Source organism: Pseudomonas tohonis, from assembly GCF_012767755.2.
GTDB classification, from domain to species: Bacteria; Pseudomonadota; Gammaproteobacteria; order Pseudomonadales; family Pseudomonadaceae; genus Metapseudomonas; species Metapseudomonas tohonis.
Window position 1 is genome coordinate 5340612 of the sequence record NZ_AP023189.1, and the last position, 113222, is coordinate 5453833.

Consider the following 113222-nt stretch of genomic DNA (forward strand, 5'->3'; position numbering starts at 1 on the left):
GGCCGCCATCGGTGGCGAGGCCAGCCAGCAGCACGTCTTCGAAGTTCAGGGCCGGGGCCTGGCCGCGGGTACTGATATAGCGCATGGGTACAAACCTTCGGTTTGAGCGGCAAGCTGCAAGTTTCAAGCTGCAAGCGGTACGCCCACTTGCGGCTTATGGCCTGGAGCTTGCCGCTCCAAATTAATTGAGCTGTTCGACGCGGATGCGGACTACGCTGCCGGCCACGTCGTCGAGGGCTTCCAGTGCGGCGATGGCGTCGTTAACGCGCGCTTCGACGACCCGGTGGGTAACCAGGATCATCGGCACCAGTCCGTCCTGCTCTTCGACTTCCTTCTGCATGATGGATTCGATGTTGATGCCGCGCTCGGACAGGATGGTGGCCACCTGGGCCAGTACGCCCGGGTGGTCCTTGGCCTGGATGCGCAGGTAGTAGGCGCTCTCGCAGGCGTCGATCGGGAGGATCGGGTGGTCGGACAGCGAATCCGGCTGGAAGGCCAGGTGCGGTACGTGGTTCTCCGGGTCGGCGGTCAGCGCACGGACCACGTCGACCACGTCGGCGACCACGGCGGAGGCGGTGGGCTCCATGCCGGCGCCGGGGCCGTAGTAGAGGGTGCTGCCGGCGGCGTCGCCGTTGACCATGACGGCGTTCATCACGCCGTTGACGTTGGCGATGAGGCGGTCGGCCGGGATCAGGGTCGGGTGCACGCGCAGCTCGATGCCCTTGTCGGTACGACGGGCCACGCCCAGGTGCTTGATGCGGTAGCCCAGGGCCTCGGCGTAGTTGACGTCGGCGCTGGTGAGCCTGGAGATGCCTTCGGTATAGGCCTTGTCGAACTGCAGCGGGATGCCGAAGGCGATGGAGGCGAGGATGGTCAGCTTGTGGGCGGCATCGATGCCTTCGACGTCGAAGGTCGGGTCGGCTTCGGCGTAGCCCAGCGCTTGCGCTTCCTTGAGCACGTCGTCGAAGGCACGGCCTTTCTCGCGCATCTCGGTGAGGATGAAGTTGCCGGTGCCGTTGATGATGCCGGCCAGCCAGTTGATGCGGTTGGCGGACAGGCCCTCGCGGATCGCCTTGATCACCGGGATGCCACCGGCGACGGCGGCCTCGAAGGCGACGATGACGCCCTTCTCGCGGGCCTTGGCGAAGATCTCGTTGCCGTGCACGGCGATCAGCGCCTTGTTGGCGGTGACCACGTGCTTGCCGTTGTCGATGGCCTTGAGCACCAGGTCGCGGGCCAGGGTGTAGCCACCGATCAGTTCGATGACGATGTCGATTTCCGGGTTGTCGACCAGCTCGAAGATGTCTGCGGTGATGGGGGTGGTACCGGTTTCACACTTCGGATTGGGGCGACGGGCGGCAATCTGGGCAACCTCGATTCCACGCCCGGCACGGCGGGCGATCTCCTCGGCGTTGCGTTTGAGTACGTTGAAGGTGCCGCCACCGACGGTCCCCAGGCCACAGATGCCTACTTTTACCGGCTTCACGCTGAACTCCCCATCTTCACTGCGAAAAACGGCCGGGCATGGTCCCGGCCGTGGAAAAGAGCCGCACTTTACGAAGCGGCTGATTTTTGGTCAATCGATGTGATGCGCGCCGGGAGCCCGTGTTACTTGGCTTCCAGGGCGATCTTGGCCAGCTGCGGAGCCGGTTGGTAACCCGGGATCATCTGGCCGTTGCCGAGGACGATGGCCGGCGTACCGTTGACGCCGATCATCTGGCCCAGTTCGAACTGCTTGGCCACCGGGTTGTTGCAGGTGGCGGCAGGGAGTTCCTCGCGGGACTTGGCCTTGTTCATCGCGGCCTGGCGATCCTTGCTGCACCAGACGCTGACCAGGCTGTTGTAGCCGTGGCTGCCGATGCCCTGGCGCGGGAAGGCGACGTAGCGCACCTCGATGCCGCGGCGGTTGAGCTCGGGCACTTCGCTGTGCAGTTTCTGGCAGTAGCCGCAATCGGTGTCGGTGAACACGGTGATGTGCGCCTTGGCCGGCTCCTTGGGCGCGAAGACCACCATCTCGCTCTCGGGGATGGCGTTGATCTCCTTGGCGATGGAGCGGCTTTCGGACTGCTCAGTGAGGTTCACCGGCTTGCCGTCCTTCACGTGGTAGAGGTAGCCCTGCATCAGGTACTGGCCGTCGGCGCTGGTGTAGAGCATGCGACCGCCCTTGAGTTGCACCTGGTAGATGCCGCTCATGGGGCTTTCACCGATGGATTCGATGGGCAGGCCCAGCTCGAGGCCGTCGAGGGTCTTGCGGATGGCCTGGTCCGGATCGTCGGCAAGGCTGAAGGTGCTGACCAGGCCAAGGGCCATGGCTGCGAAAAGTCGGGTCACGCGCATGGTTACTCCTGTGGAGCGGCGACATTCGGGCGGATGCCGAAGATTATCACAGAAGCCCCGCGGCACCGCGCCAGAGAGCCGAACGGAGGTACGGCGGGGATGTCCGGTGCGCGCAGGGGCCAATCGGGCGGGACGCGCGGCTCAGCCACGAGGATGGTGCTGGGCGTGCAGGTCCTTGAGCCGCGCCTGGGCGATGTGGGTGTAGATCTGCGTGGTGGACAGGTCGGTGTGCCCCAGCAGCATCTGCACCACGCGCAGGTCGGCGCCGTGGTTGAGCAGGTGGGTGGCGAAGGCGTGGCGCAGGGTGTGGGGCGACAGCGACTTGGCGATACCGGCGACCTTGGCCTGGTGCTTGATGCGGTACCAGAAGGTCTGCCGGGTCATCTGCTCCCCGCGCTGGCTGGGGAAGAGCACGTCGCTGGGCTTGCCGTCGAGCAGGAAGGGCCGCGACTCGCGGACGTAGCGCTCGATCCAGGCGATGGCTTCCTCGCCCAGCGGCACCAGGCGTTCCTTGCTGCCCTTGCCGAAGACCTTGACCACGCCCTGGCGCAGGTTGACCTGTTCCAGGGTCAGCCCCACCAGTTCGCTGACCCGCAGCCCGCAGGCGTAGAGGACTTCGAGCATGGCGCGATCGCGCAGGCCGATGGGGTCGTCCAGCTCCGGGGCATCCAGCAGCGCTTCGACATCGGCCTCGGACAGCGACTTGGGCAGCGGCCGCCCGAGCAGCGGCAGGTCCACCTGCAGGGTCGGGTCCTCGGCGATCAGGCCCTCGGCCAGGAGAAAACGGTAGAAGCCACGCGCACCGGACAGGAAGCGCGCGGTGGAGCGCGCCTTGTAGCCCTGTTCGAGGCGCCAGGCCAGGTGGTCGAGGATCAGGTCGCGACCGGCGTGCTGCAGGCTGGCTCCGCGCTCCACCGCCCAGGCGTTGAAGTGCGCCAGGTCGCTGCGGTAGGCGGAGCGGGTATGGGGCGAGAGGCCTTTTTCAAGCCACAGGGCGTCGAGGAAACGGTCGATCAGGGGATGGTCGAGGGCAGGCATGGCGGAACGCTGAGGGGATGAACGGCGTCTAGTCTTCCACAAGCGTCCCGCCCTTCACCAGCGACAAGGAGTCCTGATGGACGAAACCGCAATCCTCCTCGCCCTCGGCGGCATCGGCCTGGCCGCCCTCGGCAGCCAGTGGCTGGCCTGGCGCCTGCGCCTGCCGGCCATCCTCTTCCTGCTGCTCTCGGGCATTCTCGCCGGGCCGGTGCTGGGGGTGCTGGACCCGCAGGCGCTGTTCGGCCCGCTGCTGTTTCCCCTCACCTCCCTGGCGGTGGCGCTGATCCTCTTCGAGGGCAGCCTGACGCTGCACCTCTCCGAGTGGAAGGAAATCGGCACCGTGGTGCGCCGCATGGTCACCCTGGGCGCGCTGGTGACCTGGGCGGTGATCGCGCTGGCAACGCACCTGCTGCTGGGCTTCGCCTGGGACCTGGCGCTGCTGTTCGGCTCGCTGACGCTGGTCACCGGGCCGACGGTGATCGTGCCGATGCTCCGCGTGGTGCGCCCGCGCAGCTCCATCGCCAACATCCTGCGCTGGGAGGGCATCGTCATCGACCCCATCGGCGCGCTGCTGGCGGTGGTGGTGTTCAGCTTCATCGTCAGCCGTGATCAGGGCGGCTGGAGCCAGAGCCTGGGCACCTTCGCCAGTGTGATCGCCTGCGGCTGCCTGCTCGGCGCATTCGGTGGCTGGGCCTTCGGTACGGTGCTGCGGCGCCACTGGCTGCCCGAGTACCTGCAAAACCTGGCGGCCCTGGCCGCGGTGCTGGGCGTGTTCATCGGCGCCAACCTGCTGGTGCACGAATCCGGCCTGCTGGCGGTGACGGTGATGGGCATGGGCCTGGCCAACATGCGCGGGGTGGATATCAAGCCGATTCTGCACTTCAAGGAGAACCTCAGCGTGCTGCTGATCTCCGGGCTGTTCATCCTCCTCGCCGCGCGCCTCGACCTGGCGGCGCTGATCGCCCTGGGGCCGGCGACGCTGGTGCTGCTGGCGGTGATCCAGTTCATCGCGCGGCCGCTGAACGTGGCGCTCTGCACCCTCGGCTCGCCCCTGGGCTGGCGCGAGCGCGCGCTGCTGGCCTGGATCGCGCCACGGGGAATCGTCGCCGCGGCGGTGTCGGCGATCTTCGCCCTGCGCCTGCAGCAGCACGGCAATGACCAGGCCCACCTGCTGGTGCCGCTGACCTTCCTGGTGATCATCGGCACCGTGGTGCTGCAGAGCGCCACGGCCCGCCCGCTGGCGCGCCTGCTGAAGGTCGCGGAGCCGGCCCCTGCGGGCTTCCTCATCATCGGTGCCAACCCGGTGGCACGGGAGATCGGCAAGGCGCTGCAGCAACTGGGCAGCCGCGTGCTGCTCACCGATTCCAGCTGGGAGAACATCCGCGCCGCGCGCATGGACAACCTGCCCACCTATTTCGGCAACCCCACCTCGCAGCACGCCGACGCGCACCTCGATCTGGTCGGGCTTGGCCACCTGCTGGCGCTCTCCCCTTCCAGCGAGATGAACGCCCTGGCCTGCATGCGCTTTCGTCACGACTTCCCCGCCCTGCGCCGCTTCACGCTGCCCAGCGGCGCGGAGAGCCGGCGCACCGACAAGCACCGGGCCAGCGACCAGGTGCGCGGGCGGCCGCTGGGCTCGCCGGCACTGAGCTACCCGCAGTTCGCCAGCAAGCTCAGCCGGGGCGCGGAGATCCGCACGACCACCCTGACCACGAGCTTCGACTGGAACGCCTACCGGGCTCTGAACGGCGACCAGGCGGTGCTGCTGCTGGCCCGTGACCCGCGCGGCTGGGTGCACCTGGCGAGCGCGGAGGCGCCCCTGAAACCGGAGGCCGGCTGGAGCCTGGTGGCGCTGGTCGAAGAGGATGCCCAGGCGCCTGAGAGGCACGGCGAGGAGGCTAAGTCCTAGGCACATAGACAGGCGGTCATGTAAGCCTATCCTTTGTTTGGTGACAGCCTCTTCCTACGGGAGGATGATTTCACCTTGCCACCACTCCACCGGTCACCCCCATGTCGAATCAGCAGAAATCACGCCTTGGCCAGATCCTGGTCAACAAGGGACTGATCACCAGCCAGCAGCTGGACGCTGCCATCAAACTCCAGCTGACCAGCAACAAGCGTCTCGGCGAGGTGCTGATCGAACAGGGCCTGCTGAGCCGCCGGCAACTCGACCGGGCCTTGAAGAAACAGAGCAACCTGCGCCTCGCCGCGACCCTGGTAGCAGCGCTGATGAGCCCCTTCCAGATGGCCAGCGCCGACATCCAGCAGACGCCCAGCGCCATCAGCCAGGAGCACACGCCCAAGGGCCTGCGCCCGCTGAGCGACGCCGAGATGAGTGACGTGAGCGCCCAGGGCCTGGATGAGGTGCTGCAGGGTCTGTTCGTGCAGGCCGAAGGCGGTGACGGCATCGCCACGGTGAAGGCCTTGAGCCGCCTGGTGATGCCGGTGCTCGACAGCCTGGAAGCCGAAACCTCGATGAAGGACGTGGTCTACGACACCCGCCACATGCGCTCGACCGTCAACCCCGACGGCTCGATCAACGTGCGCCTGCCCAGCTCCATCGGCGAGCTGCGCTTCGACAATGTGCGGGTCGCCGGCGCGCCGCAGGGCCAGAGCTTCGGCAGCCTGACCCTGAGCAATATCGATCTCTCCCAGGCCTCGCTGAAGATCGCCCTGCGGCACTGATGGCCAGGCCCGCGACCCGGCTCGCAAGCACGGGCCGGGCCGGCAGCGGGATCAGGCGGCCGCTTCGGCGGCTGACGCCACCTCCGGCAGTACCGGCACCGGGCGCTTCTGGTCGTCGATGGCGACGAAGCTGAACACACCGGTGATGGCTTTCTCGCGGCCGTTCTCGTACATGCTCTCGACGAACACCTCTACCTCCACCTTGAGGCTGGTGTTGCCCACCTTCACCACGCGCCCGACCAGCTCGACGATGGAGCCGGCGGGAATGGGGTGCTTGAAATCGATGCGATCGGTGGAAACCGTCACCAGCGGCAGGCGGCAGAAGCGCGTCGCGCAGATGAAGGACACCTCGTCCATCCAGGCCAGCGCCGTGCCGCCGAACAGGGTGTTGTGGTGGTTGGTGGTCGGCGGGAACACCGCCTTGGTCACGCGGCTTTCGGACAAGGCTGTGCGCCGGGCGATTTCTTGCTCTCTCGGGGTCATGCCACTACTACCTGAATGAAACCAATGTGGCTGCCACCCGTGCGGTGTCTGTTGTCGTTGTTGTGCGCGGTCGGACGGGCAGATCGGTTCCCGATGACCGCAGTTGACGGCCATTTCGCGGGAAAAGCCGTGGGGCGTGCCCCTGCGGCGGCGCGATTATTCCACAGCCCGCTCCACCCCGCAGCCTCACCTCTCGTACTCTGCGCCAGGGCGAAAGGGCCTTTCGCGCCTCGCGCACCGCTCCCTTCCCGGAAAGGCAACGCCCCTGGATGCCGGCGACCCCAGAGCCCTGCCCATCGGCCCTCAGAGCATCTCTTGTAGGAACCATGCGCAACCACCTGGGGACATTTCCCAAGCAGCATTTGCGGTGGCTCCAGCGTGAGCGGAATGGGCTATTTTCCGCTGCCACCGCAGTTCGACCCGGCGGTTCCCGCAACCCCGCCAATAAGGAAGCCCCATGCACAGAACGCGACTCGCCCGCACGCTGCCAGGCGTCCTCGTCGGCGTGCTCCTCGCCGGGCTGACAGCGAACCTCCCGGCCGAGGAACAACTCCCCCTGCTCAGCCGCCCCTTGGCCACCGATGCCAAGGCCGAACTGGATCTCGAGGACTGGCGCTGGTTGCGGGACAAGCGCGAGCTGCGCCTGGGCATCGGCAATGACCTGCCGCCGTTCGACATCACCACCAGCGGGCGGGATTTCGAGGGCCTCACCGCCGATGTCGCCGGAGTCATCGCCGACAAGCTCGGCATCGACATCAAGGTATTGCGCTACCCCAGCCGGGAAGAGGCACTGCGAGCCCTGGAAGAGGGCCGTGTCGACCTGCTCAGCGCCTCCAACTCGTTCGAGACGAACAACCGCCAGTTGCTGCTCAGCGACACCTACGCGCCCGACCAGCCGGTGCTGGTCAGCCGCGACGACGAGCGCCGGCCGCTGTCACCGGGGCTGGTGGGCATGCACCTGGTGATGTCCGCCGACTACCAGCCGGTGGAGCGGATCCGCGCCCACTATCCGCTGGCGCGGGTCAGCACCGCAGTCGACCCCCGCTCCGCCCTGCGCGCGGTGGCCCTGGGCCGCGCCGATCTCTACCTCGGCGACCTGGTGGTGGCGAACTACCTGCTCAACCAGAGCCAGGCCGGCCCCCTGCGGCTCGCCGGCTACAGCAAGATGCCCAGCGGCGGGTTCGGCTTCGCCATGCGCGATGACCAGCCGGAACTGCGCAAGGTGGTGAACGCCGCGCTGGCCAGCATTCCGCCGGAACGCCAGAGCGAGCTGCTCAAGCGCTGGAGCGGCGGCAACGGCCCGCTGCTGTCGGACGCCAGCCTGGTGTTCACCCAGCAGGAGCAGCGCTGGCTGCTGCAGCATCCGGTGCTGCGCATCGCCACCTTCGGCAACCTGTCGCCCGTGAGCTTCTTCGACAGCGATGGCAACTACCACGGCATCACCGCCGACGTGCTGGACCAGGTGCGCATGCGCACCGGGCTGCGCTTCGAGATCATCCGCACCAGCAGCCAGAAGGAGATGATCGAGAAGCTCAGGTCCGGCGAGGCCGATCTGATAGGCGCGCTGAACCCGGCGATCGAGAACGTGCAGGGGCTGGCCTTCACCCGTCCGTACATGAACGCGGGGCTGGTCATCGTGAGCCGCCGCGACAACGCCGATTCGGCGGAACTGGAGTCGCTGGACGGCAAGCGCATCGCAACGCCCCGCGACCCGCGACTGCACCAATGGCTGCATGAGCACTACCCCCGCGCCGTACCCGTGGAGCTGGACTCGATGCATGAGGCACTGACGCTCACGGCCGAGGGCAAAGTCGACGCCAGCATCATCCCCGGCACGGTGGCCGAGCACCTGGTGCAGCGCTTCTTCGACGAGCAGCTGTGGATATCCGATGGGGTGCCGCAGTTGCTCGAAGCCACCGCCTTCGCACTCAGGCGCGGCGACCTGGAACTGCTGTCGGTACTGGACAAGACCCTGATCAACATCCCGCCGGACGAACTGGGGGTACTGGTCAACCAGCGCTGGCGCTCCACGGTGGAGGTGGCCAGGCCGACCTGGCGCGACTACGAACGGCTCATCTACCAGGTGGGGGGCGTGGTCGGGCTGCTGCTCAGTGTGTCGCTGGTCTGGAACATCTACCTGCGCCGCCAGATGCAGCTGAGGGCGGCCGCCGAGCGTGCGCTGAACGACCAGCTGCAGCTGATGGAGACGCTGATCAACGGCACCCCACACCCCATCTATGTGCGCGATCGCGACAACCGCCTGCTGCTGTGCAACGACAACTACCTGGCGGCACTCTCCATCGACCGCGAGCAGGCGATCGGGGCGCTGCCGCTAGAGGGCATCTTCGACGACGACGGGTGCACCCCGCATCTGCCGGAGGACTACCGTCGCGTGATGGAAAGCGGAGAAAGCCTGCAAGCCGATCGCCGGCTGAATCATCCAGACGGGCCATTCAGCATCTTTCACTGGATCGAGCCCTTCCGCGACTCCCGGGGCATCATCCGCGGCGTGGTCGCCGGCTGGATCGACATCACCGAGCGCCTGCGCCTGGTGGCCGACCTGCAGGAGGCGAAGGAGCGGGCCGATGAGGCCAGCCGCGCCAAGAGCACGTTCCTGGCGACCATGAGTCATGAGATCCGCACGCCGATGAATGCGGTGATCGGCATGCTCGAACTGACCCTGCAGCGCGCCGACCAGGGGCAGCTGGACCGCCCGGCCATCGAGATCGCCCATGACTCGGCCAATGGCCTGCTGGAGCTGATCGGCAACATCCTCGACATCGCCCGAATCGAGTCCGGTCGCCTGACCCTAAGCCCGGTGCGCTGCGACCTGCGCGAACAGGTGGAAGGCGTGGTGCGCGTATTCGACGGCCTGGCTCGGCAGAAGAGCCTCTCCCTGGAGCTGGAGTTCGACCCGCGGGCCGGCGTCGAGGTGCTGCTGGACCCGGTGCGTTTCAAGCAGGTGCTCTCCAACCTGGTCAGCAATGCCATCAAGTTCACCGAGCGCGGCCGGGTGAGCCTGCGGATAGCCGGGCAGCCCTGCCAGGACAAGCGCCTGGAACTGGTCGTGCAGGTGGAGGACAGCGGCCCGGGCATCGAGCCGGAAGACCTGGCCCAGCTCTTCCAGCCCTTCAGCCAGGGGCGCCACCAGGGCACCAACACCCTGGGTGGAACCGGGCTGGGGCTGGTCATCAGCCGGACCCTCTGCGAAATGATGGGTGGCAGCATCGACATGACCAGCCAACCCGGCAAGGGGACCTGCGTGACGGTGCAGCTGACCCTGCAAGTACTCGACCCCCTGCCCCGCACCGAAATGCCATCGGCTGCCCCGATCACCGCCCCCGAGCGGCGCCTCGACATCCTGGTGGTGGACGATCACCCGGCCAACCGCGAGTTGCTCAAGCAGCAACTGCTCTTCCTGGGCCATCGGGTCCGCGATGCACAGAACGGCTCCGGCGGGCTGGAGCTCTGGCAACGACAGCGCTTCGACCTGGTGATCAGCGACTGCAACATGCCGGTCATGAACGGCTACGACCTGGCCCGCGCGGTGCGCCAGCAGGAGCGACGCGACGCGCTGACACCCTGCCGCTTCATCGGCTACACCGCCAACGCTCAGAACGAAGAACACGAGCGATGCCGCCAGGCGGGCATGGATGCCTGCCTGTTCAAGCCCATCAGCCTGGCGGAGCTGGCCGCCCTGCTGGCCGGCATAGCGCCGCAGGCCAAGGGCCCCGAACCCATGCCCATTTCCTGCGACCTGCGGGAATTCGAATACCTGGCCGGCCGCGACCCGGCCCTGCGCACGCGCCTGCTGGACACGCTGCTGCGCAGCAACCAGAGCGACCTGGCGTTGATGCGGGACTTCATCGACAAGGGCGACAGGCCGGCGATCGCGGAGGTGGCGCACAAGATCAAGGGGGCCGCGAAGATCGTCCAGGCACATCCCCTGATCACCCATTGCGAGGCACTGGAAGCCTTGTGCGAAAACCACGCGAGCGATGACGCGCTGGCCGCGCAGTTCACCGAGCTGCAATTCGAACTGGAACGCCTGGAATGCTGCCTGGCGGAAGTCATGGACAACGCTTGAGCCCCGAACGTCGCGTGCATCGCTTGGCTCAGGCTCGAGCGGCGCACCAGACCCGCCATCACACATCAGAAGGCTCGAGGGGCGAGCTGACTTTCCCGCGCCCAATAAAAAGCCCGCCGCGGTTTCCCGGGGCGGGCTTCTGAGGGAAGCGGTACTTAGACCAGCTTCTCCTTGATGCGAGCTGCCTTGCCGGACAGGTCGCGGAGGTAGTACAGCTTGGCCTTGCGCACGTCACCGCGGCGCTTGACGCTCAGGCTGTCGACCAGCGGGGAGTAGGTCTGGAAGGTACGCTCTACGCCTACGCCGTTGGAGATCTTGCGCACGGTGAAAGCACTGTTCAGGCCGCGGTTGCGCTTGGCGATGACAACACCTTCGAAGGCCTGCAGACGCTGACGGTCGCCTTCCTTCACTTTCACTTGCACGATCACGGTGTCGCCGGGGGCGAAAGCCGGGATCTCTTTGTTCATTTGTTCAGCTTCGAGTTGCTGAATGATCTTGTTGGTCATCGCTGCGCTCCTAAGACAAGCCGCCGGCCTGCCATCGATACGTTAACTATCGTCCCGCTGGCGGATGTATTCCGCCAACAGCTTCTTCTCTTCTCCAGAAAGCGAGCGGCTATCCAGAAGATCGGCACGACGTTCCCAGGTCCGACCAAGGGACTGCTGCAAACGCCAACGCCGGATGTGTTCGTGGTTGCCACTGAGCAACACATCGGGAACACGCTTGTCCGCATACACCTCGGGTCGGGTGTAGTGCGGGCAATCGAGGAGACCGTCCGTGAACGAGTCTTCCTCTGCGGAGTCCGCATGGCCCAGCGCGCCGGGCAACAACCGCGTCACCGCGTCGATCAGCACCATTGCCGGCAGCTCACCGCCGGACAATACGTAGTCGCCGATCGACCATTCCTCGTCGACGTGCTCTTCGATGAAGCGCTCGTCGATACCTTCGTAGCGACCGGCGATCAGAATCAGGGATTCCGACTGGACCAGTTCGCGCACGGCCTCCTGCTTGAGCTGGCGACCCTGCGGCGAAAGGTAGATCACCTTCGCCTGCTCCCCTGCCGATGCCTTGGCTGCTGCCAGGGCCCGCTCGAGGGGCTGAATCTTCATCACCATCCCCGGGCCACCGCCGAAGGGCCGGTCGTCCACCGTCTGGTGGCGGTCCTCGGTGAAGGTCCGCGGGTTCCAGCAGGTCAGTTTGAGCAGACCCTGCTTTACCGCTCGGCTGGTGATGCCGTATTCGCTGATGGCGGCGAACATCTCCGGAAAGATGCTGATGACCTCGACCTGCAGGCTTTTCATGTCATGCAGCTCAGAAGCCAGCGTCCCAGTCCACCTGCATCTCGCCTGTTTCCAGGTCGATCGCAAGCACGCATTGCTCCGTATAGGGCAACAGGCGCTCACGGTCATCGAGGCTGCCGGTGCAGGGCTTGACCACCATCACATCGTTGGCGCCGGTCTCCAGCAGATGATCGACCTTGCCGAGCAGTTGCCCTTGCTGGTCGATGACCTTGAGACCTTCCAACTGATGCCAGTAGTACTCGTCATCGCTGAGTTCCGGCAGCTCGCTACGGGGCACGCAAATGTCGAAGCCCGCGTAAGTACGAGCGACTTCGCGATCATCGAGACCCTTCAGCTTTGCCACCAGGACCTTGCCATGCAAGCGTCCACTGGCCAATTCGACCTGCTTTACCTCGTTATCACGCCTGAGCGTCCAACGGCGGTAATCGAGCACGTTATCCAGCGGGTCGGTAAAGGAATACACCTTCACCTCGCCACGTACGCCATGCACCGAGAAAATCTTGCCGAGAACAATAAGATCCTCGGCCTGTGCCGGCGTCGTGCTCATAAAGTTGCTTAGGCAGCAGCCTTGGCAGCTTCCTTCAGCAGCTGAGCAACGCGCTCAGACGGCTGGGCGCCCTGGCTCAGCCAGTAGGTGGCACGCTCCTGGTTCACGGAGAGCTTCACTTCAGCACCCGAGGCGACCGGGTTGAAGAAGCCGATACGCTCTACGAAGCGACCGTCGCGCGCATTGCGGCTGTTGGTCACGGTCAGGTGGTAGAAGGGGCGCTTCTTGGAGCCGCCACGAGCAAGACGGATGGTTACCATTGAACTTCGTTCCTATAGTCGGTGCTTTTCAAGCTGTGCACACACATGGGCCATGGGCCCGAAAGGCCGCATATTCTAAGGATTATCCGGCCGATTGCAAATCTCTTTTGCGAGCCACCTGTCGGTGGCCGCTGCAAGCCACAGGTTTCAGGCCACCAGGCGCTCAAGAGCCACCCGCCGGCCATCGCCTGGCGCGCCTTTCAATCACATCTTCGGCATGCCGCCGCCGGGGAACATGCCGCCCATGCCGCGCATCATCTTGGCCATGCCGCCCTTGGCGGTGACCTTCTTCATCATCTTCTGCATCTGCTTGTGCTGCTTGATCAGGCGACCGACATCCTGCACCTGGGTGCCGGAGCCGAGCGCGATGCGGCGCTTGCGCGAGCCACTGATGACTTCCGGGTCGCGGCGCTCGGCGGGGGTCATCGAGTTGATGATGGCCTCCATCTGCTTGAACTGCTTCTCCGCCGCGCCCTGGGCGTTGCCCATCTGCGCCAGGTTGACGCCCCCGAGCATCGGCAGCTTGTCCATGAGGCCGCCAAGGCCGCCCATGTTCTTCATCTGCTGCAGCTGGTCACGGAAGTCCTCGAGGTCGAAGCCCTTGCCCTTCTTGATCTTCTTCGCGAGCTTCTCGGCCTTGTCGCGATCCATGTTCTGCTCGGCCTGCTCGATCAGGCTGAGCACGTCACCCATGCCGAGGATGCGCGAGGCGATGCGGTCCGGATGGAAGGGATCGAGCGCTTCGCTCTTCTCGCCCATGCCGAGGAACTTGATCGGCTTGCCGGTGATGGCGCGCACCGACAGCGCGGCACCGCCACGGGCGTCACCGTCGACCTTGGTCAGCACGACACCGGTCAGCGGCAGCGCCTCGCCGAAGGCCTTGGCGGTGTTGGCGGCGTCCTGGCCGGTCATGGCGTCGACCACGAACAGCGTCTCGACGGGCTTGATCGCGGCATGCAGCGCCTGGATCTCGGCCATCATCTCGCCGTCGATGTGCAGGCGACCGGCGGTGTCCACCAGCACCACGTCGATGAACTTGAGCTTGGCCTCGCGGATCGCCGCCTCGGCGATGTCCACCGGCTTCTGGCTGATGTCGGAGGGGAAGAAGGTCACGCCGATATCGGCGGCCAGGGTTTCCAGCTGCTTGATCGCCGCGGGACGGTAGACGTCGGCCGAGACCACCAGCACGGACTTCTTCTTGCGCTCCTTGAGGAAGCGCGCCAGCTTGCCGACGGTGGTGGTCTTGCCCGCGCCCTGCAGGCCAGCCATGAGCACGACGGCAGGCGGCGCGGCGGCCAGGGACAGGTCCTCGTTGGCCGCGCCCATCAGCTCGATCAGCTCGGCCTGGACGATCTTCACGAAGGCCTGGCCCGGCGTCAGGCTCTTCGACACCTCGGTGCCGACGGCGCGCTCTTTGACCTTGTTGACGAAGTCCTTGACCACCGGCAGGGCGACGTCGGCCTCGAGCAGGGCCATGCGGACTTCGCGCAGGGTGTCCTTGATGTTGTCCTCGGTCAGCTTGGCCTTGCCGGTGACATGGCGCAGCGTCTGTGAGAGGCGGTCTGTAAGATTTTCGAACATGCACGTTCCTTTCAGGTTCGTCCGAACCGAGGGTGAGCTTGCGGCAAGCGGCGGATTATAGCGAAGTGCGGGCGGCGCCGACACCGCCTGCGGTCTTTCGTGAGCGCCCCCATCTGTGCCAAACTCAGCGCCTTTCGGGCTTGCCTTACAAGGACTTATGCACCCTCTGCTGCCCAGCCTCCTGGCTGCCTTCCTCTACGCAGGCGCCACCACCTACCAGGGCCTGCGCCTTCGCCAGCGCGCCGCGCCGGACAAACGCCTGCTCGTGTCGCTCGGTGCCCTGGCGCTCCTCGCCCACGCGTTAAGCCTTTATATCCAGCTGATCACCCCGGTGGGCCTGACCCTCGACTTCTTCAACGCCGCCAGCCTGATCGCCGCCGCCGTGATCCTCCTCACATTGCTGGCCATCTCGCGGATACCGGTGGAGAACCTGCTCCTGCTGCTCCTGCCACTGGGGCTGCTGACGGTGCTACTGGCCGCCTTCGCCCCCTCCGGGACGGTGCAGGCGATCGACGAGGAACCGGGCATCCTCGCGCACATCCTGCTGTCGATCCTGGCGTACGGCATGCTCACCATCGCCGTGTTCCAGTCGCTGCTGCTGCTGCTCCAGGACCACCAGCTCAAGCACAAGCATCCCTCCGGGCTGATCCGCAACTTCCCGGCGCTGCAGACCATGGAGAGCCTGCTGTTCGGCTTCCTCTGGGCCGGCTGGGCCCTGCTGTCGCTGTCGCTGATCTCCGGCTGGCTGTTCGTCGAGAACCTGTTCGCCCAGCACCTGGCCCACAAGACCATCCTGTCGTGCATCGCCTGGGTGGTATTCGCCGTGCTGCTGTGGGGCCGCCACCAGTTGGGCTGGCGCGGACACAAGGCCATCCGCTGGACCCTGGCGGGCTTCTGCCTGCTGATGCTCGCCTACTTCGGCAGCAAGCTGGTCCGCGAATTCATCCTGCACATCTGAGATGCCCATCGACGGATTCCTCGCCGGCCTGCTGCTCGGGCTGCTGCTCGCCTGCCTCGCCGGCTCGGTGCTGGCCTGGAGCCTGTCGCGCCGGCGCCGCCAGCCGGTGCAGGTCGAACCCGAAGCGACGCCGCGCCTGCCCTCCACGCTGACCGAGGCCCTGCAACGCGTCACCATCGCCGCGATCATGGTCCCGCGCAGCGAGATCCAGGGCATCGACATCAGCCAGCCGCCGGAGCGCATCCTCGAGCTGCTGCGCACCGCCACCCACACGCGCCTGCCGGTGTACCGCGAGGACATCAACCAGATCGAGGGCATCCTGCATATCCGCCAGGTCGCCCGCCTGTTGCCCCAGGACGGCGTCAGCGCCGAAGACCTGCTGGCGGCCTGCCGCGAGACCTACTTCGTGCCGGAAAGCACCCCGCTGCTCACCCAGCTGGTGAACTTCCAGAAGGAACAACGCCGCGTCGGCATCGTGGTCGACGAATACGGCGACGTGATCGGCCTGGTCAGCCTGGAGGACATCTTCCAGGAGCTGATCGGCGAATTCGGCAGCCTCGACGACCTCGCGCCCAACCCGGCGATCCATCCCCAGGAGGACGGCCGTTTCGAGCTGGACGGCTCCCTGCACCTGCGCGAGCTCAACCGGGTGCTCGGCTGGCACCTGCCTTGCGAAGGCCCCAAGACCCTCAACGGCCTGATCACCGAAGCCCTGGAGCAGATCCCCGAGACCAGCGTGTGCCTGAAGATCGGCCCCTACCGCCTGGAGATCCTGCAGTCCGGCGAGAACCGCGTGCAGCGCGTGCTGGCCTGGCGCGCCTGAGCCCCAAACGGCCTTGGCCGTAGCCCCTTGCCGTGGTTTTCCAGCGCTTTCTATAATCCGCCCGGGCCCACCCCGCCCATCCGGCCGCCGCGGCTACCCGCCCACGCGCCACCGGCCAGCCCGCCTGGCCGCCTGAGAACCACCTGCCACGGCCCCACAGGCCCGTCCGCAGCCCGCAAGGCCCCTGATCCGGCGACCCGCCGTATCACCCCCTTCCCTCAGCACAACACGACAGCCACGAGATTACGTCGGGCCGTGATGGCCGCGACGACCGACAGGGGACCAACAATGACCACCGCCACCTTGAGCGACAGCGCAGGCGCGCCAGCGGCCAATTCGCCAGCCCGCGTCGCCACCGCCAGCTTCATCGGCACCGCCATCGAGTTCTACGACTTCTATATCTACGCCACGGCTGCGGCCCTGGTGATCGGCCCGGTGTTCTTCCCGCAGACATCCGGCACCGCGCAGATGCTCTCGGCCTTCCTCACCTTCGGCATCGCCTTCCTCGCCCGCCCCCTGGGTTCGGCGCTGTTCGGCCACTTCGGCGACCGCATCGGACGCAAGTCGACACTGGTGGCCTCGCTGCTGCTGATGGGCGCCTCCACCACGCTGATCGGCGTACTGCCGGGCTACGACGCCATCGGAGCCTGGGCGCCGATCCTGCTGTGCCTGTTGCGCTTCGGCCAGGGCCTGGGACTGGGCGGTGAATGGGGCGGCGCGGCCCTGCTGGCCACCGAGAACGCCCCGCCCGGCAAGCGCGCCTGGTTCGGCATGTTCCCGCAGCTCGGCCCGTCGATCGGTTTCCTCGCCGCCAACGGCCTGTTCCTCACCCTGGCCCTGAGCCTGAGCGACGAGCAGTTCCGCGGCTGGGGCTGGCGCATCCCCTTCCTGCTCAGTGCCGTATTGGTACTGGTCGGCCTCTACGTACGCCTGAAGCTGGCGGAGACGCCCGTCTTCGCCAAGGCCATGGCCCAGCAGGAGCGGGTGAAGATGCCGGTGATCGAAGCCTTCGGCAGCCACTGGCGCCCGATCGTCCTCGGTGCCCTGGCGATGGTGGTGTGCTACGCGCTGTTCTACATCTCCACCGTGTTCTCCCTCAGCCACGGCGTCGCCAGCCTCGGCTACAGCCGCGAAAGCTTCCTCGGCATGCTCTGCTTCGCGGTGCTGTTCATGGCAGCGGCCACCCCGCTCTCGGCCTGGCTGAGCGACCGCTTCGGGCGCAGGCCGGTGCTGATCGTGGGCTGCTCGCTGGCGATCCTCTCCGGCTTCGCCATGCAGCCGCTGCTGACCCAGGGCTCGACATTCTCGGTCACCCTGTTCCTCAGCATCGAACTGTTCCTGATGGGCGTGACCTTCGCCCCGATGGGGGCGCTGCTGCCGGAGCTGTTCCCCACCCACGTGCGCTACACCGGTGCCTCGGCGGCGTACAACCTCGGTGGCATCGTCGGGGCGTCGGTCGCGCCCTTCTTCGCCCAGAAGCTGGTGGCCATGGGCGGGCTTTCCTGGGTCGGCGGCTATGTATCGGTGGCGGCGGCACTCAGCCTGCTGGCGGTGCTGTGCCTCAAGGAAACCCGCGACGACGACCTCGGCGCGGTGCGCTGAAACCTCAGGCTCCTGCCGCTTCCTCGAGGAGGCGGCAGTCGGCCCGCCCCACCCTCCCCGCCCGCACGATCCACTCCGCCAGCAAACCGCCCCAGACACGGCAGCCCAGCTGCGAGGGGTGGTAGCCGTCCACGGCCAGGAAGTCCGCCTGCATGGCGATGGACGCGGCACAGTGCTCGGCGTCCAGTTCCCCGGCCAGCGTGCGCATCTGCTCATCGAGCAGCCGCGCGCGCCAGCCCAGCAGGCGACGCAGCAGCCAGGGCAAGGCGCTGAAGTGCTGCAGCGGCGGGACGGCTGCGAACACCACCTGGGTGCCGCGCTCGATGAAGGGTGACGCCAGCCGCCGCAGGGACTCGCGCCAGTCGCGGGTGGAGCTGAAATGGGTGGTGTCGTTGACGCCGAAGACCAGCAGCAGCAGGTCCACGGGCTCGTCCCGCACCTGCGGCAGCAGACGCTCGCAGGCCTCGCCCGCCGTGATGCCGTTCTCGCCACAGGCACGCCAGGCGACGGGGCGCTGCAACTGCAGTGAAAGAGCGGTCGCCAGTTGCCCTGGCAATGCCAGTTGCAGGCAGGAGACACCGACGCCGGCGACCGTGGATTCGCCGATCAGCAAAACGCGCAGGGGTTCGCCCGGATACTCCGCGCCCGCCAGCCCATGGTCGGGACCGGCGGCAGGAGGCAGGCGCAGGGCGGTGCGCCTGGTATACAGGGCCTGGGGCAGCACCAGGGGCATCAGCGCCAGCGCCGATGCCCACCAGAGCAACCCGGCCCCTCGGCTCACAGCTTGACGTCGACGGCCTGGGCCGCGCGGGTCGCCTTGGCACGGGCCAGGTCGGTGGACTCGTCTCGCGCCAGGGCCACGCCGAGGCGGCGCTGGCCATCCACCGCCGGCTTGCCGAACAGGCGCAGCGCGGTGTCAGGCTCGGCGAGGGCGGCCGAGAGGTTGCCGAAGCTCATCTCGGTGGACTTGCCTTCCACCAGGATCACCGCCGAGGCGGACGGGCCGGACTGGCGGATCACCGGGATCGGCAGGCCGAGGATGGCGCGGGCGTGCAGCGCGAACTCGGAGAGTTCCTGGGAGATCAGGGTGACCAGGCCGGTGTCGTGCGGGCGCGGCGACACTTCGCTGAACCATACCTGGTCACCCTTGACGAACAGCTCCACGCCGAACAGCCCGCGACCACCGAGTGCCTCGGTCACGGCCTTGGCCACGCGCTCGGACTCGGCCAGGGCCTTGGGGCTCATCGCCTGGGGCTGCCAGGACTCGTGGTAGTCGCCCTTCACCTGGCGGTGGCCGATGGGCGCGCAGAAGGTGGTACCCCCGACGTGGCGCACGGTGAGCAGGGTGATTTCGTATTCGAAGTCGATGAAGCCCTCGACTATCACGCGGCCCTTGCCGGCACGGCCGCCTTCCTGGGCGTAGTCCCAGGCGTACTGCAGGTCGTCGTCGCTCTTGAGCACCGACTGGCCCTTGCCGGAGGAACTCATGATCGGCTTGACCACGCAGGGGTAGCCGACGCTGGCGACGGCGGCGCGGTAGTCCTCGAAGGTGTCGGCGAAGTGATAGGGGGAGGTCGGCAGGCCCAGTTCCTCGGCCGCCAGGCGGCGGATGCCCTCGCGGTTCATGGTCAGCTGCGCGGCGCGGGCGGTGGGGATCACGGTGTAGCCTTCGGCCTCCAGCTCCACCAGGGTCGCGGTGGCGATGGCCTCGATCTCCGGCACGATGTAGTGCGGCTTCTCCAGCTCGATGACCCGGCGCAGGGCCTCGCCGTCGAGCATGCTGATGACGTGGCTGCGATGGGCGACCTGCATGGCCGGCGCATTCTCGTAGCGATCGACGGCGATCACCTCGACGCCCAGGCGCTGCAGCTCGATCACCACTTCCTTGCCCAGCTCGCCAGAGCCGCAAAGCAGTACACGGGTCGCACTCGGCGACAGCGGGGTTCCAATACGGGGCATCGGTGTTTCCTCGAAAGATGAAAGGTATTCACGCGGCCGGCGACCGAGGGCCGACGGCTTCTTCAATGGGGCTGGATCAGGAACTGGCCACCGGCCCGCGCGCGCTCCATGCAGCGCACCAGCACCTCGCGGCGCTCGGTATTGTCCATGCGGCCCCAGCGGGTGATCTCGTCGACGCTGCGTTGGCAGCCGGTGCAGATGTCGTCCTCGTCCAGCGCGCAGACATGCACGCAGGGCGAGGCGACGGGGCGTTCGCGTTCCATCAGTCTTCCTGTTCGACCAGTTCCCGTGCATAACGCTGGGCGTTGTGCACGTAGTGAGCGGCGCTGCCCTCGAGCATCTTCTTCTGCTGCTCGGTCAGCTCACGGACTATTTTACCGGGCGAGCCCATCACCAGCGAGCCGTCTGGGATTTCCTTGCCCTCGGGGATCAGGGCGTTGGCGCCGATGATGCAGTACTTGCCGATCCTGGCACCGTTGAGGATCACCGCGTTGATGCCGATGAGGCTGTAGTCGCCGACGGTGCAGCCGTGGAGCATGGCGTTGTGGCCGATGGTGACGCCCTTGCCGATGTTCAGCGGGAAGCCCATGTCGGTGTGCATGACGGTGCCATCCTGCACGTTGCTGTTCTCGCCGATGTGGATGAGTTCGTTGTCACCACGCAGCACGGCGCCGAACCAGACACTGGCTCCGGCATCCAGGCGGACCTTGCCGATCACCGCCGCATCGGGGGCGATCCAGCTCTCGGGATGGGTTTCGACACGGGCGTTGCCCAGGCGGTATTTCATCAGGCGCTCCTCGAAACGGGGCTCAGTTGAGTTTGACGAAGGTGGCCGGCGGCTCGCGCATCTCGATGCCGGCATCGAAGACCAGGTTGACCAGCTCCACCACCATGATCGCGGTGAGCCCCCAGATCTTGTACTGGCCGAACTGGTAGCTGGGCACGTACCAGCTCTGGCCGAGGTAGTCGATGCGGTGGGTCATCTCGCGCGGGTCGCTGCGGAAGAACTCCAGGGGCACGCTGAAGACCGAGTCGATCTCGCCGTCGTTGGCCTTGTACTCCACGTAGTCGGGCACGAAGCCGACGTAGGGCGTGACCTGGATGCCATGGCGCGAGACCAGGGTACTGAGCGGGCCGATGACCTCGACCAGGCCGGGCGGCAGGCCGATCTCCTCCTCCGCCTCGCGCAGGGCGGTGTGGATCAGGTCGCGGTCCTCGGGGTCGCGACGGCCGCCCGGGAAGGCCACCTCGCCACCGTGGGTGGACAGGCCGCTGGCGCGCAGGGTGAGCACCAGCTCGGGTTCGGCGCTGCGGGTGATGGGCACCAGCACCGCCGCCTCGGGGAAGGAGCGGTCGGTCACCAGCGTCTTCGGGGAATAGCTCCGCACGCGGCGGTGCAGGTCATCCAACATGGATATTCTCGGCTTTTATTCTGCCGGGCATCATGGCACGAACCCGCAGGCCGCCCAACCCCCGAGCCGACGTTCGCAGCCCCCGTCCCGCTTGCCGTGGGGGCCCCAGCCGCGCCAAGATTGCGCCCTCGACCCGAGGATTCCCGATGAAGTTCTGCAGCCAGTGCGGCGGCCCCGTGATCCAGCGCATCCCCGAAGGCGACAACCGCCTGCGCCATGTCTGCGAGCTATGCCACACCATTCATTACCTGAACCCGCGCATCGTCGCCGGCTGCGTGCCGGTCTGGGGCGAGCAGGTGCTGCTGTGCCGCCGCGCCATCGAGCCGCGCAAGGGCTACTGGACCCTGCCCGCCGGTTTCATGGAGAACGGCGAGACCATGGAACAGGCCGCCGCGCGTGAAACCGCCGAGGAAGCCTGCGCACGGGTACGCGACCTGCAGCTGTACACCCTGTTCGACCTGCCGCACATCAGCCAGGTCTACACCTTCTTCCTCGCCCAGCTGGTCGACCTGGACTTCGCCGCCGGCGAGGAAAGCCTCGAAGTGAAGCTGTTCCACGAACGTGACATCCCTTGGTCCGAGCTGGCTTTTCCGACTGTCGGACGTACCTTAGAATGCTACTTCGCCGACCGTATCGAGCAGGTCTATCCGGTCCGCAACGAGCCGTTGGCACCCTTGCTGGCCTACTACAAGAAAGCCTGAACGCACTGCCGAATTCGAACACTCTGGGGATGCTGTAGAAATGCGCTGGTTGCTCCTTGCCTTCATCTTTTGCTTTACCTCCCTGTCCCACGCCAGCGCCGCCCCCAGCCTCGAAGGCAAGGGCATCGACAAGGTGCTGGTGGTCAAATCCGAGCGCAAGTTGTTGCTGATGAACCGCGGCAACATCCTCAAGAGCTACCGCATCTCCCTGGGCAAGCAGCCCAAGGGGCCGAAACTGCGCGAAGGCGACCAGCGCACGCCCGAGGGCTTCTACTGGATCGACTGGCGCAAGACCAGCGACAAGTACAACCTGGCGATGCACATCTCCTACCCCAATGCCCGCGACTCCCTGCAGGCGCGCCAGAAGGGCGTGCCCGCCGGGGGCATGATCATGATCCACGGCACCCCGCTGGACGAGGAATACCCCGAGTGGTACTTCCACACCCTGGACTGGACCGAGGGCTGCATCGCCATGAAGAACGCCGACATGCGCGAGATATGGAGCCTGGTGAAGGACGGCACGCTGATCGAGATCCGCCCCTGAAGGAGCGAGCGGCAGGCATGAAAAGGCGCCCCGGGGCGCCTTTTTTCATTCAGTGGTTCCCCGCGTGGTGGGATGGCGGGGAACAGCCCCGCACGCCGCGAGGGTGGGCGACTCAGAACACCAGGTCGGACAGGCGCCAGACCTCATAGGCCGGCGTCTCATAGGGGTGCGTCTGCTTGAGGGCGCGCACGGCATCGTGGATCAGCTCGTCGGCGACGACCATCTCCACCTTCCACTCGGACACATGCTCCACCCGGCCCACCTCGCCGATGAAGGGGTCGGCTTCGGCCAGCGGGCGGAACTGGCCCTGGCCCAGGCTCTGCCAGCAGCAACTGTCATAGGCACCGATTCGGCCACCACCCGCCGCGAAGACCGCTTTCTTGACCGGCTCGAGGTGGGACTCCGGAACGTAGAAGCACAGCTTGTACATCAATCACTCCACAGGCAATTACAGGCTGGACGCTAGTGGCCAGATGATGCCACCGGAAGATGGCACTTCGCCAATACTTTGTCGCGACCAGCGTCACGATACCGGCATTCGACTGGCTGCCGGTCAAAGTGTTCAGCGCTGCCATAGAGCAGTTGGCCATAAGCGGGGCCAGCCTGAGCGCCCCGGGTGGAGCGCGATGGAGCCCGGGGGCGAGCCGGGCTTGCGGTCAGCCGCCCTGCCAGAACCGACGCCACTTGTCCTTCAGCGAAGGCGCGGCGGGGGCGTGGCTGCCATCGCAATACGGCAAGCGTTGCGACAGGCCGCAGCGGCAGAGGATGAGCAGTTGCTGGCGTTCGATGTGAAGCGAGAGGCCCTGTCGGCAGTCGCCTGGGCAATCGGGAAGCCGGGGCGAGTGCCCGCAGCGGCAAAGCAGGAGGTTGGCGCCGGGTTCGACCCGGCGCACCTCCGGTAGCGAAGCGCCCTCCCCCGTGTCCGGAAGCGGGCGCTCGCCGGCGTCGTCAGTCGACCCAGACGCGGGCATTGCGGAACATGCGCAGCCAGCCGCCGTCTTCCTGCCACTCGTCGGGGCGCCAGGAGTTCTGCACGGCACGGAACACGCGCTCCGGGTGCGGCATCATGATGGTCACGCGACCATCGCGGCTGGTGAGGCCGGTGATGCCACGGGGCGAGCCGTTCGGGTTGGCCGGATAGCTCTCGGTGACCTTGCCGTGGTTGTCGACGAAGCGCATGGCCACGCAACCGGAAAGGTCGGCTTCCAGCAGGGCTTCCTCGCTCTCGAACTCGGCATGGCCTTCGCCGTGGGCGATGGCGATGGGCATGCGCGAGCCGGCCATGCCACGCAGGAAGATCGACGCCGACTCCTGCACCTGGACCATGGCCACGCGGGCCTCGAACTGCTCGGAGCGGTTGCGCACGAAGTGCGGCCAGAACTCGCTGCCCGGGATCAGCTCGTGCAGGTTGGACATCATCTGGCAACCGTTGCACACGCCGAGGGCGAAGCTGTCCTTGCGCTCGAAGAAGGCCTGGAAGCCGTCACGGGCACGGGCGTTGAACAGCACCGACTTGGCCCAGCCCTCACCGGCGCCGAGCACGTCACCGTAGGAGAAGCCGCCGCAGGCCACCAGGCCCTTGAACTCTTCCAGGCTGACGCGGCCGGCGAGGATGTCGCTCATGTGCACATCGATGGCGGCGAAGCCGGCACGGTCGAAGGCGGCCGCCATCTCGACCTGGCCGTTGACGCCCTGCTCACGCAGCACGGCGACTTTGGGACGCGCGCCCTTCTTTATATAGGGAGCGGCGATGTCCTGGTTGACGTCGAAGCTGAGCTTCACCGACAGGCCGGGGTTGTCTTCGTCCAGCAGGACGTCGAACTCCTGGTCGGCACAGGCGGCGTTGTCGCGCAGGCGCTGGATCTGGTAGCTGGTCTCGGTCCACTGGCGCTGCAGCATGCGGCGCTCACCGGCGAACACCGGCTCGCCGTTGAAGGCGACGGCGACGTCGGCACCATTGACCGGCTGGCCGATGACGGCCACGCAGTCGCCCAGGCCGGCGGCGCTGAACTGGGCCAGCACTTCCGCGGTGGCGCCCTGCTGGACCTGGATGACCGCACCCAGCTCTTCGTTGAACAGCACGGCCGCCAGCTCGTCGGCGGAATCGGCCAGGGCATCGAGTTGCAGGTCGAGACCGCAATGACCGGCGAAGGCCATTTCCAGCACGGTGGTCAGCAGGCCGCCGTCGGAACGGTCGTGGTAGGCCAGCAGCAGGCCGTCCTGGTTCAGGCCCTGGATCACGGCGAAGAAGGCCTTGAGGTCTTCGGCATCGTCGACGTCCGGCACGGCCTGGCCGAGCTTGGCGTAGGTCTGGGCGAGGATCGAGCCGCCCATGCGGTTCTGGCCACGGCCAAGGTCGACCAGGATCAGGTCGGTCTCGCCCTTGTCCAGGCGCAGTTGCGGGTTGAGGGTGCGGCGTACGTCCTGCACCGGGGCGAAGCCGGAGATCACCAGGGACAGCGGCGAGGTCACGGACTTGTCCACGCCCTCGTCCTGCCAGCGGGTCTTCATGGACATGGAGTCCTTGCCCACCGGGATGGTGATGCCCAGCGCCGGGCACAGCTCCATGCCCACGGCCTTGACCGTGTCGTACAGGCGCGCGTCCTCGCCCGGGTGGCCAGCGGCGGCCATCCAGTTGGCGGACAGGCGGATGTCGGAAATCTTCTCGATGCGTGCCGCCGCCAGGTTGGTGATGGTCTCGCCGACCGCCATGCGGCCCGAGGCCGGGGCGTCCAGCAGGGCCAGCGGGGTGCGCTCGCCCATGGCCATCGCCTCGCCGGTGTAGACGTCGAAGCTGGTGGCGGTGACGGCGCAGTCGGCCACCGGTACCTGCCACGGGCCGACCATCTGGTCGCGAGCCACGAGGCCGGTGATGGTGCGGTCGCCGATGGTGATCAGGAAGCTCTTGCTGGCCACGGCCGGGTGGTGCAGCACACGGCTGACCGCGTCGGCGATGTCGACACGGGCGGCGTCGAAGTCATCGCCCTGCTCGGCTTCGCGGGTCACGCTGCGGTGCATGCGCGGCGGCTTGCCCAGCAGGACGTTGAGCGGCATGTCCACCGGCTTGTTGCCGAAGTGGCTGTCGGCGACGGTCAGGTGCGGCTCCTCGATGGCCTCGCCGACCACCGCGAAGGGGCAGCGCTCGCGTTCGCAGATGGCCTTGAAGCGCTCGAAGTCGGCGGCGTCCACCGACATCACGTAGCGTTCCTGGGACTCGTTGCACCAGATTTCCAGCGGGCTCATGCCCGGCTCGTCGTTGGGCACGGCGCGCAGCTCGAAACGGCCGCCGCGGCCACCGTCGTTGATCAGTTCCGGCAGGGCGTTGGAGATGCCGCCGGCCCCCACGTCATGGATGAACTTGATGGGGTTCTCGGCACCCAGCTGCCAGCAGCGGTCGATCACTTCCTGGCAACGGCGCTCCATTTCCGGGTTGTCGCGCTGCACGGAGGCGAAGTCCAGGTCGGCGGAACTGGCACCGGTGGCCATGGAGGAAGCGGCACCACCGCCCAGGCCGATGAGCATGGCCGGGCCACCGAGGACGATCAGCTTGGCGCCGACCGAGATCTCGCCTTTCTGCACGTGCTCGGCGCGGATGTTGCCCATGCCGCCGGCGAGCATGATCGGCTTGTGGTAGCCGCGCACTTCTTCACCGTGGGGGGTGTCGATGGCCTGCTCGAAGGTACGGAAGTAGCCGTTCAGCGCGGGACGGCCGAACTCGTTGTTGAACGCGGCGCCGCCCAGCGGGCCCTCGATCATGATGTCCAGCGCGGTGACGATGCGCTCGGGCTTGCCATAGGGCTTCTCCCAGGGCTGCTCGAAACCGGGGATCTGCAGGTTGGAGACGGTGAAGCCGGTCAGGCCCGCCTTGGGCTTGGCACCACGGCCGGTGGCACCTTCGTCGCGGATCTCGCCGCCGGAGCCGGTGGAAGCACCGGGGAAGGGAGCGATGGCGGTCGGGTGGTTGTGGGTCTCCACCTTCATCAGGATGTGCACCGGCTCCTCGGTCGCGCCGTACTGGCGGGTTTCCGGGTTGGGGAAGAAACGCCCGGCGGTGAAGCCCTCGATGACCGACGCGTTGTCCTTGTAGGCGGACAGCACGCCTTCGCGGTTCATCTCGTAGGTGTTCTTGATCATGCCGAACAGGCTCTTCTCCTGCGCCTGGCCGTCGATGTCCCAGCTGGCGTTGAAGATCTTGTGGCGGCAGTGCTCGGAGTTGGCCTGGGCGAACATCATCAGCTCGACGTCATGGGGGTTGCGCCCCATCTCGCTGAAGCTCTTCACCAGGTAGTCGATCTCGTCGTCGGCCAGGGCCAGGCCCAGCTCGACGTTGGCGCGGGCCAGGGCATCGCGGCCACCGCCGAGGATGTCGACCACGGTAAGCGCCTTGGGCTGCGCGTGGCTGAACAGGCCCGAGGCCTCTTCCAGGGCGCCCAGCACCAGTTGGGTCATGCGGTCATGCAGCGCGCTGGCGATCAGTTGCGCCTCGGCGTCGGAGAACTGGCCGGCGACGTAGTAGGCGATGCCGCGCTCGATGCGCTCGATCTTGGCCAGGCCGCAGTTGCGGGCGATGTCGGTGGCCTTGCTCGACCAGGGCGAGATGGTGCCCAAGCGCGGCAGGACCAGGAACAGGCGGCCGGACGGCTCCTGCACCGGGACGCTGGGCCCGTACTTGAGCAGGCGCGCCAGGACCTTTTCCTCGTCGGCGGTAAGAACGCCGGTGACTTCGGCAAAGTGGGCGAACTCGGCGTAAAGACCGGTGACGGCGGGAACCTTCTGGGTCAGTTGCTCGAGCAGTTTGCCGTGGCGAAAGGCGGAAAGGGCGGGGGCACCGCGCAGGATCAACATCTTCTGGACAGCCTCTGGGAAGGGGTGTGCTTAGAGGCCGTGCATTCTAGCGCAAAGCGCCTGGTTCCGGCACCCGTGCCGTACCGCTCGAAGCGGCCTTCCGAGGAGCGGCAGGGCGAGCGCGCATCGGCCGCAAACGCCCACCCCCGGGGGCCTGCGGCTAGCAGAGAAGATTTCCACTGTCGAGATATGGCAAGGATCGGGGTTTGCGTATACTGCGCCGATGTTCACCCCACCCGTGTTCCGCAAGCGTCGTGCCTTCTGGCTATTGGCGACCGGAATCCTCCTGCTGCTCGGAGGCTGCAAACAGCCGTCCACCCTCGAGCGCATTCAGGAGGAGGGTGTGCTACGCGTGGTCACCCGCAACAGCCCGGCCACCTATTTCCAGGACCGCAACGGCGAAACCGGCTTCGAGTACGAACTGGTGAAACGCTTCGCCGACGACCTGGGCGTCGAGCTGCAGATCGAGACGGCCGACAACCTCGACGACCTCTTCGCCCGCCTCGGCCAGGCCAACGGCCCGGTGCTCGCCGCCGCCGGCCTCGTGGCCAGCGATGCGCGCCAGCACGAGTCGCGCTTCTCCCACCCGTACCTGGAAGTCACGCCGCAGGTCATCTACCGCAATGGCGAGCGCCGCCCCACCCGCCCGGAAGACCTCGTCGGCCAGCGCATCCTGGTGCTCAAGGGCAGCAGCCATGCCGAGCAACTGGCCGCGCTCAAGGTGCAGTACCCGGAGCTGAAGTACGAGGAATCCGACGAAGTCGAGATCGTCGACCTGCTGCGCATGGTCGACGAAGGGCAGATCGACCTCACCTTGGTGGACTCCAACGAACTGGCGATGAACCAGGTGTACTTCCCCAACGTGCGTGTCGCCTTCGACCTGGGCGACGCCAGCAACCTGGCCTGGGCCGTCGCGCCCGGCGAGGACGACAGCCTGCTCGACGAGGTCAACGGCTTCCTCGACAAGGCCAAGGAAAACGGCACCCTGCAGCGCCTCAAGGATCGCTATTACGGCCATGTCGACGTGCTCGGCTACGTCGGCGCCTATACCTTCGCCAAGCACCTGCAGCAGCGCCTGCCCAAGTACGAGCAGCACTTCCGCCAGGCCTCCCAGGACAACCAGGTGGACTGGCGCCTGCTGGCCGCCATCGGCTACCAGGAATCCCTCTGGCAACCGACCGCTACCTCCAAGACCGGCGTGCGCGGCCTGATGATGCTGACCCAGGACACCGCCAAGGCCATGGGCGTGGCCAACCGCCTGGACCCCAAGCAGAGCATCGTCGGCGGCAGCAAATATTTCGGCATGATCAAGCAGGGCCTGGCCGATGAACTGCTGGAGCCGGACCGTACCTGGTTCGCCCTGGCCGCCTACAACATCGGCATCGCCCACCTGGGGGACGCGCGCAAGCTGGCCGAGGCCGAGGGCCTGAACCCGAACAAGTGGCTGGACGTGAAGCAGATGCTGCCGCGCCTGTCGCAGAAGCAGTGGTACCGCAAGACCCGCTACGGCTATGCCCGTGGGGGCGAGACCGTGCACTTCGTGCAGAACATCCGCCGCTACTACGACATCCTCACCTGGGTGACCCAGCCGCAGATGGAAGGCTCGCAGGTGGCCGAAAGCAACCTGCATGTCCCCGGCATCGACAAGCGCAAGCCTAGCGAAGACACCCCGCCGCTCTGACCGCGCACGACGCGTCCTTCAGCCCTTCAGCGAACGCCGCGCCTTGAAGAACTCGCTGAGGATCGCGCCGCACTCCCCCGCCAGCACCCCGCCCTCCACCAGCACCCGGTGGTTGAGGAAGTCCTGGGTGAAGAACTGGCCCCGGCTGATCGCCACGCCCGCCTTGGGCTCGGTGGCGCCATAGACCACGCGCGCCACGCGTGAATGGACGATGAGCCCGGCGCACATACTGCAGGGCTCCAGGGTCACGTACAGCGTACTGCCCACCAGCCGGTAGTTTTCCAGCGCCAGCGCCGCATCGCGGATGGCGACCATCTCGGCGTGGGCACTGGGGTCGTGCCGTGAGATCGGGCAGTTGAAGCCGCGCCCGATCACCCGGCCATCCTGCACCAGCACCGCGCCGACCGGCACCTCGCCCAGGGCCGCGCCCTCGGCGGCGAGGGCCAGGGCCTCACGCATGAAGTCCTCGTCACGGCTGCGGTCGACGATCATCGGCTGGCGCATCTCAGGCCACCTCGATCGCGGCCATCAGGCCGGTCTCCATGTGGTCGATGACATGGCAGTGGAACATCCACACGCCGGGGTTATCGGCCACCAGGGCGATGCGCGCGGTCTCGTTCTTGCCCAGCAGGTAGGTATCGGTGAAGTAGGGAACGATGTCCTTGCGGTCCGAGCCGATCACCTTGAAAGCCATGCCGTGCAGGTGGATGGGGTGCAGGTACTGGGCCATGTTGCGCAGCTCGAAGATGTAGTGGCCGCCCTTCTTCAACGTGGCGATGGGGCGATCGGCGCAGGTCTTGTCCTGGATGTCCCAGGCCTTGCCGTTGATCTGCCAGTAGTTGCTCGGCCGGCCGGCGGCGCTGGTCAGGGTCGCCGCCCACTCGAACTTGAAGCTGAGGGTCTCGGCCTTCTCCAGGTCCGGCTCCGGCACCGGGTTGGCCGGCAGCGCGGGCGGCCAGTCGCCGGCCGGCTCCTGGCTCGCCACGCTCTTGAGCGTCGCCAGGCGCAGCGGCCCGTTGCGCAGCGGCAGTTCCTGGCCGGCGGCGGGCACCTTGAGCGCCAGCTCGATGCGCATGCCCGGGCCGAGCCAGTACTCCTTGCCCAGCTCGCGCGGCGCGATGGGGTGGCCGTCCAGGGAATAGATGCGCACCTCCGCGCCCGGCATGTTCAGGCGGTAGGTGATGGTGCTGTCGAGGTTCAGCACGCGCAGGCGCACCACCTGCCCGGCGGGCAGCTCCAGGGTCGGTGCCGGCGTGCCGTTGATGGTGGTCAGGCGCCCCCGGGTGCCTTCGCGGGCCGCCTCGCGGGGCACGCTGAACTGGGTGAAGGCGCCCTCCTCGTCCACGTGCCAGGTCTTCAGGCTGAGTACGCGCTCGTGACGGAAGCCGCTGGGCTCGCGCTCTTCGACGATCAGCGGGCCGACCAGGCCGCGCCCCAGCTGCTCGGCGCTGGACAGGTGCGGGTGGTACCAGAAGCTGCCGGCGTCATCGGTACGGAAGCGGTAGTCGAAGTATTCGCCCGGCAACACCGGCAGCTGCGAGACATAGGGCACGCCGTCCATCTCCAGCGGCAGGCGGATGCCGTGCCAGTGGATGGTGGTGGGCTCGTCGAGCTTGTTGATGAAGCGCACGCGCAGCCAGTCGCCCTGGCGTGAACGCAGCTCCACGCCCGGCGCCTGGCCGCCATAGGCCCAGGCCGGGGTGACGTGGCCGGACACCAGCTCGAGGTCCAGCGGCGCGGCGATCAGCTCGTAGTCGTGGGTCTTGGCATCGAGGTTGCGGCCCAGCCAGTAGCGGGTGCCGCCGGCGCCGAGGCCGACCACGCCGAGGCCGACCAGGCCGCCGAGAATCTGTCTGCGGGTGAATGACACGGAATCCAGGCTCCTGTGAGTAATGCTTCGCGGGGCCATCAGGCGGTGCGTTGTCGCTCTGCGGCGACAGGAAGGGCCGGCCTGCATGGGCCGGCTCACGGGTGGCACATTCTGGCACAGCCCCCTTGCATCAGGGCAGCGCCGGGCCGTGGCCAGATGCCACAGCCGCCTAGCGGTTGCGCCCCAGGTAGGCGCGGGTGGTCAGCAGGTACACCGGCAGCCCGGACACCAGCACGATCAGCGCGGCATAGGGCGCGGCAGCGGCGTATTCCAGGTTGGCGGTGTGCGACCACACGGCGGTGGCCAGGGTGTCCAGCCCGGTGGGGCCGAGGATCAGGGTGGCCGTCAGCTCCTTCATGCAATCGAGGAACACCAGCACGAAGCCGGCGCCGATGGCCGGGAAGATGATCGGCAGGGTCACCCGGAAGAAGGCCCTGAGCGGCGTCTGCCCGAGGGTGCGCGCGGCCTCCTCCAGCTGCGGCGAGGCCTTCTCCAGTGCCACGCGGATGGGCGACTGGGCCATCGGCATGAACAGCAGGGCATAGGCCACCAGCAGCAGCAGCGTGGTCTGGTACAGCGCCGGCGCATAACCCAGGGCGAAGAACACCAGGGACAGCGCGATCACCAGCCCCGGCAACGCGTGCAGCAGGAAGGGCAGGCGCTCGGCCAGGCGCGCGAGGCGCCCGTGGTAGCGCACCACCACCAGCCCCACCGGCAATGCCAGCAGGCAACTGATCAGCGCGCCGCCGAAGGACAGGTACAGCGAAGAACCCAGGGTGCGCAGGATGTCCATCAGCGGGAAGGCGGCCGAGCTGCCCTCGTGGATCCAGAAGCCGAGCATGGCCAGCGGCGTGCCCGAGCCGACCACCACCAGCGCCACCAGCAGCGCCTGGATCGGCCAGTCCCACAGGCCCAGGCGCACCGGCGCGGTGCGCCGCGCGACGCCTTGCCCGGTACGGGCGAAACCGCGCCCACGCAGGCGCAGCTCCATGCCCATCATCAGCATGCACAGGGCCAGCAGCAGCGCCGAGAGCATCGCCGCGTTGGCGTTGCTGAATTCCAGCTCGAACTGCTGGTAGATGGCCGTGGTGAAGGTCTGGTAGCGCATGATCGACGGCGCGCCGAATTCCACCAGCATGTGCAGCGCCACCAGCAGCCCGGTGCCCATCAGGGTCGGGCGCAGCAGCGGCAGGGTGACCCGCCAGAACACCTGGCGCCGGGTGTAGCCGAGCATGCGCGCGGACTCCTCCAGCGCCGGGTCGAGGTTGCGCAGGGTCGCCACCACCGGCAGGTAGATCAACGGGTACTTGGACAGGATCATCACCAGCGCCGTGCCGCCGAGGCCTTCGAACACCGGGCTGATGGAAATCCACGAGAAGCCGGCGACGAAGGCCGGGATCGCGAACGGCAGGCACAGCAGCACGTTCCACTGGCGACGCCAGCGCAGGTCGCTGCGTTCCACCAGCCAGGCCAGGGCCAGGCCGAGCAGCACGCAACCGGCGGTCACCAGCACCATCAGCTTCATGGTGTTGGCCAGCAAGTGGAACACGAAGGGGCGCCACAGCAGCTGCCAGGCGGTGTGCCAGCCGGATTCCCAGCTGCGCACGGCGACGTAGAACAGGGGCAGCGCGGCGACCAGCAGCAAAGCCAGGACCGGCACCTGCAGCCAGATGGGCGGGGTGCGGCGACGGCGGCCGAAGGGTTTCGACGTGGAGGCCGCCAGGGCCGGGTCCAGGACTTCTGATTGCATCAGTTCAGCCCGACCTCGCGCTCCAGTTCCAGGGCGTCCTCGGCCAGGCCGATGTCGGCGGCGGTGAGCTTGGGCGGGCGCAGCTGGTCATAGGGCTTGAGCAGCGGGTCGGCCGGCACCTTCTGGTTCACCGGGTACTCGGCGGACTGGCTGAGGATGGCCTTCTGGCCCTCTTCGCTGAGCATGAAGGCGACGAACTGCTGGGCCTCCTTCGGGTGCTTGCTGGCCTTCACCACCGCCACGCCGGACACGCTGGCCAGGCCACCGGCATCGCCGTCGGCGAAGTAGTGCAGCTTGCTCTTGAGCTCGCCCTTCTCCTTCTTCAGGGCCATCCAGTAGTAGCTGTTGATCAGTGCGGCGGCGACTTCGCCGTTCTCCACCGCCTTCATGGCGATGACGTTGTTGGTGTAGGTGGAGCCGAAGGCCTTGAGGCCGGTCAACCACTCCTCGGCCTTCTCGCGGCCCTGGAGCTTGATGATCGCGGCCACCTGGCCGAGGAACTCACCGCTGCTGGGCACGAAGGCGATCTTGCCGCTCCACTCAGGGTCGGCCACCTCGAGCACGCTCTGCGGCAGGGGCTGGTCGCCCAGCTCCTCGGGGTTGTAGGCCAGCACGCGCACGCGCGAGGTGACGCCGATCCAGTTGCCGGCGGGGTCGGCGAACTGCGGCTCGACCTGCTTCAGGGCGCTGTCGTCCACCTTGGCCAGCAGGCCCTGGCCCGCCAGCTTGATCAGCGGCGGCGCCTCTTCGGTGTAGATGATGTCGGCGGGCGAGCGCTCGCCTTCCTCGGCGATCTGGTTGGCCAACTGGCCACCACCGCCCTTGCGGATGCGCACCTGGATGCCGGTGGCTTTGGTGAAGGCCTCGGCGACGGCCTTGCCGGTCGCTTCGTGTTGCCCGTTGTACAGAGTCAGGGTCACTGCGTCGTCGGCCCGGGCCGCCAGGGGCAGCAGCAGGCCGAGGGACAGAACACCCGCGCCGCAGGCGCGGGCCAACGCAGTTACGAGACGTGCCGACATAAGCCACTCCTATCAACTCAGCAATAATCGGAAACGATTATACGGACCAACTGCGCTTCATTCTCAAGAAAAGGCTGCGACAGGTTGCTGCGGCAGATGAGAGGAAGCCGGGGCAGATATGAAAAAGGCGCGGACCGCATGCGGTCCGCGCCTCCGACGCTTGCCTTCAGGCGCGCGCCATCATTCCCACTCGATGGTCGCCGGCGGCTTGCTCGACACGTCGTAGGTGACGCGGGAGATGCCTTCGATCTCGTTGATGATGCGGTTGGAGACCTTTTCCAGCAGCTCGTAGGGCAGGTGCGCCCAGCGCGCGGTCATGAAGTCGATGGTTTCCACGGCACGCAGGGCGACGACCCAGGCGTAGCGACGGCCGTCACCGACCACACCGACGGATTTCACCGGCTGGAACACCACGAAGGCCTGGCTGGTCTTGTGGTACCAGTCGAAGGCACGCAGCTCCTCGATGAAGATGTGGTCCGCGCGGCGCAACAGGTCGGCGTACTCCTTCTTCACCTCGCCGAGGATGCGCACGCCCAGGCCCGGGCCCGGGAACGGGTGGCGGTAGACCATGTCGTAGGGCAGGCCCAGTTCGAGGCCGATCTTGCGCACCTCGTCCTTGAACAGCTCGCGCAGCGGCTCGACCAGCTCGAACTGCATGTCTTCCGGCAGGCCGCCGACGTTGTGGTGGGACTTGATCACGTGGGCCTTGCCGGTCTTGGCGCCGGCCGACTCGATCACGTCGGGGTAGATGGTGCCCTGGGCGAGGAACTTCACGTCCTTGAGCTTGGTCGCTTCCTCGTCGAACACCTGGATGAAGGTGCGACCGATGATCTTGCGCTTCTCTTCCGGGTCGGAGACACCGGCCAGGCGGCCCAGGAACAGCTCCTCGGCGTTGGCGCGGATCACCTTGACGCCCATGTTCTCGGCGAACATGGCCATCACCTGGTCACCCTCGTGCAGGCGCAGCAGGCCGTTGTCGACGAAGACGCAGGTCAGCTGGTCGCCGATGGCCTTGTGCAGCAGGGCCGCGACCACGGAGGAGTCGACACCGCCGGACAGGCCCAGCAGCACCTTGTTGCTGCCCACCTGGGCGCGCACGGTGGCGATGGCGTCGTTGACGATGTTGGAGGGGGTCCACAGGGCTTCGCAGCCGCAGATCTCCAGCACGAAGCGGGAAAGGATGCGACCGCCCTGCTTGGTGTGGGTCACTTCCGGGTGGAACTGCACGCCGTAGTAGGCGCGGCTGTCATCGGCCATGGCGGCGATCGGGCAGCTCGGGGTGCTGGCGAGGATGTGGAAACCCTCGGGCATGGCGGTGACCTTGTCGCCGTGGCTCATCCACACGTCGAGGCCGAGCACGCCGTCGGCGTCGACGTGATCTTCGATGCCGTCGAGCAGGCGGGCCTTGCCGACCACGTCGACACGGGCGTAGCCGAATTCACGCAGGTCGGAACCCTGGACCTTGCCGCCGAGCTGCTCGGCCATGGTCTGCATGCCGTAGCAGATGCCGAACAGCGGAACGTCGAGATCGAACACCGCCTGCGGCGCGCGCGGGCTGTTGGCCTCGTGCACCGACTCCGGGCCGCCGGCGAGGATGATGCCCTTGGGCGCGAAGGCGCGGATGGCATCGTTTTCCATGTCGAACGGGTGGATCTCGCAGTACACGCCGATCTCGCGCACGCGACGGGCGATCAGCTGGGTGTACTGGGAGCCGAAGTCGAGGATCAGGATGCGGTGGGCGTGGATATCTTGATGAGCCATGAGCTTTCCTTCGGAAAGAGCTTGAAGCTGAAAGCCGGAAGCTGGAAGTGCAGGGCGAAAGTCATGCTTCCGGCCTCCAGCTTCCAGCTTCCAGCACCTGTTACGGGACCACTCAGCCCACGCGGTAGTTGGGCGCTTCCTTGGTGATCTGCACGTCATGCACGTGGGACTCGGCCATGCCGGCCCCGGTGATGCGCACGAATTCCGGCTTGGTGCGCATCTCCTCGATGGTGGCGCAGCCGGTGTAGCCCATGGAGGCGCGCAGGCCGCCCATCAGCTGGTGGACGATCGCGGACATGGCGCCCTTGTAGGGCACGCGGCCTTCGATGCCTTCCGGGACGAGCTTCTCGGCACCGGCCGAGGAGTCCTGGAAGTAGCGGTCGGAAGAGCCCTGGGCCTGGGCCATCGCACCCAGCGAACCCATGCCGCGGTAGGCCTTGTAGGAACGGCCCTGGAACAGCTCGACCTCGCCCGGTGCCTCTTCGGTACCGGCCAGCATGGAACCGATCATCACGGCGGAGGCGCCGGCGACGATGGCCTTGGACAGGTCGCCGGAGAAGCGGATGCCGCCGTCGGCGATCAGCGGGACGCCGGTGCCGGCCAGGGCGGCGGCGACGTTGGCGACCGCGGAGATCTGCGGCACGCCGACGCCGGCGACGATGCGGGTGGTGCAGATGGAGCCCGGGCCGATGCCGACCTTGACCGCATCGGCGCCCGCTTCGGCCAGGGCCTTGGCGGCTTCGCCGGTGGCGATGTTGCCGCCGATCACCTGGACTTCGGGGAAGGTCTGCTTGACCCAGCGAACGCGGTCGATCACGCCCTTGGAGTGGCCGTGGGCGGTGTCGACGATGATCACGTCGACGCCGGCGTTGACCAGCGCGGTGACGCGGTCACCGGTATCGGCGCCGGTACCGACGGCAGCGCCGACGCGCAGGCGACCCTGGTCGTCCTTGCTGGCCAGCGGGTAGGCCTTGGCTTTCTCGATGTCCTTGACGGTCATCATGCCCTTCAGGCTGAAGGCGTCGTCGACGATCAGGACCTTCTCGATGCGGTGCTTGTGCAGCAGCTCGCGGACGGTGTTCTTGTCGGCACCTTCCTTGACGGTGACGAGGCGCTCCTTCGGCGTCATCACCTCGCGGACGCGGGCGTCCAGGCGATTCTCGAAGCGCACGTCACGGGAGGTGACGATGCCCACCAGGTCACCGTTGGACAGCACCGGTACGCCGGAGATGTTGTGCTGGCGGGTCAGCTCGAACAGGTCGCGCACGGTGGCGTCGGCCTCGATGGTGATCGGGTCCTTGACCACGCCGGCCTCGAACTTCTTCACCTTGCGGACCTCGGCGGCCTGCTGCTCGATGGTCATGTTCTTGTGGATGATGCCGATGCCGCCTTCCTGCGCCATGGCGATGGCCAGGCGGGCTTCGGTCACGGTGTCCATCGCGGCGGACAGCAGGGGGATGTTCAGTTCGATGCCGCGCGTCAGGCGGGTCTTGAGGCTGACGTCCTTCGGCAGGACCTCGGAATACCCCGGGATCAGGAGTACGTCGTCGAAGGTGAGGGCTTCTTGGCTGATGCGCAGCATGGCGGGGCTCCCAGGCGGGAAAATTGGAAGCGCGGCATTATATCTCAGCTGTGATGGCGCGCTCAATGCGGCTGCAGCACCGTCGAGCGCTGCCCGGGTACTTTTTTTGCAGGGCCTGGTTTTGTCGCGAGCCGGCAGCGCTCATGCCGCCAGGTAACGCCACACCAGCGCCACGCCGCTGCACAGCACCAACCAGGTGACCAGGCGCACGAAGGCCTCGCGGGAGAGACGCAGGGTCAGGCGCCGCCCTGTCCACAGTCCCAGCGCCATGGCCGGCAACAGGCACAGGGCGAGCAGCAGGATCTGCCGGTCGGCGTAGAGCCCCGCGATGACGAACAACCCCAGGCGCACCAGGGTGCTGCAGCCGATCAACGCGCTCTGGGTGGCGCGGATCTGCTCCTTGGCTTGCAGGCGGCCGCTCAGGTAGAGCGCATAAAGGAAGCCGCCACTGCCGAACAGCGCCCCGAAAGTGCCGCCGAAGACGCCGAAGGGCACCACCCAGAAGGGCTTCATCGGCGCCTGCCGCACCGGCTGCAGGAACAGCGACCAGATGGCATAGGCGCAGACGAACAGGCCGAACAGCAGCATCAGCAGTTCGGCATCCAGGTTCACCAGCCCGTAGGCACCGATGGCGCAGCCCAGCGCCATGCAGGGCAGCAACCGGCGCAGCTCGGTGCCGGCCACCGCGCGCCGGGCCGACAGCCAGCTACCGGCGGAGGCGACGAAATCCAGCAGCACCAGCAGCGGAATGATCCGCGCCATGGGCAGGCTGCCCACCAGCAGCGGCCCGGCCACCAGCGCCGTGCCGAAGCCGGCGATACCGAACACCACGTAGGCCAGGGCGATGGCGCCGGCGATCAACAACCAGTCGGTCGGCGAGAACGGCAGGAGGGCGAACTGGCTTGCGAAACTCATGGAACGGCGCTCGGCAGGGGAAGGCCTTCAATCTAGCGAGCGCAGCGGGCACGGGACCAATACAATCCACGCCCTCATCCCATCTCCAAAAGGCATGGCAGGAGCCTCCGTGATCTCATTACGACAACTGCGCACCTTCATCGCGATCGTCGAGAGCGGCAGCTTCAGCCGTGCCGCAGAACGCCTGTTCATCGCCCAGTCAGCCCTCAGCCGGCAGATGCGCGAGCTGGAGACCCACCTGGCCACCCCCTTGCTGGAGCGCGGCCCCCGCCAGGTCGAGCTGACTCCGGCAGGGCGCGCCTTCCACCCCTTGGCGCAACGGCTGCTGCAGGACCTGGAAGCCGCCGGCAACCTGGCCCGCGAGGTCGGCCAGGGCCAGCACGGCACCCTGCGTCTCAGCCACTCCAGCTCGGTCCCCCTGGCCGCACCGCTACAGGCCCCCCTGCGCAGCTACCTGGACCTGCACCCGGGGGTGAATCTGGAGATCGTCCAGCAATCCTCCGAGCAACAGCTGGCCGACCTGCAGGAAGGCCGCCTGGATGTCTGCCTGCTGCGCCTGCCGGTGCTGCGCCAGTACCCCGGCCTCGCCCTGCAGCCGCTGTACCGCGAAGCCCTGCTGCTCGCCGTCGCCGCCGACCACCCGCTGGCCGCCGAGGAACGCCCGGTCGCCCTCGCCCGCCTGGCGGACGAACCCTTCGTCTCGGTGCCGCACATGCAGCGTGGCGGCCTGAGCTACCGCGCCGCCGAGCTGTGCCTGCGCCAGGGCTTCTTCCCCCGCGCGGCCCGCGCCGTATCGCGCAAGACCAGCCAGCTGCAGCTGATCGAAGCCGGTATCGGCGTCGCCCTGGTACCGGCCTCGATGCGCGCCATCGCCCCGGTCGGGGTGCGCTTCCTGGCCCTGGCCGAGGCCGATTGCGACAGCGAGGTGGCCCTGGCCTGGCGCCATGGCGATACCCCCCTGAGCCTGGGCCTGGTGGAACACTTCCGCCTGCAACTGGGCGAAGCCGATCCGTCGCCCCGAGGTTGACGGCGGCAGGCCGACGGTTAAGCTGCGCGGCCCCCGATCCATCGGAGCACCCCGTGGAAACCCGTCAGCTGATCCTCGTCCCGCAGATATCCAGCGTGCCCGGCCATCACGCCCTGGCAGGCCGCATGCTGCGCTGGCTGGTCCGCCAGGACGTGGTCGAAGCCCTGCCCAGTGCCTTCGCTCGCGGCGGCAACCGCATGGTCCACGCCCTCGCGCCGGGGGCCCGCAAGGTCGCCGAACACCCCGGGCATGTGCCCCTGGGCCAGCCGCGCACCGGCCTGGAGATCGTCGACAAGCGCTGCATCTATACCCCCGCGCGCGGTTTTCTCGGCGAGGCCGGCTGCCCGGACTGCCGCCGCGAGATCGGCGAGCCGCTGTTCGAAAGCCTGGAGAACTGGTGGCCGGGCGAGACCGACAACTTCACCTGTCCCGAATGTGGCTTCGAGGACGACATCAACGGCTTCCTCTTCCTCCAGCCCTGTGGCTTCTCCAACCTGGCGTTCATCTTCAACGGCTGCACCGAGGCCGGCTTCGATCGCGCCTTCCTCGCCGCCTTCGCCGATCGCCTCGGCTACCCCGTGCGCGTGGTGCGGGTGGAAGACTGAACCGCGCGCATTGAGCGCGGGCCTTCGCCGCCCGTATCATGCCGCCCATGTTCAAAGACCCTTTCCAACGGCTCGGCCTCGACCGCGAGGTGCTGACCGTCAGCCAGCTCAACCAGCGTGCCCGCCACCTGCTGGAGGACGTGTTCCCCCAGGTCTGGGTGGAGGGCGAGATCTCCAACCTGGCCAAGCCCGCTTCCGGCCACCTCTACTTCACCCTCAAGGACAGCCAGGCCCAGGTGCGCTGCGCGCTGTTCCGGCAGAACGCCGCCAAGGTGCGCCAGGCGCTGCGTGACGGCCTCGCGGTGAAGGTGCGCGGCAAGGTCTCGCTGTTCGAGGGCCGTGGCGACTACCAGTTGATCGCCGACGCCGTGGAGCCCGCCGGCGACGGCGCCCTGCGCCTGGCCTTCGAGGCACTGAAGGAAAAGCTCGCCGCCGAGGGCCTGTTCGACGCCGGGGCCAAGCGCCCGCTGCCCGTCCACCCGCAACGCATCGGCATCGTCAGCTCGCCCACGGGCGCGGTGATCCGCGACATCATCAGCGTGTTCCGCCGCCGCGCCCCGCAGGTGGAACTGACCCTGGTGCCCACCGCCGTGCAGGGCCGCGAGGCCACCGCGCAGATCGTCCGCGCCATCGAGCGGGCCGATGCCCAGGGCTTCGACGCGCTGATCCTCGCCCGTGGCGGCGGCTCGCTGGAAGACCTCTGGTGCTTCAACGAGGAAGCCGTGGCCCGCGCCGTGGCGGCCTGCCGTACCCCCATCGTCAGCGCCGTGGGGCACGAGACGGACGTCTCCATCGCCGACTTCGTCGCCGACGTCCGCGCGCCCACGCCCTCCGCTGCCGCCGAACTCCTGGCCCCGGACTCCAGCAACCTGCGCCAGCGCCTGGAGAGCCTGCAGCGACGCCTGGTGCTGCGCATGCAGCAACAGATCGCCCATCACCACCTGCGCATCGAGGGCCTGGCCCGCCGCCTGCGCCACCCGGGCGAGCGCCTGCGCCAGCAGGCCCAGCGCCTCGACGACCTGGAAATGCGCCTGCAACGCGCCCTCGACCGCCAGCTGAGCACCCGCCGGGAACGCTTCGCGCGCCTGGAGACGCGCCTGGCCGCGCAACACCCGGGCCGCGCCCTGAGCCTGTTGCGCCAGCGCCTGGACAGCCTCGCCGCGCGCCTGCCCCGTGCGATGCAGGAAGGCCTCAAGGAGCGCCGCCTGCAGCTGCAGAGCCAGGTGCAGACGCTCAATGTCGTCAGCCCGCTGGCGACCCTCGGCCGGGGCTACAGCATCCTGCTCGACGAGCGCGGCCAGGCCATCCGCAACGCCGCCCAGACCCGCCCCGGCCAGCGCCTCAAGGCCCGGCTGGGTGAGGGCGAGCTCGACGTGCGGGTCGAAGACAACCACCTCACCCCGGTCACCCTCTCCCTGCTGGATTGACAGATGCGCCTGCTGCTCGCCCTGCTCCTCGCCGTCACCCTCCCCGCCCAGGCCGAAGGCTTCATCAGCCGCCTGCTGAACAAACCGGTGCCCGGCGGCGTCGCCGTGGTGCAGCTGGGCCAGGGTGCCCAGGCACCGACGGCGCGCTTCCAGGACAAGCCGGTGCTGGTGGTCAAGGAGGAAGGCCGCGACTGGATCGCCATCGTCGGTATCCCGCTCGGCACCCCGGCCGGCACCCAGCAGGTGAAGGTGAGCGATGGCCGCAGCCTGGCCTTCAGCGTCGGCAAGAAGCATTACAAGGAGCAGCGCATCACCCTGAAGAACACCCGCCAGGTGAACCCGCTGCCCGAGGACCTCAAGCGCATCGACCGCGAACTGGCCGAGCAGACCCGCGCCTACCGCAGCTTCACCCCGGGCACGCCGAGCAACCTGCTGTTCGACAAGCCGGTGAACGGGCCGCTCTCCAGCCCCTTCGGCCTGCGCCGCTTCTTCAATGGCGAGGAACGCAACCCGCATTCGGGCCTGGACTTCGCCGTGGGTGCCGGCACGCCGATCAAGGCCCCGGCGGCAGGCAAGGTGGTGCTCATCGGCGACTACTTCTTCAACGGCAAGACGGTGTTCGTGGACCACGGCCAGGGGCTGATCAGCATGTTCTGCCACATGTCCCGGGTGGACGTGAAACTCGGCCAGCAGCTGCCACGCGGCGGCGTGGTCGGGCGTGTCGGCGCCACCGGCCGGGCCACCGGGCCGCACATGCACTGGAACGTCAGCCTCAATGACGTACGCGTCGACCCGGCCATCTTCATCGGGGCCTTCAAGCCCTGACGACGGGCACGGGGCCACCCGAGCCCGGCGCCGCCATACAACTCCCCTTACAGACGCCGCCTGGGCCGTGCGGCGCATTTTTGCTAAGGTCCGCCAGCTCCGGAGGCCCGCCGCAACGGCCGGCCCGATCACACCGCTGACATGGAGCCGCATATGCCCCACGAGCTGGCAACCTGGATGGACTGGCTGAAGGGCCACCCCGAACTCCTCACCCTCTGCGCCTCCACCCTGCTGGTGCTGGGCGCCTGGCTGGCCAACTGGATGGTCAAGCGCATCCTCGTGCGCGGGCTCTATCGCCTGGTCGCCACCGGCCTCAACGGCGGTGCGAAGCTGCAGGACCACGGCCTGATCAAGCGCCTGGCCAACGTGGTGCCGGCCCTGGTGCTGGCGAGCGGGGTCAAGGTCATCCCGGGCCTGCCGACGTCCCTGGTGACGGTGGTCACCAATGTCTGCGCCGCCTTCATCATCCTCACCCTCGCACTGGCCCTGAGCGCGGTGCTGGATATCGTCAACGGCCTCTACCAGCGCCGCCCCGATGCCCACCTGCGGCCGATCAAGGGCTACCTGCAGGTGCTGAAGATCGCCGTGTTCGCCATCGCCGCCATCCTCATGGTGGCCAGCCTGATCGACCGCTCGCCGCTGATCCTGCTCTCCGGCCTCGGCGCCATGGCCGCGGTGCTGATGCTGATCTTCCAGGACACCCTGCTGTCACTGGTGGCCAGCGTGCAGATCACCTCCAACGACATCATCCGCGTCGGCGACTGGGTGGAGATGCCCCAGCTCAACGCCGACGGCGACGTGATCGACATCGCCCTGCACACGGTGAAGGTGCAGAACTGGGACAAGACCATCACCACCATCCCCACCAAGCGCTTCATCACCGACTCGTTCAAGAACTGGCGCGGCATGCAGGAATCCGGCGGCCGACGCATCAAGCGCAGCCTGTTCCTCGACCAGAACAGCGTGCACTTCCTCGATGCCGACGACCTGGCCCGGCTGCACCGCTTCCGCCTGCTCGACGGCTACCTCAAGGCCAAGGAAAGCGAGCTGCTCAGCTGGAACGCGCAACTGGACGAATCCAGCCGCCTGCCGATCAACAGCCGCCAGCTGACCAACATCGGCACCTTCCGCGCCTACGTGGAGAACTACCTGCGCCACAGCGGCGACATCCGCCAGGACATGACCCTGCTGGTGCGGCAGATGGCGCCCACCGCCGACGGCCTGCCGCTGGAGCTCTACTGCTTCACCAACACCACCGCCTGGGCGCGCTACGAGGCCATCCAGTCGGACATCTTCGACCACCTGCTGGCGATCCTCCCGGAGTTCGGCCTGCGCGTGTTCCAGCACCCGAGCGGAGCCGACATGCGCGAGCTGCGGCTGCCCGCGCAATCGCCACAGGCCACGCCCGCCGCAGCCTTCGACCACTCGTCGGGCTGAAACCGCAGCGGCATCAAGAAGCCAGTACGCCCGCCGATGCAGTGTCGATACCGGAATTTCCGGTAGTGCGAGCGAGAGACAGGATGCTGACGGTCAATACCAACATCGCCTCCTCGTTCACGCGAAGACAGTTGAGCACCACGGACAATGCACTGGGCAAGACCTTGCAGCGTCTGTCGACCGGCCAGCGCATCAACAGCGCCAAGGACGACGCCGCCGGCCTGCAGATCTCCAATGCCCTGACATCCCAGGTGCGCGGGCTCAACGTCGCCACGCGGAACGCGAATGACGGCATGTCGATGCTGCAGGTGGGGGAAGGTGCGCTGCAAAGCGTGACGTCCGCGCTGCAGCGCATCCGCACGCTCGGCCTGCAGGCCATGAACGGCTCCAACTCCGAGACCGACCGCGCCGCACTGAACCAGGAGGCGCAGAAGCTCCTGGAGGAGATCAACCGGGTCAACGAGACCACCACCTTCGGCGGCCGCAAGATCTTCAGCCAGGACAGCGGCTCGCAGCTGGGCAAGCTCGACGAGCGCGCGGTGCTCAATTCGCTCAAGGGCTTCTGGATCAGCGAGGGCGAGCAGCGCGTCTTCGACGCCTACGGGATCAAGGCCGACGGCGCCACGCTGAAGATCACCCTGAGCAACGACCCGTCCAGCACCACCCTGGCCTCGGTCGCAGGCTCCCCCGGCGCCGGTGGCAAGTACTACAACCAGGTGCTCGACGTGAACATGGCCTACTTCGATGGGTCGAGCCTGCCCAACGGCGGCAACAACCCCGGCCAGTACACCGACCGCGTCCTCGCCCACGAGATGACCCACGCGGTGATGGGCCGGGCGATGAACTTCAATGCCCTGCCCGGCTGGTTCAAGGAAGGCACGGCGGAGGCGGTGCAGGGTGCCGACGAGCGCCTGCGCAGCGACATCGCCGCCAGCAGCATCGGCGCGGTGGTCGGTGCCTTCGGCGGCATCGGCAGCAGCGCCGGCTATTCCGCCTCCTACGCCGCGGTGCGCTACATGCACGCGGAGATCAAGGCGGCCGGCGGCAACGGCATCAAGGACGTGATGCAGTACCTGGCCGGCCACGCCAACTCCACCCTCGACGACGCCCTGGCCAACGCCAGCCATGGCGCCTTCGCCAGCGCCGCCGACTTCGGCACCCAGTTCTCCGCCAATGGCGCGGCCTTCATCGCCGGGATGGACCTGACCAACGAGGACACCGGCGCCATCGGCGGCTTCGATGCCGACGGCGGCGATGTGCTCACCGCCGAGGACGTGTTGCCCAACCGCGGCACCGGCACGCCCGGCTCCCTGGGCTTCAAGCTGGAAGAGCCCAAGCTGTTCGATGCCAACGCCACCGGTGGAGGCGTGCAGACCTCGCTGCAGGTCGGCGCCAACGCCTGGGAAACCATCGACGTCGGCCTCGCCTCCTTCAACACCGGGGCGATGGCGCTGAACAACGTCAACCTGATCAAGACCCCCGGCCTCGCGGTGATGGACATCGACGACGCCCTCGCCTACGTGGACCGCCAGCGCGCGTACATGGGCGCCATCCAGAACCGCCTCGACAACACGGTCAGCAACCTGCAGAACATCTCCGAGAACGCCAGCGCCAGCCGCTCGCGCATCACCGATGCCGACTTCGCCGCCGAATCGGCCACCCTCGCCTCGAAGCAGATCCTCCGGCAGGCAGCGCAGAGCATGCTGGTGCAGGCCAACCAGATGCCCCAGGCCGTTCTCTCGCTCCTGGGCTGACGCGCAATTCCCGCTACATTTCGCCGCCACCCGAGCAAAAAACCATCGCCCAGATCCAACCAACGCACGAAATCACCAATTTTCCGACAAGCCTTGCCATATTCAACCCAAGCCAATAGGGTTGTCGGCATGAAAGCCTCTCACACCCTCATCCTCCTGCGTCAACACGCCTGCCTACGCCTGGTCAGCCCACGACTGCGTAGCTGAATCGCGACGCCCCGCTCCACCCCGCATTTCATTTGGCCGGCCGCCGTCATCAGGCCCATCAGAACAAGGATTGCCCCATGAGCATGCTCAAAGACCCGTCTCGCAAATACCGCGCCTTCCCCGCCATCAACCTGCCCGACCGCACCTGGCCGTCGAAGACCATCACCGAGGTGCCGATCTGGTGCAGCTCCGACCTGCGCGACGGCAACCAGTCGCTGATCGAGCCGATGGACGCGCAGAAGAAGATGCGTTTCTTCAAGACTCTGGTGCAGGTGGGCCTGAAGGAAATCGAGGTGGCCTTCCCCTCCGCCTCGCAGACCGACTTCGACTTCGTCCGCGAACTGATCGAGAACGGCCATATCCCCGATGACGTGACCATCCAGGTGCTGACCCAGGCCCGCGAAGACCTGATCACCCGCACCTTCGAATCCCTCAAGGGCGCGAAGAAGGCCATCGTCCACGTCTACAACGCCACCGCGCCGTCCTTCCGCCGCATCGTCTTCAACCAGGACCGCCAGGGCGTGATCGACATCGCCACCGGCGCCGCCCGCCTGATCAAGCAGCTCGCCGCCAGGCAGCCCGAGACCCAGTGGACGTTCCAGTACTCGCCGGAAATCTTCAGCTCCACCGAGCAGGACTTCTCCCTGGAGGTGTGCAACGCGGTGATCGACGTCTGGGAACCGACCCCGGCCAACAAGATCATCCTCAACCTGCCCGCCACCGTTGAGTGCGCCACGCCGAACGTCTACGCCGACCAGATCGAATGGTTCGGCCGCCACATCAACAAGCGTGACAGCGTGATCATCAGCCTGCACACCCACAACGACCGTGGCACCGGCGTGGCCGCCACCGAGCTGGGCCTGATGGCCGGCGCCGACCGCGTCGAAGGCTGCCTGTTCGGCAACGGCGAGCGCACCGGCAACGTCGACCTGGTGACCCTGGCGCTGAACATGTACACCCAGGGCCTGCACCCGCAGCTGGACTTCTCCGACATCGATGCCGTGCGCAAGGTGGTGGAAGAGTGCAACCAGCTGCCGGTCCACCCGCGCCATCCCTACGTGGGTGACCTGGTGCACACCGCCTTCTCCGGCTCGCACCAGGACGCCATCCGCAAGGGCTTCGCCCAGCAGCAGGACGGCGCGCTCTGGGAAGTGCCCTACCTGCCGATCGACCCGGCCGACATCGGCCGCAGCTACGAGGCGGTCATCCGCGTCAACAGCCAGTCGGGCAAGGGTGGCATCACCTTCCTCCTGGAGCAGGAATACGGCATCAGCCTGCCGCGCCGCATGCAGATCGAGTTCAGCCAGGTGGTGCAGCGCGAGACCGATCGCCTCGGCCTCGAAATGACTGCCGAGCAGATCTACAAGCTGCTCGACAGCGAGTACCTGCAGGCCACCACGCCCTACACCCTGAAAGGCCATCGCCTGCAGGAAGAGAACGGCACCAGCGCGGTGGACATCGAAGTCCAGGTCAAGGGCGAGACCCAGCACCTGCGCGGCATGGGCAAGGGTCCGCTGGAGGCCCTGGTGGCCAGCCTGCCGGTGAAGGTGGAGATCATGGACTACTCCGAGCACGCCATCGGTGGCGGCGCCAACGCCAAGGCCGCCGCCTATATCGAGCTGCGCCTGGAAGGGGGCCGCGCGCTGCACGGCATCGGCATCGACGAGAACATCACCACCGCCAGCTTCCGGGCCCTGTTCAGCGCCCTCAACCGCGCCCTGAGCCAGACCGAGGCCGAAGCGGCCTGACGCTCGCGACGGAAACGAAAAACCCCGCCTCGGCGGGGTTTTTCCTTTGTGGCAGGACGAGCGTCGGCTAGCCCTGCTGCTGCCAGTGGCAGCGGCCCCAGGCGCACATCGCCTCCAGCACCGGCTGCAGGCTCGCGCCGTGCTCGGTGAGGCGGTACTCCACACGCGGCGGCACCTCGGCGAACACGGTGCGCGAGAGCACGCCGTCATGCTCCAGCTCGCGCAGCTGCTGGGTCAGCATCTTCTCGGTGATGCCCGGTACGCGGCGCTTGAGCTCCGAGAAGCGCAGCGCCTCCTTCATCAGGTGATACACCAGCAGCGACTTCCACTTGCCGCCGATCACGTCCAGCGTCACCTCCACCGGCGTGTTGTAGACCTTGTCGCCCGAAACCAGGCGCTTGGTTTCGGTGGTGATCGGCTCGTGCTCGCTCATATTGCTTACCCATCAGTAAGTGACTGCCGGAATCGTACGTACTTGTCAGCCAGATTGCCACCGGCATAATCGACCGCCACATTCATGCCGAATGCAGCCGATGGAGATCGAACCGATGACCACACGTAACCTGTTCCAGCCCACCCGCCTGGGCAGCCTCGAGCTTCCCAACGCAGTGGTGATGGCGCCCCTCACCCGCCAGCGCAGCCTGCAACCCGGCAACATCCCCAGCGAACTCAACGCCACCTATTACGCCCAGCGCGCCAGCGCCGGCCTGATCATCAGCGAGGCCACCCAGGTCTGCCCCGAAGGCCAGGGCTACGCCTGGACTCCCGGTATCCACAGCGCCGAGCAGGTCGAGGGCTGGAAGAAGGTCACCCGGGCGGTGCACGACAAGGGCGGCCGCATCGTCCTGCAACTCTGGCACGTGGGGCGCATCTCCCACCCGCTGCTGCAGCCGGACGGCGTCGATCCCGTTGCCCCGTCCGCCATCCAGGCCAAGGCCGACTGCTATGTGCAGGAAGCCGATGGCAGCCACCACCGCGAGCCCACCGCCAAGCCGCGCGCCCTGGCGCTCGATGAAATCCCCGGCGTGGTCGCCGCCTACGCCCAGGGTGCGGCCAACGCCCTGCGTGCCGGCTTCGACGGCGTCGAGGTGCACGCGGCCAACGGCTACCTGCTGGACCAGTTCCTCTGCTCCGGCAGCAACCAGCGCACCGATGCCTACGGCGGCTCTGCGGCCAACCGCGCGCGCCTGGTGCTGCAGGTGATCGACGCCGTGATCGCCACCACCGGCGACAGCGGCCGCGTGGGCGTGCGCATCTCGCCGATGGGCACCTTCGGCGACATCAGCGACGCCAACCCGCGCGAGACCTTCGGCTACCTGGTGGAGCAACTGAACAGCCGCAACCTCGCCTACCTGCACATCAACAAGCCGGACTGGCTGGGCGGCACCTTCGAGGGCTTCGACGACCTGCTGCGCGAACTGCGCGACCGCTACCAGGGCAGGATCATCCTCGCCGGCGGCCTGGACAGCAGCAGTGCCGAGCAGGCCCTGGCCAGCGGCCTCGCCGATGCCGTGGCCTTCGGCCGGCCCTACATCGCCAACCCCGACCTGGTCGAGCGCTTGCGCCAGGGCGCCGCTCTCAACCAGCCGGACGCCAACACCTTCTACGGCGGCGCCGAAGCCGGTTATACCGACTACCCGACGCTGGGGTGACGGGCGCAGGAACGAAAACGCCGGGCATCGCCCGGCGTTTTTCATGGCTGCGGCTCAGACGAGCCCGAACAGCAGCAGGATCGGCACCATGGCGACGATGAACGCCAGCAGGAACAGCAGGCCGATCCCTACGCTCCGCCACAACGAGAAGAATGCGCCACCCGCGGCCTTGTGCCGGTCCAGTGGCGTGCCGAACAACTGCCGCGCATAGGCGTTCATCGCCATCACCTGGACCACGCCGAAGACGATGGCGGGGACGTTCTCCGGCAACAGTGCACCCGCGACGATTATCGCGATGAAGAACACGATCGAGACGGCCCACAGCTTCCCGGTCTCGGCACCCCGGCCCATGGCCTTTAGGTTGGCGGCGGTGACATAGGCCCCGGCCAGTGGCGTGCCGAAGAAGGTGGCCAGACCGACGCCGGGGATGCTGTAGAGGCACAGGTGCTCGCTGCCGGTCGTCGGTGCGAGCAGCTCGGCGGTGGGGGTCTGGAAGGGGTTTTCGGCTTCCGTGCTCATGTCGGGCTCCTTGGATAGCGGCAGGAAATGGATTGAGGGGCCCCATCATAGGGAGACTCCCTGGTGCGCGATTCCACCGCGCTGTAACAGATACCCGCGAATGCGACGAGGGCGACCACAGCCGCCCTCGCTCCCGTGGATCAGGGCGTGAGCCGGAACCCATCGGCATCAAGGTTGGCGGGGAAGCGATCACGGTAGCTCGCCAGGACACTGCCACTGAGGGCGATCTGGAACACGCCGTCCCGCGCGCCGGCATCGAGCAGCGTCTCGCCCTGGAAGTCCAGGACCTGGCTGTCTCCACTGTAGGGGTGGCCCTTGCCGTCCTCACCCACGCGGTTCACCGCCGCCACGTAGCAGAGGTTCTCGATGGCGCGCGCCGGCAGCAGGCGGTTCCAGTGATGACGACGCGCGGCGGGCCAGTTGGCGGTATAGAGCAACAGGTCGGTGTCGTGGGGATCACGGCTCCAGACCGGGAAGCGCAGGTCGTAGCAGACCAGCGGGCGCACCCGCCAGCCCTTGACCTCGAACAGCGCCTGGGCCTCGCCCGGCGTGTAGTGCTTGTGCTCGCCGGCCATGCGGAACAGGTGGCGCTTGTCGTAGTGCAGCATTTCGCCGTCGGGGCGCGCCCAGAGCAGGCGGTTGCGGTGGCTGCCGTCGGCGGCGCGGATGATCACGCTGCCGGTCACCACCGCGTCGAGACGACGGGCCTGCTCGCGCAGCCAGGCGTAGGTGGGGCCCTCCTCCTCTTCGGCGAGGGCGGCCGACTCCATGGAGAAGCCGGTGGTGAACATCTCCGGCAGCACGATCAGGTCGGCGCCACGGGCCTGCTCCAGCAGGGCCTCGAAGTGCCTGTGGTTGGCGTCGGCGTCGTGCCAGGCCAGGGTGGTCTGCACCAGGGCCAGCTGCAGGTCGGGCAATGAACTCAGATCGCGCATAGCTTCTCCGCTGCCTGGCGCAGCGTCTCCTCTCGTTTGGCGAAGCAGAAGCGCACCAGTCGCAGGTCGCGCGGGGCGCTCTGGTAGAACACCGACACGGGAATAGCGGCCACGCCGTGTTCACGGGTCAGCCATTCGGCCATGGCCACGTCGTCCAGCTCGGGGCGGATGGCGCTGTAGTCGACCAGCTGGAAATAGGTACCGGCGGCGCGGGTGAAACCGAAGCGCGATCCGCCCAGCAGGTCGCAGAACAGGTCGCGCTTGGCCTGGTAGAAACCGGGCAGCTCGGTGAGGTGCTCGGGGTGGTCGGCCATGAAGTCGGCCAGCGCCCACTGCAACGGCGTGACGCCGCAGAAGTTGACGTACTGGTGCACCTTGCGCAGCTCGGCGGAGAGGGCCGGCGGCGCGACCACGTAGCCGGTCTTCCAGCCGGTGACGTGGTAGGTCTTGCCGAAGGAGCTGACCACGAAGGCGCGGGCATACAGCTCGTCATGGGACAGCACGCTGACATGGGCCTGGCCATCGAACACCAGGTGCTCGTAGACCTCGTCGCTGACCAGGTAGATGTCGCGCCCCCGGATGAGCGCCGCCAACCGGTCCAGTTCGGCCCGGGAGATCAGAGCGCCGCTGGGGTTGTGCGGGCTGTTGAGGATAATCATCCGGGTGCGCTCGCTGAGCGCGTCGGTCATGCGTTGCCAGTCGATGGCGAAGCCCGGCAGGGCCAGGGGCACATGCACGCAGCGGCCGCCGGCCAGCTCCACCGAAGGCTCGTAGCTGTCGTAGCAGGGGTCGAGGACGATGACCTCGTCGCCGGCGCGCACCACCGCCTGGATCGCGCAGAAGATCGCCTCGGTAGCGCCGGGGGTGACCGTGACCTCGCTGTCGATATCGACCTGGCGGCCATAGTAGGCCTGGACCTTGGCCGCCACCTGCTGGCGCAGCGCGGGCAGGCCGGTCATGGGGGCGTACTGGTTGTGGCCGGCACCGATATGGCGGGCCACCGCATCGCAGAGTGCGGCGGGCGCGGAGAAATCCGGGAAGCCCTGGGACAGGTTGATGGCGCCGGTTTCGGCGGCGAGCTGGGACATGCGGGTGAAGATGGTGGTGCCGACGTTGGGCAACTTGCTGGCGATCATTTCTTCAGGCTGCTGGCGACTGGGGATGGCGCTAGCTTAAGGCCTGGCGGGCTCACGACCAAGATGAAAGCAGGCGTTGCGGCAAGGTGCTGCCGGCCGCCCCGATGGCCACCGCCCGGAACGAAAAAGGGCGCCCATGGGCGCCCTCTTGCGGTTGCACGGGAATCAGCGTTTGTCGCGACGCTTCTTCTCGGCCTTCTTGTGGTGCGACATGAGGCGGCGCTTCTTGTTCACCTGGCGATCGGTCAGGGTGTTCTTCTTGCCCTCGAAGGGGTTGTCGCCCCCCTTGTACTCGATGCGGATCGGCGTACCCACCAGCTTCAGCACGCGCCGATAGGTGTTCTCCAGGTAGCGCGAGTAGGACTTGGGGACCGACTCGACCTGGTTGCCGTGGATCACGATCAGCGGCGGGTTGGCACCACCGAGGTGGGCATAGCGCAGCTTGATGCGGCGACCGTTGACCAAAGGCGGCTGGTGCTCCTGCACCGCGCCTTCGAGGATCTGGGTCAGGCGGCTGGTGGGCCAGCGGGTGATGGCGGACTTGAAGGAGGCCTGAACCGACTTGTACAGGTTGCCCACACCGGTGCCATGCAGCGCGGAGATGAAGTGGATGTCGGCGAAGTCGACGAAGAACAGCCGGCGCTCCAGTTCGGTCTTCACGTAGTCGCGCTCGCCCGACTCCATGCCGTCCCACTTGTTCAGGGCGATGACCAGTGCGCGACCGGTCTCCAGCACGAAGCCCAGCAGGTTGAGGTCGTGCTCGACCACGCCTTCGCGGGCATCCATGACGAAGATCACCACATTGGCGTCCTGGATCGCCTGCAGCGTCTTGACCACGGAGAACTTCTCCACGGCCTCGAAGATCTTGCCGCGACGGCGCACGCCGGCGGTGTCGATCAGGGTGTATTTCTCTTCGTTGCGCTCGAAGGGAATGTAGATGCTGTCGCGCGTGGTGCCGGCCTGGTCATAGACGATGACCCGCTCCTCGCCGAGCATGCGGTTGACCAGCGTCGACTTGCCGACGTTGGGGCGACCGATGATGGCGATCTTGATCCCGTCCTTCTCGCTCGGCCCGGGAATGCGGCTCTGCTCCTCGCCTTCGGCGACGTCCTCGGCCTGCGCGGCGGCGTCTTCTTCGACCGCATCGTCACGGGGGAAATCACCCAGGGCTTCCTGCAGCATCTGGCTGATGCCGCGACCATGGGCGGCGGCGATGGGCAGGGCGTCGCCCAGGCCCAGCGGGCTGAACTCGGCGCGGGCAAGATCCGGGTCGATGGTGTCGACCTTGTTCGCCACCAGGTAGGTCTTCTTGTTGCGCTTGCGCAGGTGTTCCGCGATCGACTGGTCGGCGGCGCTCATGCCGGCACGGGAGTCGACCATGAACAGCACCGCATCGGCCTCTTCGATGGCCTGCAGGGACTGTTCGGCCATCTTCGCGTCGATGCCCTGCTCGTCACCCGAGATACCGCCGGTATCGATGACGATGAAGGTGCGGCCGTTCCACTTCGCCTCGCCGTACTGGCGGTCACGGGTCAGACCGGCGTACTCCGCGACGATGGCGTCACGGGTCTTGGTCAGGCGGTTGAACAGGGTGGACTTGCCGACGTTCGGGCGGCCCACCAGGGCAATTACGGGAACCATGAGGCTCTCCACTATTCGTTATTTCAGAAAACACAACGGCCGCTGCCGTCGGACGGCAGCGGCCGGACACTATTTTTCAGCTTAGCGGATGGTCAGCGCGACCAGTTTCCCGCCGTTGCCGAAGGCGTACAGCATGTCGCCGATCACCAGCGGACGCGCACGCAAGCCGTCGCCGTCGATCTTCTCGCGGCCGACGAAGTGGCCATCCACCTGGCTGAGCAGGTGCAGGTAGCCTTCGAAGTCGCCGACCGCCACGTAGCTGGAGAACACCTCCGGCGCCGAGAGCTGGCGGCGGGCCAGGGAGTCGTTGCTCCACAGCGCCGAGGACGAACGCTCGTCGATACCTTCGACAGTGCCGCTGGCCTGGCTCACGTAGACGTTGCCGAAGCCCTGGGCGACGCCCACGTAGCTGGAAGCCTCGCGCTGCCAGAGCACGCGGCCGCTGTCCAGATCGAGGCCGGCGACGCGACCCTGGTAGGTGGCGACGTACAGGGTGCCGCCGGACAGCAGCAGGCCACCGTCGATGTCGACCACGCGATCTAGCTCGGAGCGGCCTTGCGGCACGGCCACGCGCTGTTCCCACACCGGCAGGCCACGCTGCACGTCCACGGCGATGACCTTGCCGGAGGACAGGCCGGCCACGGCCAGGCGGTTGGTCACGATCGGCGCGCCTGTGCCACGCAGCGTCAGCACGGCCGGGGTGTTCTCGTAGATCCAGCGCTGGTTGCCGGTCGCGGCATCGAAGCCGAACAGGGTGTCGTTCTGGGTCTGCACCACCACCACGTCACCGTTGGTGGCCGGCGGGGCGAGGACTTCGCCGTTGACCCGGGCGCGCCATTTTTCTTCGCCGTTGCTGGCGTCGAGGGCGATCACCTCACCTTTCAGGGTGCCGACCAGCACCAGGCCGTAGCCCGCGCCGACCGCGCCGGATACCGGCAGGTCCAGCTCCTGCTCCCACAGCTTGTCGCCGCTCATGCGGTCGATGGCGACCACCAGGCCTTCGACGTCACCGGCATAGATCACGTCGCCGTCGACGGCGGGAACCAGCATGTTGTAGGACTCGCCCTGGCCTTCGCCGATGGAGCGGCTCCAGACTTCCTTGAGCTGAACTTCCTCGGTGATGTCGGGCAGTTCGGCAGGCGGCAGTTCCTTCTTGCTATTGCTGCTGCAACCTGCGGCCAGAACGGCCAGGGCCAGCAGTGCGGCAAATTTCCAGCGCATCACGTCACGCATCCCCTTTGGCCAGGTCGTCGAGCTTCATCTGCAAGCCACCGACCGCTGCGTCTTCCGTCAGCGCGGCCTTGGCCTTCTCATAGGCGGCATGCGCCTCGTCGGAACGACCCAGCTGTACCAGCAGGTCGCCTTTCAGTTCTTCACGGCTGGCCAGGAAGGCCTTGCCGGCATCGCCTTCGAGCAGCTTCAGGGCGTCGTCGACCTTGCCCTGGGCGGCCAGGACACGGGCCAGGCGCTGGCGCGCCAGCTCACCGAGGGTGGCGTCGGCAGGCTTGTCCACCACGGCCTTGAGCTCGGCCGCGGCGTCATCGAGCTTGCCGGATTCGACCGCCACCTTGGCGACGAACAGGCTGCCGTACTGGGCGTAGTGGGTGCCGCCGAAGTCGGTCTTCAGCTTGGTGGCCAGCTCGGCGACCTTGCCGGCATCGGGCTTGCCGGACGGGTTGAGCGCGGTTTCCAGCAATTGCTGGTAGACCTGGGACGCGCCCTGGGCCTGGTTGGTCTGGTGCTTCTGCCAGGCCTGCCAACCGAAGACCACCACCAGCGCGAGGGCGCCGCCGGTGAGCAGGGGCTTGCCATTGCGCTGCCACCAATCCTTGATCGCCGCCAGCTCTTCATCTTCGGTACGCGTGCTCACCCCAATACTCCTATGTTCTAAAGGCTCAAGCCTGATCGATGCAGGCCGCCAGGCGCTCTGCGAGAGCGTCCCAGGCGATGTTCTGTTGTTCGCTGTCGTCGCGCAGGGGTTTGAAACCTACCACGCGGTTGGCCAGTTCGTCCTCACCCAGGATCAGGGCGAAGCGCGCGCCGCTCTTGTCGGCTTTCTTGAACTGGCTCTTGAAGCTGCCGGCACCGGAATTGACCAGCATGCGCAGGCCGGGGACGGCGTCGCGCAGTTGCTCGGCCAGGGCCAAGGCGGCGAGCTCGGCGGGTTCGCCGAAGGCGCAGATGTAGGCATGCGCGGGGGCGCTGAGCTCGGCCGGGACCAGGTCCAGGGTTTCCAGCAGCAGCACCAGGCGCTCGACGCCCATGGCGAAGCCGACGCCCGGGGTCGGCTTGCCACCGAACTGGGTGATCAGGCCGTCATAGCGGCCACCGCCGCAGACGGTGCCCTGGGAGCCGAGCTTGTCGGTGACCCACTCGAAGGCGGTGCGGCTGTAGTAGTCCAGGCCGCGAACCAGCTTCTGGTTGATCTCGTAGCGGATGCCGACCGCGTCGAGGCGCGCCTTGAGCCCCTCGAAGTGGGCCACGGACTCGGCGTCCAGGTAGTCGTGCAGGCGCGGGGCGTCGACCAGCAGGGCCTGGGTTTCCGGCACCTTGCTGTCGAGGATGCGCAGCGGGTTGGTGGTCATGCGCCGCTGGCTGTCTTCGTCGAGACGATCGAAGCGCTCCTGCAGGTAGGCCACCAGGGCGTCGCGATAGGCGACACGCGCCTCGCTGGAGCCCAGGCTGTTGAGCTGCAGGGTCACGGCGTCGCCGAGACCGAGCTTCTTCCACAGGCGCCAGGTGAGCACGATCAGCTCTGCATCGATGTCCGGACCGGGCAGGTTGAAGACTTCCACGCCGATCTGGTGGAACTGGCGGTAGCGGCCCTTCTGCGGTTTCTCGTAGCGGAACATCGGGCCCGCGTACCACAGCTTCTGCACCTGGCCGCCGCCGGTCATGCCGTGCTCCAGCACGGCACGCACGCAACCCGCGGTGCCTTCGGGGCGCAGGGTCAGGGATTCTTCGTTGCGGTCGAGGAAGGTGTACATCTCCTTGTCGACCACATCGGTGCCCTCGCCGATGCCGCGGGCGAAGAGTTCGGTGAACTCGAGGATCGGCAGGCGGATCTCGCGGTAACCGTAGCTGTCCAGCAGGTCTGCCAGGGTGCGTTCCAGGTAACGCCAGGCAGGGGTCTGCTCCGGCAGGATGTCGTTCATGCCACGAATGGCTTGCAGCGTCTTGCTCACTCGGAATCCTTATCAGCTGCGGGCGATGACGGCCGCGTCAGCTTCGACCTTTTCAGCCGCTTTGCGGCGGATCAGCTTTTCCAGCTCTTCCACCAGGTTGTCATTGTTCAGCTTCTGCGCCGGCTTGCCGTCGATGTAGATGAGGTTGTTCGGCGTGCCGCCGGTCAGCCCCACATGGGCTTCCTTGGCTTCGCCGGGCCCGTTCACCACGCAGCCGATCACGGCGACGTCCAGCGGGACCAGCAGGTCCTCGAGGCGGCCTTCCAGTTCGTTCATGGTCTTGACCACGTCGAAGTTCTGCCGCGAGCAGCTCGGGCAGGCGATGAAGTTGATGCCACGGGAACGAAGGCGCAGGGACTTGAGGATGTCGTAGCCGACCTTGATCTCTTCCACCGGGTCGGCGGCCAGCGAGATGCGGATGGTATCGCCAATCCCGTCGGCGAGCAGCATGCCCAGGCCCACGGCGGATTTCACCGTGCCGGAGCGCAGGCCGCCGGCTTCGGTGATGCCCAGGTGCAGCGGCTGGACGATCTGGGTGGCCAGCAGGCGGTAGGCTTCCACCGCCATGAACACGTCGGACGCCTTGACGCTGACCTTGAAGTCCTGGAAGTCCAGGCGGTCCAGGTGCTCGACATGGCGCAGCGCGGACTCCACCAGGGCTTGCGGGGTGGGCTCGCCGTACTTCTTCTGCAGGTCCTTTTCCAGCGAGCCGGCGTTGACGCCGATGCGGATCGGGATGCCACGGTCACGGGCGGCATCGACCACGGCACGCACGCGGTCTTCACGGCCGATGTTGCCCGGGTTGATGCGCAGGCAGTCGACGCCCAGCTCCGCCACGCGCAGGGCGATGGTGTAGTCGAAATGGATGTCGGCGACCAGGGGAACGCGGACCTGCTGCTTGATCTTGCCGAAGGCCTCGGCGGCCTCCATGTCCGGCACCGAGACGCGGACGATATCGGCACCCGCCTCTTCCAGCCGGCGGATCTGGCCGACGGTGGCGGCGACGTCGCAGGTATCGGTATTGGTCATGCTCTGGACGGCGATCGGGGCGTCGCCGCCCACGGGCACGGAGCCGACCCAGATCTTGCGGGACTGGCGGCGTTTGATCGGGGATTCGCAATGCATGGCTTATTGCCCCAGTTTCAGGCGAGCGGTCTCACCGTGGGTGTAGGGCGCCACATCGACGGCCTGGCCGTTGTAGCTGACCTGGGCGCCACGGGCGTAACCCAGGCGCAGCTCGAACGGCGGCCTGCCGGCCAGCTCGACCGACTCGCCGCTGCGCTTCAGGGCGCTGAGCAGGACCTTGCCATCGGCGTCGGTCACCTGGGTCCAGCAATTGGCGACGAACTGGATGCGCACCAGGCCCTGCCCGGCGGCAGCGACCACCGGAGCCTGTGCAGGTGCGGCAGGCGCGGTGGCGGCAGGAGCCGTGGGCGCAGCAGGCGCCACGGGAGCGGCCGGAGTGGTGGCCGTGGCGGCGCTCGGTGCAACGGGGGCGCTGGTGGCCGGCGCACTGGACTGGGGCAGGGGCAGGGCCTGGGTCGGCGCGGTGGAGGCGGCGGTCGGGGGCGTGCCTTCCGGCTGAGCGGCGACCTCGGGGGAGAGTTCGCCCGGGGCGCCCTCCTCGCCCTGCTGGGCCTCGACGACCGCCTGGTCCTCGGGTTCGTCCAGCGGGTGGATCTGGGTGGTGCCGTCGGCGCTCTCGACCTCGACGTGCTCCATGCTGATGTCGGCGGTTTCACCGCTGCGGCGCTCGGCCTGGTCCTGCCACCAGAGGAAGCCGATGACGCCGAGGACCAGCAGGATGGCGAAGCTGACGAAGCGCAGGACGCTCTGCGACAGGCGCACGGGCTCCTCGATGCGACCCAGGCTGTGGACGTTGCTGCCAGTGGCGTCGGTGCCGGTATAGAGGTCGAAGTCGGTCACCAGGCGCGCCTGGTCCATGCCCAGCAGCTTGGCGTAGGCACGGATGTAGCCCCGGGCGAAGGTGTGGCCGGGCAACTGGTCGAAAGAGCCCGCTTCGAGCTGGCGCAGGGCCTGTTCGGTCAGGTTCAGCTGTCGCGCGACCTCGGCAAGGCTCAGGTCCTTGCTTTCACGCGCCTGCCGCAGGGTCTCGCCTGGGTTGGCACGGGTCGCCGCGGCAATTTCGGGTTGCGACGCTTTCATCTTTGCTCCGACAGGTATTGCTGGTATTCCGGCGTGCCGGGATAGAGTCGTTTGAGTTGCAGGCCCAGGCTCGCCGCCTGGTCGCGGTCATCGAACACGGTGGCCAGACGGGTGCCGAGCAGAAGGCTGCGGGCAGTCTGGGGGGCGATCTTGCTGTAGCGGTCGTAGTAGTCGCGCGCCGGAACGTACTGCTTCTCGGCATAGGACAGGTCCGCCATCTCCAGCAACGCTACCGGCTGCTGACGGTTGAGACGCAGGGACTTGTCGAAGTGCTGCTTGGCCAGGTCCGGGCGGTTCATCCGCAGGGCGGTCAGGCCAAGGTTCTCGAATACGCGGGAGCGCTCGGGGTAGAGGCTGTCTTCGGCAGCCTGTTCGAAGCGCTTGTAGGCTTCCTCGTAGCGCTTCTGCTCGTAGAGGAAACCACCGTAGTTGTTGAGGATGCGCGAATCGGTGCGCGAGGACAGGGCCTTGCGGAAATGCTCGTCGGCGAGCTTGGGTTCCATTTCGGTCTGGAACACCAGGGCCAGCGCGGCGTTGGCGTCGGCGCTGGAGGAGTCGAGTTCCAGGGCCTTGCGCAGGGGCACCTTGGCGCGCTCGGCGGCACCCTGGGACAGGTAGCCGATGCCCAGCTGGATGTAGGCATCGCGGGCCTTGTCGCGGCCTTCCGCGGTCTTCATCGGGTCAACGGAGCCAGTGGACACACAGCCCACCAGGCTGGCGAAAACGAGAAGCAGCGCGGGGCGCAAGGTCATGGATGTCCTCTCTTCAGTTTCGGTTGGCAGCGTTCTGCGGTGCGTCGCCATCGCCATTGAGCTGGCGCACGGCGATGTAGCGCTCGCTGCGACGGGTACGATCCTGGACCTGGCCGACCAACTGGCCGCAGGCGGCATCGATGTCATCGCCGCGCGTGGTGCGCACGGTGACGTTGTGCCCGGCCTTGTGGAGCATGTCCTGGAAGCGACGAATGGCATTATTGCTCGGTCGCTCGTACCCCGAGAAAGGAAAGGGATTAAACGGAATCAGGTTGATCTTGCAAGGAAAATCCTTGAGGAGTGCGATCATCTGCTCAGCGTGGGCCGGCTGATCGTTCACATCCTTGAGCAGGGTGTACTCGATGGTCAGGAAACGCTTCTCGCCCAGGCGGGAGATGTAGCGGTTGCAGGCCTCGAGCACCACCGCCAGGGGGTACTTCTTGTTGATCGGCACCAGTTGGTTGCGCAACTCGTCGTTCGGCGCGTGCAGCGACAGCGCCAGGGATACGTCGGTGACTTCGGCGAGCTTGTCGATCATCGGCGCGACGCCGGAGGTGGACAGGGTCACCTTGCGCTTGGAAATGCCGTAGCCGAGGTCGTCCATCATGATGTTCATGGCGGCTACCACGTTGTCGAAGTTCAGCAGCGGCTCGCCCATGCCCATCATCACCACGTTGGTGATGGCGCGGTCGATCTTGGCCGGGACGGTGCCGAAGGACTTGTTGGCGATCCAGACCTGGCCGATGACTTCGGCCGCGGTGAGGTCGCTGTTGAAACCCTGCTTGCCGGTGGAGCAGAAGCTGCAGTCCAGCGCGCAGCCCGCCTGGGAGGAGACGCAGAGGGTGCCGCGCCCGCCTTGCGGGATGTACACGGTCTCAACGCAGCTGCCGGACGCCACGCGCACCACCCACTTGCGGGTGCCGTCGCTGGAGATGTCCTGGCTGACGATCTCGGGACCGCGAATCTCGGCAGAGGCCTTGAGCTTGTCGCGCAAGGCCTTGCCGATATTGCTCATGGCGTCGAAGTCATCGACGCCAAAGTGGTGAATCCATTTCATCACCTGTCCGGCACGGAAACGCTTCTCCCCGATGGATTCGAAGAAGCTCTCCAGTTGCGGCTGGGTCAGGCCCAGCAGGTTAACTTTACCGGTGGATTCAGTCATGGCTTCACCCTCGTGCCTTCGCTATCAGCGAATACGAGCGCACACCTCGGTGGCGGCGAAGAAGTAGGCGATCTCGCGAGCAGCGGAAGCCTCGGAGTCGGAACCGTGTACGGCGTTTTCGTCGATGGAGACGGCGAAGTCAGCGCGGATGGTGCCGGCGTCGGCTTTCTTCGGGTCGGTAGCGCCCATCAGTTCACGGTTCTTGGCGATGGCGCCTTCGCCTTCCAGCACCTGCACGACGACCGGGCCGGAGGTCATGAAGGAAACCAGATCCTTGAAGAAGGGACGCTCTTTGTGCTCGGCGTAGAAGCCACCGGCTTCGCGCTCGGAGAGCTGGACCATCTTGGCGGCAACGACGCTCAGGCCGGCTTTTTCGAAACGGGTGACGATCTCGCCAACCACGTTCTTGGCAACGGCATCGGGCTTGATGATGGACAGGGTACGTTCAACGGCCATGTGAAACTCCAGAAATCAGGATTAAAGCGAAAAATTAAACCCGCGAATTATACGCGGGTTCCTGTTAAATGCGTAGGGTCAGCAGACCGGGCTTCAGTCGGCTTCTTCGATCCAGGCCGCCTGGATGGCTTCGAGGACCTTCTCGCCGCCACGCTGGCTGTCGTCATCGAACTCCGGCAGGCTCACGACCCACTTATGCAGGTCGACGAAGTTGACGTAGCGCGGGTCAACCTCAGGCTTGCTCTCGGCCAGCTGGATGGCGATCTCCAGAACATCGACCCATTTGAGACTCATGCTCGTTCCTCAGTGCTTTTCAGAAACCTGGTTGAGAGTGTATTTGGGAATCTCCACGACGAGATCGACCTCGCCCACGACCGCCTGGCAGGACAGTCGCGACTCGGCTTCCAGGCCCCAGGCCTTGTCCAGCATGTCGTCCTCGAGCTCGTCGGACGCCTCGAGGGAGTTGAAACCCTCGCGCACCACGACGTGGCAGGTGGTGCAGGCGCAGGACATCTCGCAGGCGTGCTCGATCTCCAGGCCGTTGCGCATGGCCGCGGCGATGATGGTTTCGCCCGGCTGGGCCTCGACCACCATCCCCTCAGGGCAGTGCTCGGCGTTGGGCAGAAATACGATCTGCGGCATCAGTCATTCCTCGATTTCATTCAGTCGGCGGCCCGCCAGGGCGGCCTTGACGCTGGCATCCATGCGCCGGGCCGCGAAGGCGTCGGTCACCTGGGTCAGCCGCTTGGTTTGCTGTTCGATGGCAGCGCCGTCGGTACCCGCCAACAGACCCTGCAGCTGCTCCAGCTGGTAGTCGATGGCGATGCGCTCCTCGGCACTGAGCAATGCGTCGCCGTCAGCCTGCAGCGCCGCCTGCACGGCTTCGATCAGGCGCTGGGCGTCGACCTGCTGCTCGCGCAGGGCGCGGGCGACCTTGTCGTCACCGGCGTACTGGAAGGAGTCCTGCAGCATGCGGGTGATTTCGCCATCGGTCAGACCGTAGGACGGTTTCACCTGGATGCTCGCCTCGACACCGGAGGAGGTCTCGCTGGCGGTCACGCCCAGCAGGCCATCGGCGTCCACCTGGAAGGTCACGCGGATCTTCGCGGCGCCTGCCACCATGGGCGGGATGCCACGCAATTCGAAACGGGCCAGGGACCGGCAGTCCTTGATCAGCTCGCGCTCACCCTGGAGCACGTGGATCATCATGGCGGTCTGGCCGTCCTTGTAGGTGGTGAACTCCTGGGCACGGGCGACGGGAATGGTGGTGTTGCGCGGAATCACCTTCTCCATCAGGCCACCCATGGTTTCGAGCCCCAGGGACAGCGGGATCACGTCCAGCAGCAGCAACTCTTCGCCGCGCTTGTTACCCGCCAGGGTGTCCGCCTGGACGGCGGCGCCGATGGCGACGACCTGGTCGGGATCGATGTCGGTCAGGGGCTGACGGGAAAAAAGCTCGCCGACCGCCTCGCGCACCCGCGGCACGCGGGTGGAACCACCCACCATGACCACCGCCTCGACCTCGTCGAGGTCGATGCCGGCATCGCGCACGGCACGACGACAGGCCTTGAGACTGCGAGCCACCATGGGCTCGATGAGTTCATCGAAGCGGGCACGGGTCAGTTGGCCCGACCATTGCGCATAGCGCACCTCGACCGCATCGGCAGAGGTCAGCGCTTCCTTGGCGGCGCAAGCGGCCTCCAGCAGGCTGCGCTGGGCGCCCGGATCCAGGTCCGCGGAAAGGCCGGCCTGCTCGACGATCCAGCCCGCCAGGGCATGGTCGAAATCATCCCCGCCCAAGGCGCTGTCGCCACCGGTGGCCATGACTTCGAAGACGCCACGGGTCAGGCGCAGGATGGAGATATCGAAGGTACCGCCACCCAGGTCATAGATGGCCACGACGCCTTCCGCCTGCTTGTCCAGCCCGTAGGCCACGGCAGCGGCAGTGGGCTCGTTGAGCAGGCGCAGGACGTTCAGGCCGGCGAGGCGCGCGGCATCCTTGGTGGCCTGGCGCTGGGCATCGTCGAAATAGGCGGGAACGGTGATCACCGCACCGACCAGCTCGCCACCCAGGGTGGCTTCGGCACGCTGGCGCAAGGCACGGAGGATTTCAGCGGAGACCTCCACAGGGCTCTTGGCACCCTGCACGGTCTCGATGAACGGCATGTGCGACTCGCCGGTGGTGAAGCGGTAGGGGAGCTGCTCACCCAGTTGCTTCACATCCTCGAGGCCGCGCCCCATGAAGCGCTTGACCGACAGGACGGTGTTGAGGGGATCGGCGGATGCGGCGTCCTTGGCCGAGCGGCCGACCTCGACGCGATCGGCGTGATAGCGCACGGCGGACGGCATGATGACCTGGCCGTCGGCATCGGCGAGCGGCGCGGAAACGCCACTGCGAACGGCGGCTACCAGGGAATTCGTGGTGCCCAGGTCGATACCCACCGCCAGGCGGCGCTGGTGCGGTTTGGGGCTCTGTCCGGGTTCGGCGATCTGCAGTAGGGCCATGCTTGTCTGTTTTTCAGGCACACCACCGTCCATGCGGCGATGCGCGGGTTAGTCGTCGAGGCGCTCTTCCAGTTGGCGCACTTCGTGAGTCAGCTTGTCGAGGAACTGCATGCGGCGCACCAGGCGCTCGGCTTCCTCGCGACGGGCGTCGTCGCTCCAGCAGGCGGAGAAAGCCTGGTCCAGATCGGCCTGGGCCACCTTGAGTCGCCGCTTGAAGGTCGCGACACCAGGCAGGTCCGCACTGTCCTGCAACTCCTCGAGCTCTTCCCGCCACTGCATCTGCTGCAGCAGGAACTCGGGGTCCTTGACGGTCGCCTCGAGCGGCAGCTCGTGCCCACGGACGGCCAGCAGGTAGCGCGCCCGACGGGGCGCACTCTTCAGCGTCTGGTAGGCCTCGTTCAATTGCGCCGCGTGCTCCACCGCCAAGCGCTGCTCACGCTCGGGGGCATCGACGAAGCGATCCGGGTGAGCATTGCGCGCCAGCTCGCGATAGCGGGACGCCAATTGGTCGAGGTCGAGATCGAAGCCGGGCTTCAGGTCGAACAATGCGAAATGACAGGGGGTACCCACGGAACGCCTCAGACGTTGAAGCTCTCGCCGCAACCACACTCGCCGCGAACGTTAGGGTTGTTGAACTTGAACCCCTCGTTGAGGCCTTCGCGGACGAAGTCCAGCTCGGTGCCGTCGAGGTAGACCAAGCTCTTCGGGTCGATGATCACCTTCACGCCGAAGCTTTCGAAGACCATGTCCTCGCCCGCCAACTCATCGACGAACTCCAGGACATAGGCCAGGCCGGAACAACCCGTGGTGCGAACACCCAGGCGGATACCTTCACCCTTGCCGCGCCCCTCGAGGGAACGGCGCACGTGGTCGGCGGCGGAAGCGGTCATGCTGATGGCCATAGCGACTCCTTACTCGGTCGAGCGGTTAGAGCAGACCCTTCTTCTGCTTGTAGTCCTGGACAGCCGCCTTGATGGCGTCCTCGGCCAGGACCGAGCAGTGGATCTTCACCGGCGGCAGCGCCAGTTCTTCGGCAATGGTGGTGTTCTTGATCGCAGCGGCTTCGTCCAGGGTCTTGCCCTTCATCCACTCGGTGGCGAGGGAACTGGAGGCGATGGCCGAACCGCAGCCGTAGGTCTTGAACTTGGCGTCTTCGATGACGCCCTGCTCGTTGACCTTGATCTGCAGGCGCATCACGTCGCCGCACGCCGGAGCGCCGACCATGCCGGTACCGACATCGGGATCTTCAGCGTCGAGCTTGCCGACGTTGCGCGGGTTTTCGTAGTGGTCGATGACCTTTTCGCTGTATGCCATGGTGCTTATTCCTCACTCATCAGGGGTGGCGTCAGTGCGCCTGCCATTCGACCGTCGAGAGGTCGACGCCCTCTTTGTACATATCCCACAGCGGGGACAATTCACGGAGCTTGTCTACGGCTTCACGGACCTTGCTGGCGGCGTAATCCACTTCTTCTTCGGTGGTGAAGCGGCCAAAGGTGAAACGGATGGAGCTGTGCGCCAACTCGTCGTTGCGGCCCAGTGCGCGCAGCACGTAGGACGGCTCGAGAGAGGCGGAGGTGCAGGCCGAGCCCGAGGAGACCGCGAGGTCCTTGAGGGCCATGATCAGCGATTCGCCTTCGACGTAGTTGAAGCTGATGTTCAGGTTGTGCGGCACGCGGGAGGTGGCGCTACCGTTGAGGTAGAGCTCTTCCATGCCATCCACGGCAGCCCAGAAGCGGTCCGCCAGCGCCTTGATGCGCTGGTTCTCGGAGGCCATTTCCTGCTTGGCGATGTGGAAGGCTTCACCCATGCCGACGATCTGGTGGGTGGCGAGGGTGCCGGAACGCATGCCGCGCTCATGACCACCACCGTGCATCAGGGCCTCCAGGCGCACGCGCGGCTTGCGGCGTACGTAGAGGGCACCGATCCCCTTGGGACCGTAGGTCTTGTGGGCGGAGAAGGACATCAGGTCGACCTTCAGCTTGTCCAGGTCAATCTCGACCTTGCCGGTGGACTGGGCCGCGTCGACATGGAACAGGATGCCGCGGGCACGGGTCAGTTCGCCGATGGCCGCGATGTCGTTGATGGTGCCGATCTCGTTGTTCACGTGCATCACCGACACCAGGATGGTGTCTTCGCGCAAGGCCGCTTCGACCATGGCGGGAGTGATCAGGCCATCTTCGCCCGGCTCGATGTAGGTGACTTCGAAGCCTTCGCGCTCGAGTTGGCGAGTGGTATCCAGGACCGCCTTGTGCTCGATCTTGGAGGTGACGATGTGCTTGCCCTTGGTGTGGTAGAAGTGCGCCACACCCTTGATGGCCAGGTTGTCGGACTCGGTGGCACCGGAGGTCCAGACGATCTCGCGCGGGTCGGCATTGACCAGTTCGGCAACCTGGCGACGGGCGTTCTCGACCGCTTCCTCGGCCCTCCAGCCGAACACGTGGGAACGCGAGGCCGGGTTGCCGAAGTTGCCATCGACCAACAGGCAGTCGCTCATCTTCTGCGCCACCCGCGGGTCCACTGGCGTCGTGGCGGAGTAGTCCAGGTAAATCGGCAATTTCATCGGTTATCTCCTATCAGGCGGGCGCCCTGCTCATTCGATGGCGGACACTTCAATCTTTTCTGAACGCGGCATCCTGCCACCGAGGCGGCGCTGGTCATGGCGCTCGTTCTGGCGCTGGGCCACCTCTTGGACTTCATTGCGGGCGACGATGTCGCTCAGGCTGATGCTGCTGAGGAACTCGTGGATCTGCATGCTCAGGTCATCCCACAGGTGGTGGGTCAGGCAGGCGCCTCCGGAGGAGTCGCAATTGCCCTGCCCCTGGCAGCGCGTGACGTCGACCGACTCGTTGACGGCATCGATGACCTGGGCCACGTAGATGCTGCCCACATCGCGGGACAACTGGTAGCCGCCACCCGGACCACGAACGCTGCTGACCAGGTTGCCACGGCGCAACTTGGCGAAAAGCTGTTCGAGATAGGAAAGGGAGATGCCCTGACGCTCGGAAATATCAGCCAGAGAAACCGGACCTTGCTGCGAATGCAAAGCCAGGTCGAGCATGGCTGTGACGGCGTAGCGGCCTTTAGTGGTCAAGCGCATGGGGATTCCACGGTTCGCTGATTTGCCAGCGAGTATGCTATTCCCGACTATTCAAGTCAACTATAAGACCTATCAAAACAGTCGGATTTAGCAGATACAGGGGCGCGCATGATATCAGAAACGCACCACCACGCCTATCAGGCCGCTGGCGGGCGCGCTTCGTCCTTCACCCCCTCGAAGTCCTCCTCGCGGAGCTCCGGCAAGGCACTGGCGCAGTAGTCGCTCCCCAACGCGGTCAGCGCCCTGCACATGCCCTCGAGCCGCTCGTCCACCGCCTGGACATGGTCGAGCAACTGACCGATCGCACGCGCCACGGGGTCCGGCATATCCTGGCTGACACCATAGGCGTCGAACCCGAACTTCTCGGCAATCGCCTGGCGCTTCGCTGTCTTCTCGGGATCTTCCTTGACGATGATCCGCCCCGGAATCCCCACGGCGGTGGCCCCCGCAGGCACCGCCTTGGTCACCACGGCATTGGAGCCGATCTTGGCACCGGCCCCGACCGTGAACGGACCAAGCACCTTGGCTCCCGCCCCGACCACCACGCCATCCTCCAGCGTCGGATGGCGCTTGCCGGCATTCCAGCTGGTGCCGCCCAGCGTCACCCCCTGGTAGAGCGTCACGTCGTTGCCGATCTCGGCGGTCTCGCCGATGACGATGCCCATGCCGTGGTCGATGAAGAAGCGTCGGCCGATTCGCGCCCCCGGGTGGATCTCGATGCCGGTCATCCAGCGGCCGAAGTTCGACACCAGTCGCGCCAGCCACTTCCAGCCGGCCAGCCACAGGGCATGCGCCAGTCGGTGCAGCCAAATGGCGTGCAGGCCGGGGTAACAGGTGAGCACCTCGAAGGCATTGCGCGCAGCCGGATCACGGTGGAATACGCTCTGAATGTCTTCTCGCATGCGTTCGAACATCACTTCTCTCTCCGCTTCTGGATCTCTCCACGCGCCGCCTTCTGGGTTTCCGTCAGGATGCCGCGCAGGATATTCATCTCGAGCTTGCTGATCGCACTGCGCCCATAAAGGCGGCGCAGCCGGGACATCAAGTGGCGCGGCCGCTCAGGATCGAGGAAGCCGATCTCCACCAGGGTGCGCTCGAGGTGGCCGAAGAACAGCTCCAGCTCGTCCACCGTCACCGGCTGGAGGTTTTCCTCGGCGGTCAGCTCGACCTTCTCCATCTTGGTCGGCTTGCCCTGTACGGCGAGCCACGCCATGCGCGCCTCGTAGGTCAGCACCTGGACGGCAGCCGCCAGGTTCAGCGAGCCGAACGTGGGATCGGACGGGATGTGGACATGGAACTGGCAGCGCTGCAGCTCTTCATTGGTCAGGCCGGCGTATTCGCGACCGAACACCAGCGCCACCTCGGAACCGCCCTCGACCTGCTCGACGCAGCTCGACCCGCACTCGCGGGGATCGAGCAACGGCCAGGGGATATGGCGATCACGCGCACTGGTGCCGTAGACCAGGCTGCAGCCGATCAACGCCTCTTCCAGGGTCGCGACCACCTGCGCGGACTCGAGGATGTCATCGGCCCCGGAGGCGCGCGCCCAGGCTTCCTGATGCGGGAATTGCTCGGGCGCGACCAGTACCAGGCGCGACAACCCCATGTTCTTCATGGCACGCGCCGCCCCACCGATATTGCCGGGGTGGCTGGTGCCGACCAGGACCACGCGAATGTTTTGCAGCAAGGCGCTGGCTCCAAACCTAGACTTCAGGGCGTGAAATCTTACAGAAGCACTCAGTCAAACGCCATGAAACCGCCGGCCTGCACTTCATGAGCCACGCTTTTCTGTTAGTATGTCCGGCTTTCTTTAACGACCCAGGTGACTCCCCCATGCAGCCTATGCTGAATATCGCCCTGCGCGCCGCTCGCAGCGCCGGTGAATTGATCTTCCGCTCCATCGAGCGCCTGGACGTGATTTCGGTGAACGAGAAGGACGCCAAGGACTACGTCACCGAGGTCGACCGCGCCGCCGAAGAAACCATCATCCAGGCCCTGCGCAAGGCCTACCCGACCCACAGCATCCTCGGCGAAGAAGGCGGTTCCATCGCCGGCACCGGCGAAGGCGCCGACTACCAGTGGATCATCGACCCGCTGGACGGCACCACCAACTTCATCCGCGGCGTACCGCACTTCGCCGTGAGCATCGCCTGCAAATACAAGGGTCGCCTGGAACACGCCGTGGTACTCGATCCGGTCCGCCAGGAAGAGTTCACCGCCAGCCGCGGCCGTGGCGCCGCCCTCAATGGCCGCCGCCTGCGCGTCAGCCCGCGCAAGAGCCTGGAAGGCGCCCTCCTGGGCACCGGCTTCCCCTTCCGCGACAGCCAGCTGGATAACCTCGACAACTACCTGAACATGTTCCGCAGCCTGGTCGGCCAGACCGCCGGCATCCGCCGCGCCGGCTCCGCCAGCCTGGACCTGGCCTATGTGGCCGCTGGCCGCTTCGATGCCTTCTGGGAGTTCGGCCTGTCCGAGTGGGACATGGCTGCTGGCGCCCTGCTGGTGCAGGAAGCGGGCGGCCTGGTGAGCGACTTCACCGGCGCCCACGACTTCCTCGAGAAAGGCCACATCGTCGCGGGCAACACCAAGTGCTTCAAGGCCGTGCTGACTGCCATCCAGCCGCACCTGCCGCCGTCGCTGAAGCGCTGATACGCTCGCGTTACGAAGAACCCGGCCTGGCGCCGGGTTTTTCATGCCCACGAAAAAGGCGCCCGGAGGCGCCTTCTTCATTTCATCCGGCGATCACTGCTGGATGCCGGCCTGACGCTGGGTCAGTACCAGACGACCTTCCTTGGTGACCGGAATCTGCGCACCCGGATCATGATCCATGCGCACCTGATTCACCTTGCCATCCAACTGGTATTGCACGTCGTAGGCGACGACCTTCTCGTTGGTCTCCTGGACGGTGTTGCAACGGGTTTCGGTGGTGGTGTAGGTGTCGCTGTTCTGCATGTGCTCCTGCACCTTGTTGCCGGCATAGCCACCGCCCACGGCACCTGCGACCGTAGCGATCTTCTTGCCGTTGCCACCGCCGATCTGGTTGCCCAGCAGGCCACCCGCTACCGCACCCAGTACGGTACCGGCGATCTGGTGCTGGTCCTGGACCGGCTTCTGCCGGGTCACGGCGACGTCCTTGCAGACCTCACGCGGGGTCTTGAAGGTTTCCTTGACCGGCTGCACCGCGAGCACCTCGGCATATTCGGGGCCATTACCCACAAGACTGTAGGTAGCGACAGCGCCACCGGCGGTTACACCGACCGCACCCAAAACGGCGCCGACGAGCATCGACTTGTTCACATGGACCTCCTGGTTCATCAACCGGCGCATCTGCGCCCTACTCCCTGCCTTGGAGTACAGCTTTTTTCCCGAGTTCCCGTAGGCCATATCCCACAACGATGAGTGGGACAGCCATCACAGGTGCCACCCCGCCCCATCGCCACGGCAACGGACAACGACCGCCTCGCCGCAGAAAAGAAAAAGCCCGCAGAAGCGGGCTTTTCCATTACGAGCAGAGGAATCAGGGACGCTCGTCGACCTCGGCGGTCACGGCCGGAGGAATCAGGTCCTCCGAGCTCAGGCCCAGCCAGATCAGCACCGGGGCACTGATGTAGATCGAGGAGTAGGTACCCACGACCACACCCACCAGCAGTGCGACCGCGAAGCCGTGCAGGCTGTCGCCACCGAACACCAGCAGCGCGACCAGAGCCAGCGCGGTGGAGGTCGAGGTGGCGATGGTACGCAACAGGGTCTGGGTGCACGAGACGTCGATGTTCTCGATCAGGTCGGCCTTGCGCAGTACGCGGAAGTTCTCGCGGATACGGTCGAAGATGATGATGGTGTCGTTCAGCGAGTAACCGATCATCGCCAGCACCGCCGCCAGCACGGTCAGGTCGAACGGCAGCTGGAAGAACGCAAGGATGCCGAGGGTGACGATCACGTCGTGCACCAGGGAAGCGACCGCGCCGACGCCGAACTTCCACTGGAAGCGGAAGGCCAGGTACAGAAGGATGCCACCGAGCGCGAGCAACATGGCGAGGCCACCCTGGTCACGCAGCTCCTCGCCCACCTGCGGGCCGACGAACTCGACACGCTTGACCACGAACTGGCTCTCGGCGTCGATCTTGCGCAGGGACGCGGCGACCTGGTTACCCAGCTGGGGGTCTTCACCCGCCAGGCGCACCAGCACATCGGTGCTGGCACCGAAGCTCTGCACAACGGCATCGCGGTAGCCGGCCTGCCCCAGCTCCTCCTTGATCAGCTCGAGGTTGGCGGGCTTCTCGTAAGCCAGCTCGATCAGGGTGCCGCCGGTGAAGTCCAGGCCGAAGTTCAGGCCCTTCGCGAACAGCGCACCGATACCGACAAGGCTGATGACGACGGTGACGGCGAACGCAAAATTGCGGATCGCCATGAAGCGGATTGTTGACTTGATCATGGCTGCCTCAGATCCACAGTTTCTTGAAGTTACGGCCACCGAAGATCAGGTTGACCAGACCACGGGTGAACATGATCGCGGTGAACATCGAGGTGACGATACCCAGCGACATGGTGACGGCGAAGCCCTTGATCGGGCCGGTGCCCAGCGCGAAGAGGATGCCGCCCACCAGCAGGGTGGTCAGGTTGGAGTCGATGATCGCCGCATAGGCGCGGTCGAAGCCCTCGTGGATGGCACGCTGCACGGACATGCCATTGGCCAGCTCCTCGCGTATCCGCGAGTAGATCAGCACGTTGGCGTCCACCGCCATGCCCAGGGTCAGCACGATACCCGCGATGCCCGGCAGGGTGAGGGTCGCGCCGATGGCTGACATCAGCCCCACCAGCAGGGCCAGGTTGAAGGCCAGGGCGACGGTCGCCAGCACGCCGAAGAAACGGTAGATGGCGATGATGAACAGCGACACGAAGATCATCGCCCACTCGGTGGACTCGATGCCCTTGACGATGTTCTCGGCACCCAGGCTCGGGCCGATGGTGCGTTCTTCGGCGAAGTACATCGGCGCGGCCAGGCCACCGGCGCGCAGCAGCAGGGCCAGCTCGGAGGACTCGCCCTGGCCGTTCAGGCCGGTGATGCGGAACTGGTTGCCCAGCGGCGACTGGATGGTCGCCAGGCTGATGATCTTCTTCTCTTCCTTGAAGCCGGGGACCACGACTTCCTGCTCGACGCCGTCGACCACCTGCTTGGCCTTGCGGCTCATCGGGCGCTGCTCGATGAAGATCACCGCCATGCTGCGACCGACGTTGTTGCGGGTGGCGCGGTTCATCAGTTCGCCGCCGTGGCCATCCAGACGGATGTTCACCTGCGGACGGCCGTTCTCGTCATAGCTGGCCTGGGCATCGGTGACCTGGTCACCGGTGATGATCAGGCTGCGCTCCAGCGGCACGGGCGGACGGCCCGGCTCACGGAACTCGAAGGATTCGGTGCTGGCCTTGCTGGCATCGGGTGCGGCGGCGAGGCGGAATTCGAGGTTGGCGGTCTTGCCCAAGATGCGCTTGGCTTCGGCAGTGTCCTGCACGCCCGGCAGCTCGACCACGATGCGGTTGGCGCCCTGGCGCTGTACCAGCGGCTCGGAGACGCCCAGCTCGTTCACACGGTTGCGGACGGTGGTCAGGTTCTGCTTGATCGAGTATTCGCGGATCTCGGACAGCTTGGCCTGGGTCAGGGTCAGGCTCATCACCTGCTGGTCGCCACGCTCGGCGGTCTTCAGATCGAAATCGGTGAAGGACTTGCGGATCAGCGACTGGGCCTTTTCCAGCGACTCCTGGTCGCTGAAGCCGAGCTGGAAGCCATTGTCGATGCCCGGCAGGCTGCGGTAGCGCACGCGCTCCTTGCGCAGCAGGGTACGGACTTCGCCTTCGTAGATCTTCACGCGGGCGGATACGGCTTTCTCCATGTCCACTTCCAGCAGGAAGTGCACGCCACCGGAGAGGTCGAGGCCGAGCTTCATCGGCGTCGCATGCACGCTGCGCAGCCATTCCGGCGTGGTCGGCGCGAGGTTGAGCGCAACCACGTAGTCCTCGCCCAGCACCTGGGAGATGGCTTCCTTGGCCGGCAGCTGATCGCCCAGCTTGTTCAGGCGCAGCAGGCCGCCACGATCGCTGAGGCTGGAGCTCTTGACCTCGATCCCGACCTGCTTCAGGGCTGCCACGGAGCGATCGAGATCGCCCTGCTGGATCTTCAGCGCCGTGCTGTTGCCGGAAATCTGGATGGCCGGATCATTGGGGTAGAGGTTGGGTGCGGAATAAACCAGGCCGAGGGCGAGAACCGCCAGGATCAGCAGATATTTCCACAGAGGGTACTTGTTGAGCATGACACCGCCCGTTATGACGCGGGGCGCCTTAGGCGCCCCGTGAATGGTGAAGAACGAATCGTTAGATGGCTTTCAGCGTGCCTTTCGGCAGCGTGGCCGCGATGGCGACCTTCTGGATCTTCAGTTCGACGGTATCGGAAACCTCGATGACCACGAAGTCATCGGAAACCTTGACCACCTTGCCAGCGATACCGCCGGAGGTGACCACTTCGTCGCCCTTCTGCAGGTTGCCCAGCAGGTTCTTGTGTTCCTTGGCGCGCTTGGACTGGGGACGCCAGATCATCAGGTAGAAGATGACCAGGAAACCGATCAGGAAAACCCACTCAAAGCCGGTACCGGCGGGACCAGCGGCGGCTGCCGGGGCAGCGGCGTCGGCATAGGCGGCGGGAATCAGAAAGCTCATGTAGCACTCCTGTTGCGAAAATACGAAGAATGTTCAGCTCTATATATGCGGCGTTATCAGTCCAGGGGCGGTGTCGGTAGTCCGCGCCGGGCATAGAAGGCATCGACAAAGGCGGCCAATTTACCCTGTTGGATTGCCTCGCGCAAACCAGCCATAAGGCGCTGGTAATGCCGCAAGTTGTGGATTGTATTCAACATGCTGCCGAGCATTTCGCCGCATTTGTCCAGATGGTGCAGATAGGCCCTGGAGAAATGTTTGCAGGTGTAACAGTCGCAGCTCGGATCCAGCGGCGAATCATCGTGCTTGTGCACCGAGTTGCGGATCTTCAGCACCCCGGTCTCGACGAAAAGGTGGCCGTTGCGCGCGTTGCGGGTGGGCATCACGCAGTCGAACATATCGACGCCGCGCCGTACGCCCTCCACCAAGTCCTCCGGCTTGCCGACACCCATGAGGTAGCGCGGCTTGTCGGCCGGCATCTGCGCCGGCAGGTAGTCGAGCACGCGGATCATCTCTTCCTTGGGCTCCCCCACCGAGAGCCCGCCGATGGCCAGGCCGTCGAAGCCGATCCGGTCCAGCCCTTCGAGCGAACGCATGCGCAGCTCTTCATGCATGCCGCCCTGGACGATGCCGAACAGCGCGGCGGTGCTTTCGCCGTGGGCGGCCTTGGAACGGCCGGCCCAGCGCAGCGACAGCTCCATGGAGCGCCTGGCCACGTCGAAATCCGCCGGATAGGGCGTGCATTCGTCGAAGATCATCACGATGTCGGAGCCGAGGTCGCGCTGCACCTGCATCGACTCCTCGGGCCCCATGAATACCTTGGCGCCGTCGACCGGGGAGGCGAAGGTCACCCCTTCCTCCTTGATCTTGCGCATCGCGCCCAGGCTGAACACCTGGAAACCGCCCGAGTCGGTAAGGATCGGGCCCTGCCACTGCATGAAGTCGTGCAGGTCGCCGTGACGCTTGATCACTTCCATGCCCGGACGCAGCCAGAGGTGGAAGGTGTTGCCGAGGATGATCTGCGCGCCGATGGCCTCGATGTCGCGCGGCAACATGCCCTTCACCGTCCCATAGGTGCCCACCGGCATGAAGGCCGGCGTCTCGACCACGCCACGGGGGAAGGTCAGGCGGCCACGACGGGCCTTGCCTTCGGTGGCCAGCAATTCGAAGGTCATGCGGCAAGTGCGTGTCATGCTTGGTCCTCGGGCCCGCGCGGTGCGGGGTTGCGGGTGATGAACATGGCATCACCGTAACTGAAGAAGCGATAGCCCTGCTCGACCGCCGCCGCGTAGGCGGCCATGGTCTCCGGGTAGCCGGCGAAGGCGGACACCAGCATCAGCAGGGTGGATTCGGGAAGATGGAAATTGGTCACCAGGGCATCCACCACATGGAACGGCTTGCCCGGGTAGATGAAGATGTCGGTATCGCCACTGAAGGGCTTGAGCGTACCGTCCCGCGCGGCGCTTTCCAGCGAACGCACGCTGGTAGTGCCCACGGCGATCACCCGCCCCCCTCGCGCACGGCAGGCGGCGACCGCATCCACGACCTCCTGGTCGACCTGGAGCCACTCGCGATGCATGTGGTGCTCTTCGATACGCTCGACACGAACCGGCTGGAAGGTGCCGGCACCGACGTGCAGGGTGACGAAGGCCGTCTCGACGCCCTTGGCCGCGATGGACTCCAGCAGCGCCTCGTCGAAATGCAGCCCGGCCGTGGGCGCCGCAACGGCACCGGCATGGCGTGCATAGACAGTCTGGTAGCGCTCGCGATCGGCATCCTCATCCGGCCTGTCTATATAAGGAGGCAATGGCATGTGCCCGAGGCGATCGAGCAAGGGCAGCACCTCTTCGGCGAAGCCCAGCTCGAACAGCGCATCGTGCCGCGCGAGCATGGTCGCCTCGGCGCCACCGTCGATGAGGAGGATCGAACCCGGCTTGGGCGACTTGCTCGAACGCACATGGGCGAGCACGCGGTGGCTGTCCAGCACGCGCTCCACGAGGATTTCCAGCTTGCCGCCTGACGCTTTCTGGCCGAACAGGCGCGCCGGGATGACCCGGGTGTTGTTGAATACCATCAGGTCTCCTGGGCGCAGGTAGCCCAGCAGGTCGGCGAAACCCTTGTGGGCGAGTTCGCCCGTAGGGCCGTCCAGCACCAGCAGGCGGCTGGCGCGGCGCTCGCTCAGGGGATGGCGGGCGATGAGGTGCTCGGGGAGCTCGAAGTGGAAGTCGGCAACGCGCATGGTGGGGGTCGTCTCGCAGGGGCGCGAATATTAACGGAAATGCGGAAATCTGACCACGCGGGCGGATTGACCCGCCTCGGTCGCCTCCCTATACTGCGCCGCCATCGTGCCCCGGTGGCGGAATCGGTAGACGCGGCGGATTCAAAATCCGTTTCTGGCGACAGAGTGAGAGTTCGAGTCTCTCCCGGGGCACCACGACTCCAGCAAGCCCTCGTACTCGACGAGCTTGCAGCCCTCCGCAACAGCTTTTCATCCTCCTGTTGCGTCCTTTTTCCAGATGCAGTGCATCAGCATTGGAAATCTTCCCAAACCCTGCCTAGCATTGAGCTTTCGGGGGGTTGGCAATTCAAAGAAAGTTAGCGTAGAGTGTGCGCACTGTGTTTGCATGGGTCGCTGTTGAATCGTGACCTGGTGCAGTAGATCCTACAGATCCGCTACATCCCGCTCGACTTCTCTTACTCTCTGCAACCAGTTCCAGCCCTCTATGCTTTAAGAAAAGCAAGAGGCTGTCATCAACTCTAGTTTCAAGGAAATAAGACATGTCGAATCGTCAAAACGGCACCGTTAAGTGGTTCAACGACGAGAAGGGTTTTGGTTTCATCACCCCCGAAAGCGGTCCGGATCTGTTCGTGCACTTCCGCGCAATCGAAGGTAACGGCTTCAAGAGCCTGAAAGAAGGCCAGAAAGTCAGCTTCGTCGCTGTGCAAGGTCAAAAAGGCATGCAGGCCGACCAGGTTCAAGTCCTGGGCTAAGCCTCCTGCTTGAAAGAACCCCTGATGGAAACATCAGGGGTTTTTTTATGCCCGTGATTCCGTAAGGCCCAGCCTTTAGAATGTCGCAACCCCACGTTTGCAAGGGCTTTCCATGCCGAACCCGAAACTGCGCCCCGAAGGCGACTTCCCCGTCGCCGGGCCGATCCGTCGCTTCGCCGCGATCTTCTATGACTTCCTTCTCTGCGTGGCCCTGATGATGGTGGTCACCCTCTTCTACCAGCAGGCGATACTGCGCGCGATCTTCGGCGGCGAGCGCCTGCGGCAGATGGCCGAGCAAGGCGCGCTGATCGGCGACCCCATACTCTCCAGCCTGCTGTTCCTCAGCCTGTTCGCCTTCTTCAGCAAGTTCTGGATGCGCGGCGGCCAGACCCTCGGCATGCAGGTCTGGGGCGTACGCATCCAGAACCGCGACGGCTCGGCCATCAGCCTGTGGCAGGCGCTGTTGCGCTTCGTGGTCGCCATCGGTTCCTGGCTGTGCTTCGGCCTCGGCTTCCTGTGGATGATCGTCGACAAGCAGAAACGCAGCTGGCACGACATGTACTCCGACAGCCAGGTGGTTCAGCTGCCGAAGAACATCCACAAGAAGTAGCGCCACCCGAATCGCACCCAAGAAAAAGCCGGCTCGCAGCCGGCTTTTTCGTACCCTGGGGACCTACCCCGCGCGCCTCAGCAGCAGCACGCCAGCCAGCGCGCAGATCCCCGCCGGGATCAGCACCGCCAGCAGCGGCGAGAACCCGAACACCAGGCTGGATGGCCCGAGCAGGTCCTGGCTGATGCGCACCACGAAGCCGATCACCACGCCGGTGAACACGCGCTGCCCCAGCGTCACCGAGCGCAGCGGGCCGAAGATGAAGGAGATCGCCATCAGCACCAGCGCGCCGGTGACCAGCGGCTGCAGCACCTTGGTCCAGAACGCCAGCCAGTAGCGGCCATTGTTCAGCCCCTGGTCCGCCAGGTAATGGGTGTAGCGCCAGAGCCCGGTGATCGACAGCGCCTCAGGCTCCATCGCCACGGTGCCCAGCAGCTGCGGGCTCAGCTCGATGTCCCAGCGCTCGTTCGGCGACTCGATCACCTCGGTGTGGTCGCCACGGAAGTAGGTCGTGGAAACGTCTTCCAGCTGCCAGTGATCGGTCTGGTACATGGCGCGACGGGCGAAGCTCGCCGACTGCATGCGGCGCTCGCCATCGAAGTCGTAGCGGGTCACGCCATAGAGCACGCCATTGGGCTGCACGGCGTTGATGTGCACGTACTGGTTGCCCTGGCGATGCCACTGGCCGCGCTTCGCGCTCTGCGCCTCGCCACCGCCCTGCGCCAGCGCACGATTGCCCTGGGCCAGGTTCTCGCTCCACGGCGCGACGTATTCACCGATCAGCACACCCGCCAGCATCAACACCAGCAGCGGCTTCATCACCGCCCAGACGATGCGCCCGATGGAGACGCCAGCCGCCCGCATGATGGTCAGCTCGCTGCTGCTGGCCAGGCCGCCGAGGCCGATCAGGCTGCCGATCAGCGCCGCCATCGGCAGCATCTCGTAGATGCGCCGCGGCGTGGTCATGAGTACATAGACGGCCGCCTCCATGACCCCATAGGAGCCGTCGACGTCGCCCAGCTCGTCGATGAAGGCGAACAGCAGCGCCAGCCCGACTATCACCCCCAGCACCGCGAGGATGCCGAAGAACACGCTGGTGCCGATATAACGATCCAACCTAACCATGGGCCACCTCACGGGCATCACGACGAGCTGCCCACTTCAGCCGCAACGGCTCCCAGTAAAGCAATGACAGGCCGACCAGCAGGAACATCCCGTGCACCCACCAGAGGCCGAGCGCCATGGGGATCTTGCCCTTGTCCAGCTGGCCGCGCGCAGCGATCAACAGGGACAGGTAGGCCATATAAAGGAGGATCGCCGGCAGCAGCTTGAGGAAGCGGCCCTGGCGCGGATTGACCCGCGACAGCGGCACCGCCAGCAGGGTCACCACGAACACCAGCAGCGGGATGGAAATGCGCCACTGCAGCTCGGCCTGGTAACGCGGGTTGTCGCTGCCGATCAGTTCGGACGTCGGGATCGCCTCGCGCTCGCCGATCTCACCGCTGATCTCCGGCTTGGGCAGGAGGATGCCGTAGGTCTCGTACTTGATCGCGCGATAGTCGGCCTTGCCCGGGTTGCCGTCGTAGCGGTAGCCGTTCTCCAGGATCAGGTAGCGGCTGCCATCCTCGTGGATGACCTGGCGGCCCTTCTCCGCCACCAGCACGCCGATGCCGCGCTCCTTGTTGTTCTGCGACAGGCGCTTCTCGGAGATGAACACCCCGCCCAGCTCGCCACGATCGGCCGACAGGCTCTCGGTGTAGGTCACCCGCGTACCGTTCTTCATGGTCTGGAAGCGGCCGGGCACCAGCGTGTCGAACTCGGTCAGCGCGTCCTGCTCGTTGAGGATCCGCGCCACCTGCGCCACGCCCTGCGGCGCCAGGCCCAGGCTCAGCCAGGCGACCAGCAGCGCCACCAGGGTCGCCGGCGCCAGGCTGTAGGCCATCAGGCGCTGCTGGCTCATGCCGGTGGCGGCGAGCACGGTCATCTCGCTGTCCAGGTAGAGCCGGCCGTACGCCAGGAGGAAGCCCAGGAACAGGCCCAGCGGCAGGATCAGCTCGAGGAAGCCCGGCAGGCGGAACCCCATGATCAAGAACAGCACCCCCGGGTCCAGGACGCCTTGCGCGGCCTGGGCCAGGTACTTGATGAAGCGACCACTCATGATGATCACCAGCAGCACCGCACTCACGGCACTGAGGGTGACCAGGACTTCACGGGACAGATAACGGAAGACAATCAAACCAGACACTCCAGGGTTGTCAGGCTCAGGCGGCTACGCTCAAACTAGCCGCTTTGTGGCCAGCCCGCCGAACCGGCGGACCACTGAAAAATGGCCGGCATTATATCCTGCAATCCCGACTCTTTGTCTTGGGGACATACGTCATGGAATTCCTCGTCAAAAGCGCTCGCCCGGAAACCCTGAAAACCGCCACCCTGGTCGTCGCCGTCGGCGAAGGCCGCAAACTGGGTGCCGCTGCCAGCGCACTGGATGGCGCCACCGGTGGCGCCATCGCCGCCCTGCTCAAGCGTGGCGACCTCGCCGGCAAGGTCGGCCAGACCCTGCTGCTGCACAGCCTGCCCAACCTCAAGGCCGAACGCGTGCTGCTGGTAGGCGTGGGCAAGGAACGCGAACTCGGCGACCGCCAGTTCCGCAAGGTGGTCGCCGCCGTCAACGGCGTGCTCAAGGGCCTCGGCGGCAGCGATGCGGTACTCGCCCTGGGCGAACTCGCCGTGAAAGGCCGTGACGCCTATGGCAAGGCGCGCCTGCTGGTGGAGACCCTTGCCGACGGCACCTACCGTTTCGATCGCTTCAAGAGCACCAAGGCCGATGCCCCGGCCCTGAAGAAGATCACCCTGCTGGCCGAGAAGGCCGAGCTCGCCGACGTCGAGCGTGGCAGCGCCCATGCCCGGGCCATCGCCACCGGCATGGCCTTCACCAAGGACCTCGGCAACCTGCCGCCGAACCTCTGCCACCCCAGCTTCCTCGCCGAGGAAGCCAAGGCCCTGGCCAAGGCCCACAAGAACCTCAAGGTCGAGGTGCTGGACGAGAAGAAGCTCAAGGAGCTCGGTGCCGGCGCCTTCCTCGCCGTCGCCCAGGGCAGCGACCAGCCGCCGCGGATGATCGTGCTCCACTACCAGGGCGGCAAGAAGGACGACAAACCCTACGCCCTGGTGGGCAAGGGCATCACCTTCGACACCGGCGGCATCAGCATCAAGCCCGCCGCCGGCATGGACGAGATGAAGTACGACATGTGCGGCGCCGCCAGCGTGCTCGGCACCTTCCGTGCCCTGGTCGAGCTGCAGCTGCCGATCAACGTCGTCGGCCTGCTGGCCTGCGCCGAGAACATGCCCAGCGGCGGCGCCACCCGCCCCGGCGACATCGTCACCACCATGAGCGGCCAGACCGTCGAGATCCTCAACACCGACGCCGAAGGCCGCCTGGTGCTGTGCGACACCCTCACCTACGCCGAGCGCTTCAAGCCCCGGGCGGTGATCGACGTCGCCACCCTCACCGGCGCCTGCATCGTCGCCCTGGGCAGCAACGTCTCCGGCCTGATGGGCAACAACGAGACCCTGGTGAAGCAGATCCTCAAGGCTGGCGAATACGCCGACGACCGCGCCTGGCAACTGCCGCTGTTCGACGAATACCAGGAGCAGCTCGACAGCCCCTTCGCCGACATCGCCAACATCGGCGGCCCCAAGGCCGGCACCATCACCGCCGGCTGCTTCCTGTCGCGCTTCGCCAAGAAATTCCACTGGGCCCACCTCGACATCGCCGGCACCGCCTGGGTCAGCGGCGGCAAGGACAAGGGCGCCACCGGTCGTCCGGTGCCCCTGCTCACCCAGTACCTGCTGGACCGCGTGTAAACTGCCGCACCGCCCGGCGGCGCAGGCCGCCGGGCACCCGCCTCACCTCAGGAACACCCAGCCATGACCCGCGTCGAGTTCTACGTCCTTTCCTCCAGCACCCCGGCGGACCGCCTGCGCGCCGCCTGCCAGCTGGCGAGCAAGGCCTGGCGCCATGGCCTGCCGGTGTTCGTGCGCTGCGCCGACAAGGCCCAGGGCGCCGAGCTGGACGACCTGCTGTGGCGCTTCAAGGCCGAGACCTTCATCCCCCACGGCCTGCACGAAGACGACCCGCAGGCGCCGGTGGTGATCGGCGGCGACGAGCAGCCCGAGGCCGCCCAGGGCCTGCTGATCAACCTCGACGCCAGCCTCTCGCCGCACCTCGAGCGTTTCAGCCGCATCATCGAGATCGTCAACCAGGAGCCGGCCCTGCTGGCCGCCTGCCGTGAGAATTTCCGTACCTACCGCCAGCGCGGCTATGATCCAAAGCGAGTCGAACTCTAAGCACGCCCCATGGACAACTCCAGACCGCCGCAAAAGCCCGCACACCTGCTGGACGACCTCGAATCGATCCGCGCCCTGCTCGACGAACACACCAGCAGCGAGCCGCCCCTGCTCACCGAGTCCGTCGACCCGGACAGCATCCCCCTGCTCTCCGAGATCGTCGAAGCGCCGCCCTTCGAACTGCCCCCACGGGGCAGCGAGCCCATCGCACCCAGCCCGGCCCCGGCCCCCAGTGTGCAACCCGCGCCCCCGCCGCGTGCCGAGCAGCCGGCGCAGACGCCCCTGCAGGGCGCCCTGCAACGCAGCGCCGAAGCCGCCAGCGCCCAGGAATTCAGCCGCCTGGACACCGAGCTGCGCGCCGCCGCGCAACTCATCCTGCAAGACGTCATCGACGACTTCGTCCCGCAGATAGAAGCCGAGCTCAAGCGCCGCCTCAGCGCCCGCCTGACCCGCCTCCTGCCCCAGCCGCCCCGCCGCGGCTGAGTCGCACGCCCCCTCGCCCCTGCCCCGCTGCCCGCGCTTGGGGCTTGTAGCCGCAGCCGCTATACTCGGCGGCTTTCCGATCAGTTGCCGACACGGTCCCGCCGCACCATGGACAAGACCTACCAGCCCCACGCCATCGAATCCTCCTGGTACCAGACCTGGGAGAAGAACAACTACTTCGCCCCGCAAGGTTCCGGCGAGCCCTACACCATCATGATCCCGCCGCCGAACGTCACCGGCAGCCTGCACATGGGTCATGGCTTCAACAACGCCATCATGGACGCGCTGATCCGCTTCCGCCGCATGCAGGGTCGCAACACCCTGTGGCAGCCGGGCACCGACCACGCCGGCATCGCCACCCAGATGGTGGTGGAGCGCCAGCTGGCCGCCCAGGGCGTCGACCGCCACGACCTCGGCCGCGAGAAGTTCCTCGAGAAGGTCTGGGAGTGGAAGGAACAGTCCGGCGGCACCATCACCCGCCAGATCCGTCGCCTCGGCTCCTCCGTCGACTGGTCGCGCGAGCGCTTCACCATGGACGACGGCCTCTCCGAAGCGGTCAAGGAAGCCTTCGTACGCCTGCACGACGACGGCCTGATCTACCGCGGCAAGCGCCTGGTCAACTGGGACACCAAGTTCCACACCGCCATCTCCGACCTCGAAGTGGAAAGCCACGACGAGAAGGGCCACCTGTGGAACCTGCGCTACCCGCTGGCCGACGGCCTGAAGACCGCCGACGGCAAGGACCACCTGGTGGTCGCCACCACCCGCCCGGAAACCCTGCTGGGCGACAGCGCCGTCGCCGTGCACCCGGAAGACGAGCGCTACAAGGCCCTGATCGGCAAGTTCGTCGTCCTGCCCCTGGTCGGCCGCCGCATCCCCATCGTCGCCGATGACTACTGCGACCCCGAGTTCGGCACCGGCTGCGTGAAGATCACCCCGGCCCACGACTTCAACGACTACGAAGTCGGCAAGCGCCACGACCTGCCGCTGATCAACATCTTCGACAAGAACGCCGCCGTGCTCGCCACCGCCCAGGTGTTCCACCTCGACGGCAGCGTCAACGACGCCTTCGACGGCAGCCTGCCCGCCGCCTACGCCGGCCTCGACCGCTTCGAGGCGCGCAAGCGCATCGTCGCCGACATCGAAGCCCTCGGCCTGCTGGAGAAGATCGACGACCACGCCCTCAAGGTGCCCAAGGGCGACCGTTCCGGCACCGTCATCGAACCCTGGCTGACCGACCAGTGGTACGTCTCCACCAAGCCGCTGGCCGAGAAGGCCATCGCCGTGGTCGAGAGCGGCGAGATCCAGTTCGTGCCCAAGCAGTACGAGAACATGTACTTCAGCTGGATGCGCGACATCCAGGACTGGTGCATCAGCCGCCAGCTCTGGTGGGGCCATCGCATCCCCGCCTGGTACGACGAAGCCGGCAACGTCTACGTCGGCCGCGACGAGGCCGAGGTACGCGCCAAGCACAACCTGGGCGACACCGCCCTGCGCCAGGACGATGACGTCCTCGACACCTGGTTCAGCTCGGGCCTGTGGACCTTCTCCACCCTGGGCTGGCCGGAACAGACCGACTTCCTCAAGACCTTCCACCCCACCGACGTCCTGGTCACCGGCTTCGACATCATCTTCTTCTGGGTCGCCCGGATGATCATGCTGTCCACCCACCTGACCGGGCAGATCCCGTTCAAGACCGTGTACGTCCACGGCCTGGTGCGCGACGGCCAGGGCCAGAAGATGTCCAAGTCCAAGGGCAACGTCCTCGACCCGCTGGACATCGTCGACGGCATCACCCTCGACGCGCTGCTGGAGAAACGCACCAGCGGCATGATGCAGCCCAAGCTGGCCGAGAAGATCGCCAAGCAGACCCGCGCCGAGTTCCCCGACGGCATCAACAGCTTCGGTACCGACGCCCTGCGCTTCACCTTCTGCTCGCTGGCCTCCACCGGCCGCGACATCAAGTTCGACATGGGCCGCGTCGAGGGCTACCGCAACTTCTGCAACAAGCTGTGGAACGCCGCCAACTTCGTCACCGAGAACACCGATGGCCAGGACACCGGCGTCAACGGTGAAGCCGTCGAGCTGTCCTCCGTCGACCGCTGGATCATCTCCCAGCTGCAGCGCACCGAAGCCGAAGTCACCCGCCACCTCGACGCCTTCCGCTTCGACCTGGCCACCCAGGCCCTCTACGAGTTCGTCTGGGACGAGTACTGCTCCTGGTACCTCGAGCTGGTCAAGCCGGTGCTGTGGGACGAGAACGCCCCGATCGAGCGCCAGCGTGGCACCCGCCGCACCCTGGTGCGCGTGCTGGAGGTCATCCTGCGCCTGGCCCACCCGTTCATGCCCTTCATCACCGAAGAGATCTGGCAGCGCATCAAGGGCCAGGCCGGCGTCAGCGGCGACACCCTGATGCTGCAACCCTGGCCGGTGGCCAACGAGAGCCGCATCGACGCCGCCGCCGAAGGCGACATCGAGTGGGTCAAGACCCTGATGCTCGGCGTGCGCCAGATCCGTGGCGAGATGAAGATCTCCATGGCCAAGCGCATCGACGTGATCCTGGCCAACGCCAGCGACGAAGACCTGCGCCGCCTCGCCGACAATGGCCCGCTGCTGAACAAGCTGGCCAAGTTCGAATCGGTCCGCGTCCTCGCAGCCGGCGAAGAAGCGCCCATGTCCGCCACCGCCCTGGTCGGTGACATGCAGGTGCTGGTGCCCATGGCCGGCCTGATCGACAAGGAGGCCGAACTGGCCCGCCTGGACAAGGAGATCCAGCGCCTGGACGGCGAAGTGAAGCGCGTCGGCGGCAAGCTCGCCAACGAAGGCTTCGTCGCCAAGGCCCCGGCCGAGGTGCTCGACAAGGAGCGCGCCAAGCTCGCCGAGGCCGAACAGGCCCTGGCCAAGCTGGCCGAACAGCGCGGGAAGATCGCCGACCTGTAAGCCCCCAAGGCCCGCCACCCGGCGGGCCTTGTTCTTTCATAGGGAAATGGAAGAGATGCCCATCGAACTGCGTTTCGAATCCCACCTCGCGGTCAGCCCCGGCCAGGCCTGGAGCTGGATCACCGACGTCGACCGCCTGCGCGAGGAAATGCGCCCCTGGCTGCGCATGAGCGTGCCCGCCGGCGTCCGCAACCTCGAAGACCTCGCCGTCCAGCCCGGCGAACCCCTGTTCACCAGCCACCTCTGGCTGTTCGGCGTCCTGCCGCTGGGCACCTCGCGACTGACCCTGCGCGAACTCACCCCCGGCGTCGGCTTCGTCGAAGAATCCCCCATGACAGGCATGCGCCTGTGGCGCCACGAACGCCGCCTGGAACACAGCGCCAGCGGCACCCGGGTCATCGACCAGCTCACCGTCGCGCCCCTGTTCGGCACCCCGCTGGTCCGGCTGTTCCTGCGCCTGTTCTTCGCCAACCGCCACCGCGTCCTGCGCCGTCGCGCGCCCTGACCCCGGAGCCCCCATGGAAACCAGCAAGACCAAGACCAGCTTCTACCGCCGCCTCTACGTCGCCTGGCTGATCGACAGCGGCACCGCCGCCAGCGTCCCCGCCCTGATGGACGCCACCGGCATGCCCCGCCGCACCGCCCAGGACACCCTCGCCGCCCTCGCCGACCTGGACATCGACTGCCAGTTCCAGCAGGACGCAGGCGCCCGCAACAACGCCGGCCACTACGTGATCCGCGACTGGGGCGCCATCGACAAGACCTGGATCGCCGCCAACCTGCAGCAGATCAAGGCCACCCTCGGCTACCCCTGACAGAATCCCCCCGTAAACTTTCGTAGCCCGGGCTTCAGCCCGGGAACCCCCTCCGGGTTGAAGTCCGGGCTACGGTGCAATCACACCCCATCCAGGAGCCCCCGCCATGATCCCGCAACTCATCTGGGTACTCGGCCTGCTGCTGGTGGTCGTCACCCTCTTCGTGCGCAACCGCCCACGCATGGACGCCGTCGCCCTGCTGGCCCTCGTGGCCCTGGCGCTCAGCGGCGTGCTCAGCACCGAACAGGCCCTGGCCGGCTTCAGCGACCCCAGCGTCGTGTTGATCGCCGCGCTGTTCATCATCGGCGACGGCCTGGTGCGCACCGGCATCGCCTACCGCCTGGGCGACGCGCTGGTGGCCCGCGCCGGCAGCAGCGAAACCCGCCTGCTGGTGCTGCTCATGCTCAGCGTCGCCGGGCTCGGCTCGGTGATGAGCTCCACCGGCGTGGTCGCCATCTTCATCCCGGTCGTGCTCGGCGTCGCCGCGCGGCTGAAGATCCCACCGGCGCGGCTGATGATGCCGCTGGCCTTCGCCGGCCTCATCAGCGGCATGCTCACCCTGGTGGCCACGCCGCCGAACATGGTGGTGCACAGCGAACTGCGCCGCGCCGGCTTTGACGGCTTCGGCTTCTTCGGCCCCACGCCCGTCGGCCTCGCCGTGCTGGTCCTGGGCGTGCTCTACATGCTCGCCGCCAGCCGCTGGCTCGGCCGCGCAGGCGGTGACGACACCACCACGGCGCCGCGCCTGACCCTCGCCGACCTGGCCGGCGCCTACCACCTCAGCGAGCGCGAACGACGCCTGCGGGTACGCGCCGACTCGCCGCTCGCGCGGCAGGCCCTGAACGAGCTCGAGCTGCGCCGCGAGTACGGCATCAACGTCATCGCCGTCGAGCGCCAGCGCAAGTTCCGCACCCTGCTGCTCATGGCCACCGGCAACACCCAGCTGGAACCCGGCGACGTGCTGCTGGTGGACCTCGCCAGCCCGGCCATCGGCCTGCTCGGCGCCTACCAGGCGCTGGGCCTGGAGCCCATGCCGCTCAACGCCTCCTACTACAGCCTGCACGCCCACCAGCTGGGGCTGGCCGAAGTCGCGCTGCCGCCGGAGTCGGAGCTGCCGGGCAAGACCATCCAGGAACTGGGCTTCCGCAGCCGCCACCGCCTCAACGTCGTCGGCCTGCGTCGCCATGGCCGCCCCCTCGATGGCGTGCTGGTGGACGAGAAGCTCAAGGGCTCCGACACCCTGCTGGTGGCGGGGGAATGGAAGGACATCCACCGCCTGCAGGCCCAGGGCCGCGACTTCCTGGTGCTGAGCCTGCCCGCCGAAGTGGACGAAGTGGCGCCGACCGCGCACAAGGCACCCCACGCCCTGCTCAGCCTGGCGGTGATGGTGATCCTGATGGTCAGCGGCCTGGTGCCCAACGTCATGGCCGCGCTGGTGGGCTGCCTGCTGATGGGCGCCTTCCGCTGCATCGACCTGGACAGCGCCTACCGCGCCATCCACTGGCCCACCCTGATCCTCATCGTCGGCATGCTGCCCTTCGCCCACGCCCTGCAGCAGACCGGCGGCATCGACCTCGCCGTACAGGGCCTGGTGGCGTTGCTGGGCGATGCCGCACCGCGCCTGGTGATCGCCGCGCTGTTCGTACTCACCGCAGTGATCGGCCTGTTCATCTCCAACACCGCCACCGCCGTGCTCATGGCCCCGGTGGCCATCGCCACTGCCCAGCAGCTCGGCGTCTCGCCGCAGCCCTTCGCCATGACCGTGGCCCTGGCCGCCTCCGCCGCCTTCATGACGCCCATCTCCTCGCCGGTGAACACCCTGGTGCTCGGCCCCGGCCAGTACCGCTTCGGCGATTTCGTCCGCGTCGGCGTGCCCTTCACCCTGCTGGTGATGGCCGTCACCGTCCTCCTGGTGCCCTGGCTCCTGCCCTTCTGACCGGTCGCCGGCGACGGCTGGCCAAACCCGCCCGGTTGTGAATAATGCGCCCCTGCCCCTCCACCCCGAACCTTCGCCATGCCCAGCAAACCGCCCAGCAAGACCGCACCGGCCAAGCCGTCCGACGGGGGCAAGGCGCCACTGCACCCGCGCAACCGCCACCAGGGCCGCTACGACTTCCCCGCGCTGATCGAAGGCAGCCCCGAGCTGGGTGCGTTCGTCATCACCAACCCCTACGGCAAGCCGAGCATCGACTTCGCCAACCCCGAGGCGGTGAAGGTCTTCAACCGCGCGCTGCTCAAGCAGTTCTACGGCATCCGCCAGTGGGACATCCCCGCCGGCTACCTGTGCCCGCCCATCCCCGGGCGCGCCGACTACCTGCACCACCTGGCCGACCTGCTCGGCGCCGCCCACGACGGCGTGATTCCCAGGGGCCCCGCCCTGCGCGGGCTGGACATCGGCGTCGGCGCCAACTGCATCTACCCGCTGATCGGCCACCACGACTACGGCTGGCGCTTCGTCGGTGCCGACATCGACCCGCAGTCCCTGGACTCCGCCGCCGCCATCCTTGCCGCCAACCCGCAATACGAGGGCGCCATCGAACTGCGCCGCCAGGAAAACCCGCAGCACATCTTCCAGGGCCTGGTGCAGGCCGACGAGCGCTTCGACTTCACCCTGTGCAACCCGCCCTTCCACGCCTCCCTCGACGAAGCCCGCAGCGGCAGCACGCGCAAATGGAAGAACCTCGGCAAGCAGGACCCCAGCCGCACGCTGCCGGTGCTCAACTTCGGCGGCCAGTCCAACGAACTGCATTGCGAAGGCGGTGAAGCCGCCTTCATCGCGCGCATGGCCGAGGAAAGCGCCGCCTTCGGCCAGCAGGTGTTCTGGTTCAGCACCCTGGTGTCCAAGGTCGGCAACGTCACGCCGCTGCAAGAGCGCCTCAAGGCCCTCGGTGCCAGCGACATCCGCGTCGTGCACATGGCCCAGGGCCAGAAGCAGAGCCGCTTCGTCGCCTGGACCTACCTCCAGAAGAACCAGCGCCGCGCCTGGCGCAAGGAGCGCTGGCCCGCCTGACCAACACCCGCCCTTGTAGGGGCGAATTCATTCGCCAAGGAGCGTGCAGCGCTCCCCGCGACGCCCCTCTTGGGCGTTACCGGCCACACCGACGGTGGACCGATGAAGCGCGGCCCACCCTACGCACGGCTACGCCTCACAAGGCACCTCGGCCAACGCCTCCACCTCATGGGTGCGCACCTTGCCCAGCAGCATGAACACCAGCACCGCCGTCAGCCCGGTGATCGCCGCCAGCACCTGCAACAGGGTACGGAACGCCGCGTCATAACCCGGCTGCAACGCTGCCCTGTCCACCCCGAGCAGCGCCGCCGCCCGGGCCAGGTCACCCATGGCCGCATGCCCGGCGGCACCGATGACCTGCGCCGACGACGCACCCGAGGCCGGTAGCGCCGCGACGACCAGTGCCGCCAGCAGCGCACCGACCAGCGCGATGGCCACGCCGTCGCCGGACACCCGCACGGTGTTGAAGATGCCCGTGGCCATGCCCGCCCGCTCCTTCTCCACCACGCTCACCGCCAGCCCGTCCATCAGCCCCCAGGGCAGGCCGATGCCCACGCCCACCACCAGCATCGGCAGCAGCAGCGCCTGCGGCCCGGACGCCAGCGCCACGCTCATCCACAACAGCCCGAGCGCGTTCAGCGCCAGGCCCAGCGCCGACAGCAGCCCGGCGGTGAACCAGCGCGACAGCAGCGCCGCCAGCATCGGCACCACCAGCAAGGGCGCCGACAGCGCGATCATCAGTTGCCCGGCCTGCACCGCGCTCAGGCCATCGGCACCGATGAAACGCCCCGGCAGCAGCACGATCAGCACCACGAAGGCGAAGGCCGGGGACGCGCCCAGCAGCTGCACCCCGGCGAATTGCGCGCGACGGAACAGGCCCAGCGCCAGCATCGGCCGGGCCACGCGCCGCTCGATCACCACGAAGGCCACCAGCAAGGCCAGGCTGCCCCACAGCGAGACCTGCACCAGCGGGTGCGACCAGCCGTGCTCCGGCGCCAGCAGGGTGCCGCAGGTGAACAGCGTGAGCATCGCGGTGAAGCTGATCGCCCCCGGCCAATCCAGGCCCTGGGCGTTGGGGTCGCGGCTTTCGCGGGCACAGATCGAGACCAGCAGCGCGCCGGCGACGCCGATCAGGGCCGGCAGCAGGAACACCATGCGCCAGCCCAGGCCGTCGCTCAGCAGGCCGGCCAGCAAGGGGCCGAACGCCAGCCCCAGGCCGAAGGTGGTGCCCAGCAGGCTGAACACCCGGGTGCGGATCGGGCCGTGGAACTCCTGGGCCAGCGCAGCCATGGCCCCGGCGAAGGCGGCGGAACCGCCGAGGCCCTGGAGCACACGCAGCAGGTCGAACACCAGCACCGTGGGCGCGAAGGGGATCACCAGGGTCACCGCCGCGAACAGCACCAGGCCCACCCGCCACACGCGCTTGCGTCCATGGATGTCGGCCAGGCTGCCGGCCGCCATCATCGCGCTGCCGTAGGCGAGGATGTAGCCGTTGGTGACCCAGCCGAGTTCCGCCGCCGAGCCACCCAGGGCCTGGCTGATGGCCGGCAGCACCACCGCCGGGCCGGTGAAGCACAGCGGGATCAGCACCGCCGTCAGGCAGGCGGCCAGCAGCAGCCAGCGGCGTGCGCCGGCGGTAAGGGAAGAGTCGGTCATGTCGAAGGCTCCGCAAGAAAGTCGGAGCAGGCTACGGCGGCGGGAATTACGGAAAAACAGGCTAGTATTCCGCACTTAACGGAAACCTGAGTCCGCAATCGGAAACCCCATGGAAAGCCTCAACCGCCTCGCCCTCTTCGTCCAGGTCACCGAAAGCCAGAGCTTCGTCGCCGCCGGTCGCGTGCTGGGCATCTCCGCCTCGGCGGTGGGCAAGGGCATCGCCCGCCTGGAACAGCACCTGGGCGTCCGCCTGTTCCACCGCAACACCCGCAGCATCAACCTCACGGTGGAAGGCACGCTGTTCCTCGAACGCTGCCGGCGCATTCTCGGCGAGTTGGAGGCAGCCGAGCACGAGCTGTCGCAGAACACCCAGGAGCCCAGCGGTCGCCTGCGGGTCAGCCTGCCTTTGGTGCTGGGCCTGTTCCCGGTTGTGCTGCCAGCCTTCATGCGCCGCTACCCCGGCATCGAACTGGACCTGGACTTCAGCGACCGCCTGGTGGACGTGATCGAGGAAGGCTTCGACGTGGTGGTGCGCAGCGGCATCCCCGAGGACTCGCGCCTGCGTGCCCGCCAGCTCGGGTCCTTCCACCTGCAACTGGTGGGCTCCCCCGCCTACTTCGCCGCCCATGGCACGCCACGGGTGCCGGCCGACCTGGAGCGGCACGCCTGCCTGCACTACAAGTTCCCCAGCACCGGCAAACTGCAGAAATGGCCCCTGCTGCTCTCACCCGGCGAAAGCGAGCCCCAGCTGCCCACCACCCTGGTGTGCAACCACGCCGACACGCTGATCCGCGTCGCCAGCGAAGGCATGGGCATCACCTGCCTGCCCGACTTCGCCATCCGCGACGCCCTGGCCAGCGGCCAGTTGCAGACGGTGCTCGAAGACCGCAACCAGCATGCCGGCCACTTCCGCGCCCTGTGGCCCTGCTACAAGCAGATGCCCGCCAAGCTGCGGGTGTTCGTCGACTTCCTCGCCGAGCACCTGTTCCTCGACCAGCGCCACACCTGAACCAAACACCCCACGTAGCCCGGATTTCAGCCGTAGGGTGGGCTTCAGCCCACCAGCACGAGCACCGCGTGGGCTGAAGCCCACCCTACGAACAGTTCCTCGACCAGAGCCTGGTGTGAGCGCGGCAAACAGCGCTCTGTAGGGGCGACTTCAGTCGCCAAGGAGCGCGCAGCGGTCCCATCACCGCATGGGTTTCGCTGCGCTCGCGCAACGCCGCCCGACCCATCACAAGGCGAAGCGCGCATCCAGTCGGCTGTAGCCCATGCCCACGCCCTTGTGCACCTTGAGCTGCACCGGGATGCGCTCCTTGAGCGCTTCGACGTGGCTGATCACGCCGATCATCTTGCCGCTGGCATTGAGTGCATCCAGGGCATCGAGGGCCACTTCCAGGGTCTCGCCGTCGAGGGTGCCGAAGCCCTCGTCGAGGAACAGCGAATCGATGCTGGTCTTGTGGCTGACCAGGTCGGACAGCGCCAGCGCCAGCGCCAGGCTCACCAGGAAGCTTTCGCCGCCAGACAGGGTGCGGCAGTCCCGGGCGGCATCGGCCTGCCAGGTGTCCACCACTTCCAGCTCCAGCTCGCCCAGGGCGCGGCGGCGCAGCTGGTAACGGCCGTGCAAGCGCTCCAGCTGCTGGTTGGCCAGGTGGATCAGGTGATCCAGGGTCAGCCCCTGGGCGAAGCGGCGGTACTTGGCACCGTCGGCCGAACCGATCAGCCCGTTGAGCCGTTGCCAGAGATCACAGGCGCCTTCCTGGGCGGCGATCTCGGCGAACAGCGCCTGCTGGTTCTGCCGGCGCTGCTCATCGCCAGTGAGCTGTCCACGCACCTCGCCCTGGCGCTCGGCCAGCGCACGCAGTTCCCGTTGCAGCACCTGCAGGCGCTCGTCCAGCTCGGCCAGGGCCAGTTCGGTCCGCGGCGTCGCCTGCAGCTCCGCCAGGCTCTGCCGGGCCGCGGCCTCCAGGGCCTGGGCTTCGGTCCAGGCCTTCTCCAGGCGCGCCTTGAGCGCCAGTAGCTGGCTGCGCGCGTCCTCGTCCAGCAGCGCGGCGAGGTACTGCACCTCATCGGCGAAGGGGCTTTGCGCCAACGCCTGTTCCCAGGCGGCACGCTGGGTGTCGAGCGAGGCACGCGCGGCCTCCAGTCGCTCGACCAGGCTGTGCTCGCGCCCGCCCAGGCCCTGGCTGCGTTCCTGGGCCAGCGCCAGCCGCTGCTCGGCCTGCTCCAAGGCGGTGGCGGGGTTATCCACAGGGGCCGGGGGCTCGCCATCGGCCTGGCCGAGCGCGCTCCAACGCTGCTGCCAGCGGTCGGCAGCGCCCTGGGCCGCGTGCAGCTCCGCCAGGAGCACCTGTTCGTCCCGCTCCAGCCGCTGTTGCCGGGCCTGGGCCTCGCGCCAGGTGCGCGCCTCCGCCTCGCGCTCATCCAGCCAGCCCTCGCTGTCCTCGGGCAGGGCATGGCCGAACTCGGCCAGGGCCGCGCCCAGCTCGGCGTCCTGGCGGGCCTGCTGCATCTGGAGCTGGCCCAGGTGCCCGGTGTTCTCCGCTTCGCGGCGGCGCAACGCGTCCTGTTCCTGCAGGGCCAGGGCGTGCCCCTGGGCGGCTTCCAGCTGCTGGCGCTGCGCCTGCTCGCGCTGGGCACGGGCGCCTTCGAGGGCCTGCTTGAGGCCATCCAGTTCCCCCAGGCTGCGTTGCAGGGCGGCGAGCTCCGCCTGTTGCTGCGCCTGGGCCTCCGCCACCGACTGGGCATCGGCCAGGGGCCGGCCCAAGGCCGCGCAGTGCTGCTGCCACTGCGCCTGCACCTGGTGCAATTCGTCCTGCAGGCGTTGCGCCTCCTGCTGCCGCTGGCGCAGTTGCGCCTCCAGCGCGGCCAGCTCGTCACGCAGGGCTTCGCCGCGCTCGCGCACCTGGTCCTGTTCGGCACGCTTGGCCTGAAGGGCGGCCTGGGTGTCGGAGACATCCAGCGCTCGGTAGGCGTCGATCGCCGGGTGTTCATGGGAGCCGCACAGCGGGCAGGCTTCCCCCGGCTGCAGGGCGGCGCGGTGGGCTTCGAGCTTGAGGATGCGCTGCTCCTGCTCCAGCAGCTTTTCCTTGTCCTGGATCTGTTGCTTGAGGTCGGTGAACTGCAGGCGCAGGGCGTCCCGCGCCGCCGCCTTCTCCACCTGCGCACGGCCGTCGGTTTCGATGCCGCCCCGTGCGTCGGCCAGTTGCCGCTCCAGGCGCGTGCGGGTATCTGCCAGTTGCTGCAGGCGGGCGAGTTGGTGGCCCTGGTCGCTGAGGCGCTGCCAGCGCTCGCGCAGGGCGGCTTCGGATTGGCCGGCCAGCAGCGCATCGAGCGCGGCCTGGCGTTGCGCTTCGCCGTCGCGGGCGCGCTCCAGGCGCTGCTCGCTTTCACCCAGCGCGGCCTGCAGGCGGGCGATGCGTTGCGCCAAGTGCTCCGCGTCCTGGCGTTCCTGCTGCTGGCGCGCCAGCGACTGGGCGATGGCCTGCGCCAGGTTGCGACGCGCGCCGAGCTGCTCGCGCCAGGCGCCCAGGCGCTCGCCGAGCAGGCCGTGTTGCGGATTGGCCGCCAGTTGCGCCTCTACCTGCCGGCGCTGATCGGCCAAGGCATCGTGCCGTTCGGCAAGGGCCGTCGCCCGCTGCTGGCTGTAGCCACGCGCCTGCCACAGGCCGTCGACCACCTCGCGCTCGGCCTGGGCCTTCTGTTCGCGCATCTGGGCCAGGGCCGTGGTGGCCTCCGTGACCGCTTGCCCGGCCCGTTGCCAATCGCGGTGCTGCGGGCGCAGGCGCTCGGCCGGCTCGCTGGCGGCCAGGCGCTGCAGCTGCGGGCCGGCCTGCTCCAGCGCCTGCCGGGCATCCTGGCCCTGCTGCACGGCGGCGAGCTGGCGCGCCTCGGCGCCGGCCAGGGCTTCACGCCACTGGCGCTGGCGCTGCAGGCTGTCCTGCTGGCCGAGCAGTGCCGCTTCACGATCGATGAGCTCGGTGAGTTCGTCCTGCAGCTGCTGGCGCCGCTCCTCGCCCAGCAACTCGACGCCCTCGGCCCGCGCGCGCAGCTGGCCCAGGGCGGCTTCGGCTTCCCTGGTGCGCTGGTAGACACGCTCGGAGACCAGCCCGTACACCTCGGTGCCGGTCAGTTCCTCCAGCAGCTCGGCGCGCTGGTTGGCGCTGGCTTCGAGGAAGGCGGCGAACCCGCCCTGGGCCAGCAGCATGGACTTGGTGAAGCGCTCGAAATCCAGCCCGGTGAGGCTTTCGGTCTGGCGCAGCTTGTCGTTGATCTTGTCGGTGAGGATCTCGCCATCGGCGATGCGCGCCAGCTCCACCTTCGGCGCCTGCAGGCCGCCATCGACCTTGTCGCGGGCACGGCGCTGGCTCCAGAAGGCGCGGTAGCCCACGCCCTTCACCTCGAACTCCACCTCGGCTAGGCAGTCGGCGGTGTGGCGGGTCATCAGTTCGTTGACCGTGGCGGAGACGCTGCTCATGCGCGGGGTGCGGTGATAGAGCGCCAGGCAGATGGCGTCCAGCAGCGTGGTCTTGCCGGCACCGGTGGGGCCGGTGATGGCGAACAGGCCGTTGCCGGCGAAGGGCTCGCCGGTGAAGTCGATCTTCCACTCGCCCTTGAGGGAGTTGAGGTTCTTCAGGCGCAGGCTGAGGATTTTCATGCAAAAGCCGCCAGGGGATGGGAGCGGCATTCTGGCATTCTCCGCCCGCCCTTGCAGGCCTGGCGGCGATAGCGGGTCCGCCCCGGCGTTCAGCTGCGCTCGCTGCGGACCTCTTCCAGAACGCCACGGTGCAGGTCCCGCAGGCGCCGGGCCTGGTCCTCGTCCAGCTGCTCCAGCTCCAGGCGGCGTACGAACACGTCCTCGGCGCTGAGCTCGTCCAGCGTCTCGCGTGCGGCGCCCAGCAGGGCCGGAGCCAGGCCGGCACGCTCGCGGCGCAGGCGCAGCACCTCCACCGGCAGGCCTTCGCACAGCGCGGCGACGCGGCCTTGCAGGTCGCTCAGGTAGTCGTCCGTGCTCACCTGCACCTCCAGCCAGACGGGCCGCTCGGGCGTGCCCCGGCGGGCCTGCTCGGCGATGGCGCCGGCCAGCTCGGCCAGGGCGCCGCGCACGCTGGCCAGGGGCTGGAAGCAGGGCACCGGCAAGGGCGTGACGCTGCGCAGGCCCTCGCCATCCACCTCCACCAACAGCACTTCCTTGGCCTGCCCGGCCTCGTCGAAGGACAGCGGGATGGGCGAGCCGCTGTAGCGGATGTGCTCCAGGCCGCCGACCTTCTGCGGCCTGTGGATATGCCCCAGGGCGATGTAGGCGGCGGGCGGGAAGGCGCTGGTGGGGAAGGCCTCCAGAGCGCCGACGTAGATTTCCCGCACCGACTCGCTGGCGCTGACGCCGACGGTGGTCAGGTGGCCGGTGGCGAGGATCGACAAGCCGCCGCCCAGCGAGTCGCGGCGCTGCTCGGCCAGCGCGAACAGCTGGGCGTAATGGGCCTGGATCGCCTGCTGCAGGGACAGCTGCTTGTCCGCCGCGCTCTGCCCGGCCTGGCTCTGCAGCACGTCGCGGGCACGCACGAAGGGGATGGCGCAGAGCACCGCACCCGGCTCGCCGTCACGGCCACGCAGCACCAGCACCTGGTCCTGCGGGTCGGCGGCGACGCCCGGCACCACGCGGGTGCCCAGGGCCGCCAGCAGGGCCTGGCTCTCGCCGAGCATGGCGGGCGAATCATGGTTGCCGCCCAGCACCACCAGCTGCGCACCGGCGTCGCGCAGGTCGATGACGAAGCGGTTGTACTGCTCGCGGGCGTAGCTGGGCGGCGCGCCGGTGTCGAACACGTCGCCCGCCACCAGCACCGCGTCCACCCGATGCTCATGCACCTGCTCCAGCAGCCAGGCGCAGAAGGCCTGGTGCTCGGCCTGGCGGGTCTTGCCCATGAAATGCTGGCCGAGATGCCAGTCGGAGCTGTGCAGGATGCGCATCGGGTCTGTCACTTGTCGCGGGGAACGGGAAGGCGGCCACCTTGTCATTTACCGGCACCGGGAGGCAACCGCCGCTTCGCCAGTGGCTATCCTTCCCCTCAATTCCCCGCCCCAAGGACTCCCATGCCAAGGTTCCTGAAAGACCTGAAGATCATGCTGCTGGCCAACCTCTGGACCGTGCCCGTGGTGGCCGCGCTGGTGGGCGCGGTGTTCTATTTCGTCGCCCCGCCGCCGCCCATGCACGCGACCCTGGCCACCGGCGGCGCCAACGGCGGCTACGCGCTGTTCGCCGAGAAGCTCAAGGAGGAACTGGCGCACCAGGGCTTCACCCTGGAGCTGGTGCCCAGCGGCGGCTCCCTGGACAACCTCGGCAAACTGCAGCGCGGCGAGGTGCAGATGGCCCTGGTGCAGAGCGGCCAGGAACTGACCCTGCCGGCGCGTGAGCGCGAACGCCTGCACGGCCTCGGGGTGATGTACCAGGAGCCGCTGTGGCTGTTCAAACGCAAGGACGTGGACATCGACGCCATGGGCGACCTGCTGCAGCTGCGGGTCGCCATCGGCACGCCCAACAGCGGCACCCGCGCCATCGCCGCGGCGCTGCTGCAGGCCAACCGGATCGAGCCGGAGGGCTACCCGCAGGCCTGGCAGGCATTCAGCGGCACCCGCGCCGCCGACGCGCTGATCGCCGGCGAGCTGGACGCGGCCTTCTTCGTCGGCCCGGCGGAGAACGCCGTGGTGCAGCGGCTGGCCGCACGCAGCGAGCTGGACCTGGTGAGCCTGCGCCGCAGCGCCGCCTACCGCGCGCGCCTGCCCTACCTGACGAAACTTGAAGTGGGCGAAGGCCTGCTCAACCTCGCCAGCAACAGCCCCTCGCGGGACATCCTCACCCTGGGCCCGGTGGCGACCCTGGTGGCCAACGACGAATTCCACCCCTCGCTGACCCCGCTGATCCTCGAAGCCGCCCGCGAGGTGATGAAGAACGGCAGCCTGCTCGACCCCGCCGGCCGCTACCCCGCCGCCCAGCCGATGACCCTCTCGACGCTGGACGAGGCGGCCTACTACTACAAGAACGGCCTGCCGATCCTGCAACGCTACCTGCCCTTCCGCATCGCCTCCCTGGCGGACCGCTACATCATCCTGCTGATCCCGCTGCTGGTGGTGATGTTCCCGCTGTTCAAGGCCGTGGGCCCGGTGTACCGCTGGCGCATCCGCGCGCGCATCTACCGCTGGTACAAGTACCTGCGCGAGATCGACCGCAAGCTGGACGCCGGCACCCTGCGCGAGGAGCTGGACGGCGAGATCGGCAAGCTGGAGGAGCTGGAGGACCAACTGGCCAAGGTGGACGTGCCGCTCTCCTACTCCAACGAGCTGTACGACCTGCACGTGCACCTGCGCTACGTGATCGAGCGGCTCCAGGCGCTGAAGGCCAGGAGCCGCGATGGCGAGGCCTGAACGGGACCTCAGAAGCGCAGTTGCAGGTAGCGCAGCGGCGCCAGCCAGGCCGGGGTCGTCGGGCCGAAGGCCAGGACCTTCGCCAGGTGCCGGCGCAGGCGCCAGTAGGAGCCGTGCTCGCTGCCCTTGGCCACCGCGCGGGCGGTGCGGAAGTGCGCCACGGCAACGCCGCTGCCGCCTTCCCGCGAGGCGGCGGTGAAGCCTTCCAGCAGGTGCTGCATGCAGCGGAAGAAGGGCCGCGGCCGCGCGCCCTGCAGGCGCTCCAGCCAGCCTTCCACGGCCTCCAGGTCACCGGCCATGGCGGCATCTAAGCCCAGCCAGACCATGGCGTCGTGGTTCTGCGGGTCGCGCTCCAGGGACAACCGCGACACCGCTGCCGCACGCCCATCCAGCTTGCGCGCACGCAGGCCCAGCGCCAGGTTGTCCAGGCCCCAGGCCGGCGCCTGCGGGTTCTGCTCCCAGTCCGAGAGCCAGTCGAACATCAGCTCGTAGCGCTCCTGGTTGACCATCGCGTAACTGGCCATGCCCCAGATCACCCCGTCGCTGCGGATCGCCTCGCGGCTGGCCTCAAGCGCGTCCACCAGCAGCCGGCTGGCGTTCTTGCGGTTGGCCAGCAGCTCCAGCATGGCGTGCTTGCCGGCATGCTGCGGATCGTTCTCCAGCAGGCGCAGGAAGCCCTTCCACAACGAGCCGGGCATCCAGCGGCCGTCTTCGCGCCGCAGCCAGTACAAGGCCGCGGCGTAATGCAGGGAGCCGTCGGCGACACCGGCCTCGAGGTTTTCCCACAGCAGCGTGTCCTTGTCCGGTTGGCCGAGGATCTTCAGCACTTCCGACCAGGCCTCGACCACGCCGCCGTCACGGCACAGCGGTTGCAGCACGCGACGCTTGAGCGCCTCGTCGCCCCGGGGCACGGCGAAGCGCAGGGCGCGGATCAGCACGGAGGATTGGCTGGACGCCTCCAGCAGCCGCTCCAGCACCTCGCGCGTGGCCTCGACCGTGCCGTGCTCGAGCAGCAGGTCGAACGCGTGCAGGCCGGCGAAGGTGTAGCAGGCGTCCAGCTCGTAGGCACGGAGGAAGGACGACAGCGCCTCCTCGCCCTTGCCATCGAGCCACAGGGCGTGGCCGAGGAAGCCATGGGCGATGGCCTGGCGGGGTTCCAGGCGCACCATCTCGCGGGCCGATTCCACGTAGGCGGCATAGTCGCCGGCATCGTCCTGCCAGTCGGCCAGGGTGCGCCAGCCATCGAAGAAGGCCGGCTGGCGCTCCAGCAGCTGGCGCAGCTCGGCCAGGGCGCTGGGCAGGTCCTTTTCCTCGCGCGTGGCGCGGGGGCCGAACAGGGCCAGGTCGGGGGGTGTCGCACCACCCCAGCAGGGCGCATCCAGCAGCTGGCGCAGTTCGTCGAAGCGCCCTGCGGCCAGCAGCCCCTCGGCCAGCTGGGTGTTGGCGCTGCGGTGGCGCGGGCTCAGTCCCAGGGCCTGGCGCAATGCCGGCTCCCTGGCCTCGAAGCCCTCTTCCTGCTCGGCCAGCGCCAGCCAGGCGTCGGCGTCGCCGGCGCGCAGGCGGGTCAGTTCGCGGGCCAGTTCCAGGGGGCGCGCGGGCGTCTCCAGGGCGGCGCTGTAGCGGCGCAACTGGTTCCATACCCAGCCGTTGCCGGGCTCCTCGCGCAGCACCTTCTCCGCCTCGATGGCCCCTTCGGCCGGGTTGTCGCGCTCGCCCAGCACGTAGCCCAGGTAGGCACGCAGCTCGGTGTTGTCGGGGGTGCGGGCGAGCACGCTGCGCAGCAACTGCTCGGCCTCCTCCAGGTCGGCGCCCTCGTCCAGCAGGCTCTCGACGTAGAGGCGCACGCTGCGCGTCCACAGCGGGTTGATGCGAAAGCTCTCGCGCAGGGTCTCGCGGCACTCGGCGTACTGCTTCTGGCTGCTTTGCAGCTGGGCGCGCTCCAGGGCCAGGCGCGGCATCAGCGGGAAGCGCTCGATGGCCGATTGCAGCAGGTTCTCGGCCTGCTCCGGGTGGCCCATCTCGGCCTGCTGGGCGGCGACCACCACCCACAGTTGCCAGAGGTCGGCACGCTGTTGCAGGGCCTCGCTCAACTGCTCCAGCAGCACCTGTGGCTCCAGCAGCCTGCGCGCCTGCTCCGGGTAGGCCAGCCAGCCGTCGCCGAAGGTGACCTGGGCCACCAGCTGGCGGTGGATGAAGTCGAGATCGTCCAGGGCCTCGCCCTGGGTGGTGCAGGTTTCCAGCAGCATGTTGCTGGCGTAGTCATTGTCGGCGGAGCGTTCCAGCGCCTCGCGGAAGGCGGCGCGGGCGGCCTCGCGCTGGCCGCCCTGGAGCAGCACGAAGCCACGCGTGGAATAGCTGCTGGAGCTGCGCGGGTCGGTGCGCCGGGCCTGCTCGCAGAACTCCAGGGCCTCTTCGTGGCGGCCGAGGCGCGCCAGGGTCACGGCCAGTTCGCGGATCGCCCAGGCGTACTCCGGGTGGCTGGCCAGCAGGCGCCGCAGGGCGACCTCGGCGTCTTCCAGAGACCGGCGCTGGGCACGTTCCACCGCCAGCTCGGCGATGCCGCAGTGGTGGGGAAAGCGTTCGGCCTGTGCGGTGACGTACTCGTCCACCGCCTCTTCACCGGCGCTCTGGCGCAACAGCTGCACCTGCATGCGGTGCAGGCTCATGTTCAGCGGGTCCAGCTCCACCGCCTCGCGGCACCAGGCCAGGGCGCGCTGGGTGTCGCCATCGCTGCGCTGGCTGTGCAGCACGGCGGCGCGCAGCCAGGTGCCCCGGCGGCTCACCGGCTCGGCGCGGCGCAGCATGGCCTCGTTCAGCTCCAGCTCGCCGTGGCGACCGTAGAAGTCGGCGAGGTTGAGCAGCAGCGCCGGGTCCTGGGGGCGACGCTCCAGGGCCTGTTCGAGGATCTGCCGGCATTGCAGCGGATCGGACAGCTCCTCGATGAATTCGCAGAGGGTCAGGGTCGGGCCGGCGGCCAGGGCGCCGAGGCGCGCCTGGCGCTGGCGCAGGAACTCCAGACCCGCTTCGGTGCGGCCCAGGCAGCGCAGGGCGCGGAAGTACTGGCTGCTGTAGCCCTCGTTGGTGTCGTGCAGGCACGCGGCGATGCGGTACAGCTCGCAGGCCTGCTCGCGGCTGCCTTCGTTCCAGCGCAGGCTGGCCAGCTCGTTCCAGGCCTGGGCATGCCCCGGCGCCTGGCGCAGGGCGCGGCCCAGCAGGTGGCGCGCGGTATCCAGCTGGCTGCCGTCCTCCACCAGGAGGCTGGTGTAGCGCACCAGGATGCCGGCGTCGCTCCAGCGCGCCTGGCAATGGCCGGCCAGCCAGTCCAGCTGCTGTTCGCGGGCGTGCAGGTGGGCCAGGGAGGTGGATTTGGACAGGATCAGGTTGGCATCGTCGGGAAAGCGCTCCAGCAGCGCTTCGGTGGCCTCCAGAACCTGCGCCTCGCGCCCGTCGTACCAGCCCAGGGTGCGCTGGCCCTGGAGGGTCAGGCGGTGCCCCGGCGCCTGCTCGCGCAGGGCCTCGAACGCGGCCAGGGCCTCTTCGCGGTCATGCACCTCCAGGGCGCTGACCAGGCGGTAGTAGAGGTCCCAGGTCGCACGCTCCGGCAGCTCCAGGCCGTCCAGCCGGTGGGCTTCCTCGGGCGGCAGCAGGAGCAGGCCGCGTGGCCCCGACGCGCGCTGGGTCTGGTACAGGCCTTCGGCGATGCTCTCGCCGAACTGCGCCTGGCCGGGGTCGCGGATCAGCACGGTGCCACGGGGCTCGTCGTAGCCGACCACCGCCTGCAGGTGGCCGCTGCCGGTGTATTGCAGGGACAGGGTGAAGGGCAGGCCGCGATCGATCAGCGCGCGGCTGGTGGCCCAGTCGACGGTGAACTCGCGCACCAGCCAGCCGTTGCGCTCGGCCCAGGCGCGCTCGGCGTGGTAGGAGGTGCCGTCGTAGCAGATCTCCTCGGCCACCTCCAGGTGCGCCACGGGGCGGCCCCAGTAGGTGGAGAGCGCGGTCAGGGTGGCGGGAACGCAGGTCATGTGGTGCTGGCGGACGAAGGTGACCGGCAGCAGGACGCGACCGCCCTTCGGTTCCGCCAGGCGCTCGGCGACCATCGTGTAGAAGGGACTCTGCGCCTCCAGGGCCAGGGCCCGGCCCCGCTCGTGGTCACCGCGCAGGCAGGCGATGTCGCAACGCCGGCCGGCGTACCAGCCGCGCATGCCCTTCTCCAGCAGCAGCGCCAGCTCCAGGGAGCGCTCGATCAGGCGCTCGGCCTCGTCCAGTTCCTCGCGCTCGATCAGCAGGTCGATCAGCTGCGCGCAGAGCCCGGCGCTCTCCATCCGCCGGGTGGCGTCCAGCAGGCGGGTACGGGCGGCCTCCTCGCGCCCCAGCTGCAGTTCGAGCTGGGCGGCCTGCAGGGTCGCGGAGCGGAAGTCGGGGAGCAGCGCCAGGGCGCCCTCGCAAAGCTCCAGCGCCTCGGCGTAGCGGTCTTCCTGCTCCAGGCTGTAGGAGCGCTCCACCAGCAGCCATGGATCGTTGGTGCCCAGTCGCATGGCCGCGTCGTGCAGCTCGGCGCTGCGGCCGAAGTCACGCAGCAGCGCCCGCAGGTAGCCCTGGAACGACAGCCATTCGGCGCGCAGGCCGGGCTCTTCCGGCAACCAGTCGGAAAAGCGCTGGAGGAATTCCCAGGCGCGGTACTGGCCACGGCGCGCCAGCAGGAAGCGGGCGTAGCGCAGGCGCGCCTCGGCGGCCTCCGGGTAGCGGCGGTAGCCCAGCCAGGCGAGGGCATCGCCCAGGCGCGGGGCACCGAGTTGCGCAACCAGGCGCGAGGCCAGCGCCATGGCGGCGGCACCGCGCCAGTGGCGGTAGTCGCCGAGTTCGGTGGCCCTGGCGTGGGCCCGGAGGAACAGGCCGCGGTCGGCCAGCGCCTCGAGGGCGTGGATGGACTCGGCGTCGACCGTGAGCAGGGGCGTATCGAGGATCAGGCTGGACATCGGAACCATCCTTGGTCATTGCAGCGGGAATGGCGTCACTTTAGGGAGGCGCGGGCCCGGCAACAAGCGATCGGGTCACAAGGTCCCTCATCCCGGCCGAGGCTGAGGTAAACTCTGCGGCCTGCCGGGCGAGCCACCCGCGCGCCCTTATCCACAGCTTCACAGGTACGCCCATGCCGATCCGCCACTGCATCGTCCACCTCATCGACAAGAAGCCCGATGGCAGCGCCGCCGTGCTCCATGCACGCGACAGCGAGCTGGGCGAATCCAAGGCCATCGAGAACCTGCTGGCCGATCTCAACGAGAGCTACAACGCCAAGCAGGGCAAGGCCTGGGGCCTGTTCCACGAGGAGTCCGGCGCCTACCCCTTCAGCGGCTGGCTCAAGGACTACATGGAGGGCGGTCGCGACTTCACCGCCTTCAGCCGCGAGGCGGTGGCGCACCTGCAGAAGCTGATGGAGGAGTCCAACCTCTCCACCGGCGGCCACGTGCTCTTCGCCCATTACCAGCAGGGCATGACCGACTACCTGGCCATCGCCCTGCTGCACCACAGCGAAGGCGTCACCGTCACCGACGCGCTGGACCTGGCGCCGGCCCGCCACCTGGACCTGGGCCAGCTGCACCTGGCCGCCCGGATCAACATTTCCGAGTGGCGCAACAACGCGCAGTCCAAGCAGTACATCTCCTTCATCAAGGGCAAGAACGGCAAGAAGGTCTCGGACTACTTCCGCGACTTCATCGGCTGCCAGGAAGGCGTCGACGCGCCGAGCGAGACCCGCACCCTGCTCAAAGCCTTCAGCGACTTCGTCGAGCACGAGGACTTCGCCGAGGAGCAGGCCCGCGAGAAGACCAAGACCCTGGTGGACTACGCCAGTACCCAGGCCAAGCTGGGCGAGCCGATCACCCTGCAGGAGCTGTCCGGGCTGATCGACGAGGACCGCCCGCGCGCCTTCTACGAGCACATCCGCAACAAGGACTACGGCCTGTCGCCGGAAATCCCGCCGGACAAGCGCACCCTCAGCCAGTTCCAGCGTTTCACCGGCCGCGCCGAGGGCCTGTCGATCAGCTTCGAGGCCCACCTGCTGGGCTCGAAGATCGAGTACGACGAGGGCCGCGACATGCTGATCATCCGCCAGGTCCCGACCCAGTTGAAGGACCAGCTCAAGCGCCGCAAGGACTGAAGTCCGCCGTAACGAAAAAGCCCGGCCAAATGCCGGGCTTTTTTGTGCGCCTGCGGATCAGCGCGCTTCGATACGGAAGCCGACACGCGGGAAGTGCACGTGCACCACGCCGGCACGCTCGTCCTCGCGACGCAGGATCAGCTCCTCGCGGCCGGCGAACACCAGCTCGCCCTCCACCGGGTCGACGCCGTAGTCGGTCGCGGCGATGGCCACCTTCTGCCCGGCGGTGAAGCCGTTGGCGTCGAAGAAGGGCTCGTCCGGCAGCGGCGCGGGTTCGGCGGCACGGGCGATCTCGATGGCCTCGGCGGCGCTCAGCTCACTGGCGGCGCCATGGCCGAAGCCGAGCACGCGGCCCAGCCAGGCGGCGACCGCCGGGTAGTCGTCCACCAGCGGCGCGGTGATCGGGGTGGCCTTGAGGAACCACAGGCAGTGGGCCAGGGAGAAGTCGGCCATGCTCGGCTCGCCGAACAGGAAGTCACCCTCCTCGCGGGCCAGTTGCTGTTCCAGGCGGGCCATGAAGGTCGGCCAGTTGTGCTTGGCCACCTCGGCGGGCAGCCGCGTGGTGGTACCGCCGCTGAACAGCCCGGCGCGGTCGGCGATGAAGGCCTTGATGGCTTCCGGCGGCAGCTTGCCGAAACGCACGGCGATGGACTCGGGCTGGAACACCAGGCTCACCGCGTGCTGGAAGATCACCGAATCCACCCAGTGGCAGAAGCTCGCCACGTTGAATTCCAGGCCCGGCGGGATCAGCGCCGGCACGGCCTTCTCCGCTTCGAGGCGGCGGGCGATCAGCGCGGTGTCGCAATAGATGTCGGCGCCGATCTGCAGCACCGGGGTCTTGCGGTAGCCGCCGGTCAGGGGCATCAGGTCCGGCTTGGGCATCAGCGGCGGAATGTGCACCGAACGCCAAGACAGCTGCTTGAAGCCCAGCAGCAGGCGGGCCTTCTCGGCGAAGGGGGAGGTCGGGTAGTGGTGCAGGATCAACTCGTGCATGTCGGGCTCCTTATCGTTCTTGTCAGGGTGGGCAGCTTAGCCGCCCTCGGGTTCAGGGCCTATCCACCGGCGCTGATACCACGCCATCAGCGGCCGCTATGTAGGCTGCGGCCAAGGCTTCCTTGGCGGACTTGCGCAAGAGCTTGATGGCGCGTTCGCGGCGCAGGGCATCGCCCTTGCCGGCGCAGGCCTCGATGTAGACCAGCGCCTGGGCCGGGCTGGAATGGAAGAAACGTGCGCCCTTGCCGCTCTGGTGCTGGGCGAAACGGCGCTGCGGGTCGTCGCTGATGCCGCAGTAGAGCGCGCCGTTGGCGGCACGCACCAGGTAGACGAACCAGGGACGCGGTGGAGCCTCGCTCATGCCCAGGCCACCGTGCGCATGCGCTGGCAGTAATCGACCAGGCGCGGGTACTCGCGGGCCAGGCGGTTGAGCGGGGTTTCCAGGGTGCACTGCACCAGGTTGGCCAGCAGCCCGTAGGCCGAGGCGTCGGCGCTGCAGGGGCGCGCACCGCCGAAGAAGGTGTCGTCGCCGAGCAGGTCGGTGAGCCCTTGCAGGTCCTCGCGGGCGAACACCAGCAGCTCTTCGCGATCATGCCGGCCGAGGCCCTGGGCCAACAGGTCGCGGCGGACCTTGCGACGCACCAGCGGCGGCACCAGGCGCCCGGCCAGCGGGCCGAGGTTGCCGAAGAAGGCCTGGCGGGTCTGCGCCCAGCCCTCCCCCTCCAGCCAGCGGAAATACACCAGCAGCCAGTAGAGGTGCTCGTCGCAGAGGCGGGTGACGGCCAGGGCGCGACCACGGCCGGCGTCGTCGAGGTGCTCGTCCAGCCGCAGGTGCAGGCGCTCGGTGAGCACCCGCTGGATGATCGCGGTATCGGCGATCAGCTCGCCGTCGAAGTCGATGTAGGGCAGCTTGCCCTTGGGGCCGCGCCGGGGGTCCATCAGGGTCTGCGCCTGGTACTGCACCCGCGCCAGGCGCAGGAAGGTCTCCAGCTTGAGGCAGAAGGGGCTGGCATTGGGCACGTCGAACCCGGCGGGGAACTGGAACAGCCTGATCATGATGGGCACCGGCGAGAGAGTCGCCGGCGAGCTTAGGCAATATTGCGCGGCGCAGCCACCAGCCAATGGCCGGCAGCGGGTTCAGCGTTGTGCACGAAACGCCGCCAGGCCTCGGGCCGCCTGCTGGCGGATGGCGTTCTGCACCGGCGGCAGCCAGCCCAGCAGCAGGCCCTTGGCGCCCAGCGCCTGGCGGGCCCAGCGCCACAGGTCGAAGCTGTCGCGGTGCTCGACGATCAGGCCGTCCTCGAAGCGAAAGCGCGCCTCGATGCGGTTGACCACGGTGCGCCCGGTCTGGCTGAAGAGGTAGGTGGCGACCCAGCGCGCACGGCCCTCGTGGTCATCGGCCTCGACGCCATCGAACGTCAGCGAGAAGGCCTGGGCGCGGCTGGCCAGCATGCGCCACATGTCGGCGGCCTCGCTGCCGCGCAGGTCGGTGAACACCGGGTCGGCGAAGCGCACGTCGGCGGCGTAGCAGGCGGCCATGGTCTCGGCGTCCAGGACCTGGAAGGCGCGGTAGAAGCGTTCGATGAGGGCGGCGTTGGGATGGCTCATGGCGAGGCTCGTGGCGATTGGGGTGAGGAGAGTATCGACGGCTTTCCGCCGGGCGGCGATTGGCTGCATCGCCAACTTTGTGGCAATAATCGCCACCCTTTACGGAGACCCACCCGATGATCCGCATCGCCTTGCTGGTCTGCCCACAGACGGTCTGCTCCAGCCTGGCCATGGCCGACGACGCCTTCCGCCTGGCCAACACCCTGGCCGGTGAGGCGCTGTTCGAGGTGCTGCGGGTCAGCCGCGATGGCCAGCCGGTGGACCTGGGCATGGCCAGCATCCGCGTCGACGGCGACCTGGCCCTGGCCGCCGGGGCCCGCCTGGTGATGCTGCCCGCCACCGGCAGCGCGGTGGAGCGCAGCATCGCCGGCAACACGGAACTGCTGGCCTGGCTGGCACGGCGCCCGGCCACCCAGCAGGTGGCCAGCCTGTGCAGCAGCGCCTTCCTGCTCGGCGCCGCCGGCCTGCTCGACGGCCGCCGTGCCACCACCCACTGGGCGCTGGCCGGCGCCTTCCGCCAACGCTTCCCGCAGGTGCGCCTGCAACCCGATGAGCTGCTCACCGAGGACGGCAACCTGTTCTGCTCCGGTGGTGCCCAGGCCGGGCTCGACCTGTGCCTGCACCTGATCGCCTGGCACGGCGGCGACTGGCTGGCACAACGGGTGGCCGGCGCGCTGGTGTTCGACCGCGAGCGCGGCCGCCAGTCACGCTTCACCCCGCTGCTGCCGGACGTGCCGGGAGACGCGCAGCTCGGCCCGCTGCTGGCCTGGCTGCAACGCCACCACGCCGAGCCCATCGACCTCAAGGGCCTGGCCGAACGCGCGCACTGCTCGACCCGCACCCTGCTGCGGCGCTTCCGCACCGCCACCGGCCTGACGCCGAACGACTACGTGCAGCGCCTGCGCATCGCCGCCGCCCAGTCCGCCCTGCGCAACCCTGCGCGCTCGCTGGAGCAGGTGGCGCAACAGGTGGGCTACGCCGACCGCGCCACCTTCGCCAAGCTGTTCAAGCAGCTGTGCGGGGAGACGCCGGGGGCCTTCCGTCGGCGCTTGCGCGAGCAGTCGTAGCCTCACGCGTTCGCACACATGGGCGACTGAAGTCACCCCTACAGGTCATGCAGCAACGTCCGGGCCGTAGGAGCGAGCTCTGCTCGCGAAGCTTTATATGCCTGGTACGTTGCCTCGCTCCTCGGTACGGCAGCCTGCGATCAGCGCAATACCGTAGCCCGTGCTTCAGCGCGGGAACGGCGTGGCCGGCATTCCCGGACTGAAGTCCGGGCTAGGGGCTCTATTTCTCGCATCGATGCACGCACGGCTTTTCGTAGGATGTGTCGGGCGGCGTTCCGCGAGCGAAGCGAAACCCATGCTGTGAATGCGTCAGGAGTCCATCAATGCCCGGAAAGCACCGCGCTTGAACTTCTGAGTGGAATCCACAACGGCCAATGCAGACATCGCCATTGAAATCACCCCGTCGGACATGAAAAAGGGGCCCGAAGGCCCCTTTCCGTCATGCACTGGCGATCAGTGCAGGATCTGCCCGAGGAACAGCTTGGTGCGCTCGTTCTGCGGGTTGTCGAAGAACGCATTGGGTTCGTTCTGTTCGACGATTTCGCCCTTGTCCATGAAGATCACCCGGTCCGCCACGGTGCGGGCGAAGCCCATCTCGTGGGTCACGCAGAGCATGGTCATGCCGTCCTGGGCGAGGCCGACCATGGTGTCGAGCACTTCCTTCACCATCTCGGGGTCGAGGGCGGAGGTGGGTTCGTCGAACAGCATGATCTTAGGCTTCATGCACAGCGCACGGGCGATGGCCACGCGCTGCTGCTGGCCGCCGGAGAGCTGGCCGGGGAACTTGTTGGCCTGCTCGGGGATGCGCACGCGCTCCAGGTAGTGCATGGCGATTTCCTCGGCCTTGCGCTTGGGCAGCTTGCGCACCCACATGGGCGCCAGGGTGCAGTTCTGCAGCACGGTGAGGTGCGGGAACAGGTTGAAGTGCTGGAACACCATGCCCACTTCGCGGCGGATCGCCTCGATCTGCTTGAGGTCGTTGGTCAGCTCGGTGCCGTCGACGATGATCCGCCCCTGCTGGTGCTCTTCCAGCCGGTTGATGCAGCGGATGGTGGTCGACTTGCCGGAGCCGGACGGGCCGCAGAGGACGATGCGCTCGCCCTGCTTGACGTTCAGGTTGATGTCCTTGAGCACGTGGAACTGCCCGTACCACTTGTTCACGCCCTGCAGCTGGATGATCGGCGCAGCGGCGTCTTTCTGGATGGCTTCACTCATTCGAATCTCTCTCCTAACGCTTGTGCCCGGTGTTCAGCTTCTGTTCGAGGCGCATGGAATAGCGCGACATGCTGAAGCAGAAGATCCAGTAGACCAGGGCGGCGAATACGTAGCCTTCGGTGGACATGCCGAGCCATTTCGGGTCGGTGGTCGCCTGCTTGATGCTGTTGAGCAGGTCGAACAGGCCGATGATGATCACCAGGCTGGTGTCCTTGAACAGGGCGATGAAGGTGTTGACGATGCCGGGGATGACCATCTTCAGGGCCTGCGGCAGGATCACCAGCGCGGTGCTGCGCCAGTAGCCCAGGCCGAGGCCGGCGGCGGCTTCGTACTGGCCCTTGGGGATGGCTTGCAGGCCACCACGGACCACTTCGGCGATATAGGCCGCCTCGAAGAAGATCACCATCACCAGGGCGCGCAGCAGCTTGTCGAGGTTCATGCCCTCGGGCAGGAACAGCGGCAGCATCACCGAGGACATGAACAGCACGGTGATCAGCGGCACGCCGCGCCAGAACTCGATGAAGGTCACGCAGATGACCTTGATCGCCGGCAGCTTCGAACGCCGTCCCAGCGCCAGCAGGATGCCCAGCGGCAATGCACCGGCGATGCCCACGTAGGCGATCACCAGGGTCAGCATCAGGCCGCCCCAGCGGCTGGTCGACACTTCCTGCAGCCCCAGCCCGCCATGCAGCAGCCAGAAGGCCAGCAGCGGGTAGAGGATCAGGAAGCCGATGCCGTAGAAGGCCTTGTGCGGGGTGCGCTTGAGGAACAGCGGCGCCACGCCGATGATCGCCAGCCACACGGTGACGTCCACGCGCCAGCGCAGCTCGCTGGGGTAGAAGCCGTACATGAACTGGCCGAAGCGCTGCTGCACGAAGACCCAGCAGGCGCCCTCGCCGGTGCAGTCGGCTCGGGTGGTGCCGGTCCAGGTGGCGTGGATGAAGGCCCAGTTGAGGATGGGCGGGATGATCAGCCACAGCAGGTACAGCGAGAGTGCGGTGAGCACCACGTGCAGCGGGCTGGCGAACAGGTTGTGACGCAGCCAGGCGACCGGGCCCACCACTGTGCTGGGTGGCGGCTGGTCGGGCTTGAAGGTATGCGATGTCATGTCAGTGCCCTCACCGCTCGATCAGCGCGATGCGCTTGTTGTACCAGTTCATCAGCAGGGAAATGCTGATGCTGATGGCCAGGTAGACGCTCATGGTGATCGCCATGACCTCGATGGCCTGGCCGGTCTGGTTGAGCGTGGTACCGGCGAACAGCGAGACCATGTCCGGGTAGCCGATGCCGGCGGCCAGGGACGAGTTCTTCGCCAGGTTCAGGTACTGGCTGGTGAGCGGCGGGATGATCACCCGCAGGGCCTGCGGCACGATGACCAGGCGCAGCGTCTGCCCGGGGCGGATGCCCAGGGAGTGCGCCGCCTCGGTCTGGCCGTGGCTGACCGACTGGATGCCGGCGCGCACCGTCTCGCCGATGAAGGCGGCGGTGTAGATCGACAGCGCCAGCATCAGGGCGATCAGCTCGGGGATGACCACCCAGCCACCCCGGAAGTTGAAGCCGGTCAGTTGCGGCACTTCCCAGTGGAAGGGGCTGCCCAGCACCAGGGCCGAGAGGCCGGGCACCAGCACCAGGATGGCGATGGAGCTCAGCAGCACGGGGAAGCGCTGGCCGGTCTCGTGGCGGCGCGCACGGGCCCAGCGCCACAGCACGACGATGGCCACCACCGACAGCGCGACGGCGATCAGGAAGGGCCAGAAGCCCTCGGCCATGTTCGGCGACGGCATGTACAGGCCGCGGTTGTTGATGAAGAAGGTGTCGCCGAAGTTCATGCTCTGCCGCGGGCCCGGCATGGGCAGCATCACGGCGAAGTACCAGAAGAAGATCTGCAGCAGCGGCGGGATGTTGCGGAAGGTCTCGATGTAGACCGTCGCCAGCTTGCGGATCAGCCAGTTGGGCGACAGCCGCGCGACACCGAGGATGAAGCCGAGGATGGTCGCCAGGATGATGCCGACCACGGTCACCAGCAGCGTGTTGAGCAGACCGATGAAGAAGACGCGACCGTAGGTGTCGCTTTCCTTGTAGTCGATCAGGTGCTGGGAGATGCCGAAGCCGGCGCTCTGGTCGAGGAAGCCGAAGCCGGAGATGATCCCGCGCTTCTCAAGGTTGACCTGGGTGTTGTGGAAGAGGAACCAGCCGAACGCCACGACGGCGACTACGGCGATGATCTGGAATAGCCACGCGCGCGTCTGCGGGTCGGTCAGGACCGATCCACGGACACGCGGGGCTTGGGAAGTTTTCTGCATGACAGCCCTCGTCGGTTGGAACTGGACGCTACCGCCCGCATCCGCGGGCGGCAGCGCGGTGGGTCAGCGCACCGGCGGTGCGTACTGCAGACCACCCTTGTTCCACAGGGCGTTGAGACCGCGTTCGATCTTCAGCTCGCTGCCGGCACCGACGTTGCGATCGAAGATCTCGGCATAGTTGCCGACCTGCTTGACGATCTGCACGGCCCAGTCTTTGGGCAGCTTCAGATCCTTGCCGAAGTCACCCTCGGCACCCAGCAGGCGAGCCACGTCCGGGTTCTTGGTGGACTTGGCGGTTTCCACGACGTTCTTCGAGTCGACGCCGAGCTCTTCAGCGTTCAGCTGGGCGAACAGACTCCAGCGCACGATGTCGAACCACTCCTCGTCACCCTGGCGAACGGCTGGGCCGAGGGGTTCCTTGGAGATGACTTCCGGCAGCACCACGTACTCGTCCGGCGCGGCCAGCTTGATGCGCTGGGCGTACAGCTGCGACTGGTCGGAGGTCAGCACGTCGCAACGGCCCGATTCCAGCGACTTGGCGCTCTCGTCGGAGGTGTCATAGGTGATGGGGGTGTACTTCAGGCCGTTGGCGCGGAAGTAGTCGGCCAGGTTCAGCTCGGTGGTGGTGCCGGCCTGGATGCAGACGGTGGCGCCATCGAGTTCCTTGGCGCTGGAGACGCCGAGCTTCTTGTTCACCAAAAAGCCCTGGCCGTCGTAGTAGGTCACGCCGGTGAAGTTCAGGCCCATCGCCGCGTCGCGGGAGCTGGTCCAGGTGGTGTTGCGGGAGAGGATGTCCACTTCGCCGGACTGCAGCGCGGTGAAACGCTCCTTGGCGGTGAGCGGGCTGAACTTGACCTTGCTCGCATCACCGAACACGGCCGCCGCTACGGCGCGGCAGATGTCGACGTCGATACCTTTGTATTCGCCCTTGGAGTCGGCGTAGGAAAAGCCCGGGAGGCCGTCACTGATGCCGCACTGCACGTAGCCTTTCTTCTTGACCGCATCCAGGGTGGCGCCCGCCTGAGCGAAGCCGCTGACACCGAGAACAGCTGCCGCAGTCAGCACAGCCAGGGTGGATTTCACCATCTTCATCAAAACCTCCAGTTGCTTTTTTTTGTGTTGGAGTCTCGGTCCTACCGCCGTACCCTCGTGAGGCAGGTTCAACCGCGCGAAACGACGGTCAACCGGGGAATCGGACCTAAGGAGGAAGTCTAGTTGGCGCTGCTCCGCGCGCCACCGGCCTCCCTCCTCGCCCATTGGTCGAATGGGCTGGAGACGGATTTTCGACCACCGTCACGTCGGGAACGTGCCACCGGTCGTTTGCAAGGCGCCGACCTGGATCGACGCCCAACCCGTTGAACGCCCCGCGAAGTGTTACCGCTGCGCAGGCCGCTTATTAAGTCTGCAGCTGTTTAGCAATCCCCGTACCAGCACAGTGCCTGTATGACGGTTCCGACAGGTCAATAGGGAAAGTTTTGTTGGTGCGACATATTTTTCACAGATAGACCACATCACCGCCCGGCGCCAGCACCGTTTTGGTGCAAGTGCCCCGAATTGGAGCCACACATGAGTAATCCGTTGATTCTGGAGCCCACACAAGCAGCCGATGCGTGCGTCATCTGGTTGCATGGCCTGGGGGCGGACCGCTATGACTTCCTGCCGGTGGCCGAGGCGCTGCAGGAACTGCTGGCCACCACCCGATTCATCATGCCCCAGGCCCCCACCCGCGCCGTGACCATCAATGGCGGCTACGCCATGCCCTCCTGGTACGACATCCTCGCCATGAGCCCCGCGCGGGCCATCGACCAGGCGCAGCTGGAGGAATCGGCGCAACGCGTGATCGCCCTGATCGAATCCCAGCGCGATGCCGGCATCGATCCGGCACGCATCGTCCTCGCCGGCTTCTCCCAGGGGGGCGCCGTGGTGCTGCACACCGGCCTGCTGCGCTGGGAAGGCCCCCTCGGCGGGGTGCTGGCGCTCTCCACCTATGCGCCGACCTTCGGCGACACCCTGGCGCTGCCGGATACAAAACTACAACTGCCGGTTTTCAGCCTGCATGGCACCTTCGACGACGTGGTGCCGCTGGCCATGGGCCGTGCCGCACACGACAAGCTCGCCGCCGCCGGCGTCCCGGTGCAGTGGCAGGACTACCCGATGGGCCACGAAGTGCTGCCGGAGGAAATCCGCGATATCGGCGCCTGGCTGAGCGCACGACTGGCCCGTTGATCCGTCAACCCACAACAAGAATTGGCCATGACCCAGACTCCCGTACCGCCCATCACCTCCCTGCGCGACATCGAGCTGATCGAGCAGGTTTCGCTGCAGCAACGCGGCATGCCGGACAGCACCTATGAGCTGATCCGCCAGAGCGCCCGGCGCGCCCCGGACGCCATCGCCATGACCTTCCTCATGCAGGGTACGGCCGATGAGGCGCCCTGGCAGCTGAGCTACGGCGAGCTGCTGGCGCAGGTCACGCGCACCGCCAACGCCTTCCACCGCCTGGGCGTGCGACCCGGCAAGGCGGTGTCGTTCCTGCTGCCCAACCTGCCGCACACCCACTTCACCCTGTGGGGCGGCGAGGCGGCGGGCATCGTCAACGCCATCAACCCGCTGCTCGACCCCGAGCACATCGCCGAACTGGTGCGCGCCGCCGATTCCGAGGTGCTGGTGACCCTGGCGCCCTTCCCCGGCACCGACCTGTGGGACAAGGTCGCCGGCCTGCGCGACGAGCTGCCGGGCCTCAAGGCCATCGTCACGGTCGATCTGGCCAACTACCTGCCCGAGCCCCAGCGCAGCGGCCTCAAGGCCCAGCGCGGCGCCCTGCCGGAAGGGGTGCTGGACTTCGACGAGCTGATCGCCGGCTGCCCCGCCGACCACCTGGAAAGCGGCCGGGTCATCGCCCCCGACGACATCGCCTCCTATTTCCACA

102 protein-coding genes and 1 tRNA gene (2 of these 103 cut by a window edge) are annotated in these 113222 nt (G+C 67.1%); 35 read left to right on the top strand and 68 right to left on the bottom strand.

Going from position 1 to position 113222, the window contains the following annotated elements; all coding sequences use genetic code 11:
• The 4 genes from thrC to xerD all read right to left on the bottom strand — a co-directional run.
• Positions 1-85: the 5' portion of a threonine synthase gene (gene thrC / locus HSX14_RS24540; RefSeq protein ID WP_173172981.1), read on the bottom strand. 1325 nt of this gene lie to the left of the window's left edge; the window shows 85 of its 1410 coding nt (coding positions 1-85); it begins with the start codon at positions 83-85; its stop codon lies off the left edge, out of view.
• A 96-nt stretch (positions 86-181) separates the two neighbouring features.
• Entirely contained in the window at positions 182-1486 is a 1305-nt protein-coding gene (locus tag HSX14_RS24545; RefSeq protein WP_173172979.1) for a homoserine dehydrogenase, read from the bottom strand.
• 122 nt (positions 1487-1608) lie between these two features.
• Positions 1609-2337 carry a thioredoxin fold domain-containing protein gene (locus HSX14_RS24550; RefSeq protein ID WP_111263577.1) on the bottom strand — a complete coding sequence of 243 codons (729 nt, stop codon included), beginning with the start codon at positions 2335-2337 and terminating at the stop codon, positions 1609-1611.
• A gap of 141 nt (positions 2338-2478) precedes the next feature.
• Positions 2479-3375, bottom strand: a complete 897-nt coding sequence (xerD, locus tag HSX14_RS24555) for a site-specific tyrosine recombinase XerD (protein ID WP_173172977.1) — start codon at positions 3373-3375, stop codon at positions 2479-2481.
• 76 nt (positions 3376-3451) lie between these two features.
• On the opposite strand from xerD, the gene HSX14_RS24560 reads away from it, so the two are divergent.
• Positions 3452-5284, top strand: a complete 1833-nt coding sequence (locus HSX14_RS24560) for a cation:proton antiporter (protein WP_173172975.1) — start codon at positions 3452-3454, stop codon at positions 5282-5284.
• A gap of 101 nt (positions 5285-5385) precedes the next feature.
• Entirely contained in the window at positions 5386-6060 is a 675-nt protein-coding gene (locus HSX14_RS24565; RefSeq protein WP_173172973.1) for a cyclic di-GMP-binding domain-containing protein, MshE-related, read from the top strand.
• A 51-nt stretch (positions 6061-6111) separates the two neighbouring features.
• Here the strand turns inward: HSX14_RS24565 and HSX14_RS24570 are convergent, their stop codons facing one another.
• Positions 6112-6543: an acyl-CoA thioesterase gene (locus HSX14_RS24570; RefSeq protein WP_173172971.1), complete on the bottom strand. Its 432-nt coding sequence runs from the start codon at positions 6541-6543 to the stop codon at positions 6112-6114.
• A 457-nt stretch (positions 6544-7000) separates the two neighbouring features.
• On the opposite strand from HSX14_RS24570, the gene HSX14_RS24575 reads away from it, so the two are divergent.
• Positions 7001-10630: a transporter substrate-binding domain-containing protein gene (locus HSX14_RS24575; RefSeq protein WP_173172969.1), complete on the top strand. Its 3630-nt coding sequence runs from the start codon at positions 7001-7003 to the stop codon at positions 10628-10630.
• A 155-nt stretch (positions 10631-10785) separates the two neighbouring features.
• Here the strand turns inward: HSX14_RS24575 and rplS are convergent, their stop codons facing one another.
• From rplS to ffh, 5 genes are all read right to left on the bottom strand, one after another.
• Complete coding sequence (gene rplS / locus HSX14_RS24580) at positions 10786-11136, bottom strand: 50S ribosomal protein L19 (protein WP_111263571.1); 351 nt, start codon at positions 11134-11136, stop codon at positions 10786-10788.
• Between the two features lie 42 nt (positions 11137-11178).
• A complete protein-coding gene (gene trmD / locus HSX14_RS24585; protein ID WP_173172967.1) occupies positions 11179-11931 on the bottom strand; it encodes a tRNA (guanosine(37)-N1)-methyltransferase TrmD in 753 nt (250 codons plus the stop codon).
• 10 nt (positions 11932-11941) lie between these two features.
• Positions 11942-12478 (bottom strand): ribosome maturation factor RimM, encoded by a 537-nt coding sequence (gene rimM, locus HSX14_RS24590; protein WP_173172965.1) that lies wholly within the window; start codon positions 12476-12478, stop codon positions 11942-11944.
• Positions 12479-12486: 8 nt separating this feature from the next.
• The gene (gene rpsP / locus HSX14_RS24595) at positions 12487-12738 is read right to left on the bottom strand and encodes a 30S ribosomal protein S16 (protein WP_021220791.1); all 252 of its coding nucleotides are present in this window, start codon (positions 12736-12738) and stop codon (positions 12487-12489) included.
• A gap of 204 nt (positions 12739-12942) precedes the next feature.
• On the bottom strand, positions 12943-14319 hold the full coding sequence (ffh, locus tag HSX14_RS24600; RefSeq protein ID WP_111263568.1) for a signal recognition particle protein: 1377 nt from the start codon (positions 14317-14319) through the stop codon (positions 12943-12945).
• 157 nt (positions 14320-14476) lie between these two features.
• Here ffh and HSX14_RS24605 point away from each other — a divergent pair, with 157 nt between their 5' ends.
• From HSX14_RS24605 to HSX14_RS24615, 3 genes are all read left to right on the top strand, one after another.
• The gene (locus tag HSX14_RS24605) at positions 14477-15277 is read left to right on the top strand and encodes a cytochrome C assembly family protein (RefSeq protein WP_173172963.1); all 801 of its coding nucleotides are present in this window, start codon (positions 14477-14479) and stop codon (positions 15275-15277) included.
• Position 15278: 1 nt separating this feature from the next.
• Complete coding sequence (locus HSX14_RS24610) at positions 15279-16100, top strand: transporter associated domain-containing protein (protein WP_173172961.1); 822 nt, start codon at positions 15279-15281, stop codon at positions 16098-16100.
• 288 nt (positions 16101-16388) lie between these two features.
• Positions 16389-17702, top strand: coding sequence for an MFS transporter (locus tag HSX14_RS24615; protein WP_173172952.1), 1314 nt, complete (start codon positions 16389-16391; stop codon positions 17700-17702).
• Positions 17703-17706: 4 nt separating this feature from the next.
• On the opposite strand, the gene HSX14_RS24620 is transcribed toward HSX14_RS24615, so the two are convergent.
• From HSX14_RS24620 to HSX14_RS24640, 5 genes are all read right to left on the bottom strand, one after another.
• A complete protein-coding gene (locus tag HSX14_RS24620) occupies positions 17707-18483 on the bottom strand; it encodes an SGNH/GDSL hydrolase family protein (RefSeq protein ID WP_173172950.1) in 777 nt (258 codons plus the stop codon).
• The gene (gene purT / locus HSX14_RS24625) at positions 18480-19661 is read right to left on the bottom strand and encodes a formate-dependent phosphoribosylglycinamide formyltransferase (RefSeq protein ID WP_111263564.1); all 1182 of its coding nucleotides are present in this window, start codon (positions 19659-19661) and stop codon (positions 18480-18482) included. Before purT ends, HSX14_RS24620 begins: the two co-directional genes overlap by 4 nt.
• Positions 19662-19723: 62 nt before the next feature.
• Positions 19724-19924 carry a DUF1289 domain-containing protein gene (locus tag HSX14_RS24630; protein ID WP_173172948.1) on the bottom strand — a complete coding sequence of 67 codons (201 nt, stop codon included), beginning with the start codon at positions 19922-19924 and terminating at the stop codon, positions 19724-19726.
• Positions 19924-20448, bottom strand: coding sequence for a gamma carbonic anhydrase family protein (locus tag HSX14_RS24635; RefSeq protein ID WP_173172946.1), 525 nt, complete (start codon positions 20446-20448; stop codon positions 19924-19926). The genes HSX14_RS24630 and HSX14_RS24635 overlap by 1 nt, the downstream gene beginning before the upstream one ends.
• 22 nt (positions 20449-20470) lie before the next feature.
• Positions 20471-21073, bottom strand: a complete 603-nt coding sequence (locus HSX14_RS24640; protein WP_173172944.1) for a CoA pyrophosphatase — start codon at positions 21071-21073, stop codon at positions 20471-20473.
• A gap of 146 nt (positions 21074-21219) precedes the next feature.
• Here HSX14_RS24640 and HSX14_RS24645 point away from each other — a divergent pair, with 146 nt between their 5' ends.
• Together HSX14_RS24645 and HSX14_RS24650 are read left to right on the top strand one after the other, a co-directional pair.
• Entirely contained in the window at positions 21220-21774 is a 555-nt protein-coding gene (locus HSX14_RS24645) for an NUDIX hydrolase (RefSeq protein ID WP_173172942.1), read from the top strand.
• Positions 21775-21814: 40 nt separating this feature from the next.
• Positions 21815-22318 carry a L,D-transpeptidase family protein gene (locus tag HSX14_RS24650; protein ID WP_111263559.1) on the top strand — a complete coding sequence of 168 codons (504 nt, stop codon included), beginning with the start codon at positions 21815-21817 and terminating at the stop codon, positions 22316-22318.
• Positions 22319-22430: 112 nt separating this feature from the next.
• Here HSX14_RS24650 and HSX14_RS24655 read toward each other — a convergent pair whose 3' ends face one another.
• From HSX14_RS24655 to purL, 3 genes are all read right to left on the bottom strand, one after another.
• Entirely contained in the window at positions 22431-22748 is a 318-nt protein-coding gene (locus tag HSX14_RS24655) for a YqfO family protein (RefSeq protein ID WP_173172940.1), read from the bottom strand.
• Between the two features lie 226 nt (positions 22749-22974).
• Positions 22975-23289: a CDGSH iron-sulfur domain-containing protein gene (locus HSX14_RS24660; protein WP_173172938.1), complete on the bottom strand. Its 315-nt coding sequence runs from the start codon at positions 23287-23289 to the stop codon at positions 22975-22977.
• Positions 23267-27163: a phosphoribosylformylglycinamidine synthase gene (gene purL, locus HSX14_RS24665; RefSeq protein ID WP_173172936.1), complete on the bottom strand. Its 3897-nt coding sequence runs from the start codon at positions 27161-27163 to the stop codon at positions 23267-23269. Before purL ends, HSX14_RS24660 begins: the two co-directional genes overlap by 23 nt.
• A gap of 223 nt (positions 27164-27386) precedes the next feature.
• Between purL and mltF the strand changes: the two genes are divergently transcribed.
• Positions 27387-28844, top strand: coding sequence for a membrane-bound lytic murein transglycosylase MltF (gene mltF, locus HSX14_RS24670; RefSeq protein WP_173172934.1), 1458 nt, complete (start codon positions 27387-27389; stop codon positions 28842-28844).
• A gap of 18 nt (positions 28845-28862) precedes the next feature.
• Here mltF and tadA read toward each other — a convergent pair whose 3' ends face one another.
• The 7 genes from tadA to HSX14_RS24705 all read right to left on the bottom strand — a co-directional run bounded on the left by tadA (position 28863) and on the right by HSX14_RS24705 (position 37741).
• Positions 28863-29348: a tRNA adenosine(34) deaminase TadA gene (gene tadA / locus HSX14_RS24675; protein WP_173172932.1), complete on the bottom strand. Its 486-nt coding sequence runs from the start codon at positions 29346-29348 to the stop codon at positions 28863-28865.
• A 1-nt stretch (position 29349) separates the two neighbouring features.
• Positions 29350-30714, bottom strand: coding sequence for a multicopper oxidase family protein (locus HSX14_RS24680; RefSeq protein WP_173172930.1), 1365 nt, complete (start codon positions 30712-30714; stop codon positions 29350-29352).
• A 169-nt stretch (positions 30715-30883) separates the two neighbouring features.
• Positions 30884-32464, bottom strand: coding sequence for an ABC transporter permease (locus HSX14_RS24685; protein WP_173172928.1), 1581 nt, complete (start codon positions 32462-32464; stop codon positions 30884-30886).
• On the bottom strand, positions 32464-33483 hold the full coding sequence (locus tag HSX14_RS24690) for an extracellular solute-binding protein (protein ID WP_111263551.1): 1020 nt from the start codon (positions 33481-33483) through the stop codon (positions 32464-32466). Before HSX14_RS24690 ends, HSX14_RS24685 begins: the two co-directional genes overlap by 1 nt.
• A 180-nt stretch (positions 33484-33663) precedes the next feature.
• A complete protein-coding gene (guaA, locus tag HSX14_RS24695) occupies positions 33664-35244 on the bottom strand; it encodes a glutamine-hydrolyzing GMP synthase (protein ID WP_173172926.1) in 1581 nt (526 codons plus the stop codon).
• A gap of 112 nt (positions 35245-35356) precedes the next feature.
• Positions 35357-36826, bottom strand: a complete 1470-nt coding sequence (guaB, locus tag HSX14_RS24700; protein ID WP_111263549.1) for an IMP dehydrogenase — start codon at positions 36824-36826, stop codon at positions 35357-35359.
• Positions 36827-36967: 141 nt separating this feature from the next.
• A complete protein-coding gene (locus HSX14_RS24705) occupies positions 36968-37741 on the bottom strand; it encodes a sulfite exporter TauE/SafE family protein (RefSeq protein WP_173172923.1) in 774 nt (257 codons plus the stop codon).
• A 109-nt stretch (positions 37742-37850) separates the two neighbouring features.
• Between HSX14_RS24705 and HSX14_RS24710 the strand changes: the two genes are divergently transcribed.
• From HSX14_RS24710 to leuA, 7 genes are all read left to right on the top strand, one after another.
• Positions 37851-38768, top strand: a complete 918-nt coding sequence (locus tag HSX14_RS24710; RefSeq protein WP_173172921.1) for a LysR family transcriptional regulator — start codon at positions 37851-37853, stop codon at positions 38766-38768.
• 53 nt (positions 38769-38821) lie between these two features.
• The gene (locus HSX14_RS24715) at positions 38822-39373 is read left to right on the top strand and encodes a sugar ABC transporter ATPase (RefSeq protein ID WP_173172919.1); all 552 of its coding nucleotides are present in this window, start codon (positions 38822-38824) and stop codon (positions 39371-39373) included.
• Positions 39374-39420: 47 nt separating this feature from the next.
• Entirely contained in the window at positions 39421-40800 is a 1380-nt protein-coding gene (gene xseA, locus HSX14_RS24720; RefSeq protein ID WP_173172917.1) for an exodeoxyribonuclease VII large subunit, read from the top strand.
• Positions 40801-40803: 3 nt separating this feature from the next.
• Positions 40804-41625 carry a peptidoglycan DD-metalloendopeptidase family protein gene (locus tag HSX14_RS24725; RefSeq protein WP_173172915.1) on the top strand — a complete coding sequence of 274 codons (822 nt, stop codon included), beginning with the start codon at positions 40804-40806 and terminating at the stop codon, positions 41623-41625.
• Between the two features lie 153 nt (positions 41626-41778).
• Positions 41779-43062 carry a mechanosensitive ion channel family protein gene (locus HSX14_RS24730; protein ID WP_173172913.1) on the top strand — a complete coding sequence of 428 codons (1284 nt, stop codon included), beginning with the start codon at positions 41779-41781 and terminating at the stop codon, positions 43060-43062.
• A gap of 83 nt (positions 43063-43145) precedes the next feature.
• Entirely contained in the window at positions 43146-44816 is a 1671-nt protein-coding gene (locus HSX14_RS24735) for a flagellinolysin (RefSeq protein ID WP_173172911.1), read from the top strand.
• Positions 44817-45100: 284 nt separating this feature from the next.
• The gene (gene leuA, locus HSX14_RS24740) at positions 45101-46771 is read left to right on the top strand and encodes a 2-isopropylmalate synthase (protein ID WP_173172908.1); all 1671 of its coding nucleotides are present in this window, start codon (positions 45101-45103) and stop codon (positions 46769-46771) included.
• 67 nt (positions 46772-46838) lie between these two features.
• Here the strand turns inward: leuA and HSX14_RS24745 are convergent, their stop codons facing one another.
• On the bottom strand, positions 46839-47204 hold the full coding sequence (locus HSX14_RS24745; RefSeq protein WP_111263286.1) for a winged helix-turn-helix transcriptional regulator: 366 nt from the start codon (positions 47202-47204) through the stop codon (positions 46839-46841).
• 115 nt (positions 47205-47319) lie between these two features.
• Between HSX14_RS24745 and HSX14_RS24750 the strand changes: the two genes are divergently transcribed.
• Positions 47320-48423, top strand: coding sequence for an alkene reductase (locus tag HSX14_RS24750; RefSeq protein ID WP_173172899.1), 1104 nt, complete (start codon positions 47320-47322; stop codon positions 48421-48423).
• Positions 48424-48477: 54 nt separating this feature from the next.
• Here the strand turns inward: HSX14_RS24750 and HSX14_RS24755 are convergent, their stop codons facing one another.
• The 22 genes from HSX14_RS24755 to trmJ form a co-directional block, all read right to left on the bottom strand.
• Complete coding sequence (locus tag HSX14_RS24755; protein WP_173172897.1) at positions 48478-48942, bottom strand: hypothetical protein; 465 nt, start codon at positions 48940-48942, stop codon at positions 48478-48480.
• A gap of 140 nt (positions 48943-49082) precedes the next feature.
• On the bottom strand, positions 49083-49877 hold the full coding sequence (locus tag HSX14_RS24760; protein WP_173172895.1) for an amidohydrolase: 795 nt from the start codon (positions 49875-49877) through the stop codon (positions 49083-49085).
• Positions 49865-51013: a pyridoxal phosphate-dependent aminotransferase gene (locus HSX14_RS24765; RefSeq protein WP_173172893.1), complete on the bottom strand. Its 1149-nt coding sequence runs from the start codon at positions 51011-51013 to the stop codon at positions 49865-49867. Before HSX14_RS24765 ends, HSX14_RS24760 begins: the two co-directional genes overlap by 13 nt.
• A 165-nt stretch (positions 51014-51178) precedes the next feature.
• Positions 51179-52654 (bottom strand): ribosome biogenesis GTPase Der, encoded by a 1476-nt coding sequence (der, locus tag HSX14_RS24770; protein WP_111263280.1) that lies wholly within the window; start codon positions 52652-52654, stop codon positions 51179-51181.
• Between the two features lie 81 nt (positions 52655-52735).
• Positions 52736-53887 carry an outer membrane protein assembly factor BamB gene (gene bamB, locus HSX14_RS24775; protein ID WP_111263279.1) on the bottom strand — a complete coding sequence of 384 codons (1152 nt, stop codon included), beginning with the start codon at positions 53885-53887 and terminating at the stop codon, positions 52736-52738.
• Positions 53880-54524, bottom strand: coding sequence for a YfgM family protein (locus HSX14_RS24780; protein ID WP_173172890.1), 645 nt, complete (start codon positions 54522-54524; stop codon positions 53880-53882). The genes bamB and HSX14_RS24780 overlap by 8 nt, the downstream gene beginning before the upstream one ends.
• A gap of 25 nt (positions 54525-54549) precedes the next feature.
• Positions 54550-55839, bottom strand: coding sequence for a histidine--tRNA ligase (gene hisS, locus HSX14_RS24785; RefSeq protein WP_173172888.1), 1290 nt, complete (start codon positions 55837-55839; stop codon positions 54550-54552).
• 12 nt (positions 55840-55851) lie between these two features.
• Positions 55852-56964, bottom strand: coding sequence for a flavodoxin-dependent (E)-4-hydroxy-3-methylbut-2-enyl-diphosphate synthase (ispG, locus tag HSX14_RS24790; protein WP_173172886.1), 1113 nt, complete (start codon positions 56962-56964; stop codon positions 55852-55854).
• A gap of 3 nt (positions 56965-56967) precedes the next feature.
• The gene (locus HSX14_RS24795; protein WP_173172884.1) at positions 56968-58005 is read right to left on the bottom strand and encodes a RodZ domain-containing protein; all 1038 of its coding nucleotides are present in this window, start codon (positions 58003-58005) and stop codon (positions 56968-56970) included.
• Positions 58002-58757, bottom strand: coding sequence for a type IV pilus biogenesis/stability protein PilW (pilW, locus tag HSX14_RS24800; RefSeq protein WP_173172882.1), 756 nt, complete (start codon positions 58755-58757; stop codon positions 58002-58004). Before pilW ends, HSX14_RS24795 begins: the two co-directional genes overlap by 4 nt.
• Before the next feature lie 13 nt (positions 58758-58770).
• Positions 58771-59919, bottom strand: a complete 1149-nt coding sequence (gene rlmN / locus HSX14_RS24805) for a dual-specificity RNA methyltransferase RlmN (RefSeq protein ID WP_173172880.1) — start codon at positions 59917-59919, stop codon at positions 58771-58773.
• A 24-nt stretch (positions 59920-59943) separates the two neighbouring features.
• Positions 59944-60375 carry a nucleoside-diphosphate kinase gene (gene ndk / locus HSX14_RS24810; protein WP_111263272.1) on the bottom strand — a complete coding sequence of 144 codons (432 nt, stop codon included), beginning with the start codon at positions 60373-60375 and terminating at the stop codon, positions 59944-59946.
• 93 nt (positions 60376-60468) lie between these two features.
• Positions 60469-60669, bottom strand: a complete 201-nt coding sequence (iscX, locus tag HSX14_RS24815; protein ID WP_173172878.1) for a Fe-S cluster assembly protein IscX — start codon at positions 60667-60669, stop codon at positions 60469-60471.
• A gap of 9 nt (positions 60670-60678) precedes the next feature.
• Positions 60679-61017 carry an ISC system 2Fe-2S type ferredoxin gene (fdx, locus tag HSX14_RS24820; protein WP_111263270.1) on the bottom strand — a complete coding sequence of 113 codons (339 nt, stop codon included), beginning with the start codon at positions 61015-61017 and terminating at the stop codon, positions 60679-60681.
• A gap of 3 nt (positions 61018-61020) precedes the next feature.
• Positions 61021-62880: a Fe-S protein assembly chaperone HscA gene (hscA, locus tag HSX14_RS24825; protein WP_173172876.1), complete on the bottom strand. Its 1860-nt coding sequence runs from the start codon at positions 62878-62880 to the stop codon at positions 61021-61023.
• 48 nt (positions 62881-62928) lie between these two features.
• A complete protein-coding gene (hscB, locus tag HSX14_RS24830; RefSeq protein WP_173172874.1) occupies positions 62929-63450 on the bottom strand; it encodes a co-chaperone HscB in 522 nt (173 codons plus the stop codon).
• Between the two features lie 8 nt (positions 63451-63458).
• Complete coding sequence (gene iscA / locus HSX14_RS24835) at positions 63459-63782, bottom strand: iron-sulfur cluster assembly protein IscA (RefSeq protein WP_173172872.1); 324 nt, start codon at positions 63780-63782, stop codon at positions 63459-63461.
• A 25-nt stretch (positions 63783-63807) separates the two neighbouring features.
• On the bottom strand, positions 63808-64194 hold the full coding sequence (iscU, locus tag HSX14_RS24840; RefSeq protein WP_021220845.1) for a Fe-S cluster assembly scaffold IscU: 387 nt from the start codon (positions 64192-64194) through the stop codon (positions 63808-63810).
• A gap of 31 nt (positions 64195-64225) precedes the next feature.
• Positions 64226-65440: an IscS subfamily cysteine desulfurase gene (locus HSX14_RS24845; RefSeq protein WP_111263266.1), complete on the bottom strand. Its 1215-nt coding sequence runs from the start codon at positions 65438-65440 to the stop codon at positions 64226-64228.
• A gap of 30 nt (positions 65441-65470) precedes the next feature.
• Positions 65471-65977, bottom strand: coding sequence for a Fe-S cluster assembly transcriptional regulator IscR (gene iscR, locus HSX14_RS24850; protein ID WP_111263265.1), 507 nt, complete (start codon positions 65975-65977; stop codon positions 65471-65473).
• Between the two features lie 137 nt (positions 65978-66114).
• A complete protein-coding gene (gene cysE, locus HSX14_RS24855) occupies positions 66115-66891 on the bottom strand; it encodes a serine O-acetyltransferase (protein WP_173172870.1) in 777 nt (258 codons plus the stop codon).
• Entirely contained in the window at positions 66891-67664 is a 774-nt protein-coding gene (gene trmJ / locus HSX14_RS24860) for a tRNA (cytosine(32)/uridine(32)-2'-O)-methyltransferase TrmJ (protein WP_173172868.1), read from the bottom strand. The genes cysE and trmJ overlap by 1 nt, the downstream gene beginning before the upstream one ends.
• Before the next feature lie 146 nt (positions 67665-67810).
• Between trmJ and suhB the strand changes: the two genes are divergently transcribed.
• Complete coding sequence (gene suhB, locus HSX14_RS24865) at positions 67811-68626, top strand: type III secretion system regulator SuhB (RefSeq protein WP_173172866.1); 816 nt, start codon at positions 67811-67813, stop codon at positions 68624-68626.
• 93 nt (positions 68627-68719) lie between these two features.
• Here suhB and HSX14_RS24870 read toward each other — a convergent pair whose 3' ends face one another.
• The 6 genes from HSX14_RS24870 to queA form a co-directional block, all read right to left on the bottom strand.
• Positions 68720-69274, bottom strand: coding sequence for a glycine zipper 2TM domain-containing protein (locus HSX14_RS24870; RefSeq protein WP_111263297.1), 555 nt, complete (start codon positions 69272-69274; stop codon positions 68720-68722).
• Positions 69275-69494: 220 nt separating this feature from the next.
• Positions 69495-70406, bottom strand: a complete 912-nt coding sequence (gene secF, locus HSX14_RS24875) for a protein translocase subunit SecF (protein WP_173173120.1) — start codon at positions 70404-70406, stop codon at positions 69495-69497.
• Positions 70407-70416: 10 nt separating this feature from the next.
• Complete coding sequence (gene secD, locus HSX14_RS24880; protein ID WP_173172864.1) at positions 70417-72279, bottom strand: protein translocase subunit SecD; 1863 nt, start codon at positions 72277-72279, stop codon at positions 70417-70419.
• Between the two features lie 61 nt (positions 72280-72340).
• Complete coding sequence (gene yajC, locus HSX14_RS24885; protein ID WP_111263259.1) at positions 72341-72682, bottom strand: preprotein translocase subunit YajC; 342 nt, start codon at positions 72680-72682, stop codon at positions 72341-72343.
• A gap of 56 nt (positions 72683-72738) precedes the next feature.
• Positions 72739-73854, bottom strand: a complete 1116-nt coding sequence (gene tgt / locus HSX14_RS24890; protein WP_173173118.1) for a tRNA guanosine(34) transglycosylase Tgt — start codon at positions 73852-73854, stop codon at positions 72739-72741.
• Between the two features lie 14 nt (positions 73855-73868).
• Entirely contained in the window at positions 73869-74918 is a 1050-nt protein-coding gene (gene queA / locus HSX14_RS24895; RefSeq protein WP_173172862.1) for a tRNA preQ1(34) S-adenosylmethionine ribosyltransferase-isomerase QueA, read from the bottom strand.
• Positions 74919-75026: 108 nt separating this feature from the next.
• On the opposite strand from queA, the gene HSX14_RS24900 reads away from it, so the two are divergent.
• The 3 genes from HSX14_RS24900 to HSX14_RS24910 all read left to right on the top strand — a co-directional run bounded on the left by HSX14_RS24900 (position 75027) and on the right by HSX14_RS24910 (position 76280).
• A tRNA-Leu gene (locus tag HSX14_RS24900) sits at positions 75027-75113 on the top strand.
• Positions 75114-75457: 344 nt separating this feature from the next.
• A complete protein-coding gene (locus tag HSX14_RS24905; RefSeq protein ID WP_003459665.1) occupies positions 75458-75670 on the top strand; it encodes a cold-shock protein in 213 nt (70 codons plus the stop codon).
• A 112-nt stretch (positions 75671-75782) separates the two neighbouring features.
• Complete coding sequence (locus HSX14_RS24910; protein WP_173172860.1) at positions 75783-76280, top strand: RDD family protein; 498 nt, start codon at positions 75783-75785, stop codon at positions 76278-76280.
• A gap of 63 nt (positions 76281-76343) precedes the next feature.
• Here the strand turns inward: HSX14_RS24910 and lptG are convergent, their stop codons facing one another.
• Positions 76344-77405, bottom strand: a complete 1062-nt coding sequence (gene lptG / locus HSX14_RS24915; RefSeq protein WP_173172858.1) for an LPS export ABC transporter permease LptG — start codon at positions 77403-77405, stop codon at positions 76344-76346.
• Complete coding sequence (gene lptF / locus HSX14_RS24920; RefSeq protein ID WP_173172856.1) at positions 77398-78516, bottom strand: LPS export ABC transporter permease LptF; 1119 nt, start codon at positions 78514-78516, stop codon at positions 77398-77400. The genes lptG and lptF overlap by 8 nt, the downstream gene beginning before the upstream one ends.
• 143 nt (positions 78517-78659) lie before the next feature.
• On the opposite strand from lptF, the gene HSX14_RS24925 reads away from it, so the two are divergent.
• The 8 genes from HSX14_RS24925 to rlmF all read left to right on the top strand — a co-directional run bounded on the left by HSX14_RS24925 (position 78660) and on the right by rlmF (position 87875).
• A complete protein-coding gene (locus tag HSX14_RS24925) occupies positions 78660-80144 on the top strand; it encodes a leucyl aminopeptidase (RefSeq protein WP_173172854.1) in 1485 nt (494 codons plus the stop codon).
• A 63-nt stretch (positions 80145-80207) separates the two neighbouring features.
• Positions 80208-80627, top strand: coding sequence for a DNA polymerase III subunit chi (locus tag HSX14_RS24930; RefSeq protein WP_173172852.1), 420 nt, complete (start codon positions 80208-80210; stop codon positions 80625-80627).
• Positions 80628-80636: 9 nt separating this feature from the next.
• On the top strand, positions 80637-81110 hold the full coding sequence (locus HSX14_RS24935) for a DNA polymerase III subunit chi (protein WP_173172849.1): 474 nt from the start codon (positions 80637-80639) through the stop codon (positions 81108-81110).
• 108 nt (positions 81111-81218) lie between these two features.
• Positions 81219-84050: a valine--tRNA ligase gene (locus HSX14_RS24940; RefSeq protein WP_173172847.1), complete on the top strand. Its 2832-nt coding sequence runs from the start codon at positions 81219-81221 to the stop codon at positions 84048-84050.
• A 55-nt stretch (positions 84051-84105) separates the two neighbouring features.
• Positions 84106-84555 carry an SRPBCC family protein gene (locus HSX14_RS24945; RefSeq protein ID WP_173172845.1) on the top strand — a complete coding sequence of 150 codons (450 nt, stop codon included), beginning with the start codon at positions 84106-84108 and terminating at the stop codon, positions 84553-84555.
• Between the two features lie 13 nt (positions 84556-84568).
• Entirely contained in the window at positions 84569-84865 is a 297-nt protein-coding gene (locus HSX14_RS24950; protein WP_173172843.1) for a winged helix-turn-helix domain-containing protein, read from the top strand.
• Between the two features lie 106 nt (positions 84866-84971).
• Positions 84972-86801 carry an SLC13 family permease gene (locus tag HSX14_RS24955; protein WP_173172841.1) on the top strand — a complete coding sequence of 610 codons (1830 nt, stop codon included), beginning with the start codon at positions 84972-84974 and terminating at the stop codon, positions 86799-86801.
• Positions 86802-86879: 78 nt separating this feature from the next.
• Positions 86880-87875, top strand: a complete 996-nt coding sequence (gene rlmF / locus HSX14_RS24960) for a 23S rRNA (adenine(1618)-N(6))-methyltransferase RlmF (RefSeq protein WP_173172839.1) — start codon at positions 86880-86882, stop codon at positions 87873-87875.
• 129 nt (positions 87876-88004) lie between these two features.
• Here the strand turns inward: rlmF and HSX14_RS24965 are convergent, their stop codons facing one another.
• Positions 88005-89531: an MFS transporter gene (locus HSX14_RS24965; RefSeq protein ID WP_173172837.1), complete on the bottom strand. Its 1527-nt coding sequence runs from the start codon at positions 89529-89531 to the stop codon at positions 88005-88007.
• Positions 89532-89640: 109 nt separating this feature from the next.
• Here HSX14_RS24965 and HSX14_RS24970 point away from each other — a divergent pair, with 109 nt between their 5' ends.
• Positions 89641-90540: a LysR family transcriptional regulator gene (locus tag HSX14_RS24970; RefSeq protein WP_173172835.1), complete on the top strand. Its 900-nt coding sequence runs from the start codon at positions 89641-89643 to the stop codon at positions 90538-90540.
• Between the two features lie 225 nt (positions 90541-90765).
• Here the strand turns inward: HSX14_RS24970 and HSX14_RS24975 are convergent, their stop codons facing one another.
• Both HSX14_RS24975 and sbcD read right to left on the bottom strand, forming a co-directional pair.
• Complete coding sequence (locus HSX14_RS24975) at positions 90766-94188, bottom strand: AAA family ATPase (protein ID WP_173172833.1); 3423 nt, start codon at positions 94186-94188, stop codon at positions 90766-90768.
• A gap of 89 nt (positions 94189-94277) precedes the next feature.
• Complete coding sequence (gene sbcD / locus HSX14_RS24980; protein WP_173172831.1) at positions 94278-95498, bottom strand: exonuclease subunit SbcD; 1221 nt, start codon at positions 95496-95498, stop codon at positions 94278-94280.
• 123 nt (positions 95499-95621) lie between these two features.
• Between sbcD and HSX14_RS24985 the strand changes: the two genes are divergently transcribed.
• Positions 95622-96950: a TAXI family TRAP transporter solute-binding subunit gene (locus tag HSX14_RS24985; protein ID WP_173172829.1), complete on the top strand. Its 1329-nt coding sequence runs from the start codon at positions 95622-95624 to the stop codon at positions 96948-96950.
• A gap of 8 nt (positions 96951-96958) precedes the next feature.
• Here the strand turns inward: HSX14_RS24985 and HSX14_RS24990 are convergent, their stop codons facing one another.
• Positions 96959-101926 (bottom strand): tetratricopeptide repeat protein, encoded by a 4968-nt coding sequence (locus HSX14_RS24990; RefSeq protein WP_173172827.1) that lies wholly within the window; start codon positions 101924-101926, stop codon positions 96959-96961.
• A gap of 173 nt (positions 101927-102099) precedes the next feature.
• On the opposite strand from HSX14_RS24990, the gene yejK reads away from it, so the two are divergent.
• Entirely contained in the window at positions 102100-103107 is a 1008-nt protein-coding gene (gene yejK / locus HSX14_RS24995; protein ID WP_173172825.1) for a nucleoid-associated protein YejK, read from the top strand.
• Between the two features lie 57 nt (positions 103108-103164).
• Here yejK and HSX14_RS25000 read toward each other — a convergent pair whose 3' ends face one another.
• The 4 genes from HSX14_RS25000 to HSX14_RS25015 form a co-directional block, all read right to left on the bottom strand.
• On the bottom strand, positions 103165-104100 hold the full coding sequence (locus HSX14_RS25000) for a glutathione S-transferase family protein (RefSeq protein ID WP_173172823.1): 936 nt from the start codon (positions 104098-104100) through the stop codon (positions 103165-103167).
• 52 nt (positions 104101-104152) lie between these two features.
• Complete coding sequence (locus tag HSX14_RS25005; protein WP_173172821.1) at positions 104153-104461, bottom strand: GIY-YIG nuclease family protein; 309 nt, start codon at positions 104459-104461, stop codon at positions 104153-104155.
• A complete protein-coding gene (locus HSX14_RS25010) occupies positions 104458-105156 on the bottom strand; it encodes a glutathione S-transferase family protein (RefSeq protein WP_173172819.1) in 699 nt (232 codons plus the stop codon). The genes HSX14_RS25005 and HSX14_RS25010 overlap by 4 nt, the downstream gene beginning before the upstream one ends.
• A gap of 81 nt (positions 105157-105237) precedes the next feature.
• The gene (locus HSX14_RS25015; RefSeq protein WP_111263762.1) at positions 105238-105708 is read right to left on the bottom strand and encodes a nuclear transport factor 2 family protein; all 471 of its coding nucleotides are present in this window, start codon (positions 105706-105708) and stop codon (positions 105238-105240) included.
• A 116-nt stretch (positions 105709-105824) separates the two neighbouring features.
• Between HSX14_RS25015 and HSX14_RS25020 the strand changes: the two genes are divergently transcribed.
• The gene (locus tag HSX14_RS25020) at positions 105825-106775 is read left to right on the top strand and encodes a GlxA family transcriptional regulator (protein ID WP_173172817.1); all 951 of its coding nucleotides are present in this window, start codon (positions 105825-105827) and stop codon (positions 106773-106775) included.
• Between the two features lie 453 nt (positions 106776-107228).
• On the opposite strand, the gene HSX14_RS25025 is transcribed toward HSX14_RS25020, so the two are convergent.
• The 4 genes from HSX14_RS25025 to HSX14_RS25040 form a co-directional block, all read right to left on the bottom strand.
• On the bottom strand, positions 107229-107990 hold the full coding sequence (locus HSX14_RS25025) for an amino acid ABC transporter ATP-binding protein (protein WP_111263764.1): 762 nt from the start codon (positions 107988-107990) through the stop codon (positions 107229-107231).
• 13 nt (positions 107991-108003) lie between these two features.
• Positions 108004-109098, bottom strand: coding sequence for an amino acid ABC transporter permease (locus tag HSX14_RS25030; protein ID WP_173172815.1), 1095 nt, complete (start codon positions 109096-109098; stop codon positions 108004-108006).
• A 10-nt stretch (positions 109099-109108) separates the two neighbouring features.
• On the bottom strand, positions 109109-110293 hold the full coding sequence (locus HSX14_RS25035; protein ID WP_173172813.1) for an amino acid ABC transporter permease: 1185 nt from the start codon (positions 110291-110293) through the stop codon (positions 109109-109111).
• A gap of 63 nt (positions 110294-110356) precedes the next feature.
• Entirely contained in the window at positions 110357-111385 is a 1029-nt protein-coding gene (locus tag HSX14_RS25040) for an amino acid ABC transporter substrate-binding protein (protein WP_111263767.1), read from the bottom strand.
• 474 nt (positions 111386-111859) lie between these two features.
• Between HSX14_RS25040 and HSX14_RS25045 the strand changes: the two genes are divergently transcribed.
• Both HSX14_RS25045 and HSX14_RS25050 read left to right on the top strand, forming a co-directional pair.
• Positions 111860-112519, top strand: a complete 660-nt coding sequence (locus HSX14_RS25045) for an alpha/beta hydrolase (protein WP_173172811.1) — start codon at positions 111860-111862, stop codon at positions 112517-112519.
• A gap of 27 nt (positions 112520-112546) precedes the next feature.
• Positions 112547-113222, top strand: partial view of an acyl-CoA synthetase gene (locus tag HSX14_RS25050; RefSeq protein ID WP_173172809.1) — the start only. It continues 1232 nt past the right edge of the window; the window shows 676 of its 1908 coding nt (coding positions 1-676); its start codon is at positions 112547-112549; its stop codon lies beyond the right edge, outside the window.

What these genes read in the sequence shown, in the direction of transcription:
- HSX14_RS24845 (WP_111263266.1), bottom strand. Translation starts at nt 65,440, where the DNA reads ATGAAATTGCCGATTTACCTGGACTACTCCGCCACGACGCCAGTGGAC.
- trmD (WP_173172967.1), bottom strand. Translation starts at nt 11,931, where the DNA reads ATGAAAAGCCTGCAGGTCGAGGTCATCAGCATCTTTCCGGAGATGTTC.
- ndk (WP_111263272.1), bottom strand. Translation starts at nt 60,375, where the DNA reads ATGGCCGTTGAACGTACCCTGTCCATCATCAAGCCCGATGCCGTTGCC.
- HSX14_RS25025 (WP_111263764.1), bottom strand. Translation starts at nt 107,990, where the DNA reads ATGAGTGAAGCCATCCAGAAAGACGCCGCTGCGCCGATCATCCAGCTG.
- HSX14_RS24985 (WP_173172829.1), top strand. Translation starts at nt 95,622, where the DNA reads ATGCCAAGGTTCCTGAAAGACCTGAAGATCATGCTGCTGGCCAACCTC.
- tgt (WP_173173118.1), bottom strand. Translation starts at nt 73,854, where the DNA reads ATGACCTTCGAATTGCTGGCCACCGAAGGCAAGGCCCGTCGTGGCCGC.
- HSX14_RS25045 (WP_173172811.1), top strand. Translation starts at nt 111,860, where the DNA reads ATGAGTAATCCGTTGATTCTGGAGCCCACACAAGCAGCCGATGCGTGC.
- HSX14_RS25020 (WP_173172817.1), top strand. Translation starts at nt 105,825, where the DNA reads ATGATCCGCATCGCCTTGCTGGTCTGCCCACAGACGGTCTGCTCCAGC.
- pilW (WP_173172882.1), bottom strand. Translation starts at nt 58,757, where the DNA reads ATGACCTTGCGCCCCGCGCTGCTTCTCGTTTTCGCCAGCCTGGTGGGC.
- HSX14_RS24765 (WP_173172893.1), bottom strand. Translation starts at nt 51,013, where the DNA reads ATGATCGCCAGCAAGTTGCCCAACGTCGGCACCACCATCTTCACCCGC.
- purT (WP_111263564.1), bottom strand. Translation starts at nt 19,661, where the DNA reads ATGCCCCGTATTGGAACCCCGCTGTCGCCGAGTGCGACCCGTGTACTG.
- HSX14_RS24760 (WP_173172895.1), bottom strand. Translation starts at nt 49,877, where the DNA reads ATGCGCGATCTGAGTTCATTGCCCGACCTGCAGCTGGCCCTGGTGCAG.
- HSX14_RS24745 (WP_111263286.1), bottom strand. Translation starts at nt 47,204, where the DNA reads ATGAGCGAGCACGAGCCGATCACCACCGAAACCAAGCGCCTGGTTTCG.
- HSX14_RS24550 (WP_111263577.1), bottom strand. Translation starts at nt 2,337, where the DNA reads ATGCGCGTGACCCGACTTTTCGCAGCCATGGCCCTTGGCCTGGTCAGC.
- tadA (WP_173172932.1), bottom strand. Translation starts at nt 29,348, where the DNA reads ATGCGCCAGCCGATGATCGTCGACCGCAGCCGTGACGAGGACTTCATG.
- HSX14_RS24610 (WP_173172961.1), top strand. Translation starts at nt 15,279, where the DNA reads ATGCCCATCGACGGATTCCTCGCCGGCCTGCTGCTCGGGCTGCTGCTC.
- mltF (WP_173172934.1), top strand. Translation starts at nt 27,387, where the DNA reads ATGTTCACCCCACCCGTGTTCCGCAAGCGTCGTGCCTTCTGGCTATTG.
- ffh (WP_111263568.1), bottom strand. Translation starts at nt 14,319, where the DNA reads ATGTTCGAAAATCTTACAGACCGCCTCTCACAGACGCTGCGCCATGTC.
- HSX14_RS24685 (WP_173172928.1), bottom strand. Translation starts at nt 32,464, where the DNA reads ATGCAATCAGAAGTCCTGGACCCGGCCCTGGCGGCCTCCACGTCGAAA.
- HSX14_RS25015 (WP_111263762.1), bottom strand. Translation starts at nt 105,708, where the DNA reads ATGAGCCATCCCAACGCCGCCCTCATCGAACGCTTCTACCGCGCCTTC.
- HSX14_RS24650 (WP_111263559.1), top strand. Translation starts at nt 21,815, where the DNA reads ATGCGCTGGTTGCTCCTTGCCTTCATCTTTTGCTTTACCTCCCTGTCC.
- rimM (WP_173172965.1), bottom strand. Translation starts at nt 12,478, where the DNA reads ATGAGCACGACGCCGGCACAGGCCGAGGATCTTATTGTTCTCGGCAAG.
- HSX14_RS25035 (WP_173172813.1), bottom strand. Translation starts at nt 110,293, where the DNA reads ATGCAGAAAACTTCCCAAGCCCCGCGTGTCCGTGGATCGGTCCTGACC.
- yejK (WP_173172825.1), top strand. Translation starts at nt 102,100, where the DNA reads ATGCCGATCCGCCACTGCATCGTCCACCTCATCGACAAGAAGCCCGAT.
- fdx (WP_111263270.1), bottom strand. Translation starts at nt 61,017, where the DNA reads ATGCCGCAGATCGTATTTCTGCCCAACGCCGAGCACTGCCCTGAGGGG.
- HSX14_RS24940 (WP_173172847.1), top strand. Translation starts at nt 81,219, where the DNA reads ATGGACAAGACCTACCAGCCCCACGCCATCGAATCCTCCTGGTACCAG.
- HSX14_RS24750 (WP_173172899.1), top strand. Translation starts at nt 47,320, where the DNA reads ATGACCACACGTAACCTGTTCCAGCCCACCCGCCTGGGCAGCCTCGAG.
- bamB (WP_111263279.1), bottom strand. Translation starts at nt 53,887, where the DNA reads ATGCGTGACGTGATGCGCTGGAAATTTGCCGCACTGCTGGCCCTGGCC.
- HSX14_RS24655 (WP_173172940.1), bottom strand. Translation starts at nt 22,748, where the DNA reads ATGTACAAGCTGTGCTTCTACGTTCCGGAGTCCCACCTCGAGCCGGTC.
- secD (WP_173172864.1), bottom strand. Translation starts at nt 72,279, where the DNA reads ATGCTCAACAAGTACCCTCTGTGGAAATATCTGCTGATCCTGGCGGTT.
- HSX14_RS24950 (WP_173172843.1), top strand. Translation starts at nt 84,569, where the DNA reads ATGGAAACCAGCAAGACCAAGACCAGCTTCTACCGCCGCCTCTACGTC.
- HSX14_RS25010 (WP_173172819.1), bottom strand. Translation starts at nt 105,156, where the DNA reads ATGATCAGGCTGTTCCAGTTCCCCGCCGGGTTCGACGTGCCCAATGCC.
- HSX14_RS24705 (WP_173172923.1), bottom strand. Translation starts at nt 37,741, where the DNA reads ATGAGTTTCGCAAGCCAGTTCGCCCTCCTGCCGTTCTCGCCGACCGAC.
- HSX14_RS25000 (WP_173172823.1), bottom strand. Translation starts at nt 104,100, where the DNA reads ATGCACGAGTTGATCCTGCACCACTACCCGACCTCCCCCTTCGCCGAG.
- ispG (WP_173172886.1), bottom strand. Translation starts at nt 56,964, where the DNA reads ATGCATTGCGAATCCCCGATCAAACGCCGCCAGTCCCGCAAGATCTGG.
- HSX14_RS24725 (WP_173172915.1), top strand. Translation starts at nt 40,804, where the DNA reads ATGCGCCTGCTGCTCGCCCTGCTCCTCGCCGTCACCCTCCCCGCCCAG.
- HSX14_RS24905 (WP_003459665.1), top strand. Translation starts at nt 75,458, where the DNA reads ATGTCGAATCGTCAAAACGGCACCGTTAAGTGGTTCAACGACGAGAAG.
- guaB (WP_111263549.1), bottom strand. Translation starts at nt 36,826, where the DNA reads ATGCTGCGCATCAGCCAAGAAGCCCTCACCTTCGACGACGTACTCCTG.
- HSX14_RS24630 (WP_173172948.1), bottom strand. Translation starts at nt 19,924, where the DNA reads ATGGAACGCGAACGCCCCGTCGCCTCGCCCTGCGTGCATGTCTGCGCG.
- HSX14_RS24640 (WP_173172944.1), bottom strand. Translation starts at nt 21,073, where the DNA reads ATGTTGGATGACCTGCACCGCCGCGTGCGGAGCTATTCCCCGAAGACG.
- HSX14_RS24575 (WP_173172969.1), top strand. Translation starts at nt 7,001, where the DNA reads ATGCACAGAACGCGACTCGCCCGCACGCTGCCAGGCGTCCTCGTCGGC.
- HSX14_RS24755 (WP_173172897.1), bottom strand. Translation starts at nt 48,942, where the DNA reads ATGAGCACGGAAGCCGAAAACCCCTTCCAGACCCCCACCGCCGAGCTG.
- HSX14_RS24795 (WP_173172884.1), bottom strand. Translation starts at nt 58,005, where the DNA reads ATGAAAGCGTCGCAACCCGAAATTGCCGCGGCGACCCGTGCCAACCCA.
- rpsP (WP_021220791.1), bottom strand. Translation starts at nt 12,738, where the DNA reads ATGGTAACCATCCGTCTTGCTCGTGGCGGCTCCAAGAAGCGCCCCTTC.
- HSX14_RS24935 (WP_173172849.1), top strand. Translation starts at nt 80,637, where the DNA reads ATGGACAACTCCAGACCGCCGCAAAAGCCCGCACACCTGCTGGACGAC.
- HSX14_RS24970 (WP_173172835.1), top strand. Translation starts at nt 89,641, where the DNA reads ATGGAAAGCCTCAACCGCCTCGCCCTCTTCGTCCAGGTCACCGAAAGC.
- HSX14_RS24690 (WP_111263551.1), bottom strand. Translation starts at nt 33,483, where the DNA reads ATGTCGGCACGTCTCGTAACTGCGTTGGCCCGCGCCTGCGGCGCGGGT.
- HSX14_RS24945 (WP_173172845.1), top strand. Translation starts at nt 84,106, where the DNA reads ATGCCCATCGAACTGCGTTTCGAATCCCACCTCGCGGTCAGCCCCGGC.
- iscR (WP_111263265.1), bottom strand. Translation starts at nt 65,977, where the DNA reads ATGCGCTTGACCACTAAAGGCCGCTACGCCGTCACAGCCATGCTCGAC.
- HSX14_RS24565 (WP_173172973.1), top strand. Translation starts at nt 5,386, where the DNA reads ATGTCGAATCAGCAGAAATCACGCCTTGGCCAGATCCTGGTCAACAAG.
- iscA (WP_173172872.1), bottom strand. Translation starts at nt 63,782, where the DNA reads ATGGCCATCAGCATGACCGCTTCCGCCGCCGACCACGTGCGCCGTTCC.
- cysE (WP_173172870.1), bottom strand. Translation starts at nt 66,891, where the DNA reads ATGTTCGAACGCATGCGAGAAGACATTCAGAGCGTATTCCACCGTGAT.
- guaA (WP_173172926.1), bottom strand. Translation starts at nt 35,244, where the DNA reads ATGGCTCATCAAGATATCCACGCCCACCGCATCCTGATCCTCGACTTC.
- HSX14_RS24735 (WP_173172911.1), top strand. Translation starts at nt 43,146, where the DNA reads ATGCTGACGGTCAATACCAACATCGCCTCCTCGTTCACGCGAAGACAG.
- iscU (WP_021220845.1), bottom strand. Translation starts at nt 64,194, where the DNA reads ATGGCATACAGCGAAAAGGTCATCGACCACTACGAAAACCCGCGCAAC.
- HSX14_RS24955 (WP_173172841.1), top strand. Translation starts at nt 84,972, where the DNA reads ATGATCCCGCAACTCATCTGGGTACTCGGCCTGCTGCTGGTGGTCGTC.
- HSX14_RS25040 (WP_111263767.1), bottom strand. Translation starts at nt 111,385, where the DNA reads ATGAAGATGGTGAAATCCACCCTGGCTGTGCTGACTGCGGCAGCTGTT.
- hscA (WP_173172876.1), bottom strand. Translation starts at nt 62,880, where the DNA reads ATGGCCCTACTGCAGATCGCCGAACCCGGACAGAGCCCCAAACCGCAC.
- xseA (WP_173172917.1), top strand. Translation starts at nt 39,421, where the DNA reads ATGTTCAAAGACCCTTTCCAACGGCTCGGCCTCGACCGCGAGGTGCTG.
- HSX14_RS24645 (WP_173172942.1), top strand. Translation starts at nt 21,220, where the DNA reads ATGAAGTTCTGCAGCCAGTGCGGCGGCCCCGTGATCCAGCGCATCCCC.
- HSX14_RS24730 (WP_173172913.1), top strand. Translation starts at nt 41,779, where the DNA reads ATGCCCCACGAGCTGGCAACCTGGATGGACTGGCTGAAGGGCCACCCC.
- rplS (WP_111263571.1), bottom strand. Translation starts at nt 11,136, where the DNA reads ATGACCAACAAGATCATTCAGCAACTCGAAGCTGAACAAATGAACAAA.
- HSX14_RS24910 (WP_173172860.1), top strand. Translation starts at nt 75,783, where the DNA reads ATGCCGAACCCGAAACTGCGCCCCGAAGGCGACTTCCCCGTCGCCGGG.
- HSX14_RS24660 (WP_173172938.1), bottom strand. Translation starts at nt 23,289, where the DNA reads ATGCCCGCGTCTGGGTCGACTGACGACGCCGGCGAGCGCCCGCTTCCG.
- HSX14_RS25005 (WP_173172821.1), bottom strand. Translation starts at nt 104,461, where the DNA reads ATGAGCGAGGCTCCACCGCGTCCCTGGTTCGTCTACCTGGTGCGTGCC.
- suhB (WP_173172866.1), top strand. Translation starts at nt 67,811, where the DNA reads ATGCAGCCTATGCTGAATATCGCCCTGCGCGCCGCTCGCAGCGCCGGT.
- iscX (WP_173172878.1), bottom strand. Translation starts at nt 60,669, where the DNA reads ATGAGTCTCAAATGGGTCGATGTTCTGGAGATCGCCATCCAGCTGGCC.
- leuA (WP_173172908.1), top strand. Translation starts at nt 45,101, where the DNA reads ATGAGCATGCTCAAAGACCCGTCTCGCAAATACCGCGCCTTCCCCGCC.
- HSX14_RS24560 (WP_173172975.1), top strand. Translation starts at nt 3,452, where the DNA reads ATGGACGAAACCGCAATCCTCCTCGCCCTCGGCGGCATCGGCCTGGCC.
- lptG (WP_173172858.1), bottom strand. Translation starts at nt 77,405, where the DNA reads ATGGTTAGGTTGGATCGTTATATCGGCACCAGCGTGTTCTTCGGCATC.
- HSX14_RS24930 (WP_173172852.1), top strand. Translation starts at nt 80,208, where the DNA reads ATGACCCGCGTCGAGTTCTACGTCCTTTCCTCCAGCACCCCGGCGGAC.
- xerD (WP_173172977.1), bottom strand. Translation starts at nt 3,375, where the DNA reads ATGCCTGCCCTCGACCATCCCCTGATCGACCGTTTCCTCGACGCCCTG.
- der (WP_111263280.1), bottom strand. Translation starts at nt 52,654, where the DNA reads ATGGTTCCCGTAATTGCCCTGGTGGGCCGCCCGAACGTCGGCAAGTCC.
- HSX14_RS24990 (WP_173172827.1), bottom strand. Translation starts at nt 101,926, where the DNA reads ATGTCCAGCCTGATCCTCGATACGCCCCTGCTCACGGTCGACGCCGAG.
- HSX14_RS24615 (WP_173172952.1), top strand. Translation starts at nt 16,389, where the DNA reads ATGACCACCGCCACCTTGAGCGACAGCGCAGGCGCGCCAGCGGCCAAT.
- HSX14_RS24570 (WP_173172971.1), bottom strand. Translation starts at nt 6,543, where the DNA reads ATGACCCCGAGAGAGCAAGAAATCGCCCGGCGCACAGCCTTGTCCGAA.
- queA (WP_173172862.1), bottom strand. Translation starts at nt 74,918, where the DNA reads ATGCGCGTTGCCGACTTCCACTTCGAGCTCCCCGAGCACCTCATCGCC.
- HSX14_RS24975 (WP_173172833.1), bottom strand. Translation starts at nt 94,188, where the DNA reads ATGAAAATCCTCAGCCTGCGCCTGAAGAACCTCAACTCCCTCAAGGGC.
- HSX14_RS25030 (WP_173172815.1), bottom strand. Translation starts at nt 109,098, where the DNA reads ATGACATCGCATACCTTCAAGCCCGACCAGCCGCCACCCAGCACAGTG.
- rlmF (WP_173172839.1), top strand. Translation starts at nt 86,880, where the DNA reads ATGCCCAGCAAACCGCCCAGCAAGACCGCACCGGCCAAGCCGTCCGAC.
- HSX14_RS24635 (WP_173172946.1), bottom strand. Translation starts at nt 20,448, where the DNA reads ATGAAATACCGCCTGGGCAACGCCCGTGTCGAAACCCATCCCGAGAGC.
- purL (WP_173172936.1), bottom strand. Translation starts at nt 27,163, where the DNA reads ATGTTGATCCTGCGCGGTGCCCCCGCCCTTTCCGCCTTTCGCCACGGC.
- sbcD (WP_173172831.1), bottom strand. Translation starts at nt 95,498, where the DNA reads ATGCGCATCCTGCACAGCTCCGACTGGCATCTCGGCCAGCATTTCATG.
- yajC (WP_111263259.1), bottom strand. Translation starts at nt 72,682, where the DNA reads ATGAGCTTTCTGATTCCCGCCGCCTATGCCGACGCCGCTGCCCCGGCA.
- HSX14_RS24605 (WP_173172963.1), top strand. Translation starts at nt 14,477, where the DNA reads ATGCACCCTCTGCTGCCCAGCCTCCTGGCTGCCTTCCTCTACGCAGGC.
- HSX14_RS24925 (WP_173172854.1), top strand. Translation starts at nt 78,660, where the DNA reads ATGGAATTCCTCGTCAAAAGCGCTCGCCCGGAAACCCTGAAAACCGCC.
- rlmN (WP_173172880.1), bottom strand. Translation starts at nt 59,919, where the DNA reads ATGACTGAATCCACCGGTAAAGTTAACCTGCTGGGCCTGACCCAGCCG.
- HSX14_RS24965 (WP_173172837.1), bottom strand. Translation starts at nt 89,531, where the DNA reads ATGACCGACTCTTCCCTTACCGCCGGCGCACGCCGCTGGCTGCTGCTG.